Origin of the sequence: Flavobacterium sp. 1 (assembly GCF_002797935.1) — a bacterium.
In the GTDB taxonomy this organism is placed as follows: domain Bacteria; phylum Bacteroidota; class Bacteroidia; order Flavobacteriales; family Flavobacteriaceae; genus Flavobacterium.
In genome coordinates, this window is record NZ_PGER01000001.1 from 2941238 (window position 1) to 3056580 (window position 115343).

General features: G+C 35.5%; 99 protein-coding genes, 4 tRNA genes and 4 pseudogenes (1 of these 107 cut by a window edge). 35 read left to right on the forward strand and 72 right to left on the reverse strand.

What is annotated here, in order from left to right; genetic code table 11:
- Positions 1-186: the 5' end (the start) of a hemolysin III family protein gene (locus tag CLU83_RS11710; RefSeq protein ID WP_100431784.1), read on the reverse strand. Its footprint begins 447 nt before the window's first position; 186 of the gene's 633 nt are visible here — the first part of the coding sequence; it begins with the start codon at positions 184-186; its stop codon lies off the left edge, out of view.
- A gap of 419 nt (positions 187-605) precedes the next feature.
- Between CLU83_RS11710 and CLU83_RS22275 the strand changes: the two genes are divergently transcribed.
- The 5 genes from CLU83_RS22275 to CLU83_RS11740 all read left to right on the forward strand — a co-directional run bounded on the left by CLU83_RS22275 (position 606) and on the right by CLU83_RS11740 (position 3657).
- On the forward strand, positions 606-1106 hold the full coding sequence (locus tag CLU83_RS22275) for a hypothetical protein (protein ID WP_100431786.1): 501 nt from the start codon (positions 606-608) through the stop codon (positions 1104-1106).
- A 342-nt stretch (positions 1107-1448) separates the two neighbouring features.
- Positions 1449-1811, forward strand: coding sequence for a hypothetical protein (locus CLU83_RS11725; protein WP_100431787.1), 363 nt, complete (start codon positions 1449-1451; stop codon positions 1809-1811).
- Between the two features lie 147 nt (positions 1812-1958).
- Entirely contained in the window at positions 1959-2462 is a 504-nt protein-coding gene (locus tag CLU83_RS11730; protein WP_100431788.1) for a hypothetical protein, read from the forward strand.
- A complete protein-coding gene (locus CLU83_RS11735) occupies positions 2428-2889 on the forward strand; it encodes a hypothetical protein (protein WP_100431789.1) in 462 nt (153 codons plus the stop codon). Before CLU83_RS11730 ends, CLU83_RS11735 begins: the two co-directional genes overlap by 35 nt.
- A gap of 354 nt (positions 2890-3243) precedes the next feature.
- On the forward strand, positions 3244-3657 hold the full coding sequence (locus tag CLU83_RS11740; protein WP_157802085.1) for a hypothetical protein: 414 nt from the start codon (positions 3244-3246) through the stop codon (positions 3655-3657).
- Positions 3658-4110: 453 nt separating this feature from the next.
- On the opposite strand, the gene CLU83_RS11745 is transcribed toward CLU83_RS11740, so the two are convergent.
- From CLU83_RS11745 to CLU83_RS11760, 4 genes and pseudogenes are all read right to left on the reverse strand, one after another.
- Positions 4111-6378 (reverse strand): aconitate hydratase, encoded by a 2268-nt coding sequence (locus CLU83_RS11745; RefSeq protein ID WP_100431791.1) that lies wholly within the window; start codon positions 6376-6378, stop codon positions 4111-4113.
- Positions 6379-6497: 119 nt separating this feature from the next.
- Positions 6498-9269, reverse strand: coding sequence for a bifunctional aconitate hydratase 2/2-methylisocitrate dehydratase (locus tag CLU83_RS11750; protein ID WP_100431792.1), 2772 nt, complete (start codon positions 9267-9269; stop codon positions 6498-6500).
- Positions 9270-9556: 287 nt separating this feature from the next.
- Positions 9557-10509 (reverse strand): annotated as a pseudogene (locus CLU83_RS11755) (AAA family ATPase).
- A 78-nt stretch (positions 10510-10587) separates the two neighbouring features.
- Positions 10588-12000 (reverse strand): peptidylprolyl isomerase, encoded by a 1413-nt coding sequence (locus tag CLU83_RS11760; RefSeq protein WP_369828763.1) that lies wholly within the window; start codon positions 11998-12000, stop codon positions 10588-10590.
- A 740-nt stretch (positions 12001-12740) separates the two neighbouring features.
- Between CLU83_RS11760 and CLU83_RS11765 the strand changes: the two genes are divergently transcribed.
- Together CLU83_RS11765 and CLU83_RS11770 are read left to right on the forward strand one after the other, a co-directional pair.
- Entirely contained in the window at positions 12741-14183 is a 1443-nt protein-coding gene (locus CLU83_RS11765) for an alpha-amylase (protein ID WP_100431794.1), read from the forward strand.
- 157 nt (positions 14184-14340) lie between these two features.
- Positions 14341-15930 carry a peptide chain release factor 3 gene (locus CLU83_RS11770; protein ID WP_100431795.1) on the forward strand — a complete coding sequence of 530 codons (1590 nt, stop codon included), beginning with the start codon at positions 14341-14343 and terminating at the stop codon, positions 15928-15930.
- Between the two features lie 86 nt (positions 15931-16016).
- On the opposite strand, the gene CLU83_RS11775 is transcribed toward CLU83_RS11770, so the two are convergent.
- From CLU83_RS11775 to CLU83_RS11870, 20 genes are all read right to left on the reverse strand, one after another.
- Entirely contained in the window at positions 16017-16385 is a 369-nt protein-coding gene (locus tag CLU83_RS11775; protein ID WP_100431796.1) for a hypothetical protein, read from the reverse strand.
- A 207-nt stretch (positions 16386-16592) separates the two neighbouring features.
- Positions 16593-16904, reverse strand: a complete 312-nt coding sequence (locus CLU83_RS11780; protein ID WP_100433712.1) for a DUF3467 domain-containing protein — start codon at positions 16902-16904, stop codon at positions 16593-16595.
- Between the two features lie 62 nt (positions 16905-16966).
- On the reverse strand, positions 16967-21277 hold the full coding sequence (rpoC, locus tag CLU83_RS11785) for a DNA-directed RNA polymerase subunit beta' (RefSeq protein ID WP_100431797.1): 4311 nt from the start codon (positions 21275-21277) through the stop codon (positions 16967-16969).
- Positions 21278-21511: 234 nt separating this feature from the next.
- A complete protein-coding gene (gene rpoB / locus CLU83_RS11790) occupies positions 21512-25324 on the reverse strand; it encodes a DNA-directed RNA polymerase subunit beta (protein WP_100431798.1) in 3813 nt (1270 codons plus the stop codon).
- Positions 25325-25600: 276 nt separating this feature from the next.
- Positions 25601-25969, reverse strand: a complete 369-nt coding sequence (gene rplL, locus CLU83_RS11795) for a 50S ribosomal protein L7/L12 (protein WP_100431799.1) — start codon at positions 25967-25969, stop codon at positions 25601-25603.
- Between the two features lie 93 nt (positions 25970-26062).
- A complete protein-coding gene (gene rplJ, locus CLU83_RS11800; RefSeq protein ID WP_100431800.1) occupies positions 26063-26563 on the reverse strand; it encodes a 50S ribosomal protein L10 in 501 nt (166 codons plus the stop codon).
- Between the two features lie 22 nt (positions 26564-26585).
- On the reverse strand, positions 26586-27275 hold the full coding sequence (gene rplA / locus CLU83_RS11805) for a 50S ribosomal protein L1 (RefSeq protein ID WP_039111376.1): 690 nt from the start codon (positions 27273-27275) through the stop codon (positions 26586-26588).
- A gap of 13 nt (positions 27276-27288) precedes the next feature.
- A complete protein-coding gene (rplK, locus tag CLU83_RS11810) occupies positions 27289-27726 on the reverse strand; it encodes a 50S ribosomal protein L11 (protein ID WP_035639405.1) in 438 nt (145 codons plus the stop codon).
- Between the two features lie 66 nt (positions 27727-27792).
- Positions 27793-28344, reverse strand: coding sequence for a transcription termination/antitermination protein NusG (nusG, locus tag CLU83_RS11815; RefSeq protein ID WP_077370832.1), 552 nt, complete (start codon positions 28342-28344; stop codon positions 27793-27795).
- A 9-nt stretch (positions 28345-28353) separates the two neighbouring features.
- Positions 28354-28551 (reverse strand): preprotein translocase subunit SecE, encoded by a 198-nt coding sequence (gene secE / locus CLU83_RS11820; protein WP_100431801.1) that lies wholly within the window; start codon positions 28549-28551, stop codon positions 28354-28356.
- A gap of 18 nt (positions 28552-28569) precedes the next feature.
- A tRNA-Trp gene (locus CLU83_RS11825) sits at positions 28570-28640 on the reverse strand.
- 52 nt (positions 28641-28692) lie between these two features.
- Complete coding sequence (gene tuf / locus CLU83_RS11830; protein WP_100431802.1) at positions 28693-29880, reverse strand: elongation factor Tu; 1188 nt, start codon at positions 29878-29880, stop codon at positions 28693-28695.
- Positions 29881-29934: 54 nt separating this feature from the next.
- A tRNA-Thr gene (locus tag CLU83_RS11835) sits at positions 29935-30006 on the reverse strand.
- Positions 30007-30089: 83 nt separating this feature from the next.
- A tRNA-Tyr gene (locus tag CLU83_RS11840) sits at positions 30090-30170 on the reverse strand.
- 53 nt (positions 30171-30223) lie between these two features.
- Positions 30224-30297, reverse strand: a tRNA-Thr gene (locus CLU83_RS11845).
- Positions 30298-30388: 91 nt separating this feature from the next.
- Positions 30389-30691, reverse strand: coding sequence for a ribosome hibernation-promoting factor, HPF/YfiA family (hpf, locus tag CLU83_RS11850; protein WP_100431803.1), 303 nt, complete (start codon positions 30689-30691; stop codon positions 30389-30391).
- Positions 30692-30724: 33 nt separating this feature from the next.
- Positions 30725-31624: a tyrosine-type recombinase/integrase gene (locus CLU83_RS11855; RefSeq protein WP_100431804.1), complete on the reverse strand. Its 900-nt coding sequence runs from the start codon at positions 31622-31624 to the stop codon at positions 30725-30727.
- A gap of 74 nt (positions 31625-31698) precedes the next feature.
- Positions 31699-31896: a 30S ribosomal protein S21 gene (gene rpsU / locus CLU83_RS11860; protein ID WP_100431805.1), complete on the reverse strand. Its 198-nt coding sequence runs from the start codon at positions 31894-31896 to the stop codon at positions 31699-31701.
- A 256-nt stretch (positions 31897-32152) separates the two neighbouring features.
- Entirely contained in the window at positions 32153-33292 is a 1140-nt protein-coding gene (locus tag CLU83_RS11865; RefSeq protein WP_100431806.1) for an acyl-CoA dehydrogenase family protein, read from the reverse strand.
- Between the two features lie 18 nt (positions 33293-33310).
- Complete coding sequence (locus CLU83_RS11870) at positions 33311-34192, reverse strand: helix-hairpin-helix domain-containing protein (RefSeq protein WP_100433713.1); 882 nt, start codon at positions 34190-34192, stop codon at positions 33311-33313.
- Positions 34193-34467: 275 nt separating this feature from the next.
- On the opposite strand from CLU83_RS11870, the gene CLU83_RS11875 reads away from it, so the two are divergent.
- Positions 34468-35946, forward strand: coding sequence for an amino acid permease (locus CLU83_RS11875; RefSeq protein WP_100431807.1), 1479 nt, complete (start codon positions 34468-34470; stop codon positions 35944-35946).
- Between the two features lie 77 nt (positions 35947-36023).
- Here CLU83_RS11875 and CLU83_RS11880 read toward each other — a convergent pair whose 3' ends face one another.
- The 5 genes from CLU83_RS11880 to CLU83_RS11900 form a co-directional block, all read right to left on the reverse strand.
- The gene (locus tag CLU83_RS11880; protein WP_100431808.1) at positions 36024-36251 is read right to left on the reverse strand and encodes a PspC family transcriptional regulator; all 228 of its coding nucleotides are present in this window, start codon (positions 36249-36251) and stop codon (positions 36024-36026) included.
- Positions 36252-36344: 93 nt separating this feature from the next.
- A complete protein-coding gene (locus CLU83_RS11885; RefSeq protein WP_100431809.1) occupies positions 36345-37616 on the reverse strand; it encodes a DUF2851 family protein in 1272 nt (423 codons plus the stop codon).
- Between the two features lie 167 nt (positions 37617-37783).
- Positions 37784-38266, reverse strand: coding sequence for a 3'-5' exonuclease (locus tag CLU83_RS11890; protein ID WP_100431810.1), 483 nt, complete (start codon positions 38264-38266; stop codon positions 37784-37786).
- Between the two features lie 77 nt (positions 38267-38343).
- Entirely contained in the window at positions 38344-39705 is a 1362-nt protein-coding gene (locus CLU83_RS11895; RefSeq protein ID WP_100431811.1) for a pyridoxal-phosphate dependent enzyme, read from the reverse strand.
- Between the two features lie 122 nt (positions 39706-39827).
- Entirely contained in the window at positions 39828-41798 is a 1971-nt protein-coding gene (locus CLU83_RS11900; protein WP_100431812.1) for a putative porin, read from the reverse strand.
- A gap of 424 nt (positions 41799-42222) precedes the next feature.
- On the opposite strand from CLU83_RS11900, the gene CLU83_RS11905 reads away from it, so the two are divergent.
- A complete protein-coding gene (locus tag CLU83_RS11905) occupies positions 42223-42882 on the forward strand; it encodes a ribonuclease HII (protein ID WP_100433714.1) in 660 nt (219 codons plus the stop codon).
- A gap of 7 nt (positions 42883-42889) precedes the next feature.
- Here CLU83_RS11905 and lipB read toward each other — a convergent pair whose 3' ends face one another.
- Together lipB and CLU83_RS11915 are read right to left on the reverse strand one after the other, a co-directional pair.
- On the reverse strand, positions 42890-43609 hold the full coding sequence (lipB, locus tag CLU83_RS11910; protein WP_100431813.1) for a lipoyl(octanoyl) transferase LipB: 720 nt from the start codon (positions 43607-43609) through the stop codon (positions 42890-42892).
- Between the two features lie 99 nt (positions 43610-43708).
- Positions 43709-44449 carry a hypothetical protein gene (locus tag CLU83_RS11915; protein WP_100431814.1) on the reverse strand — a complete coding sequence of 247 codons (741 nt, stop codon included), beginning with the start codon at positions 44447-44449 and terminating at the stop codon, positions 43709-43711.
- Positions 44450-44893: 444 nt separating this feature from the next.
- Here CLU83_RS11915 and lysS point away from each other — a divergent pair, with 444 nt between their 5' ends.
- On the forward strand, positions 44894-46591 hold the full coding sequence (gene lysS / locus CLU83_RS11920; RefSeq protein WP_100431815.1) for a lysine--tRNA ligase: 1698 nt from the start codon (positions 44894-44896) through the stop codon (positions 46589-46591).
- Positions 46592-46642: 51 nt separating this feature from the next.
- On the opposite strand, the gene CLU83_RS11925 is transcribed toward lysS, so the two are convergent.
- On the reverse strand, positions 46643-47233 hold the full coding sequence (locus CLU83_RS11925) for an RloB family protein (protein WP_100431816.1): 591 nt from the start codon (positions 47231-47233) through the stop codon (positions 46643-46645).
- Positions 47234-47235: 2 nt separating this feature from the next.
- Complete coding sequence (locus CLU83_RS11930) at positions 47236-48402, reverse strand: ATP-binding protein (protein ID WP_232727078.1); 1167 nt, start codon at positions 48400-48402, stop codon at positions 47236-47238.
- Between the two features lie 242 nt (positions 48403-48644).
- On the opposite strand from CLU83_RS11930, the gene CLU83_RS11935 reads away from it, so the two are divergent.
- Positions 48645-48881, forward strand: coding sequence for a hypothetical protein (locus CLU83_RS11935; RefSeq protein ID WP_100431818.1), 237 nt, complete (start codon positions 48645-48647; stop codon positions 48879-48881).
- 73 nt (positions 48882-48954) lie between these two features.
- On the opposite strand, the gene CLU83_RS11940 is transcribed toward CLU83_RS11935, so the two are convergent.
- From CLU83_RS11940 to CLU83_RS11995, 12 genes and pseudogenes are all read right to left on the reverse strand, one after another.
- A complete protein-coding gene (locus CLU83_RS11940) occupies positions 48955-50232 on the reverse strand; it encodes an alginate export family protein (protein WP_100431819.1) in 1278 nt (425 codons plus the stop codon).
- Between the two features lie 16 nt (positions 50233-50248).
- Positions 50249-50890, reverse strand: a complete 642-nt coding sequence (locus tag CLU83_RS11945; RefSeq protein WP_232727079.1) for an SCO family protein — start codon at positions 50888-50890, stop codon at positions 50249-50251.
- A 36-nt stretch (positions 50891-50926) separates the two neighbouring features.
- Positions 50927-51694 carry a formylglycine-generating enzyme family protein gene (locus tag CLU83_RS11950; RefSeq protein WP_100431820.1) on the reverse strand — a complete coding sequence of 256 codons (768 nt, stop codon included), beginning with the start codon at positions 51692-51694 and terminating at the stop codon, positions 50927-50929.
- 26 nt (positions 51695-51720) lie between these two features.
- A pseudogene (locus tag CLU83_RS11955) lies at positions 51721-52053 on the reverse strand (cytochrome c); the annotation flags it as partial.
- Between the two features lie 73 nt (positions 52054-52126).
- Positions 52127-53587, reverse strand: coding sequence for a copper-containing nitrite reductase (nirK, locus tag CLU83_RS11960; RefSeq protein ID WP_100431822.1), 1461 nt, complete (start codon positions 53585-53587; stop codon positions 52127-52129).
- A 234-nt stretch (positions 53588-53821) separates the two neighbouring features.
- Entirely contained in the window at positions 53822-54064 is a 243-nt protein-coding gene (locus tag CLU83_RS11965) for a cytochrome C oxidase subunit IV family protein (RefSeq protein ID WP_100431823.1), read from the reverse strand.
- Between the two features lie 19 nt (positions 54065-54083).
- Positions 54084-54665: a cytochrome c oxidase subunit 3 gene (locus CLU83_RS11970; RefSeq protein WP_100431824.1), complete on the reverse strand. Its 582-nt coding sequence runs from the start codon at positions 54663-54665 to the stop codon at positions 54084-54086.
- A 311-nt stretch (positions 54666-54976) separates the two neighbouring features.
- On the reverse strand, positions 54977-55942 hold the full coding sequence (locus tag CLU83_RS11975; RefSeq protein WP_100431825.1) for a DUF438 domain-containing protein: 966 nt from the start codon (positions 55940-55942) through the stop codon (positions 54977-54979).
- Between the two features lie 147 nt (positions 55943-56089).
- Positions 56090-57865 carry a nitric oxide reductase activation protein NorD gene (locus CLU83_RS11980; RefSeq protein ID WP_100431826.1) on the reverse strand — a complete coding sequence of 592 codons (1776 nt, stop codon included), beginning with the start codon at positions 57863-57865 and terminating at the stop codon, positions 56090-56092.
- 180 nt (positions 57866-58045) lie between these two features.
- Complete coding sequence (locus CLU83_RS11985) at positions 58046-58837, reverse strand: CbbQ/NirQ/NorQ/GpvN family protein (protein ID WP_100431827.1); 792 nt, start codon at positions 58835-58837, stop codon at positions 58046-58048.
- A 384-nt stretch (positions 58838-59221) separates the two neighbouring features.
- On the reverse strand, positions 59222-60556 hold the full coding sequence (locus tag CLU83_RS11990) for a cbb3-type cytochrome c oxidase subunit I (protein ID WP_100431828.1): 1335 nt from the start codon (positions 60554-60556) through the stop codon (positions 59222-59224).
- Positions 60557-60571: 15 nt separating this feature from the next.
- Positions 60572-61003 carry a cytochrome c gene (locus CLU83_RS11995; RefSeq protein ID WP_100433716.1) on the reverse strand — a complete coding sequence of 144 codons (432 nt, stop codon included), beginning with the start codon at positions 61001-61003 and terminating at the stop codon, positions 60572-60574.
- Between the two features lie 432 nt (positions 61004-61435).
- On the opposite strand from CLU83_RS11995, the gene ric reads away from it, so the two are divergent.
- From ric to CLU83_RS12030, 8 genes are all read left to right on the forward strand, one after another.
- A complete protein-coding gene (gene ric, locus CLU83_RS12000; protein WP_100431829.1) occupies positions 61436-62167 on the forward strand; it encodes an iron-sulfur cluster repair di-iron protein in 732 nt (243 codons plus the stop codon).
- Between the two features lie 29 nt (positions 62168-62196).
- Positions 62197-64302, forward strand: coding sequence for a ribonucleoside triphosphate reductase (locus tag CLU83_RS12005; RefSeq protein ID WP_100431830.1), 2106 nt, complete (start codon positions 62197-62199; stop codon positions 64300-64302).
- A 129-nt stretch (positions 64303-64431) separates the two neighbouring features.
- The gene (gene nrdD, locus CLU83_RS22860; RefSeq protein ID WP_116763518.1) at positions 64432-64599 is read left to right on the forward strand and encodes an anaerobic ribonucleoside-triphosphate reductase; all 168 of its coding nucleotides are present in this window, start codon (positions 64432-64434) and stop codon (positions 64597-64599) included.
- Positions 64553-65269, forward strand: coding sequence for an anaerobic ribonucleoside-triphosphate reductase activating protein (locus tag CLU83_RS12010; protein ID WP_369828764.1), 717 nt, complete (start codon positions 64553-64555; stop codon positions 65267-65269). The genes nrdD and CLU83_RS12010 overlap by 47 nt, the downstream gene beginning before the upstream one ends.
- 175 nt (positions 65270-65444) lie before the next feature.
- Positions 65445-66656 carry a hypothetical protein gene (locus CLU83_RS12015; protein ID WP_100431831.1) on the forward strand — a complete coding sequence of 404 codons (1212 nt, stop codon included), beginning with the start codon at positions 65445-65447 and terminating at the stop codon, positions 66654-66656.
- Positions 66653-67102, forward strand: coding sequence for a CopD family protein (locus tag CLU83_RS12020; RefSeq protein ID WP_100431832.1), 450 nt, complete (start codon positions 66653-66655; stop codon positions 67100-67102). Before CLU83_RS12015 ends, CLU83_RS12020 begins: the two co-directional genes overlap by 4 nt.
- A gap of 268 nt (positions 67103-67370) precedes the next feature.
- Positions 67371-67805: an Rrf2 family transcriptional regulator gene (locus CLU83_RS12025; protein WP_100431833.1), complete on the forward strand. Its 435-nt coding sequence runs from the start codon at positions 67371-67373 to the stop codon at positions 67803-67805.
- Between the two features lie 531 nt (positions 67806-68336).
- On the forward strand, positions 68337-68600 hold the full coding sequence (locus CLU83_RS12030; RefSeq protein ID WP_100431834.1) for a hypothetical protein: 264 nt from the start codon (positions 68337-68339) through the stop codon (positions 68598-68600).
- 82 nt (positions 68601-68682) lie between these two features.
- Here the strand turns inward: CLU83_RS12030 and CLU83_RS12035 are convergent, their stop codons facing one another.
- Positions 68683-70497 carry a hypothetical protein gene (locus CLU83_RS12035; RefSeq protein WP_100431835.1) on the reverse strand — a complete coding sequence of 605 codons (1815 nt, stop codon included), beginning with the start codon at positions 70495-70497 and terminating at the stop codon, positions 68683-68685.
- Between the two features lie 257 nt (positions 70498-70754).
- Between CLU83_RS12035 and nadA the strand changes: the two genes are divergently transcribed.
- Positions 70755-71681, forward strand: a complete 927-nt coding sequence (gene nadA / locus CLU83_RS12040) for a quinolinate synthase NadA (protein ID WP_100431836.1) — start codon at positions 70755-70757, stop codon at positions 71679-71681.
- Between the two features lie 2 nt (positions 71682-71683).
- Positions 71684-73222 (forward strand): L-aspartate oxidase, encoded by a 1539-nt coding sequence (nadB, locus tag CLU83_RS12045; protein WP_100431837.1) that lies wholly within the window; start codon positions 71684-71686, stop codon positions 73220-73222.
- 100 nt (positions 73223-73322) lie between these two features.
- Here the strand turns inward: nadB and CLU83_RS12050 are convergent, their stop codons facing one another.
- The 17 genes from CLU83_RS12050 to CLU83_RS12130 form a co-directional block, all read right to left on the reverse strand.
- Positions 73323-74414 (reverse strand): alpha/beta fold hydrolase, encoded by a 1092-nt coding sequence (locus tag CLU83_RS12050; protein WP_157802086.1) that lies wholly within the window; start codon positions 74412-74414, stop codon positions 73323-73325.
- 187 nt (positions 74415-74601) lie between these two features.
- Entirely contained in the window at positions 74602-76128 is a 1527-nt protein-coding gene (locus CLU83_RS12055; protein WP_100431839.1) for a glycosyltransferase family 39 protein, read from the reverse strand.
- Positions 76129-76137: 9 nt separating this feature from the next.
- On the reverse strand, positions 76138-76560 hold the full coding sequence (locus CLU83_RS12060; RefSeq protein WP_100431840.1) for an SRPBCC domain-containing protein: 423 nt from the start codon (positions 76558-76560) through the stop codon (positions 76138-76140).
- 375 nt (positions 76561-76935) lie between these two features.
- Positions 76936-77187 carry a DUF6755 family protein gene (locus tag CLU83_RS12065; RefSeq protein ID WP_100431841.1) on the reverse strand — a complete coding sequence of 84 codons (252 nt, stop codon included), beginning with the start codon at positions 77185-77187 and terminating at the stop codon, positions 76936-76938.
- 111 nt (positions 77188-77298) lie between these two features.
- Entirely contained in the window at positions 77299-77814 is a 516-nt protein-coding gene (locus tag CLU83_RS12070) for a Rieske (2Fe-2S) protein (RefSeq protein ID WP_100431842.1), read from the reverse strand.
- A gap of 120 nt (positions 77815-77934) precedes the next feature.
- The gene (locus tag CLU83_RS12075) at positions 77935-78504 is read right to left on the reverse strand and encodes a 4Fe-4S dicluster domain-containing protein (RefSeq protein WP_100431843.1); all 570 of its coding nucleotides are present in this window, start codon (positions 78502-78504) and stop codon (positions 77935-77937) included.
- A gap of 16 nt (positions 78505-78520) precedes the next feature.
- Positions 78521-80737 (reverse strand): molybdopterin oxidoreductase family protein, encoded by a 2217-nt coding sequence (locus CLU83_RS12080; RefSeq protein ID WP_100431844.1) that lies wholly within the window; start codon positions 80735-80737, stop codon positions 78521-78523.
- A gap of 154 nt (positions 80738-80891) precedes the next feature.
- A complete protein-coding gene (locus tag CLU83_RS12085; protein ID WP_100431845.1) occupies positions 80892-81941 on the reverse strand; it encodes an MFS transporter in 1050 nt (349 codons plus the stop codon).
- 327 nt (positions 81942-82268) lie between these two features.
- Positions 82269-83861, reverse strand: coding sequence for a magnesium transporter MgtE N-terminal domain-containing protein (locus CLU83_RS12090; protein WP_100431846.1), 1593 nt, complete (start codon positions 83859-83861; stop codon positions 82269-82271).
- A 722-nt stretch (positions 83862-84583) separates the two neighbouring features.
- The gene (locus CLU83_RS12095) at positions 84584-85534 is read right to left on the reverse strand and encodes a TIGR01212 family radical SAM protein (protein WP_100431847.1); all 951 of its coding nucleotides are present in this window, start codon (positions 85532-85534) and stop codon (positions 84584-84586) included.
- Positions 85535-85639: 105 nt separating this feature from the next.
- Positions 85640-86647: a GTP 3',8-cyclase MoaA gene (moaA, locus tag CLU83_RS12100; RefSeq protein WP_100431848.1), complete on the reverse strand. Its 1008-nt coding sequence runs from the start codon at positions 86645-86647 to the stop codon at positions 85640-85642.
- Complete coding sequence (moaCB, locus tag CLU83_RS12105; protein WP_100431849.1) at positions 86637-87551, reverse strand: bifunctional molybdenum cofactor biosynthesis protein MoaC/MoaB; 915 nt, start codon at positions 87549-87551, stop codon at positions 86637-86639. Before moaCB ends, moaA begins: the two co-directional genes overlap by 11 nt.
- A gap of 109 nt (positions 87552-87660) precedes the next feature.
- Complete coding sequence (locus CLU83_RS12110) at positions 87661-88170, reverse strand: molybdenum cofactor biosynthesis protein MoaE (RefSeq protein WP_100431850.1); 510 nt, start codon at positions 88168-88170, stop codon at positions 87661-87663.
- Between the two features lie 86 nt (positions 88171-88256).
- Positions 88257-89321 carry a HesA/MoeB/ThiF family protein gene (locus CLU83_RS12115; protein ID WP_100431851.1) on the reverse strand — a complete coding sequence of 355 codons (1065 nt, stop codon included), beginning with the start codon at positions 89319-89321 and terminating at the stop codon, positions 88257-88259.
- Positions 89322-89451: 130 nt separating this feature from the next.
- Positions 89452-89694: a MoaD/ThiS family protein gene (locus tag CLU83_RS12120; protein WP_100431852.1), complete on the reverse strand. Its 243-nt coding sequence runs from the start codon at positions 89692-89694 to the stop codon at positions 89452-89454.
- Positions 89691-90260, reverse strand: a complete 570-nt coding sequence (locus CLU83_RS12125) for a molybdenum cofactor guanylyltransferase (RefSeq protein ID WP_100431853.1) — start codon at positions 90258-90260, stop codon at positions 89691-89693. Before CLU83_RS12125 ends, CLU83_RS12120 begins: the two co-directional genes overlap by 4 nt.
- A gap of 8 nt (positions 90261-90268) precedes the next feature.
- Complete coding sequence (locus CLU83_RS12130; RefSeq protein ID WP_232727081.1) at positions 90269-90598, reverse strand: winged helix-turn-helix domain-containing protein; 330 nt, start codon at positions 90596-90598, stop codon at positions 90269-90271.
- A gap of 462 nt (positions 90599-91060) precedes the next feature.
- On the opposite strand from CLU83_RS12130, the gene CLU83_RS12135 reads away from it, so the two are divergent.
- Entirely contained in the window at positions 91061-91879 is an 819-nt protein-coding gene (locus tag CLU83_RS12135; protein WP_232727082.1) for a DUF5995 family protein, read from the forward strand.
- A gap of 68 nt (positions 91880-91947) precedes the next feature.
- Positions 91948-92355 (forward strand): hypothetical protein, encoded by a 408-nt coding sequence (locus tag CLU83_RS12140; protein ID WP_100431855.1) that lies wholly within the window; start codon positions 91948-91950, stop codon positions 92353-92355.
- 197 nt (positions 92356-92552) lie between these two features.
- On the opposite strand, the gene glgA is transcribed toward CLU83_RS12140, so the two are convergent.
- The gene (gene glgA, locus CLU83_RS12145; RefSeq protein ID WP_100431856.1) at positions 92553-93779 is read right to left on the reverse strand and encodes a glycogen synthase; all 1227 of its coding nucleotides are present in this window, start codon (positions 93777-93779) and stop codon (positions 92553-92555) included.
- A gap of 271 nt (positions 93780-94050) precedes the next feature.
- On the opposite strand from glgA, the gene CLU83_RS12150 reads away from it, so the two are divergent.
- Entirely contained in the window at positions 94051-95175 is a 1125-nt protein-coding gene (locus tag CLU83_RS12150; protein WP_100431857.1) for an AI-2E family transporter, read from the forward strand.
- 228 nt (positions 95176-95403) lie between these two features.
- On the opposite strand, the gene CLU83_RS12155 is transcribed toward CLU83_RS12150, so the two are convergent.
- Positions 95404-96063, reverse strand: a complete 660-nt coding sequence (locus tag CLU83_RS12155) for an HAD family phosphatase (protein ID WP_100433718.1) — start codon at positions 96061-96063, stop codon at positions 95404-95406.
- 253 nt (positions 96064-96316) lie between these two features.
- Here CLU83_RS12155 and CLU83_RS12160 point away from each other — a divergent pair.
- Positions 96317-96831 (forward strand): annotated as a pseudogene (locus tag CLU83_RS12160) (N-acetyltransferase family protein).
- Between the two features lie 15 nt (positions 96832-96846).
- Here the strand turns inward: CLU83_RS12160 and glp are convergent.
- Positions 96847-98016, reverse strand: coding sequence for a gephyrin-like molybdotransferase Glp (gene glp / locus CLU83_RS12165; RefSeq protein ID WP_100431858.1), 1170 nt, complete (start codon positions 98014-98016; stop codon positions 96847-96849).
- Positions 98017-98254: 238 nt separating this feature from the next.
- Between glp and CLU83_RS12170 the strand changes: the two genes are divergently transcribed.
- On the forward strand, positions 98255-98704 hold the full coding sequence (locus CLU83_RS12170; RefSeq protein ID WP_100431859.1) for a hypothetical protein: 450 nt from the start codon (positions 98255-98257) through the stop codon (positions 98702-98704).
- A 95-nt stretch (positions 98705-98799) separates the two neighbouring features.
- On the opposite strand, the gene hemL is transcribed toward CLU83_RS12170, so the two are convergent.
- From hemL to CLU83_RS12190, 4 genes are all read right to left on the reverse strand, one after another.
- Positions 98800-100086 (reverse strand): glutamate-1-semialdehyde 2,1-aminomutase, encoded by a 1287-nt coding sequence (gene hemL, locus CLU83_RS12175; RefSeq protein ID WP_100431860.1) that lies wholly within the window; start codon positions 100084-100086, stop codon positions 98800-98802.
- Positions 100087-100167: 81 nt separating this feature from the next.
- Complete coding sequence (locus CLU83_RS12180) at positions 100168-100992, reverse strand: glucosaminidase domain-containing protein (protein WP_100431861.1); 825 nt, start codon at positions 100990-100992, stop codon at positions 100168-100170.
- 29 nt (positions 100993-101021) lie between these two features.
- Complete coding sequence (locus CLU83_RS12185; protein ID WP_100431862.1) at positions 101022-101912, reverse strand: 1-aminocyclopropane-1-carboxylate deaminase/D-cysteine desulfhydrase; 891 nt, start codon at positions 101910-101912, stop codon at positions 101022-101024.
- Between the two features lie 91 nt (positions 101913-102003).
- On the reverse strand, positions 102004-102345 hold the full coding sequence (locus CLU83_RS12190; RefSeq protein ID WP_100431863.1) for a hypothetical protein: 342 nt from the start codon (positions 102343-102345) through the stop codon (positions 102004-102006).
- A gap of 92 nt (positions 102346-102437) precedes the next feature.
- Between CLU83_RS12190 and CLU83_RS22280 the strand changes: the two genes are divergently transcribed.
- The 8 genes and pseudogenes from CLU83_RS22280 to CLU83_RS12225 all read left to right on the forward strand — a co-directional run bounded on the left by CLU83_RS22280 (position 102438) and on the right by CLU83_RS12225 (position 111338).
- Entirely contained in the window at positions 102438-102614 is a 177-nt protein-coding gene (locus CLU83_RS22280; RefSeq protein WP_198512287.1) for a DUF5522 domain-containing protein, read from the forward strand.
- Between the two features lie 329 nt (positions 102615-102943).
- A complete protein-coding gene (locus tag CLU83_RS12195) occupies positions 102944-104962 on the forward strand; it encodes a urocanate hydratase (RefSeq protein WP_100431864.1) in 2019 nt (672 codons plus the stop codon).
- A gap of 193 nt (positions 104963-105155) precedes the next feature.
- Positions 105156-105698 (forward strand): DUF4136 domain-containing protein, encoded by a 543-nt coding sequence (locus tag CLU83_RS12200; protein ID WP_100431865.1) that lies wholly within the window; start codon positions 105156-105158, stop codon positions 105696-105698.
- 264 nt (positions 105699-105962) lie between these two features.
- Positions 105963-107206: pseudogene (gene ilvA, locus CLU83_RS12205) on the forward strand (threonine ammonia-lyase IlvA).
- A 71-nt stretch (positions 107207-107277) separates the two neighbouring features.
- The gene (locus tag CLU83_RS12210; protein ID WP_100431866.1) at positions 107278-107670 is read left to right on the forward strand and encodes a group III truncated hemoglobin; all 393 of its coding nucleotides are present in this window, start codon (positions 107278-107280) and stop codon (positions 107668-107670) included.
- Positions 107671-107800: 130 nt separating this feature from the next.
- A complete protein-coding gene (locus CLU83_RS12215) occupies positions 107801-108916 on the forward strand; it encodes a hypothetical protein (protein ID WP_100431867.1) in 1116 nt (371 codons plus the stop codon).
- Entirely contained in the window at positions 108913-109392 is a 480-nt protein-coding gene (locus tag CLU83_RS12220) for a three component ABC system middle component (protein WP_157802087.1), read from the forward strand. The genes CLU83_RS12215 and CLU83_RS12220 overlap by 4 nt, the downstream gene beginning before the upstream one ends.
- Positions 109389-111338 carry a DUF3732 domain-containing protein gene (locus tag CLU83_RS12225; RefSeq protein ID WP_100431869.1) on the forward strand — a complete coding sequence of 650 codons (1950 nt, stop codon included), beginning with the start codon at positions 109389-109391 and terminating at the stop codon, positions 111336-111338. The genes CLU83_RS12220 and CLU83_RS12225 overlap by 4 nt, the downstream gene beginning before the upstream one ends.
- Before the next feature lie 133 nt (positions 111339-111471).
- Here the strand turns inward: CLU83_RS12225 and CLU83_RS12230 are convergent, their stop codons facing one another.
- Positions 111472-112563 (reverse strand): polysaccharide lyase family 1 protein, encoded by a 1092-nt coding sequence (locus CLU83_RS12230; RefSeq protein WP_157802088.1) that lies wholly within the window; start codon positions 112561-112563, stop codon positions 111472-111474.
- Positions 112564-112958: 395 nt separating this feature from the next.
- Here CLU83_RS12230 and CLU83_RS12235 point away from each other — a divergent pair, with 395 nt between their 5' ends.
- Complete coding sequence (locus CLU83_RS12235; protein ID WP_100431871.1) at positions 112959-114722, forward strand: aromatic amino acid hydroxylase; 1764 nt, start codon at positions 112959-112961, stop codon at positions 114720-114722.
- Positions 114723-115343: the final 621 nt, after the last annotated feature.

Genomic DNA, 115343 nt, shown 5'->3' on the forward strand with positions numbered 1-115343 from the left:
TGAAAACGAATACACAAGTAACATTCCTATTCCAAAAATAATAACGGAGGATTCGGTAATTAAATTGTGCTGTTCGCTTGCTTTGGCAATAAGAAACGGCATTGCGGTCAAACAAAATAGTATTCCAAGAATATGAGAAATTCCATTTGCTAATTCTTCGTTGGGCGTTTGAATTCTTCCTTTCATTTACATTCTGATTTAATAATTTTTATTTCATTAAAGATACGATTTCATCATTTGATTTCAACCATTCCGAGGCATTAGCTTTTAAAATGCAGCTCCGTTTTTTTAAACTCTTTTGACAGCAAAATGCAATATCGAACTTCTGGCGGCGATCCCTCGTTCTTCGAGATGACAAAGATTAGGGAATTGAATTGCGAAATAGGCGTATGAACCAGTCTGCAAAATCCAAGTTTAAGGAGATCTTTACACCCTTATATCAATGACAAAAAACCCCACAACTTTAAAACAATACAGTAGCGCTTTACTTATATTTTTAACAAAATATAGAAATAAAGAAAGAAAAACGCTATGCAAAAAAAGCAAGAATAGTTTAGCTTTGGTTTTGCAATCTATTATTGCAATAACCATTAAAACAACCATTTATGTCAAATTTGCTTAACAATCGCGTAAACGCAACTGCTGCGGCAGCACAGGTAACGGCAGTCAAAGCCGCTTTCCAAACTATTCTAACCAATCTTCCTTTTCTTGTGGGTCTAACTGCCGATGAGAGAAAATCATTAAATTCTATTGATGTAAGCAACAAGGCGTTTACCGAAGATGCCATTAATGCGGCGGTAAACAACCCCACACTAGTTCCGTCCTATCTTTCGGTGGCGAATATGCAAAGTGATTTAACGCTTTTCAACCAACTGGATGAAATCTCGGGATTGGCAAACCAGCTTTGTGAGCGCATTGAAGACACTAAAATGCTGGCAGGCAGTGAGGCCTATAGTGTGGCGCTGGCACTGTATAAATCCTTTGGCTCGGCAGCCGATGCCGGAGTTCTTGGAGCCGACAGCATAGTCGATCAGCTCAAAAAACGTTTCCCAAGCAATAGCAGCAGTACAGCAACTACTGCAGCACCTCCTGCACCCGTGCAATAACAACCGTTGCCATGCTAAACTGGCCCCATTATGCTATGGGGCTTTTTTTACCGAAATAGTGAATCAAAAAACGACCTATAGGGCTTCTTTTCTAGTACCAATAGGGGTGCTTTAGGGTACTAGTACACCCTAAAAAACACCCTTTACCACCTACAAATAAGATCTACACATCCCTCCTTTAGGGAGTATAGCCCCTCTTTTAAGGTAGCAACACCCCTGCTTTATAGTACCTATACATCCTATAAATAGCAGTATAGGTACTGATTTTAGGGAGTATAGGGGTGCATAAAGGGGTTGTTTGATCATTTTTATTGGGTATAAACTATTTAAAAAAAGACTATTATGACAGACAACAATAAAAAACACAGCCTCGACAGGGGCGATCAGTACCCACAGGTGGGGAATTTTATCAATTATCACATTTCGCAGCAGCTTGTAACCAAAGCAGATGTTGCCAGAGCACTGAACATACGCCCCAAAGGGCTGACAGCCTATTGCAAAAGAGATACGCTGCAGTTTGCCGTTTTATGGAAACTAAGCTTGGCATTGAAACACAATTTTATCGCTCAATTGGGCGAATACCTGCCCTATCGTTTTGAAACCATTCGCGAAAGAGCCCTAAAAGAAGAACTTGCCCAGAAAGAGGCCATTATACAAAAAATGGAAATCCAGATGGAGACTATGAGGGAGTTGATTAAAAAATAATAACGAATTGGAATTGTGAGGAAATCAACTATATTTGGTTTTATAAAAAGTGTGTATTATATCACACTTTTACACTCACTTTTGGGTGAATATGTGTGACAGTTTCACACATATATACAAGTTGGCGATAATGCAAAAAATAGCAACATGGAAAATAATAATGATTATTGGAAACAAATTGATGATACCATATCAATTCATGACGAATATATTTTATCAAAAGAGCAACGTAAACATATTGCTACTGAAGAACAAAATGCATATGAAAAAAATATTGACTCCATAAAGGAAATAATAGAACAATTTGAAAGTGAATTAAAAGCCAGAGGTTTTTGGACAGAATTACAAATTGACACTAAAGGGTTTCGTTTTAGATTTAGTTTGAAAGGTTATTATGGCCCTGGTGGTTTTTCAAGTCAATATCATATTTCAGGGCCATTAGTTTTAGGAATAATAAATACTTTTGGAGACTCAATTCGATCATTTTGTAAAAATAGATTAGAAGATAATATCGAAATCGGTTGCAACTTCGACAAAAATAAATTCATTGAATTTACTCAAAAAGTACTATCCGATTATGTCTCTCCAAATAACCTAATAATTTCAAAAGAACAATATGAATACCTTCGAAACTTTAATTCTAATAATTGAGATTCTAAAAATAATTGCTTGGCCAATTGCAATAATTATTATACTTCTTCTATTTAAGAAAAACATTAGAAATTTATTTGACAGGCTTGCAAATATTGAGGGAAGCCTTGGAACTTGGAACTTTAAAATTCAAGCCAAAGATCAATTAGAAAAAACTGTAAAAGAGGCAATTGATTTAGAAAAACAAGGTAAAAAAATTGATGCCGAAAAACTCATTTCAGATAATACTGAAATAATATCCAAAGCTTTAGGTTTAACAGAAAATGACATAAAATATTTAATCGAAATTAAAAACGGTAATACAAAAGGTCGTTGGGGCAAAGTTCATTTAGTTAATGCAGGTTTAATTGAACTTGATGGCGGAAGATTAACAGAAGCTGGACAAATTATAATAGACAGATTTTTAAAACATAATCCAGAAAAATAAGCACTATCGCCAACAGCTACTCCTATGTAAAGCATCATAAAGTTATTCCCCACTGGCGCTCGTTTGTCCACGTTCTCTTCTCTGGTGCTCGTCTGCGACGAGTACCTACTTAAATTAAAAGAAAAATCGTAGCGTTTGCAACGCGGCTAATTAATAACAGGAGTACCTTTAAACAAATATACTTCTGTTTTTTTTTATAGTACGGTTTTCTTAAAATCTATTTTAGTTATGAGAACCGCGTTGCAAACGCTTTATTTAGTTCATATAAGTGAACAGGTACTCGTCGCAGACGAGCACCAGATGGGGGAAATCCATTTTCAGCCGATAAAAACGACCCATTTAAATAATATAGATATGAAAAAGACATTTTTTTTTCTTTTATTGATTTTTTCAGGATGTTCATATCACAAAGATAAATTAGTTATAAAAAATAATTCTAAAGAAGATATTAGTTATGAAATTTTTATAAAAACTAAGAACGAAATAGGAGAAGATTGTATTTATAAAATTGTTTCTGCTCCTGGAGGATTTAATTTTTTACATGAAAGCTCTCCAATAGTTAGGAACTATTTATCCGATGAAATGGATGAATTTTCATGTGATTCTATTTTATATTTATATATATATGACAAGGCAGATAAGGAAAATTTCTATAAAAATATGGACAGTATCATTTATAGTAAAAATGCCAAATTCTATAAATACTCTAAAAAAGAATTAGATAGTATGAACTGGATTATAAGTTATCCCAGCTCTTATGCGCATTAAAAAAATAGTAACAAAAGCACCATTCGAGGCTTTTTGGATATGCAAATAAACCCGATAGCGAACTGCCGAAGCAATCTCCACGAGTAACTCCGGAATCATAAATCCCAATCTTTGTCGAGTTTCTAACGAAGATTCCTCCTTCGTCGGAATGACAATATTGTACGAAACTCAGCTGATTTTCAAAAACTGACGTTAGCCAATCAAAACAAAAATATCATTATGAAAACGAATGTCCTAGCCCTGATGGAAGTGGAAAGCCTTGTGAAGTAGCCTTGAATTTTTTCTTGATATAAAAGAGCGACCAGAGGAAGCTCCTTTTATATCTTAGAAAAAAACAAGGAAACGAACAAGCTTGAAATGACAGCAGGATTAGCTCCTTATTACATTTACGGTGCCTAAACAAAAAACTCCCAAGTTACCTTGAGAATTTTTTTTATGTAAATTTTTAAAAACTTATGCGTTAGCTTCAGCCGCAATTAGGTTCAATGCAGAACCTGCAACAAACCATCCAATTTGACTTGCGTTATAAGTATGGTTAGCCAAGATGATATCTTTACTACCATCAGCGTGAACGAATTCAATACTTAATGGTTTTCCTAGAGCAAAATCAACCAAATCAATGAAATTGATAGTATCATCTTCTTGGATTTTATCATAATCCCCTTCGTTAGCAAATGTCAATCCTAGCATCCCTTGTTTTTTAAGGTTCGTTTCATGGATACGGGCAAATGATTTTACCAATACTGCTTTTACTCCCAAGAAACGAGGCTCCATAGCCGCGTGCTCACGAGAAGACCCTTCACCATAATTATGATCTCCAATAACTACAGAAGGAATCCCAGCAGCTTTGTAGGCACGTGCCACAGCAGGAACTGCCTCATAAGTACCTGTCAATTGATTTTTAACCGAATTTGCAGTTTGGTTGAATGCATTGATGGCACCAATCAGCATATTGTTTGAAATATTATCTAAATGTCCTCGGTAACGCAGCCAAGGCCCAGCCATAGAGATGTGGTCTGTAGTACATTTTCCGAAAGCTTTGATTAATAATTTAGCTCCCGAAATATTTTTACCATCCCATGGATCAAATGGTGCTAAAAGCTGTAATCTGTCTGATGTTTCGCTTACCAAGATTTGAACACTTGAACCATCTGCTGCCGGAGCTTGAAAACCTGCATCTTCCACATCAAAACCTCTTTTTGGCAATTCGTCACCATAAGGAGCGTTTAGTTTCACTGCTTCTCCGTTATCATTCAATAAAGTATCAGTTAGTGGATTGAAATCCAATCTTCCTGAAATGGCTAATGCAGCTACCATTTCTGGTGAAGTTACAAAAGCGTGAGTATTTGGATTACCATCTGCTCTTTTGGAGAAATTACGATTGAATGAATGGACGATAGTGTTTTTCTCCTCTTTATCTGCACCTGCTCTATCCCATTGTCCGATACATGGTCCGCAGGCATTTGTAAACACTTTGGTTCCCATTTTCTCGAAAGTAGCGATGATACCATCTCTTTCGATTGTATAACGAATCTGTTCCGAACCCGGATTGATTCCGAATTCTGCTTTTGGGGTAATTCCGTGTTCTACTGCTTGGTTTACGATTGAAGCGGCGCGAGCCATATCTTCGTAAGAAGAGTTAGTACAGGAACCGATTAATCCCCATTCTATTTTTATTGGCCATCCATTTGCAGCAGCTTCGGCTTTCATTTTTGAAACCGGAGTTCCGCGGTCTGGCGTAAAAGGTCCGTTGATATGCGGCTCTAATTCTGATAAATTGATTTCGATAAGCTGGTCAAAATATTTTTCCGGATTAGCATATACTTCTGGATCTGCAGTCAGGTAAGAAGCTACTTTATCGGCAGCGTCAACCACATCCTGACGATCTGTAGCCGTTAAATACCTGCGCATAGAATCATCATAACCAAATGTAGATGTTGTAGCGCCAATTTCGGCACCCATATTACAGATAGTACCTTTTCCTGTACAAGACATTGAAGTTGCACCTTCTCCAAAATATTCAACTACAGCTCCTGTTCCGCCTTTTACAGTAAGAATATCGGCTACTTTTAGGATAACATCTTTTGGGGCTGTCCAACCGGATAATTTTCCGGTCAATTTCACTCCAATTAATTTAGGAAATTTCAATTCCCAGGACATTCCAGACATTACATCTACAGCATCGGCACCACCAACACCAATGGCCAACATTCCCAATCCACCTGCATTTACAGTATGGGAATCGGTACCGATCATCATACCGCCAGGAAAAGCGTAGTTTTCTAAAACAATTTGATGAATAATTCCGGATCCCGGTTTCCAAAAACCAATCCCATATTTATTTGAAACTGATGACAAGAAATCAAAAACTTCTTTTGATTGAGTATTTGCTACGGCTAAATCAGTAGAAGCACCAACTTTGGCCTGGATCAAGTGATCGCAGTGAACCGTTGTAGGAACTGCTGCTTTTGATTTACCAGCATGCATAAATTGCAACAATGCCATTTGAGCTGTTGCATCTTGGCAAGCAACTCTGTCCGGAGCAAAATCAACATAATCAACTCCTCTTCCATAAGCTTGCTTAGCAGTTCCATCCCAAAGGTGGCTGTACAAAATCTTCTCCGTTAAAGTAAGTGGACGACCTACTATCTCACGTGCAGCATCAACACGAGTTTTCATGTTGTCATACACTTTTTTAATCATTTCAATATCAAAAGCCATAATGTTTAGTTTTTTGTCATTAATAATTTAAACATTACAAGGTACAAAAAAATAGAGCATAAAAAAAGCCTGAGTCATAAGACACAGGCTTTTAAACTATTATTAACTAATTATGTAAATTATTTAACTAATAACTTATGAGAAGGAGCAAACTTAGTTAAGTTGATTCCTTCTACTGCAGTTTTATATTCTTCTATTGTTGGAGTTCTGCCAAGGATTGTAGATAATACCACAACTGGTGTAGACGAAAGTAATGATTCTCCTTTTTTACCCTCAGTATCCTCAACTACTCTTCCTTGGAAAAGACGAGTAGATGTTGCCATTACAGTATCTCCTTTGGCCGCTTTTTCTTGGTTACCCATACAAAGGTTACAGCCTGGACGCTCTAGATATAGCATATTTTCGTATGATGTACGTGCAGCAGCTTTAGGAACATTATCGTCAAATTCGAAACCAGAGTATTTTTGTAAAATTTCCCAGTCCCCTTCTGCTTTTAATTCATCAACAATATTATAAGTAGGAGGAGCAACAACTAGCGGCGCTTTGAACTCTACTTTACCTTCTTGCTCATCAATATTCTTAAGCATGTGAGCTAGAATTTTCATATCTCCCTTGTGAACCATACAAGAACCAATAAATCCAAGATCTACTTGTTTAACTCCACCGTAGAAAGATAGAGGTCTGATGGTATCGTGAGTATATCTTTTAGAAACATCGGCATTATTAACATCTGGATCTGCAATCATTGGCTCAGCAATCTGATCAAGATCTACAACAACTTCAGCGTAATACTTAGCGTTTGCATCTGGTCTTAAGGCTGGTTTTTCACCTGAAATAATCTCAGCGATTCTCTTATCAGCTATAGCAATCAATCCTTTAAGAACTTGATTTTTATTGTCCATTCCTTTGTCGATCATAATCTGAATTCTACCTTTCGCCATCTCTAAAGATTCAATCAAGGTATAATCCTCAGAAATACAGATAGAAGCTTTCGCTTTCATTTCTGCTGTCCAGTCCGTAAACGTAAACGCCTGATCCGCATTAAGAGTTCCTAAATGAACCTCAATAATTCTTCCTTGGAATACATTCTCTCCACCAAATGTTTTAAGCATTTGAGCTTGTGTAGCATGAACTACATCACGGAAATCCATATACCCTTTCATATCTCCTTTGAAAGTCACTTTCACAGATTCTGGAATTGGCATTGAAGCTTCACCAGTAGCCAATGCAAGAGCAACAGTTCCTGAATCAGCACCAAAAGCAACACCTTTAGACATTCTTGTATGAGAGTCACCACCAATGATGATAGCCCACTCGTTTACAGTAATATCATTAAGCACTTTATGAATTACATCCGTCATTGAGTGATAAACGCCTTTCGGGTCACGAGCTGTGATCAATCCGAAGTCGTTCATAAATTTCATCAATCTAGGAATATTTGCCTTAGATTTATTATCCCAAACTGAAGCAGTGTGACAACCTGATTGGTAAGCACCGTCAACAATTGGAGAAATCACAGTAGCAGCCATAGACTCTAATTCCTGAGAAGTCATCAAACCTGTTGTATCTTGTGAACCAACAATATTTACGGTAACACGAACATCAGAACCAGCGTGTAAAATTTTACCTGGAGTTGTTCCAACCGCATTTTTATTAAATATTTTTTCTACTGCCGTAAGACCTTGTCCTTCAACAGAAACCTCTTTTGACGGAGCATATACAGGCACAATATCAATACCTAGAGTCTTTGATGCAAATGTCTGCAATTTTTTTCCAAACACGATAGCATAAGAACCACCAGCTTTTATAAATTCAATTTTCTGAGGAGTAAATGCCTTAGAAATATCAATTAATTCTTTATCGCCGTTATAAAGCTTTTTTGTTTTTGTGTTGATTGTAAGAACAGTACCAGTAGCAACAGAGTAAACTTCCTCTAGAATAGGATCACCGCTCTCATTACGAAGAACGTTACCTTTTTCATCTAATTTTTTTACCCAGTTTTTAAGGTCAAGACCAATACCACCAGTAACATCAACAGTTGTTAGGAAAATCGGAGAAATACCGTTTGTTCCTGCAACGATTGGAGCAATATTAATAAATGGAACATAAGGACTAGCTTGTTTTCCACTCCAAAGCGCCACGTTGTTTACACCTGACATTCTTGAAGAACCAACTCCCATAGTCCCTTTTTCAGCGATTAACATCACGCTCTTATCAGGATTCGCTGTTGCTAATGCTTTGATTTCAGCTTGTGCTTCAGGAGAAATTAAACATTTTCCATGAAGTTCACGATCGGAACGGGAGTGCGCTTGGTTTCCTGGAGAAAGTAAATCGGTTGAAATATCTCCTTCACCAGCAATAAAAGTAACAACCTTAATTTCTTCTGCAATTTCAGGTAATTTAGTAAAGAACTCAGCCTTAGCATAGCTCTCTAAGATATCCTTAGCAATTTCATTACCGTTTTTGAAAGCTTCAGCTAAACGATCTGTATCTGCCTCATAAAGATAAACTTGTGTTTTTAAAACAGCTGCAGCATCTTTTGCAATCGCAACATTATCACCTAAAGCTAAGTCAAGTAAAACCTTTATAGAAGTTCCACCCTTCATGTGCGACAACAACTCTAAAGCAAAAGCAGGCGTAATTTCAGCAACTACTGATTGACCTAGAACGATTTCTTTTAAAAAATTAGCTTTAACATTAGCGGCAGGAGTAGTTCCTGGTACAACATTATAAATAAAGAATTTAAGAGAATCCTCTCTGTACTCGTTATCCAAATCTTTAATTTGTTGGATGATTTCGCTTAGTAATTCAGCACCATCAATTGGCTTCGGGTTAAGTCCCTGGCCTTTTCTTTCTTCAATCTCTTGAATGTAATCCTTATAAGTATTCATAAATAGGAGTCTTTTATTGGTGTTTTAATTTTTTTTGTACGCAAATTTAGGAATTAAAGATGATAATTTAAAGAAATTTAATAGATGTACATTTTTCAAAAAATATTATTGCAAAATAAAAGATTTCACTGCTTTAAAATAAGAAATAAGCATGTTTAGCCTGTCAATTTTATAAATTCAATAATTCAGAAATGGATTTTAACAAAAAGAAAAACTATTGTTAAAACAAAAAGTGCTACATTCCCATTAGAATATAACACTTTTCAATAATTTATTATTTTTTTCTTTTAAATCAGCTTTCCAATTATCATTTCCTCAGAAATTCCTTCAGCATCTGCTTTATAATTTTTTATGATTCGGTGTCTCAATATTCCAACTGCAACCGTTTTCACATCTTCTATATCCGGTGAAAACTTCCCATGAAAAGCAGCATTGGCTTTGGCCGCTAAAATTAAATTCTGTGATGCTCTAGGCCCTGCACCCCAATCCAAATAATTTTTTACAAATTCATTCGAAAGCACATTATCAGGACGTGTTTTACTTACCAATCTTACCGCATATTCAACCACATTATCCGCAACAGGAATACGGCGGATCAAATGTTGGAAATCTATAATCTCCTGAGCTGTAAACAATGGGTTAACTTCAGTATTCAAGTCGGCAGTTGTGCGTTTCACCACCTGCACTTCTTCTTCAAAAGAAGGATATTCCAGTTTTATAGCAAACATAAAACGGTCTAATTGTGCCTCTGGCAAGGGGTAAGTTCCCTCCTGCTCAATAGGATTTTGTGTAGCTAACACAAAATACGGCAAACTCAACTTATGATTTACACCCGCAATTGTAACCGAACGTTCCTGCATTGCTTCCAATAAAGCAGCTTGTGTTTTTGGCGGTGTTCTATTAATTTCATCAGCCAGAATAATATTAGAAAATATTGGTCCTTTTATAAATTTAAACTGTCTGTTTTCATCCAATATTTCACTCCCTAATATATCCGAAGGCATTAAATCAGGTGTGAATTGAATTCTTTTAAAATCCAGACCTAACGCTTGCGCCAAAGTATTTACCAGCAAAGTCTTGGCAAGCCCAGGAACTCCAACTAGCAAGGCATGGCCTCCGGAAAAAATACATAGCAAAATCTGATCAACAACAGCTTCTTGGCCTACAATAATTTTAGATATTTCTTTTTTAATTCGTTACGCTTTTCAACTAAATTCTGTATCGCTGTTACATCCGACATTTTATATTTTTTTTAATTTAAAAAAGAGTTAGCTCTATGAAAACATAAAACTAACTCTTTTTATTTATTTAATGAAAATTATTTTTTTACCCAATTATTGGTAAATGCACAATCTTTATATTCATCGACAATCTTTATATAAGTATCTTTTATTTTTGTGTCAAACCACTTGGCAATAGCTTTGATTTGTTTTTCTTTCAAAGCTAAATCTTTAATTTTGATATAATCTTTAGCATAATCTGCAGTATGCGAATCAATTCTATTCGTTACTATCATGATTTTATAATATTTCTTTCCTTCTTTATCCTCAAGAAATGGCGTCGAAATCTCATTATCTTTCAAATTTGAAACCTGCTTATATATAGAAGGATCCATATTAGTCAATTCAAAATGCGTATCTTGAGTTTTAGGATTTACCAACGCTCCGCCATTAGCTCTTGTTTCTTTTTCATCAGACATGGTTCTTGCTGCTTCAGCAAAAGTAATTTCCTTGTCTAATATCTTTTTTCTAATTAAAGTAATTTTTTCTTTAGCCTCTTTTAATGATTCTTGAGAAACTACTGGAGCTATTAGTATATGTCTCAATTCAATTTCCTGACCCTTTATTTTTTCAACATAAATAATATGAAAACCGTATTGAGTTTCAAAAGGCTCTGAAATCTCACCCTCCGCAAGACTAAATGCAACATCTTTAAACTCTTTCACAAAAGGAGTTTTTCGAGTCATTTTATAATAACCTCCATTTTTGCTAGAACCAGGATCTTCCGAATACAAAACAGCCTTGGTCGCAAAACTCGCTCCCTCCATACACTCTTTCCTAAAGCCATTTAATTTATCAATAACTCTTTTCTTATCTTCTTCAGTAACTTTTGGCTTAACAACAATTTGAGCCACTTCTAATTCAGCTCCAAAAACAGGCAAATCAGCAACAGGAATTTTTTTAAAGAATTCACGAACTTCTTCTGGCGTTATTTCAACCTTATCAATTATCTTTTTGGTCATTTCACCAGTAAGTTTCTGCTCTTTCAAAACATCAAAAAAATACGTTCTAAATTCTTCTTCTGAATCTTTTTGATAGTATTGCACCAGTTTTTCCATTGTACCAACTTGCTGCAGCATATAACTCAGCCTTTCATCCATCATTCCTTTTACTTCTGCATCACTTACAATAATACTATCCTGAACCGCTTGATGAGCATATAGTTTTTGTTCCAATAAAGTTCCTAAAACCTGACATCTTGTTACATCTGTCGTAGATCCTCCCTGGCTTTTAATTTCCAAAAAACCTTTATCTATATCAGAATCCAATATAATATAATCCCCAACGGTTGCAACTACTCCATCTATCTTAAGTTTTTTTGTTGAAGACACTGGTACTTTTGCTACTACCTTAGCAACACTATCTTTTATAATCTCTTGAGCATTTACAAAAGTTAAAGAAAAAAACAAAAGAAAAAAAGGCAACATAACTTTATTGGTTATGGATTTCATTTGTACAATTTTTGAAGGCATTTTTTATTTTTTATATTATTATTATCTCAAAAAAAATTGTTTTAAAAAATGCATTCAACTTAAATACAACATTTTAAAACTAGAAAAACTGTATGCTTTTAACTCCGAATAATCAAAACGCAATAATTCGGCAAATTACTTACAATTATCTAAACATATAACGAACAAAAATAACAATTCGAATGCATTAAACAAGTTTCCTAAGTACTATTAACAAAAAATTATTAAGTTCCTTCACCCCCTGCTAATTCATAACTTTCAGTTCAAAAACAGCATTCAGCTTTAAAAAAATAAAAACCTGAATAAATTCAATAAGACTTCACAATATTTTAAGCTTTCGCAATTCTTTCACTCTAACTGTTTTTAATGAATTTCAAGTTTATTACTGTTTAAAATATCAAATTAATATTTCAAGCAGCATAAATTATTTTTTATGTATTTATTAATTTTTTAAAAAACATCAATTAAAATTAGAATTCTTAAAAAGCAAATCAGAATTCATTATACAATAATTTATAAACACTATATCGTTGTAGTATTCTTATAAAATAAAAAAACTACAAACCTTATACAATTTTAAATACATTCGCTACGCTAAAAAGTTAATCTAATAATTAACAGCCAATTATAAAAGAGAAAAAGCTAGAAATAAAACAGATTAACCTTAGGCTAAGAATTTTTATTACCAAAAAACCAATTTCTAACCAAATTAACCAATTATGAAAAAACCAATTTTTAAAATGTATCTAGTAACCGTATTGCTGGCGGGACTTTTTTCTTGTAATTCATCAGATGAAATCAATGATACAAATGCATCAGCAACAGCTCCATTCAAAGTTATAAATGTAACAACACACGATGGCCATCCGTTCAGTACTGGGAATTCAAAAACATCACTTACCAGTAAATATGCAGACAATCCCGGAGGAGGCGTAATGATGCAGGCTTTTTACTGGGATGTACCTTCGGGCGGAAATTGGTGGAATACTATAGGCACCAAAGTTGTTGCATGGGGAAATGCCGGTATTGGATCTATCTGGCTGCCTCCTGCATCAAAAGCACAAAACGGAGCTTTCTCAATGGGATACGACCCTACTGATTACTTTGATTTTGGTGATTATAATCAAAACGGCTCAGTTGAAACCCGCTTTGGCTCAAAAACTGAGTTAGTGAATTTAATCACTACTGCTCATGCCGAAAATATAAAAGTGTATGCCGACATTGTAATTAATCACAATAGCGGAGGAGCATCTGAAGCTAATCCATTTACAGGAACCAATACTTGGACAAATTTTACCGGAGTAGCATCAGGAAAATTCAAAAGAACGTATGCTGATTTTTATAAAAATTCCTTTGGCAACAATGACGAAGGCGCATTTGGAGGATTTCCAGATTTATGCCATGCCGCTCCAAATGTACAAGATTGGCTTTGGATAAGAACAGACGGTGTAGGCAAATATTACAAAAACACAATGCATTTTGACGGATGGAGATTTGATTATGTAAAAGGTTTTGGCCCTTGGGTTGTCAATCAATGGAATGCTAATGTAGGCGGATTTTCTGTGGGTGAATTATGGGATTCAAACGTAAACGTACTGAATGACTGGGCCAATAATGCCAATAGTTCTGTATTCGATTTTGCCTGTTATTATAAGATGAATGATGCTTTTGACGGAAACAATTTAAACTTATTGACAGATGATATGATGTGGAAAAGAAATCCATACAAAGCTGTCACTTTCGTCACCAATCACGATACTGATGAAATTTGGAAAAAAGAGTTAGCCTATGCTTACATCCTTACACACGAAGGTTATCCCACCATTTTTTACAGAGATTATGAGGAATGGCTTAATAAAGACAAACTGAACAATCTAATTTGGATCCACAACAACAAAGCAACGGGAAACACATCAATATTATATGCTGATGACGATGAATATATTGCCCGAAGAAATGGTTATAATGGAAATCCAGGATTAATTGTATATCTCAATAATTCTTCGACTTGGCAAGAAAGATGGATTCCTACCAATTGGGCCAATGCACAAATTAAAGATTTCACAGGAAACTCTTCATGGTATCCAACAACCCAAGGTGATAAATGGGTAAAAATCCAATGTCCTCCAAACAGTTATAGTGTTTGGTCGCTGAACATCTAATAATGATTATTTACAAATTTAAGCTATCCATAACGGATAGCTTTTTTTGTTTTTAGAACAATCTCAATAATGAACACATAAGTCCATTTTTATTATAACTATATTTTTTTAAATAGCATTTATAAATAGTACTTTTGCAAACTATTTATATAAAAATATGAGTTTTTTAAAAGAAATACAACGAAGACGCACTTTTGGGATTATTTCACACCCCGATGCCGGAAAAACGACACTAACTGAAAAACTACTTCTTTTTGGAGGAGCTATTCAAGAAGCAGGTGCGGTGAAAAACAATAAAATAAAAAAAGGCGCAACGAGCGATTTCATGGAAATTGAACGTCAGAGAGGAATTTCTGTTTCTACATCTGTTTTAGCCTTTAATTACAAAGAAAAAAAAATAAACATTCTTGATACACCAGGTCACAAGGATTTTGCTGAAGATACTTTTAGAACTTTAACAGCCGTTGATAGTGTAATTGTTGTTATAGACGTTGCAAAAGGAGTTGAAGAGCAAACAGAAAAACTGGTTGCCGTTTGCAGAATGCGAAAAATTCCTATCATTGTTTTCATCAATAAATTAGACCGAGAAGGAAAAGACGCTTTTGACTTAATGGACGAAGTGGAACAAAAACTTGGATTAACTGTTACCCCACTTAGTTTCCCTATCGGAATGGGGTATGACTTTCAAGGAATTTACAATCTTTGGGAACAAAACATTAATCTATTTAGTGGTGACAGCCGTAAAAACATCGAAGAAACAATCGCTTTCTCTGATGTTGAAAGTCCTGAATTGGAAAAAATAATCGGTCAAAAACCTGCTGATCGCTTGCGCGAGGAATTAGAATTAATAGACGAAGTATATCCTAAATTTGATCGTCAAGATTATTTGGACGGAAAATTACAGCCTGTCTTTTTTGGTTCAGCATTAAATAATTTTGGAGTTAGAGAATTATTAGATTGCTTTGTAAGCATTGCACCATCTCCAAGACCAAAGGATTCCGAAACTAGATTAGTTGATCCAAAAGAAGAAAAAATGTCTGGTTTTGTTTTTAAAATCCACGCCAATATGGATCCAAAACACAGAGACAGACTAGCATTTATAAAGATTGTTTCTGGAACTTTTGAAAGAAACAAACCCTATTACCATGTTCGCCAGAAGAAGAACTTAAAATTTTCAAGCCCAAATGCATTCTTTGCCGAAAAGAAAGAGATTGTAGATATTTCATACCCTGGTGACATTGTTGGCTTGCATGATACTGGAAATTTCAAGATTGGCGATACTTTGACAGAAGGAGAAATCATGAGTTTCAAAGGAATCCCAAGTTTTTCTCCAGAACACTTTAGATATATCAATAATGCCGATCCTATGAAAGCCAAACAGCTGGACAAAGGAGTTGATCAATTGATGGACGAAGGTGTAGCTCAATTATTTACCTTAGAAATGAACAATCGAAAAGTAATTGGAACTGTGGGAGCGCTACAATATGAAGTTATTCAATACCGATTGGAGCATGAATATGGTGCAAAATGTACGTACGAAAATTTTCCTGTTCATAAAGCCTGCTGGGTAAAACCAGACGATGCTAAAAATGAAGAATTCAAAGAATTCAAACGCATTAAACAAAAATTTTTAGCAAAAGACAAGTACAATCAATTGGTTTTCCTTGCAGATTCTGACTTTACGATTCAAATGACGCAAAATAAATATCCAAGTGTGAAATTATTTTTCACCTCTGAATTTGATTAAACCATAAAAAGTTTAAAACAAAAAAAACGCCAATTAGAAATTGGCGTTTTTTATATATACAAATTAAATTCAACCTTAAATACTTGCTAGCAAGACTTAATATTTAGTGCTTTTTTCAAAAGCGTTTTTACCAATAAATGATTTGGCTCTCTGCCTGAAGTCAAAAAACTTTTCTTAGAATACATACCATCATCAGAAAAACTTTTTCCCACATCTTCTTTAGTACCCATAAACCATAATATAAAATTCACATTTGGATTTATCATAACAGTATTAGACACTTTTACAGGACTCTCAATCATAATATTACTATGACTAGTAACTTCCTCACTTGAAACCTCTACCCTTTCATTTTGTCCAAAAACAGCTGTACTTGAAAAAAAAGCAAACAAAACGATAACAAATAAAAAACTTGTATTATTGTTTTTTTGTAACGTATTAAAAATTTTGCTCATCTTAATTCTTTTTCTGTATGATATATTTCATATATTCAAGAACGAAAGTAAACGAATAGTTAACTGAGGAAAAAAATAGTCGTTTAAATACGTATAAAGTCGTTTAAATACGTAAAAAGCATGATGTTTAACGAAATAATAACCTTAAAAAAAAGACAGCAAAAAAAAGACTCCATTTCTGGAGTCTTTATCATATATCATTTATCATTATGCTTGTCCCGCAGGGCCAAAATTTAAAGGAATTGGAGCTTGTTCGCCTTCTTTTATTTCACCATGAGCAACTTCAAAACGATGAATATTTTCACCAATCGCTTTTAGTAATCTTTTGGCATGCTGTGGCGTTAAAACAATTCTTGATTTAACTTTAGCTTTAGGAACACCAGGCATAATACAAACAAAATCTAATACAAATTCAGATGAAGAATGATTAATTATAGCCAAATTTGAATAAATTCCTTCAGCTATTTTTTCATCCAATTCAATATTAATCTGTTCTTGTTGTTGGTTAGAATTGCTCATAAAATTTAAATTTTTCAACACTCTCTCCCTACGTTTGCAGAGAGAGAGCATTGAGGAAAGAATTAATAAATATACTCTTCTTTATTTGCCATCATATCATTATAGTCTTCTCTAGATCCTACAATTGCATTATCATATTCTCTCATACCTGTACCGGCAGGGATTCTATGACCAACAATTACATTTTCTTTTAATCCTTCTAATAAATCAACTTTACCAGCAACAGCAGCTTCGTTTAATACTTTTGTTGTTTCTTGGAAAGAAGCAGCAGAAATAAATGATTTAGTTTGAAGAGAAGCTCTTGTAATACCTTGTAAAACTGGTGTTGCAGTAGCAGTTATTACATCACGTGCAGCAACAAGATTTTTATCAGTACGTTTTAATAATGAATTCTCATCACGCAATTGACGTGGTGTTATAATTTGACCAGCTTTTAAAACACCTGAATCTCCAGCATCTTCAACCACTTTCATTCCGTATAACTTATCGTTTTCAACAATAAAGTCTTTAGTATGAATTAATTGATCTTCTAAGAATAATGTATCTCCTGGATCTTGTACTCTTACTTTACGCATCATTTGGCGTATTACAACTTCAAAGTGCTTGTCGTTGATTTTTACCCCTTGAAGACGGTATACCTCTTGAATCTCATTTACCAAATACTGTTGAACAGCAGCAGGTCCTTGAATTCTTAAAATATCATCTGGAGTAATTGCTCCGTCTGACAACGGAACACCAGCTCTTACGAAGTCATTTTCCTGAACTAAAATTTGGCTTGATAATTTAACCAAGTACTTTCTAACATCACCAAATTTAGATTCAATAACGATTTCACGGTTACCTCTTTTGATTTTTCCGAAAGAAACAACACCGTCAATCTCAGAAACCACAGCTGGATTCGAAGGATTACGAGCTTCTAACAACTCAGTAATTCTAGGTAAACCTCCTGTAATATCCCCAGATTTAGAAGAACGACGAGGAATTTTAACCAAAACTTTACCAGCTTTAATTTTCTCTCCGTTTTCTACCATCAAGTGAGCTCCAACTGGTAAGTTGTAAGAACGAATCAATTCACCTTCTTTACCGTAAACCAATAAAGTTGGAATTAATTTTTTATTTCTTGACTCAGAGATTACTTTTTCTTGGAAACCAGTCTGCTCATCAATTTCAACCATAAACGATTGTCCTTGCTCTAAATCTTCATAAGCAATTTTACCAGTAAACTCAGAAACGATAACTCCATTATATGGATCCCATTTACAAATCACAGTTCCTTTAGCTACAGAATCACCATCATTAACAAAGATGCTAGAACCGTAAGGAATATTATTTGTACTTAATAGAATTCCTGTTTTTTCGTCAATTAATTTCAATTCCGTAGAACGGGAAACTACAATATCAACTGAATTACCTTCGCTGTCTTCACCTTTTACAGTTTTTAAATCTTCTATTTCTAGTTTACCTGCAAAACGAGTTACAATACTAGATTCTTCAGAAATACCCCCAGCAACCCCTCCAACGTGGAAAGTACGTAATGTAAGCTGCGTACCTGGCTCTCCAATAGACTGTGCAGCAATTACACCAACAGCCTCACCTCTTTGAGTCATTTTACCAGTAGCTAAGTTTCTACCGTAACATTTAGCACAAATACCTTTTGTAGCCTCACAAACTAATGGCGAACGTACTTCTACTTTCTCCACTGGAGAAGCTTCAATCCCTTTCACTAATGCTTCTGTAATCTGCTGACCAGCATGAACTAAAATCTCACTTGTCAAAGGATTAATTACATCTTGCAATGCAACACGTCCTAAGATTCTTTCACCTAATGATTCAACAATTTCCTCATTTTTCTTCAAAGCAGAAACTTCAATACCTCTAAGAGTACCACAATCCTCAATATTAACAATAACATCCTGAGAAACGTCATGTAATCTTCTAGTCAAGTATCCTGCATCAGCCGTTTTCAAAGCGGTATCCGCAAGCCCTTTACGAGCACCGTGAGTAGAGATAAAGTACTCAAGGATAGAAAGACCTTCCTTAAAGTTAGAAAGAATCGGGTTTTCAATAATTTCACCACCACCAGCAGTAGATTTTTTAGGCTTAGCCATCAAACCACGCATACCGGTTAACTGACGAATTTGTTCTTTGGAACCCCTCGCTCCAGAATCAAGCATCATATACACCGAGTTGAAACCTTGTTGGTCTTCTCTAATGTTTTTCATTGCTAACTCTGTTAATTGAGCATTTGCTGAAGTCCATACGTCAATAACTTGGTTGTAACGCTCGTTATTGGTGATAAGACCCATATTATAATTTGCAGAGATACCTTCAACTTGCTCTCTAGCATCTGCAATTAATTTTGGTTTTTGTTCTGGGATTCTAATATCTCCAAGAGAGAACGATAATCCTCCTTTGAATGCAAATTTATAACCCATATCTTTCATATTGTCCAAGAAAGCCGCTGTTGTAGGCACATCAGTCGAACTCAATACGTGACCGATAATATCTCTAAGGTTTTTCTTAGTCAATACATCATTGATATATCCAGCTGCTTCCGGCACTACTTCATTAAACAATACACGTCCAGCAGTTGTTTGAACAATTTGATACACTAATTCACCAGCTTCATTAAAATCTTTAGCTCTAATTTTCACTCGAGCATTCAATTCTAATCTTCCTTCGTTCAATGCAATATTTACTTCTTCAGCAGAATAAAATGTAATTCCTTCTCCTAAAATTTTAAGTTCTGGTGTAGACAAACGCTCTTTGGTCATATAGTAAAGACCAAGTACCATGTCTTGAGAAGGTACCGTAATTGGCGCACCATTCGCAGGATTCAAGATATTATGAGAAGCCAACATTAATAATTGTGCTTCCAAAATAGCCTCAGGTCCTAATGGTAAGTGAACCGCCATTTGATCCCCATCAAAATCCGCATTAAATGCAGTACAAACTAAAGGGTGCAATTGGATTGCTTTTCCTTCAATTAATTTTGGTTGGAAAGCTTGAATACCTAATCTGTGCAAAGTAGGAGCACGGTTCAATAATACTGGATGTCCTTTGATTACATTTTCAAGAATATCCCATACAACTGGCTCTTTTTTGTCAATTATTTTCTTAGCAGATTTTACTGTTTTTACAATTCCTCTTTCTATCAATTTACGGATAACAAAAGGCTTGTATAATTCAGCTGCCATATCTTTTGGCAAACCGCATTCAAACAATTTCAATTCAGGTCCAACAACAATTACCGAACGAGCAGAATAATCCACACGTTTACCAAGTAAGTTTTGACGGAAACGTCCTTGTTTACCTTTTAACGAATCAGATAATGATTTTAAAGGTCTGTTTGATTCAGTTTTTACTGCAGAAGCTTTACGAGTATTATCGAAAAGTGAATCCACAGATTCCTGCAACATACGTTTCTCGTTTCTTAAGATTACTTCAGGTGCTTTAATCTCGATTAATCTTTTCAAACGATTGTTACGGATGATTACACGACGGTATAAGTCATTTAAATCTGACGTAGCAAAACGACCACCATCAAGAGGCACAAGAGGACGCAATTCTGGTGGAATAACTGGAATTACTTTCATAATCATCCATTCAGGACGATTCTCTCTGTTCAAAGTAGACTCACGGAAAGATTCCACAACCTGCAGTCTCTTTAACGCTTCAGTTTTTCTTTGTTTTGATGTTTCGTTATTAGCTTTATGTCTTAAATCATATGACAATTCGTCAAGATCAATACGTGCCAATAAATCCATAATACACTCTGCTCCCATTTTGGCAACAAATTTATTTGGATCAAAATCATCTAAATATTGATTGTCTGCAGGAAGAGTATCTAGAATATTCAAATATTCTTCTTCTGTTAAGAAATCTAATCTTTCAATAGATTCACCATCTGCATTTTTAGCTATACCTGCTTGGATTACTACATATCTTTCGTAGTAGATAATCATATCCAATTTCTTAGACGGAAGACCTAGGATATAACCAATTTTGTTAGGTAGTGAACGGAAATACCAGATATGAGCAATAGGCACAACAAGATTGATGTGCCCTACTCTGTCTCTACGTACTTTTTTCTCAGTAACTTCAACACCGCAACGATCACAGATGATCCCTTTATAACGTATTCTTTTATATTTACCACAAGCACATTCAAAATCTTTTACTGGTCCAAAAATTCTTTCGCAGAAAAGACCATCACGCTCTGGTTTGTGTGTTCTGTAATTGATGGTTTCTGGTTTTAAAACCTCACCTCTAGATTCTTTCAAGATAGATTCTGGAGAAGCTAACCCAATTGAAATTTTATCAAATCTTTTTACAGGATTCTTATCTTTATTATTATTTCTATTATTCATCATAGTTTTTACTATTGATTTATTTGCAATTAAAAATTGATTTTAAACGTTGTAATGCAACGTTTCTACCTCGAATTACTTCTCTAAACTTCAAACAAATTTTGAAGTGCTAGTTATAAAACCTATTAAAGCTTTATAAAAAATCGGAACGATTTACGGGCATAAATCCAAAAAACTCGTAAAATGCCAAAGCAGAGACGTTGCAATGCAACGACTCTACCAATGACAAATAATTATTTATTCTTCTAAACGAATATCAAGTCCAAGACCTTTCAATTCATGCATCAATACATTGAATGATTCTGGCAATCCTGGTTCTGGCATAGACTCACCTTTTACGATTGCCTCGTAAGTTTTGGCTCTACCTATAACATCATCAGATTTAACAGTCAAGATTTCACGAAGAGTACTTGATGCTCCATAAGCTTCAAGTGCCCAAACCTCCATCTCTCCAAAACGCTGACCTCCAAATTGAGCTTTACCTCCAAGTGGTTGTTGAGTAATCAACGAGTATGGACCGATAGAACGTGCATGCATCTTATCGTCAACCATATGTCCTAATTTCAACATATAGATAACACCAACAGTTGCTGCTTGATGGAAACGCTCTCCAGTACCTCCATCATAAAGATGTGTATGACCAAAACGTGGTACTCCAGCTTCATCAGTCAATTCATTAATTTGATCAAGAGTTGCTCCGTCAAAAATTGGTGTAGCAAATTTTCTACCCAAATTCATACCAGCCCAACCTAATACTGTTTCATAAATTTGTCCAATGTTCATACGTGAAGGTACCCCAAGTGGGTTCAACACGATATCAACTGGTGTTCCATCTTCAAGGAAAGGCATATCTTCATGACGAACGATACGGGCAACGATACCTTTGTTACCGTGACGACCCGCCATTTTATCCCCAACTTTTAGTTTACGCTTTTTAGCTATATATACTTTAGCTAATTTCAAGATTCCTGATGGTAATTCATCCCCAACAGTAATTGTAAATTTCTCTCTACGTAAAGCACCTTGTAAATCGTTCAATTTAATTTTATAGTTATGAATCAAATCATTAACCATTTTATTAGTCACATCATCAGCAACCCATTGACCTTTACTTAAGTGAGCAAAATCTTCAACAGCATAAAGCATTTTTTGAGTATATTTTTTACCTTTTGGTAAAACTTCTTCACCCAAATCATTCATTACACCTTGAGAAGTTTTTCCGTTTACAATATTGAAAAGTTTCTCAATCAATTTATCTTTAAGCTCAACAAACTTAACTTCAAACTCCATTTCAAGCGCTCCTAAAGCATCTTTATCTTGAGTACGTTTACGTTTATCTTTTACCGCTCTTGCAAATAATTTTTTATCTAAAACTACACCGTGTAAAGAAGGAGACGCTTTTAATGAAGCATCTTTTACGTCACCCGCTTTATCCCCGAAGATTGCACGAAGCAATTTCTCTTCCGGAGTAGGATCTGATTCTCCTTTTGGAGTAATTTTACCGATAAGAATGTCACCAGGCTTAACCTCGGCTCCAATTCTAATCATACCATTTTCATCTAAATCTTTAGTAGCTTCTTCAGAAACATTTGGTATATCATTCGTTAACTCTTCGTTACCTAATTTAGTATCTCTAACTTCCAATGAATAATCATCAACGTGAATAGAGGTAAAAATATCGTCACGAACTACTTTTTCAGAAATCACAATCGCATCCTCGAAGTTGTATCCTTTCCATGGCATAAATGCAACTTTAAGGTTTCTACCTAAAGCTAATTCTCCATTTTGAGTAGCATATCCTTCAGACAATACTTGGCCAGGAATCACTCTATCCCCTTTTCTTACGATAGGTTTAAGGTTGATACTTGTTCCTTGATTGGTTTTTCTAAATTTAATTAAGTTGTATGTTTTATCATCAGATTCAAAACTTACCATTCTTTCTTCCTCAGAGCGATCGTATTTGATAGTGATGATATTTGCATCAACATATTCTACAACTCCATTTCCTTCAGCGTTAATTAAAACTCTAGAATCTGAAGCCACTTGACGCTCTAAACCAGTTCCAACGATTGGTGCTTCAGGACGAATTAATGGTACGGCCTGACGCATCATGTTAGATCCCATCAACGCTCTATTCGCATCATCATGTTCCAAGAAAGGAATCAAAGATGCAGAAATCGAAGCAATTTGATTTGGAGCAACGTCTGTATAATGTACTTGAGAAGGGTCAATTACTGGGAAATCACCTTCTTGACGTGCAATTACGTTTTCGGCAGTGATTTTACCTGTAGCATCCATTTTAATGTTTGCTTGGGCAATTAACATACCTTCTTCTTCTTCAGCACTTAAATAAATAGGAGTAGATTCTAAATCAACAACTCCATTAGTTACTTTACGGTAAGGTGTTTCAATGAAACCCATTCCGTTTACTTTAGCATAAACACCAAGAGAAGAAATCAAACCAATGTTTGGTCCCTCTGGAGTTTCAATAGGACATAAACGTCCGTAGTGCGTATAGTGAACGTCACGAACCTCAAATCCAGCTCTTTCTCTCGAAAGTCCACCTGGTCCTAGTGCAGATAATCTTCTTTTGTGCGTAATCTCGGCTAATGGATTCGTTTGATCCATAAACTGTGACAACTGGTTTGTTCCAAAGAAAGAGTTGATAACAGATGATAATGTTTTGGCATTAATCAAATCTATTGGTGTAAACACCTCGTTATCTCTAACGTTCATTCTCTCACGAATAGTTCTCGCCATACGTGCTAAACCAACACCAAATTGTTGAGACAATTGTTCACCAACCGTTCTAACACGACGGTTTGATAAGTGATCAATATCATCAATCTCCGCTTTAGAGTTGATCAATTCAATCAAATATTTAACAATGGTAATGATATCTTCTTTGGTAAGCACTTGTTTTTCCATTGGAGTATCAAGACCAAGTTTTTTGTTTATTCTATAACGACCTACTTCACCTAAGTTGTAACGTTGGTCAGAGAAGAATAATTTATCGATAATACCACGAGCAGTTTCTTCATCAGGCGGTTCAGCGTTACGCAATTGTCTGTAGATATGCTCAACAGCTTCTTTTTCAGAGTTTGTTGGATCTTTTTGCAGTGTATTATGAATGATTGAATAATCAACAAGATTATTATCTTCTTTATGCAACAAAATAGATTTAACGTTAGAATCAATGATTTCTTCAACATTATCTTTGTCGATAATAGTATCTCTATCAAGGATTATTTCGTTACGTTCAATAGAAACAACTTCGCCGGTATCTTCATCAACGAAATCTTCGTGCCAAGTGTTCAAAACACGAGCAGCTAATTTTCTACCAATATATTTTTTAAGTCCTGTTTTAGAAACTTTAATTTCTTCAGCTAAGTCGAAAATCTCTAGGATATCCTTGTCTCTTTCAAAACCTATCGCACGGAATAAAGTTGTTACAGGTAATTTTTTCTTTCTATCGATATAAGCGTACATTACGCTGTTAATATCAGTTGAAAATTCTATCCAAGATCCTTTAAAAGGAATAACTCTCGCAGAATATAATTTTGTTCCATTTGCATGGAATGACTGTCCAAAGAAAACCCCAGGAGAACGGTGCAGTTGAGAAACAACAACACGTTCAGCACCATTGATAACAAAAGTACCGCTTGGAGTCATATAAGGTATTGTTCCAAGATAAACATCTTGTACAATAGTTTCAAAATCTTCGTGTTCAGGATCTGTACAATATAGTTTTAACCTTGCTTTTAAAGGTACGCTATAAGTAAGACCTCTTTCTATACATTCTTGAATGGTGTAACGTGGCGGATCTACAAAATAATCAAGGAATTCCAATACAAAGTTATTTCTTGTATCTGTAATTGGAAAGTTTTCCATAAAGGTGTTGTATAACCCTTCGTCGCCTCTTTCGTCAGATTTAGTTTCTAATTGAAAAAAATCTTTAAACGATTTTACCTGAACATCTAGGAAATCTGGATAATCAGGAATGTTTTTAGTAGAGGCAAAATTCAATCTTTCAGTCTGATTTGTTATCATCAATGGACAAAATTTTGATTAAAAAAAAGTAGTTTTTGTGTGTAAAACACTGTAATTTATAAAACAATCTATACTTTCTTTTTACAATCAATACCTCTTTAAAAATAATATAAAATGGATTTTTGTATTATTTTCTTTCTTCGTATTGATTAAAAAACCTTTTCGTATTTTAAACTATTTTATAATAAAACTTGATATAATTTTATTATACGAAAAATGGTTTAAGTCTTGAGAATATTCTCAAAGACCTAAACCTGTTTCAAAAATTAGTTAAACTTATTTAAGTTCAACTACAGCTCCAGCTTCTTCTAAAGATTTTTTAAGACCTTCAGCCTCTTCTTTAGTTACACCTTCTTTAACGTTACTTGGAGCGCTATCAACTACATCTTTAGCTTCTTTCAAACCTAAACCTGTAAGTTCTTTAACTAATTTTACTACAGCTAATTTAGAAGCACCAGCTTCTTTCAATACAACTGTGAATTCTGTTTGAGCTTCTTCAGCAGCAACTTCTCCACCACCTGATACTACTACAGCTGCAGCAGCTGGTTCGATTCCGTACTCATCTTTTAATATTGTTGCTAATTCGTTAACTTCTTTTACAGTTAAATTAACTAATTGCTCTGCGAATTGTTTCAAATCTGCCATTTTTTCTATCGTTTTAAAATGATTTGTAAAATATAATTTATTTATTGTGCGCTATTTTAAGCAACAAGGAAACTAAATTCCTTGTTTTGAGTATTATGCCTCAGCCTCTTCGCTACCAGCGAATTGGTTTTGTAAAGCAGAAATAACTCTTTGAGCTGGTGATTGTAACAATCCGATGATTTCACCAATAAGCTCTTCTTTAGATTTAATAGTAGCTAATGCATCTAATTGGTTATCACCAATGTAAATCTCAGAATTGATATAAGCTCCTTTTAATACAGGCTTATCCGATTTTTTTCTGAAATCTTTAATGATTTTTCCAGGCGCATTTGCAACATCTGCAATAAATATAGCACTATTACCTGTCAATACAGAAGGTAAATCTCCATAATCATTATCAGAAGCTTCCATTGCTTTTGCAAGCAAAGTGTTTTTCACTACCTCTAATTTAATACCTGCTTTAAAACAAGCTCTTCTCAAGTTTGAAGTTGTTTCTGCGTCTAACCCAGAAATATCAGATACATAAATAATGTTTGTACCAGCTAACTGTGCAGTTAAATCTTCAATCGCGATTGATTTTTCTTCTCTAGTCATACTAAAAATTATTAACTACCAATTATACTGCTTTAGGGTCCAATGCAATTGCAGGACTCATAGTGCTTGTAAGGTGAATACCTTTAATATAGGTACCTTTAGCAGCAGTTGGTTTAAGTTTGATTAATGTTTGAATAATTTCGTGTGCATTGTCATAAATTTGCTCAGCTCCAAAAGAAACTTTACCAATTCCTGCATGAACGATACCAGTTTTATCAACTTTGAAATCGATTTTACCAGCTTTCACTTCTTGAACAGCTTTTGCAACATCCATAGTTACAGTACCTGTTTTAGGGTTTGGCATTAAACCTCTAGGTCCTAAAATACGACCTAATGGACCTAATTTACCCATTACAGCAGGCATAGTGATGATAACATCAACATCTGTCCAACCGTCTTTAATTTTTTGTAAATAATCGTCAAGACCTACATAGTCTGCACCAGCTGCCAAAGCTTCCGCTTCTTTGTCTGGAGTAACCAATGCCAATACTTTAACATCTTTACCTGTACCATGAGGTAATGTAACTACACCTCTCACCATCTGATTCGCTTTTCTTGGATCTACACCCAAACGAACTGCGATATCAACAGACTCATCAAATTTTGCAGAAGCAATAACTTTAATCAATGCAGCGGCATCTTTTAAAGAATATAATTTGTTCTTTTCAATTTTTGAAGCAGCCTCTTTTTGCTTTTTTGTCAATTTTGCCATGTCTTTCTCTTAATTAAAAAGGAGAATCTCCTGATACAGTTATACCCATAGATCTAGCTGTTCCAGCAATCATGCTCATAGCAGATTCGATTGTGAATGCATTTAAATCTACCATTTTATCTTCAGCAATTGCTTTGATAACATCCCAAGTAACACTAGCTACTTTCTTACGATTTGGTTCACCTGATCCGGACTTTAGCTTTGCAGCTTCCAATAACTGGACAGCCGCCGGAGGAGTTTTTACAACAAAATCAAATGATTTGTCTTTATACACAGTAATTTGTACTGGGCATATTTTGCCGGGTTTATCTTGAGTTCTAGCATTAAATTGCTTACAGAATTCCATGATGTTTACCCCAGCAGCTCCTAAAGCAGGTCCAACCGGTGGCGACGGGTTCGCAGCACCTCCCTTAACTTGTAGTTTAACTACCTTACTAATTTCTTTAGCCATTTTTAAAAAATTTAACACGACAATCATTGGAAGCGATTGCAGTGGTTATTATAGATGTAACAAAAATTATACTTTTTCAACTTGCATAAAACTCAATTCCAAAGGTGTTTTTCTTCCGAAAATTTTCACCATTACTTCAAGTTTACGCTTTTCTTCATTTATTTTTTCAACTGTGCCGTTAAAACCATTAAAAGGACCATCGATCACTTTAATAGTTTCACCTAAGTTGAAAGGAATAGAACGAGTATCTGTATTTACAGCTAACTCATCAACTTTACCTAACATTCTATTTACTTCTGACATTCTCAACGGAACTGGTTCTCCACCTTTTGTTTCGCCAAGAAAACCAATAACACTTGTGATAGACTTGATAATATGAGGAATTTCTCCAACCAAATTGGCTTCCAACATAACATATCCCGGAAAGTAAACTTTATCTTTCGATAATTTTTTACCTTCTTTTACAGTAACTACTTTTTCAGTAGGCACAAGAACTTGCGAAACATAATCACTCATTCCTAGACGAGCTATTTCTGTTTCGATATAAGCTTTCACTTTATTTTCTTGCCCGCTTACCGCACGAACGACATACCACTTTTTTATATTATTATCAGCCATTACAAAAAATTATGCTTTTATCCAGTTAAAAAATACAGCTAATGTTTTTGCACATACTTCATCTACTCCCCATGTTGCTAAAGCAAATACCACTGAAAATACAGCAACAACGATTGTAAGACGCTGCACTTCAGCCCACTCTGGCCAAGTTACATTTGATTTTAATTCCTCAAATGATTCTGATATGTAATTAACAACTTTTGTCATAGTGATTAGTTTATTTTGCACGGGCGGAGGGATTCGAACCCCCATCAACGGTTTTGGAGACCGCTATTCTACCCTTGAACTACGCCCGTAGTTAATAAAAACCAGTGCCGTCACGACACTGGTTTTGGTATTTATTTGGTATTAAGCTACAATTTCAGTTACCTGACCTGCACCTACAGTTCTACCACCCTCACGGATAGCGAAACGTAAACCTACACTCATTGCGATTGGGCTTAACAAAGCAACATTAATAGTTAAGTTGTCACCTGGCATTACCATCTCTACTCCTTCTGGTAAAGTAATAACTCCTGTTACGTCAGTTGTACGTACGTAGAACTGTGGACGGTAGTTATTATGGAATGGGGTGTGACGTCCACCTTCTTCTTTTTTCAAGATATACACCTCAGCTTTGAAAGTAGCGTGTGGTTTAACAGATCCTGGCTTAATGATAACCATACCTCTTTTGATAGATTCTTTATCAATACCTCTTAATAATAAACCTACGTTATCTCCAGCTTCACCTCTATCAAGGATTTTACGGAACATCTCAACTCCTGTAATAGTAGAAGTTAATTTTTCAGCTCCCATACCAATGATTTCAACAGCATCTCCTGTATTAGCAATACCAGTTTCGATACGACCTGTAGCAACAGTTCCACGACCAGTAATTGTAAATACATCTTCAACTGGCATCAAGAATGGTTTTTCAGTATCACGTACCGGCTCTTCGATCCAAGAATCTACAGCTTCCATTAATTCAATAATTTTTGGTACCCAAGCTGGATCATTATTCAATCCTCCTAAAGCAGAACCTTGAACAACTGGACAGTTATCTCCATCATATTCGTAGAAAGACAATAAGTCTCTGATTTCCATTTCAACTAATTCTAATAGCTCAGCATCATCAACCATATCCACTTTGTTCATGAAAACTACCATTCTAGGAATACCTACTTGGCGACCTAAAAGGATGTGCTCACGTGTTTGTGGCATTGGTCCATCAGTTGCGGCTACAACAAGGATAGCACCGTCCATTTGAGCAGCTCCAGTAACCATGTTTTTTACGTAATCCGCGTGACCTGGACAGTCAACATGTGCGTAGTGACGGTTAGCAGTTTCATACTCAACGTGTGATGTATTAATTGTAATACCTCTTTCTTTTTCTTCAGGAGCATTATCAATTTGATCGAATGATTTTGCTTGACAGTAACCAGCATCAGATAACACTTTTGTGATTGCTGCTGTTAAAGTAGTTTTACCGTGATCTACGTGTCCGATCGTACCAATATTTAAGTGTGGTTTCGAACGGTTAAAGGTTTCTTTTGCCATTTTACTTAATTTTTAATCTAGTTTATATATTTATTTCAATTTCCTACTTACTTGAGCCAACTACGGGAATTGAACCCGTGACCTCTTCCTTACCAAGGAAGCACTCTACCCCTGAGCTAAGTCGGCAGAGAAATTTCGTTTAACATTGTTTAAAAGTTTAAATTATTTCATTAAACCGATTAAACCCTCAAACTTTAAACTTCATTTTGTGGGGAGAGCAGGATTCGAACCTGCGAAGTTCACACAGCAGATTTACAGTCTGCCCTCGTTGGCCGCTTGAGTATCTCCCCCGTTTTTTTTATCAATAATCGTATGAACTATTCCAAATCGCATTGGAAAAAAGAGCCGGCGGAGGGACTCGAACCCACGACCTGCTGATTACAAATCAGCTGCTCTAGCCAACTGAGCTACGCTGGCGATTTCAATAAAAAAAGTCCGCTATTTCTAACGGACTGCAAATGTAGAGATTTTATCTTTTAATCAAAACATTTTTTGAAAAAAATTTAAATTAAATATGTGTTCTTAACTTTTCTTTACGTTTTACCAGTAAACGCTCTAGAGATTCCGCCGCTTGTTCGACTGCTTCCTCGAAGGATTTGCACTGTTTTTCAACCAAAAAATCATCTCCCGGGACATTAATCTTTATCTCAACATTTTTATTTTCCTTTTCACTTGTCTTTTCTACTTTCAAAAAAACATCAGAAGAGACAACTTTGTCATAATATTTCTCCAATCTATCCATTCTTTCCTGAACGAAATCCACTAGCTTTTTGTCAACAGTAAAGTTAACTGCATGAACATTTACCTTCATAATCAATCTATTTAATGGTTAAACATTTCAGAATTATTTTTTATTCCTTGGATGCGCTTCCTGATACACCTTTTTTAACTCAAACAAACTGCTATGAGTATAAATTTGCGTAGAAGCCAAACTAGAATGTCCCAATAACTCTTTAACTGAATTCAAATCGGCTCCATTGTTTAATAAGTGAGTCGCAAAAGTATGTCTTAATATATGAGGACTTTTTTTTACCTTCTCGGAGACAGTACTAAAGTATGAATTTATTAATCGATACACAAAAGAATCACTTAATTTTAACCCTTTTTTTGTAACAAACAAATATTCCTCATCCTCAATCCGTTCCAACAATGAACGCTCTTTTAGATACAACTGGAACTGCTGTATTACAACAGGCAAAACAGGTAAAATTCGCTCTTTATCTCTTTTTCCAAGCACCTTTATAGTACCCACTCCAAGATTCGCATTTGAAAGCTTTAAATGAATAAGCTCCGTTCTTCGAATTCCAGCAGTATAAAACAATTCCACTATAAGTTTATCTCTTACTTCCTGAAAACCTTGTGCAACTGAACTTTGAGACAACGCATCGACCAATTCTTTTTCTGAAAAAGGAATCTGAAGTTTTTTTTCAGTTTTCAAAGCCTTATGCCTCAATAATGGATTAACCTGAATTTGTTTTATTTTTAAAAGAAATTTATAAAAAGCTTTTAAAGAAGCTATCTTTCTATTTACTGTACTATTTGAAACACCATCATCTACAAGCGAAACAATCCAGCTTCTAATCTGATTGTAATTCACCTGCTCAATAGTATCCTGCTCAAAACACTCCTTATTAAACACCTCAAAATAGGAGATATCATTTAAGTAAGCATTTATAGTATGTGGAGAATATTTTTTTTCTAATTGCAGATAATCTTTAAATGCATCTTTATTATTTGTAGCCATAAAAAAACCGTTAGCATCAAAGTTAAGAAACTTTAATTACTAACGGTAATTTATTTTAAAACGCAATGACAGTATTAGATGTTCTCGATACTATCTCTCATATTTTGGATATAAGCCGCTTTCTGGAATTTCATTCTATTGATAACTGATGGTTTAATAAAAGCAGTACGCGCTCTTAATTGTCTTACAGTTCCAGTTTTATCGAATTTTCTTTTGTAGCGCTTAAGTGCTCTATCGATATTTTCTCCGTCTTTAATTGGTATAATTAACATAATTTTATCACCCCCTTTCGTTAAGTGTGCAAAAGTAAAAATTATTTTTAATTTCAAGCACTTTATTTTTATTTTTTTGAATTTATTTTATATCAGTGGCAAAATAATATCTAAACCGAAAACACTCTTGGTCACGCGTGAAGGATGGAAGCAAGTTACCGAAGTAACGGGGACAGCCTGACCCCGTTGAGGAAAGAGGCTGTATATGCAACACTATATGTAAGCCTCTTTTCTCAACGGGGGCACGCCCAAATATTTACTTTAATAAATTCCTTGAAATCACCAATTTTTGAATTTCTGTAGTACCCTCGCCTATGGTGCATAATTTTGAATCTCTATAGAATTTTTCAACAGGATAATCTTTTGTATAACCATAGCCTCCATGTATCTGGACTGCATCATTAGCCACTTTTACACAAACCTCCGATGAATACATTTTGGCCATTGCTCCTAATGTTGTTACAGGTCTGTGCTGTTCTTTGAGAAAAGCCGCTTTATGCAATAATAATTCAGATGCTTCTATTTCGGTAGCCATATCAGCTAATTTAAAAGATATTGCCTGAAAATCGGAAATAGGCTGTCCAAACTGATGTCTTTCCTGTGAATATTTCAAAGCCGCTTCATAAGCACCTTTGGCAATCCCCAAAGACAAAGCTCCAATTGAAATACGACCGCCATCGAGAATCTTCATCGCTTGAACGAATCCCTGCCCTACTTCACCTAGTCTATTGGCATCAGGAATACGGCAATTATCAAAAATCAATTCTGCCGTTTCACTGGCACGCATTCCTAATTTATTTTCTTTCTTCCCCGATGTAAATCCGGGCGTTCCTTTCTCGAATACAAATGCTGTCATTCCTTTTGAGTCACCTTTTTCGCCAGTACGGACAATTACCACTGCAATATCTCCAGAAATAGCATGTGTAATAAAGTTTTTAGCTCCATTTATCACCCAAAAATCACCATCTCTAATGGCAGTAGTATTCATTCCTCCGGCATCAGATCCAGTATTGTGTTCAGTCAAACCCCAAGCACCAATATGTTCGCCCGTGGCTAGTTTTGGAATCCATTTTTTCTTTTGTTCCTCATTTCCAAAAGTTAAAATATGATTAGTACATAACGAATTATGAGCTGCAACAGACAGTCCTATCGAAGGATCGACTTTTGAAATTTCCTCTATAATTGTGATATATTCATGATACCCCAATCCAGAACCTCCCAATTCAGCTGGAACCAAAACGCCCATGAATCCCATTTCTCCTAATTTTTTAAAAAGCTGTTTTGGAAAAATTTGAGCTTCATCCCACTCCATTATATAAGGTCTTATATTTTTCTCTGCGAAATCTTTTATAGATTGCGCTATTAAAAATTGTATTTCACTATAATCAAAATTCATCATAAAATATCATTACTATTAAAAGCTCAAATATAAGCTAATAAAACTTGCTTTTTCAACGGGAAAATTGTTAATTTTTATCAAATCCTCAATGTTTTTAAAATCGCCATTCATGCTTCTATATTTTACAATCTGCCTAGCCAAGTCCTGTTTGAAATAAAAAAACTGCGAAAGCTCCTTTAAAGAAGCATTATTAATATCTATTTTATTCAAGTTAGGCATTTTTGTAACAGCAAAGTACTTGTTTAAATTTAGAATTACTTCTGGCGATAACCCCCAAACTTCTTTAAGCTGTTCCATAGAGACAAATCCTCCTAATTTTTCTTTTTGAGTTAAAATCCTCAATGCTATCACTTCTCCAATTCCATTAATTTTAATCAAATCTTCTGGCGTTGCTTGATTTATATCGACAATAGTTATTTTTTCTTTTTTGGCAAAAGGCTTATTTGAGAAATTTTCATAATCATTATTCCCTTTTTTATTTACCCAATCCGGAAATTTAAAAAACGGAGCCATTGTATTCAATAATGAATCCGGAACTTTTGTGACGTTTTGAAACTCTTTAGCAGAATTAACAAATTTGTTTTGCCTTCTAAAAGCCAGAAGCCGGTCAATTTCTTCAACAGACATTCCGAGCTTGTATCCTTTATAATCAGAAATAAAATTAGGGTTAAAAGGATACATGACAGGTTCATCATTGAATTGATGCAATTTTAAAGAATCTACTTCTGTCTGTAAGGAAAGCCACTGTTGCTTGCTCGAATCCTTTTCTTGAATTGGATCAAAATCTACAAAATAATAAACCAATTGTAAAGCAATAATGATTCCAAAAAGCAAAACAATCCCTGTACGCTGTTCCTTGGTAAATTTTAAAAAATTTATTTTCTGTTTAAAATCCATTTTCAAAAACATTTATCGTTCTCTTTCAAAATATAAATTAAGATAAAAAAAATCACTTTATTAAGAAAAACATCAAATTCACATACTTCTTAATAGCATTTTATTTTATCTTTATTTTTTTCATAACTGAATGACTATCAGTACATAAATAAAATTTTACAATATTATCTTTTAAATCTTAAAGTTTTTATAACTTAAAAGAAGATAATTGTTTTTATTTTTTGTAAAAAACGATACATTTGGAACTTAATAACAACTAACCAATATATTATAGTATGTCAATTTGGAAAAGAAAACCGCTAGCACAACTTCTAGCAGAAGCAGCCGATTCTGAAAAAGGATTAAAAAGAACACTAACAGCTTGGTCATTAATTGCATTAGGCATAGGTGCTATTATCGGTGCCGGATTATTTGTAAGAACAGCAACCGCTGCCGCACAAAATGCCGGACCATCAGTAACTATTGCTTTCATTGTTGCTGCCATTGGCTGCGCTTTGGCTGGATTATGTTATGCCGAACTATCTTCTTCTATACCAATCTCCGGAAGTGCATATACCTATACTTATGCTACTATGGGTGAGTTTTTAGCTTGGATTATTGGTTGGGATTTAATCCTTGAATATGCAGTAGGTGCTGCAACTGTGGGGATTGCCTGGAGCGAATACCTAAATAATTTACTCACAAATGTACTACACGTCGACCCCATACCCTTTGCCTATTGTCATTCTCCATTTCAAACATCATTAACAGGAGAACAAGGAATCATAAATTTACCTGCTCTATTTATAGTTGCTGTAATCAGTTTATTATTGATAAAAGGAATACACGAATCAGCTGTGGTAAATGCTATCATTGTTGTTGTTAAAGTTCTAATCGTAATACTAATTATTGTATTGGGCTGGCATTTCATTAACCCAGCAAACCACACCCCATACATTCCACCAACAGATGTTTTCACTGATGAACACGGAGTAGGACATGCCTATGGAGGCGTAATGGGAATATTGGGCGCCGCTGGTACTGTTTTCTTTGCTTTCATAGGATTTGATGCCGTAAGTACGGCCGCACAAGAAACTATCAATCCTAAAAAAAATATGCCAATCGGTATTTTAGGATCTTTAGCGGTGTGTACTGTTTTATATATACTTTTTGGACATGTTCTTACAGGTCTTGAGCCAGTAGAATTCTTCAGAACTAGTGGCAAGGAAGCTTCTGTAGCCAATGCCATAATTCACGCTATGGGAGAAAGCTATAACTGGCTTGCTCAATTTGTTACCATTGCTATATTAGCAGGTTTTTCATCTGTTATTTTAGTTATGTTATTAGGACAATCAAGAGTTTTTTACTCTATGGGTAAAGATGGTTTACTACCAAAAGCATTTAGTGATTTGCATTCAAAATACAAAACTCCATACAAAGCAAATCTTGCTATTTTGGTAATTGTTGGTGCTTTTGCTGCTTTTATTCCTGGAGATATTGTTGGAGATATGACAAGCATAGGAACTTTATTTGCTTTTGTTCTTGTATGTATTTCTGTTATTATCTTAAGAAAAAAAGAACCAAATATGGTGAGAGAATTCAAAACCCCCCTTGTTCCTTTCGTACCACTTCTAGGAGTATTTGTATGTTGCGCAATGATGTACGGTCTAGGCTGGACAAACTGGTTAAGGCTTTTTGCTTGGATGGCTCTTGGAATAATATTCTATTTTTCTTATGGCAAGAAAAACAGTGTACTAAACAATCCAGAAAAATAATTTTCTACTAAATAAAAAAAAGGGATTTTAAAGCTTAATCATTTTAAAATCCCTTTTTTTATGTCTTATTTTTAATTCTATAAATCGAAAACAGAAGTTCGTTTTGCACGGACTAAGTCTTTTAATTTTATCCAAAAAGCCAAGGTTAAATAGACTCCAAATCCTAAACCTGCAGTCACAAAAGAAATGTAGATAAAAAACAAACGAACGCTTGTTACCCGCATTCCTAATTTATCTGCCAATCGGGATGACACGTGAAAACCATATTTTTCCAAAAAAAATTTCAATTTTATTACTGCTCGCATATTTCTAGGTCATGAGTTTTGACAAAAATACAAAATTTCAGATTCAATATCGATATGATATTAGATATGAGCTAATAAAAACTGAATATCAAATCAGTCTATTTTTAGCAACTCAACACCAATAGCACAATCTAAACATTTATTCTTGTTACAGTATTCATTCTTCAGCTGTAATAAAGACTGAGTTTCAAATGCATTTCGAGCCTTTATACCAAAAGAGCCAAACTTTTCCACTATCGAGTTCTTTTCGGCTTCTACACCATTCAAAACTGTTATTAAATCCTCAGAAGCCTCTTTTCCTTGACTTTTGGCATAGGCAAATTGGAGCGGAATAACAGTATTTAAAATCAACAAATCCATAAAAGACTTAGTTAATGCTTTTTTCTTTTTTGGGCTTTCTTTGTCGAATTGGTAATGAATTTCCCAATATGGAGTAACAGAAACCCTAAAAATTTCATAAATTGCCTCAACAACACTCAAATTGCTTATTTTCGAAAATAGATTTTGCTGTTTATGAAATAAATTGGCTAATTGCGAAAGCCGAACCGTAGGGAAATTATCAGGCCTGTGCTTAAAAAACTGAATAGGTTCAATAAAACTCTTCTCTATTTGATACTTATGAAGCAGATAAAAATACCTAAATTTCAAATCTTTAAAATAAGTATCTTCTTTCTCCCCATCCAGCAAACCAGCTGAACCGAACAGCAAAGCTTCGAGATTTTCAACCTCAAAACATTCTTTTCGAATTACTGAAAAAGGAATTGATTGAGCAATTTTAAGAAACGCTTCCCCATTAGTATTCAATCCAAAGTTTTTAGCTAACAGTTGAAACAAAACGGTTTCCCAGTCATTGTTAGTACACTTTGACAATTCCAATATTGGTTTTGATTTTCTTTCTAAACGCTCAAAAAACAATCGTTCCTGCCAATTTTTTAATACAAACTCAGGGATCTTTGTTAATTGCTTTTCGCAAAAAATCCAAGACTTGGGAGCTAACAGCTTTTGATAATTATTAAGGATTGAGGCGCTAACGTAATTTTTGAGTTCAAGAACGGGGATTTCAGAATTATCACTTCTAAAAATTTCTGTATCATGTTCCCAAACCACATGCAAAATCACATTTTCATAACCTGCATCTTTCTCATGATGATGTACATACCAATCGGATGATTTGACGTGTATTTCAACATTTCCTGCCCACTTTTGATTTCCAATAGTAATTTGGGCATTAAAAAAATCAGGACCAGCCAATTCTAAATACTGACCTGCATTACTGATAGTGACTTCCTCTTGGTTAGAAGTTTTTAAATTTAAAGTGTCAAATTTTTTGAACTTCCAAAGGTAATGGAGAAAATCTTCTTTCATTTTTGTTTCGTTTTATACTTCTTTAAATACTAGACTTTTTATCTAAAGTAATAAAAAAAATAAACAACTTAACTTACAAAATAAAAAAAACAGATATTTCAACAAATTATTTAAAAACCATTAAATACATTGTAACGTCATAAGATTCTGAACAGTAATGAAAAAGATTATCTCAATAAGTACAACTTTGCACAAGCTCTTGCATCTGACAAGGCTTCGTGATGGTTTAGTTTTATATTCATTTCACGGCAACAGTCGCTAAGCTTTGTTGGTTTTAACCCTTTTGCTTTATATATTTTTACGGTACATTCCCAACGGGAACCTATATTTAAATCCTCGTAGTGCAAACCATTCAGTGCCATTGATTTGGATAAAACATTACGGTCAAAGCTTTCATTGTGTGCCACGACAATTCGGTTTTGAAGTCTTTTTTTTATTTCGGGAAAAACTTCTATAAAGGTTTTAGCATTTGCTGTATCTCTTGGATAAATCCCATGAACTTGTATTGTAAAAGGATTGTATTCATTATTAGGCGGTTTGATTAAGGTCACAAACTCATCTACAATGACACCATTTTCGACAGTAACAATTCCAACAGAACATGGATGATAAGCTGTTGCTGTTTCAAAATCTATTGCGGTAAAGGTCATGGGCTTTTAGAATTTAGATTGCAGATTTTAGATTCCTGATTTTGAGGATTAGTACAAAATCTGCAATCCAAATAAAATTACTTCATCGACCTAATAATATCATACTTCGTGATGATTTGATAATTACCGTTTTTAAGTTCTACCAAAACGGCATCATTTTCTTTGGTAAATAATTTGGATACTTCTTCAATTGAAGTGCCAAGCTGCACAACAGGAAAAGGATTTCCCATTACTTCTTTGATTGGTTTATCGGCAACATTTTTATCGGCAACATAACTTCTAAACAAATCAGTTTCATCAACAGAGCCAACAATTCCAGTAATATCAACCACAGGAATTTGCGAAATATTATACTTACGCATACGATCAATCGCATGCGAAACCAATTCTTCGGTACGAACCACAATCAATTGCTTGTCAATATGGTCTTTGATTACATCTTCGGCAGTAGTAACATCTTCGTCTAGAAAACCTCTTTCCCGCATCCAGTCGTCATTAAACATTTTGCCCACATAACGGCTTCCCGAATCATGAAACAATACCACAACCACATCTTCAGGCTTGAAATATTCTTTAAGCTGCAATAGTCCTTTTACGGCAGCACCAGCAGAATTCCCCACAAAGATTCCTTCTTCAAGAGCAATTTTTCTGGTATAAACAGCGGCATCTTTATCGGTTACTTTGGTGAATCCGTCAATCAAAGAAAAGTCAACATTTTTCGGCAGAATATCTTCCCCTATACCTTCGGTGATATAGGAATAAATTTCATTTTCGTCAAAAATCCCAGTTTCGTGGTATTTCTTAAACACAGAACCATAGGTATCAATTCCCCAAATTTTGATATTCGGATTTTTTTCTTTCAAGAATTTACCGACACCCGAAATCGTTCCGCCAGTTCCTACTCCAACCACAAAATGGGTAATTTTCCCTTCTGTCTGTTTCCAAATTTCAGGGCCAGTTTGCTCGTAATGCGCTAGTGTATTGGACAAATTATCGTATTGATTTGCATACCAAGAATTAGGCGTTTCTTCGGCCAATCTTTTGGAAACCGAATAATAGGAACGAGGATCTGTAGGTTCAACATCGGTTGGACAAACCACCACTTTGGCACCTACTGCACGAAGAATATCCATTTTTTCTTTGGACTGTTTGTCAGATATCACACAAATTAACTTATATCCTTTGATAATTGCAACTAATGCAAGCCCCATCCCTGTATTTCCAGAGGTTCCTTCAATTATGGTTCCACCAGGTTGTAAACGACCATCAGCCTCAGCATCTTCAATCATTTTTACAGCCATACGGTCTTTTACCGAATTCCCTGGATTGAATGTCTCCACTTTGGCCAAAACTAAAGCATCTATTCCTGCAACAATTTTATTGAGTTTGACTAATGGTGTATTCCCTATAGTTCCTAATATATTTTCTGAGTATTCCATCTCGTCTTTTTTTAAGAGTTAAATCACAAACTATACTTTTTCTATATAGTTTATAGGTAAACAAAATTACTTACTTTTTTTTGAATTTCAGACTTAAAAATTTGAACAGCTAAGTTCCAAAATTAATTAAAGAAGTTCCAGACTAATCCAAAACGGATTAAGAAATCACGATATGGATTATTGGCATCCGAAAAATAATTATTTTTCGAAAACAAAGAGTTAAAATGTTCCGCCTTCAGGTAAAGTCTGGTGCGCTGAATTTTGACATTCACAAAATAATCAAGAAGAGGCGCATTACCAATTTTAACTCGGTCCTGAACGAAAAACTCTCCAATTACAGGGTTATAATTATTAGTGTAATAACTGGTAAAATAATTTAGCTCAACACCTGTTTGAAAAAACAGCTTCTTATCAAATAAATAATTAGTATAATAAAACGTGTTTCTAGTCACAAATTCAGGAACATTCAAAACAGCATCCGGCTGATCCACTTTTTGAAATAACAGCGTATTATCTAAAGCCCATTTACCAAATGTAAATTCTCTGGAAACCTTTAGCGAAGCATAATTAATTGCTTTGCTATATTGTTTTGGAGCAACTATCTGCATACTGTCTTTTCGCTCGGAAGCCGAAGTAATGTCGGCAAAATATAAATGATCATTAATGGCATTCAGCTGCATTGACAATGAAACCCATTTGGTATCAGCATTTACACTAAGAGAATTTATTTTTTCGTTGACAAAATCATTCGACCAGTTGTATTTTTTATAACTGCTTTGAAATAAATTATAATTATTATTTGGAAGCTTGTTCATGCTTTGATAACGAAATGACAATTGATTTTCATCATTCCAGTCATAAACTGCCGATGCGTCAAAATTATATAAGTTTTGATCTGTTATTGATTTTGAATATAAAAACTTACCATTCCATTTATCTTTACGGTAGTTATATTGCCCTCCAAACGTGTTGATCTTTTGGCTTAACAAATTACCAATGGTGTTTCCCCCATCCAAATACAAAATATTATTGTAGAAATAATTAGTATGCAGATCATCAACAAAAAAAGTAAAAGAGCCCAGAGTCATATTTTCATACACAACTCCAATCTTATTATACATTTTATTGTAGTTTGTAATATCATCAATACCGCTGGTTACAAACGATTCGCCAAAACGGTCCACCAAAACACCGCCAACATTTGATGCAATAGTTTGCTGCCTATACCCATAATATATTTCTTCGTAATTAAACTGATTGGTAAAATACAAATTATTATCTCCTATTTTGCGATTAATTCTAAAAACCTGATCAAAGAAAAAACGCCCTCCTTTTAATACCGAATTTGCATCTTCCAAGTACACTCCTAATCGCTGCCTGTTATCAAATGAAGGATCACCACTAGTAAAATCGCTTACATTGCTAATTCCTCCGTTTTCTTCATTCTGAAGCTTCTGAGAAGTATAATGCAAATTAGCAATAAACCGTCCATCCTTGGAATTATAACTTGTTGTAAATCTAAAATTTCCCGATTTAGACTCTTGATTGATGTATCTCCCCTCCGACCGCAATCCTTTGTAAGCAATCGAAAAATTAAGTCTTGGGGAAACATTTAGTGAAAAATAAGAATCAGCCGACTGCCCTCTCTGAATAGTTGATTTAAAATACAGCTCAGTTACTGGAGTTGCAACATTGGCATATTTGACATCATTAGCTTTTAAATAATTAAACTGTCTTGCCGTAAAACCAAATTCCGGATAAGGCGAAAAACCATTCATCCCATACTGCAGAGTATTGTATGTCTGACCAATATTAGGAAAAGACAAAAGTCCAAAATTATCTTTTCTCAAATAATTATGGCTGTACGCTTTTCTGACAGACTGAGTTGTGTCAATATATGTAGTGTCACGATCTAATGAAATAAACTGATACATATCATAAGTTGCCACTGGCGCTTTTTTCTTCTTTATGGAATCCGAAGAATTGTATTTGCTATTATAATCAATTTCTTTAGCACTATTAACCTGTTTTTTTTTCTGCGAAAACAGGAGAACTGGAAAAACTAAAAAAATTAAAAAAAAGAAAATCCTCATTTGAAACGGTTATAATTAGGCAATTATTTTACAGATATATCAAGCAAAGGTAAAGGATAAAAACGTATAAATAAAAAAACACTCCAATTTATAAAGTAAACCTTAACACATATTTTTTTCACAAACCCGAACTCTTAATTTCCAAATAATCTGGGCGAACCACCATCCCGATAAAAGGGCTGCTTCACTTTGCGGTTATACGCCCTTTTATCGGTCTGCTGTCAGGCTATGCGCGCTACTTCGATAGCTTGCTTCAAACGAGGTTCACTGAACTCCTATGAAAATAAATATCATAGTGAAGTAATCCTTCTCGCATTTGCAACAGCCAAAATAATACAGCCACATCATTAATCTTTTAGAAAAACTTTTGAAGCATAAAAAATCAAAAAAAATCACAATATTTGCCACCAGAAAAAATTTAATTATGCTTCAAAAGAATTTCTCCACTTTCCTGCTCGAAACTGGCACCGACGAAGCTGGACGTGGCTGTCTGGCTGGACCAGTAACAGCAGCAGCTGTAATTTTGCCAATAGATTTTGAAAACAACATTCTAAACGACAGCAAGCAGCTATCCGAAAAAATTAGAGAAAAACTAAAACCAATTATTGAAACCCAAGCCATTTCCTTTGCTGTAACGCATTTACATCCCAATGAAATTGACGAAATAAATATCTTAAATGCTTCAATGAAAGGAATGCAGGAATGCATTTTGAAATTAAGCCGGACTCCCGAATTTATTATCGTGGACGGAAACAGAGCATTGAATGCAAAATTAGGTTTGAAAAACACTTTCGGAAAGCAATTCTCCAAAGCCGAAATTGAATTATTAAAATCAATCCCAAATAAAAGTATCATAAAAGGAGATTCAAAATATCTGAGCATTGCCGCCGCATCGATATTGGCAAAAACCTATCGTGATGAATATATGGATAAAATTCACGAAGAATTTCCGATGTACAATTGGAAAAAAAACAAAGGATATCCCACTAAAGAACATCGTGAAGCTATCCGAAAACATGGCACCACAAAATACCATAGAATGAGTTTTAGGTTATTGCCAGAACAGTTGAAATTGGATATTTGATTGCAGATTAACGATTTTTGATTTCAGATTTCTCGAAAGTCGCTTCGAAGAGTTTAGAGAAATGTTTTAATATTTTTTCTTTCACTTCTTGTTCATCTACTTTTTCGACACCAAGTTCCACATGAAGTGAAGTAACCGCTTTGCCACGGATTCCACACGGAATGATATTGTCAAAATATCCCAAATCGGCATTGACATTTAGAGCGAAACCGTGCATCGTTACCCAACGCGAAGCGCGAACTCCCATCGCGCAAATTTTTCGGGCGAATGGTGTCCCAGCACCGAGCCAAACGCCGGTTTCACCATCGCTTCGACCGCATTCTATTCCATATTCCTGTAAAGTCAGAATAATGGCTTCCTCCAGAAAACGCAAGTATTTATGAATATCCGAAAAGAAATTCTCTAAATCCAGAATAGGATAGCCCACAATTTGCCCAGGCCCGTGATACGTAATATCACCACCACGATTGATTTTATAGAAACTAGCACCTTTGGCTTCCAACTGTTTTTCGGATAGAAGCAAATTACTGAAATCACCGCTTTTTCCCAAAGTGTAAACATGCGGATGCTCGACAAACAAAAAATAATTAGGTGTTGCAATCGAAGTTTCTTCTCTTCGATTTTGAATCTTCAAATCGACAATTCCCTTGAACAATTCTTCTTGGTATTCCCAAGTTTCTTTGTAATCTTTATTTCCTAAATCTTGAAGTTGGATGGTTTTGTTCATTTCTTTTTCTGAGATACTGAGAATCTAAGAGGCTAAGATTCTAAGATTTATTTTTTGCAAAGGTACAAAGTTTTGAGCTTACCCTTTTCCTGCAATTTTTTAATCAACTGCTTCTGGTTCTAAAACCACTTCGAGATTCGTACTCATTGGATTTTGTATACAATCGTAATAATGAAATTGTAGTGACAGTGATTTATGATCTTCACTAATTTTAGCAAGTGGATTGGAAACCGATTGAATCTTTCGAGGAAAATGATAGTTCAAAACAAAATTCTGAACAAGTTTAAATCCTTTGTACATAACTTTTCTTCTTTCAATTTCATCAAATGCCTTTTTTAATTTCAAAGAATCAGTAATAGTTACGATTCTATTGAAATGATTGCCTGTATAATGGTAACTTACATTATAAAAATGCCCTTCGGCACTCAAAGCATGATTATTTTTAATAACGTTTAAATGACGTCCCGTTTTTGAAAGGTCAACAATATAGGATACTTTTTGAAAATTCTGGGTATAAGTAGTTCGGAATTCCTTTTCGTAGGAACTCTCTTTTATATGAACTTTCACATCCGAATATTTCAAAAATACTTTTTGATCCGCTTCGAGATTCCTTGAGAACGTTTCATTGTATTTCTTGATATAATCACCAAAAACAAAAGTTGTGTCTCTGTAAACATCTTCCTTCGAATACTCCTCTTTTGCAATTTGCATATAACTGTATTCGTCTCTTAGTGTCTCAAATTCAATAATTCCACTTCCATCAGGATTGAGATGAATGGTCTCGGTGACTTGACAGCTTACGGTTAGGAGAATTGAGAGAAGGAAGAAATATCTTTTCATTTTTAAAGCTTTCAAAATTTTGAAAAACGAAGTTACATTATTTTGTATGGATTTTATATTATTTTTTTTTTTAACCGCAAGGTTCGCGAAGGGTTACGCGAAGAGCGCAAAGCTTTGCTAACTTTGCACTTTTTTTTCTTTGCGAACCTTGCGGTTAAGAAAATAATACAATACTATTTAATTCCAATGTAGCTTTGGTAAAGATCTTATAAAAACTGAACTTGTGGAATAGCCCCGATAGCAGTGGAAATCCTCCCGATTTTTCTTCGGGAGATTGCAACGTATAGCGGGAGAATACTTGATGAAATGACAAATATTTCTGCTCCCAAAAAAATCCTCACCCCCCGCCTCCTCCGAAAGAGAGGGAGCCCAAACCAAATCTTTTTGTGTTTTGCAATTTTAACACATAAAGACTATCTTTGCGGACTTAAAAAACAGTATATAATGGCCTTATCAGAACAAGAAATCATCCGAAGAGAAAAACTTCAATCTTTACGTAATTTAGGAATCAATCCTTATCCTGCCAATCTTTTTCCTGTAAATCATACTTCGAAGCAAATAAAGGAGTCTTTTGAAGAGGGTAAAAAAGTGATTGTTGCCGGGCGTTTGATGAGCGTTAGAGATCAAGGAAAAGCTTGTTTTGCCGAATTGCAGGATAGCGAAGGGCGTATTCAATTGTACGTGAACCGTGATATTTTGTGTTTGGGAGAGGATAAAACTTTATATAATCAGGTATTCAAAAAATTGACCGATTTAGGTGATTTTATTGGTATTGAAGGTGAATTGTTTACGACCCAAGTTGGTGCAAAATGTATTCGTGTGAGCGGTTTTACTTTTTTGAGTAAAACTTTGCGTCCGTTGCCATTGCCAAAAGTGGATGAGGATGGAAAAGTGCACGATGCTTTCAACGACGCCGAATTGCGTTACAGAATGCGTTATGTAGATTTGACTGTTAATCAAAATGTGAAAGATACTTTTATCAAACGTACCAAATTGTTTAATGCAATGCGTGGTTTCTTTAATGAAGCTGGATACCTTGAGGTTGAAACTCCGGTTTTGCAATCGATTCCTGGTGGTGCAGCGGCGCGTCCGTTTATCACGCACCATAACTCGCTTGACATTCCGCTTTATATGCGTATTGCGAATGAATTGTATTTAAAAAGATTAATCGTTGGTGGTTTTGACGGTGTGTATGAGTTTTCGAAAAACTTCCGTAACGAAGGTATGGACAGAACGCACAACCCGGAATTTACTGCGATGGAAATATATGTAGCCTACAAAGACTACAACTGGATGATGGATTTTACCGAAAACCTGCTGGAACATTGCGCTATTGGCGTTAATGGAACGAGTGAGGCTACTTTTGGTGAACATAAAATCAACTTCAAAGCGCCTTATACCCGTGTTACCATGACGGATTCTATCAAACATTTTACTGGTTTTGATATTTCCGGAAAAAGTGAAGAAGAACTTTTTGAAGCTGCGAGAGGCATGGGAATTGATGTGGACAATACGATGGGTAAAGGGAAATTGATTGATGAGATTTTTGGTGCAAAATGCGAAGGGAATTATATTCAGCCAACATTCATTACTGATTATCCAAAAGAAATGTCGCCGCTTTGTAAAGAACACCGTGACAATCCAGAGTTGACAGAACGTTTCGAATTAATGGTTTGCGGTAAAGAAGTTGCGAATGCTTACTCTGAATTGAATGACCCAATTGACCAAAGAGCCCGTTTTGAAGACCAAATGCGTTTGGCTGAAAAAGGTGATGACGAAGCGAACGGAACGATCGACGAGGATTTCTTGAGAGCTTTGGAATACGGAATGCCTCCTACTTCTGGTTTAGGAATTGGAATGGATCGTTTGATGATGTTTTTGACTAATAATGCTTCGATTCAGGAAGTGTTGTTTTTCCCGCAGATGCGTCCAGAGAAAAAACAGGTACAATTGGAAGAAGATGAAAAATTAATTGTTTCTATCCTGCAGGCTAACGCCAATGTTATGGAATTTGGTTTACTGAAAATCAAATCGGAATTGAGCGGAAAAAAATGGGACAAAGCAATGAAGAATCTTTCGGCTCTTGGATTGACTGAAGTTGTTGTAGAGGGAGATGTAAAGGCTTGTCGATTGAAAGAGTAGTTTATTCTAACTATATTATTTTAAAGGAGTTTCAATTTGGAACTCCTTTTTTTATGTTCTTTGGTTTTCTAAAAATAGCACCAATTCATCAACATTAGTATATGGATTTAAATTAAAAATTTCAACACCATAATTATTTGCAATAACAGACAATCTAATACTTTCAGCATTTGATTTAGCAATGGTTAACTTATCTTTTAATATCGAATAATGTTTAAAGTCATTCTTCTCATAATTTTCCATTCCAACACATTTCTTTAATTCTTTTTCCAAAACTTCTTCTGAAGCAAACTCTTTAGTAGAGTTTTTAAAATGGAATAAATACCAAGACTCAAAACAAATACTCGAAAAAATAATATTTGCATTCTTTTGAGAAGCTAGTTTAAAAACATCACCTCTTTTTGGAAAATTATCATGATCAAAAACTACAAATATTTTTTCAAAACCATCTTTCTTTGCATTTTTTAAAACATCAGTTACATCACCTTTACAATCAATTATATTCACAGCAATAGTTTTAGGCAAGCCTAAATCCTCTTTCATTGCATTAAAATAATTCTTCTCTGTCAATCCTTCACAAAGAATTAAAACTTTAGATTTGAATGTTCTTGATTTAAAATTATTAGCAGGTCTTTTAGCCATACTTATGAATTTATAAATTCAATTAATTCATGTCTAAAAGTTTCTCTTGCAATATTTGGCACTGCTCCTAATCTACCCTCTAAATACCATTTCTCATAATTCCCTTCTCGCACTCCTTTAATATCGGATACTGTAAACATTTCTGTCCCTCCCTTTTCATTTTTCTCTACTAAATTAATCTGATCTCTTCTCATATTATTTTCAGGATTCAATAAAGTAGTATCATGTGTCGCAAAAATAAACTGAGCTCCATTTTTGTTAACCTCTGGATCATTAAACAAACCTAAAATATATTGAGCGATTTCAGGATGCAAGCTTCTTTCGAATTCATCAACTACAATAGTATCACCATATCTTAAAGCCATAAAAATTAAGGGGGAGAATGAAATAGCTCTCTGTGTTCCAGAAGACTCTTCAGCAAATTCGAACTCAATCCTTTCGTAATTATCATTTAGATGAATAGTCTTTATTACTCCATCTTTTTCCTCAAAATCAACAACTTGTGTATCCAGCTTCTGTATTAAAGACTTTGATAAACTTAAAATCAAATCTTCCCCTTCAAAAGCACTAAAAAGATATTTATTTGCTGCTTCATTAAATCTCTCAGAATGAAAAAGATCTGTCGTGAATACTAGTAACAGAGAAAGTCTCTCATAAACACTTTTAGCTATTTCAACATTTTCAATTGCAGCCTTACTTAAAAATAATTGATTTTCAGTAGTTCTTTGTTTTATTGTTTCAAAAATACCTTCATATCCATTACCTTTATAAAACTCTTGTCTATCTCTTTCAAAAACTTTAACCTTTATCCCTTTAGGATAAAAGAAAAGAGATTCACTTTTTACTTCTTTTTGAAATACTTCAATAGAATAAGTATGCAAAACATTTTTAATTAGAATATCAATTGAAAAGCAGGATGGCTCCCTTATATTTTTTTCACACAACTTAAATGGCTTAAATAATTTTATAGGATCATTTGGTTTAATATCTGTAGAAGTTCTAATATACTCTTTAAATTCATGAAGAGCTCTAATGATATTACTTTTCCCACTTGCATTTGGTCCATAAATGGCTGCGGAAGTCAAAGCATAATAATCTTTATTTTTAGTAGCTTCAGGATTTGTCATCTTAGTTACATTTACTGGATTTTTTAAATCACTTGGAATCATAGACAATTCCACCATTTCATTGATTGACCTGAAATTTGTTATTCTAAAGTTTAACAACATCACTTTAAGGTTTTATTTGTAAATATATTGCAAATATACACTTTAATTAAATCCACAACACACAAGTATCAATAAAAAAGAGAGCTTCTAAGTCGTAGTTTCTTTTTTATTCAAAAACATCGAATCAAATCAAACAATCCTTTTCGCTTTTCGTAACTTTACTATTCAAAATCATACTATTTATGAACACTTTAGAATTAAAACTAGAAATATTTGACAAACTGAAATCTGTCGATGATGTTGACTTGCTAAAGCAAATTATGAATTTACTTCAACCTATGGATCCAAATGAAATTAAACATTTAAATGAAAATGAATTGGAAATGGCAAAAGAAATCGAAGAGGGTATAATATTTGGAATTGATGTTGACCATAAACAACTTGACGAAGAAGATTCAGAATGGATTACTGAACTATAAAGTATAAACAAAAAAACCAATAAAAAAGGAGCTCCAATTCGAAGCTCCTTTTTGTTTTCACAAGAATTAACAATTATTTTTTATACGAAAAAATCTGAGGGTTTACATTTATAGCTAACCAAGCCCAATTGTTGGTATGATCCACATCACCGCCTTTCAGTCTTTGCATGGTATCAGTCGCAAACATCTGGGAATATCCTCCGGTGATGTTCACAAACTTATGAACGGAATATCCAGCCGTAAAATCGATTTCTGTTCCAAGATAATTGTCCATTTCATTTCCATTCGTAGCCAAAACGGTGTTAGCAGCATTAAAAACGTGCGGCATTAAAGCAAACTGCCATTTGTTGACATTGTATCCAAATTTCAAAAATGCATCCTGCAATCCTACCGAATTTTTATGATTTCCTACGTAGAAATAATCCATATATCCATTAAAACCGTGATTAGTACCAAAAATTGGATTGAAAGATTTTATGTCGGTACTGGTATTGCCTTGACTTTTCCCTGACAGAAATTCATATCCGAAACCAGCTTTAAACTTTTCAGTCACTAAATAGTTAAAATTTAAGGCAGCATCAAAAGCACTCACGGTATAAGTATTGCTTTTTCCGGTTTGTCCATAAAACCATAAATTCCCGTCCCAAGACTTTCCTTTGGTGTTCATGTACGTTCCGAAAGTCTGCATGTAATCTACTTTCAATTCGGGTGTTGGTGTTGGGATTGGCGGAGTCAGTTTGTTTTCGTAACCTGTGTTTAAAAACAGTAAACTCATACCAATTTTGCCCAACTCAGTGTGATACCAGGCATACTGCATGGCTTTGTAATTGGCAACTGTATATGGCACCGCAATATCCGTTTCGCTATTGGCATTATAGGCAACCGCCAGATCTAATTGATTCTTTTTATTTTTATAGGTAACCGATGCGGCATCATGGCTTTGTGCCTGCTGTGCCCAATCGGCTTCCCCTAGAATACGCTGATTATCATACGAAATCACCTGACGTCCAATACGGGTACTCCACTTGTCATTGAAATTGTATTGCGCCCAAGCTTCGAATATTTGAATACCATTCACATCCGATTTTGTATTTGATGCAACATCTCCCCAGACACGAACATTCTGCATTGTAAGTTTAGTAACAAATTTGTCTTGCTTGAAATTTAAATTCAAGCGCGTTCTTGAAGATATAAACTGAGCAGGCGTTTCTCCATAAGGAATTGGTGCTTTATAACCGTTCCTGAACTCGTAACGGGGTTTAATCTGCAGATTGGCATCAAACTCTTGGGCAAAAGTATTCTTACTGGCTAATAATACAACAGCCAGTACCATTGTTTTTAATAACTTCATCGTTACGAAATTTAATTTAGTTTAGTTTAACCGCTTCTTCGGTAATTTTTTTAATAGTTGCATCGGAATTCACTTCTAATCCCTCTTGTTGATAAGCTAATTCCCCCTCAGCATTAAAGACACTTATAATATTAGAATGAGAAAAATTTAAAGGGGCAATTTTCTTGTAATTTACGGCTAATACTGCTGCAAACTCTCTGGTGTTTTCTTCGGTCGATCTCAGGAATTCCCATTGCTCGCCATCCATTTTATTAGCAACAGCAAATTCTTTTAAGCGTTTAGGCGTATCCACTTCCGGATCAATACTTACTAATACCAATTTGACATTTTCCTTGATATTCTCAGGTAAACGAGATTCAATATTGCGCATATCAGCTACCAAACGTGGGCAGGCTGCTTTGCAGGAAGTATAAATCATGACCATGACCAACACTTTTCCCCTCATGTCTTTCATTTCAATATTCTGACCGTTTTGATTAGTCCATTTAGAAGGTAAATTATAAATAGACAAATCTGAAATAGGTTTCTCTTTGGCAGCATTTTCTTTTTTATTACAGCTTTGAAAAGCTAAGAAAAGTGCAAAAATAGGCAAAACAAGTAAAAAGTGCCATCCTGTTTTAAAAAATCCTTTACGATTTTGTACTAAATTCGGTTTCATTTTGTTTGGTTTTGATTGGATTCCTTAAGTGCTCAATTAATCTTTGGCACAACGAAACCCTAAATTTTTAGTAGTATAACTAGCCTTAAGACTACCCCTAAAAGCATAGCGCATAAAAGCAGCATAATTCATCAAATCGGTAGCATTTACAGATCCGCTTCCGCAAAAGAGATTGGTATCGGTGTCTTTATCTTTTCTAGATTCACCCGAAAGAAAAATACTGTTGAAGTCTGAAGTCCATTCCCAAACCAATCCATGCATATCATAAACACCCCAATAATTTTTGAAGGTATGTCCAATTGCATTCGAATACGTTTTGGGCTTTTCATACCAGGATAAAATGTATTTATTAAATTCTTCTTTGGTACGGGCATCAGAGCGTTTTTCATCGGCCATAGCCACATATTCCCACTCATCCATTGTTGGCAAACGCTTTCCTTGACACTCACAATATTTTTTGGCTGCAAACCAAGAAACATTGGTTATTGGAGCATTACTTAGATTGTTTTTACCAAAATTAAAATCATTTTCCCATTGGTTTAAATAACTTTTATCAGCAAATAATCCTTTCATTTTTGAACGGCTGTAATCTTGATATTTTTTTACAAAGGCAAGGTATTGGGCATTAGTAACCGGATAGACATCCAAACTAAACGGAGCTATTTTGACTGGTTTTTTGGCAGTAGCACCATAAAGGGGGACAAAAGTCCCGCCTTCTATATGTGCCATTTTAACTTCTTGAGCGCAAAGAGTAACGTATATCAACAATAAAAAGAAGGTCATTATTTTTTTTAGTGGGAACATTGGGACTCTTTTTGCTTAAGTTTTTATTATTTTCTTTGAGCTTTCACCATCGCTACTGTCACTGACTTTTTGCTATTCCCCCAATTGGCATAAACATACGTAAGGACATCAGCAATTTGTTGGTCACTTAAAGCTTGAGGAGGCATCGCTCCAGTGAATTTTTTTCCATTTACGGTAATTGTACCATTAGATCCTTTGATTACTTGTTTAATGGCACGATTCACATCGGCATTCAAATAATCTGATTTGGCCAATGGAGGAAAAGCACCTGGAATTCCTGCTCCAGTAGCTTGATGACAGGCAATACAGGTTTTTGTATAAACCCCTTTCCCTTTGTTTGCATCTTGACTAAAACCTTTCAGACTTAATCCAATTAGTGCTATTCCTAAAATGTATTTTTTCATGACTTATAAATATTTAAAATTGTGTTTATTATTTTCTTTGAGCTTTTACCATTGCAGGCGTTACTACAGTTTTATTATTACCCCAACTGCTGTAAACATAAGTTAGGACATCGGCGATTTCATCATCCGAAAGATTCTGGCTTGGCATTACACTGTTTATTTTTTTGCCATTTACAACGATCTCACCGCTTAATCCTCTAATTACTGTCTGAATTGCTCTTTTTGGGTCAGCATTCAAATAATCTGATTTTGCCAATGGAGGAAATGCATTTGGCACTCCTTGTCCTTCGGATTGGTGACACGCAAAACAGGTTGTTCCAAAGATTCCTTTTCCAGATTTAATTTGTTCAGGCAATGTTTTCGCAACAGTAGATTTGGCCACTTTTTCCCCTACAGGCATATTTTGAATATTTCCGCCCTCTGGCAAATATATTCCTTCTTGTGTAGTTCCCGAATAGATTTTTTTGTTTTCTTCACCCGTTACTTTCAGCATTCCTAAAGCTCCTTTATTGAATGCTCTAAAAATAGAGTGATCGACCAAAATAAATGTTCCTGGTACATCAACTTTGAATTCTACAATGGCAGAACCTCCCGCCGGAATCATTGTTGTTTGTACATTAGTATTGATTGCATCTCCTCCTTCAATATGAACTTTGTCGAATATTTCACCAATAACGTGGAATGAAGAAACTAAATTAGGACCACCATTTCCCATATAAATACGAACAGTTTCTCCAACTTTGGCTGTAAGTGCATTATCACCTGCAATACTTCCCACTTTACCATTGAAAACCACATAATCTGGTTCTTCTTTCAATGCTTTATTCATATCAAAAGGCTGTACTCCTTGCTCGCCATAACTTCCTTTGGTATAAAAATCACCTTGCATCACGTAGAATTCTTTGTCAACAGGAGGTAAACCGCCTTCTGGTTCTACTAAGATTAACCCATACATTCCGTTTGCAATGTGCATCCCAACAGGCGCAGTTGCACAATGATAGACATATAGTCCAGGATTTAAAACCTTAAAATTAAATACTTTTTCATGCCCAGGTGCTACAATTGAAGAAGCAGCTCCTCCTCCCTGTCCTGTTACGGCATGCAAATCAATATTGTGCGACAACTTATTATCGGGATGGTTTTTTAAGTGAAACTCCACCTCATCACCAACTCTTGTTCTGATGAAACTTCCCGGAACAGATCCGCCAAAAGTCCAATAAATATATTTTGTCCCATCAACCATTTCTCCTTCTTGCTCTTTGATTTCCATATTAACAACCAAATGCATAGCTGGTCTATCACCAACAGGTTTTGGAACCATTGGAGGAGCAGTAAGTTCAGCCTCTTTTTGTCCTTCGACTTTAATTTTTTCGTAATAATCGGTATCATGATTTTCTTCTTTTTTGGCACAAGAAAAAATACTAACCGCTGCAAATAATGCAAAAGCAATAATTTTATAAGGCTTGCTAAAATGGAATAATTGTTTCATAATTCTTTCGTTTTAAAAAGTGGTTTTTATATTAAGGATAGTTTTGTCTTTTTTTATTGAGTTGTAAAATTAAATTATGATATTTAAAAAATTAATGATAAATATCATGTTTTTAACTTTTATTTAAGAATTTTTAAAGAGCAGCTAAGATGCTCAGTGACTGAGCATTTTAAATCAAACCTATCATATTACAGCAATAATCTTAGCGTCTTAGAACCTTAGCAACTCAGCAACTTATTTTATCCCAATGATCAAAATCACAAACAATCCTAAAGTTATTATTAAACTGATTTTCCAGAGCGAATGAGCTTTTTTTAATTCCATAAATTGAAAAGCAACCAAAAGGAATTTAAAAGCGGCCAAGGTCATTATCAATGCAGCTCCAATTTTACTAAATACAGAAAAACCAGCAATACAAGATGTTGTTAAAGTGAGAATTAACAACAATACATAAATTAAAATTAGTGATTTTTTCATTATCAATAGACATATATTATTAAAAAAACAAATAAAGTATAGGAAACAAAAGCAGCCAAATTAAATCGCACATGTGCCAAAAGGCTGCACAGGCTTCAACGTCTTCAACGGCGGTATCTGAGTCTTTCTTTTTCATGCCGTAATTTGTCCAGCCCAAGATAACCAACCCCATAATCACATGAATGACATGGAATCCTGTTAACAGCCAATAAAAAGTATAAAACATATTGGTATCCAATGAAATGCCACTTTCTATTTTGTGGTAATATTCTACGCTTTTGAGTACCAAGAATAAAAAACCGCCCAGCATAGCCAACTTAAAAAATACCGATGATTTCTGAATATTATTCTCTTTAAATTGATGAACAGCATTGGCCATAAAAAAACCGCTTGTCAATAAGAAAACAGTATTTACAGCACCAAAAACAGCATTCAACTGCATACGCGATTCGTGAAAAACAGTTGCGTTTTCACTTCCATAATACACAAAAGCCAGCAATGCCATTCCGAAAGTGATGAGTTCGAGAAAAATGATAATCCACATCAGGATGCCTCCCGGCGGATAATAGATGTTTTTGTAATTTATTTTTAAAGTTTCCATAAAGATTTTTGATTTTTGATTAACGATTTTTGATTTTTGATTTTAGATTGAAGATTACTATTGCTGATTTTTCGATTAGCTGAACTCAATTATTGTTTTTTGGAGCAGAAATATTTAGCTTTTCAATTGGCATGTGTCCCGCTTTCCGCTACAATCTTGTGAGCCGAGCCCCGGCTCACAAGGATTTCCACTTCTATCGGTGCTAAAGAGAGATATTTTGCTTTTTTGCAATTTATATTCAGTTTTTAACCTCTATAATACTTCACATGTTCGCTGTCGTTCGGTTAGTAAATCTAAAATCAGAAATCTTTTTATTCCCAATCCAACAGCCTTTTTTCGCCTTCAATTTTTTTGATATCGGTTATATCCTGTGACATTTCAATCACGCCTTTATAGTTTTTATTGGCATCCCTCACTGCAAAATAGCGGATGTAAATCAGGCGCTCTTTGTAGTTTATCCAAAAAGATGATTCGTTTTGAGTTCCTTTTCTGAATTCATCCAAGATTTTCAGAACTGTTCCAACACTTTTTGGAGGGTGGCAAAACTTCACTTCACGGCCAATGATTCCGGCACTTCTGGGAAACACACGCTCCTCGCCTCTGTTGTAAAAAATCACTCTGTCATTTTCGTCCACATAAGTCAAGTCTAACGGCATCGTTCTAAAAAGCAGATTAACCTGCTCCACGGTCATATATCCCTCATCAAAATGTGAGGTGTTTTCTAATGAAAAAGGCAATTCCCTAACGGTAAAATCTTCGCTTGGATGCACATATTCCACTTTGGGGAAAGGCGGTGGAGTTTGCTGTAACATCCAGCCAATTTCTTCTTCGCCTTTGCGCATTTCAATCCAATCACTTTCGGTAAGAATGTCTAATGCATTTGGGAACAGAACGTTTTCTTCAACTCCCATCAGTCTATAAATTCCGTCCACCAAAAAAGGCGTGTTGCTTCCTACTCTTTCAGGATTATCCGTTTTGAGATAATACTGAATCAAACGGAACTGTTCTCGCAAATTATCATGAAACGACCACATTCCCTGCGATGGTCCAACCCAGCCTTTTTTCTCCAAAAAAGGAAAAAGCTGATTTTCTTTGCGGGCAAACCGTTTTTCTATGGTAAACAACTGATTGAATATATTGGTATATTTTGCTAAATCAATCAACGGGTTAACGTTTGTAATCTCTTGCAAAAGAGACACTATTAATTCTTTTTCCTGAAAGTAATTCCAAACTGGATGACCTTCTGGCAATACTGGTGTGTGAACTGTTTCTGTCATTTTAATTAAATTTTATTTTTCACCATTCCCTTTTTCTAAAAGTTTTTTAAACCATTAAGAGATTTGGAAACGTTTCAAATCATCCAACTTATGCCTTAATCTTTCTTAATTCCTTAATGGCTCAATAAAAAAATGGTTCTTGTATTCTTATTTTTGGTGTTTTATCTTTTCGTATAATTTCACTAACGACTGCAGTAGCTCAACGGGAGTCGTCAAAATCTGATAGTGGTTTTGCCCAAACATTTGTGGCAGATAATATTTAGCTTCGGCTTCAATGGCCAATGCGTACGAGTTAATATTTTTTGAATTGAGTTCGCGAAGAGCTTGCTTCACGTCATTGACTCCATATTTTCCTTCGTATTTATCGTAATCATTGGGCTTTCCGTCAGAAATCAGGATTACCCATTTGTTTTTCGTGCTTCGTTTGTCGAGACGAACTCCTGCGTGCCGCAATGCTGCGCCTATTCGGGTGTAGCCGCTTGGTTCTACTGCTCCCACTTTGTGTTTGGCAATATTCCAGCTTTCGTCAAAATCTTTGATGGTCAGGTAAGTTGAGTAATTTCTGGTTTTGGAATAAAAGCTGTCAATAGAAAAATCAATATTGAATTCGTTTAAGATTTCACCAAACAAAATCGAAACCTCTTTCTCCACATCGATCACTCTATTTCCGGCAGCGTAACCATCACTCGAAAGACTGATGTCAAGCAGAATCAGAATCGACAAATCCTTTTCCTTTTTTCGATTCGAAATATAAATTTTATCCGAAGGCGTTCTTCGGGAATGCACATCGACATACAAATCGGTGATGGCGTCAATATCAAATTCGTCTCCTTGTGTTTGTCTTTTTTGCTGTTGCATTTTATTATTGACATTCGTCAGCATTTTGCGCAAGCCCATCAAAGTGGAAGAATTCTTTAGTATCGTTTTTTTGTAATAATCGCTATCAATTTTTAACTGTGACTTTGGATATACTTTGCAAAAATTTTCTTTGTAACAGTTTTTACTAAAATCCCATTCATCATAACTGTGATGAAAACCTTTGTCATCAACAGACGCACTTTCGGAAATCGTGGTGTTTTCCATAAAATCCGCTTGATATACGGAATGTGAAGTGTCATCAACGCGAACGGTGTATTTCATATTCAGTTCTTCCAACGCATCCTGATGATCTTCGAGTTCATCCGAACCATCAAAATCACGCCAATTTCCGTTGAATTCTTCGGCGGTTTCTACCTTTTCAAAATTATGCAGCATCACATAATCCTCCTGCTGTTTTTTATCGAGTTCCACTGTAATAACTTCCTCAACCGCTTTCGCCTTAAGCGTGGTTAAAGGCTGCATCTCATTAGTCTTTTTCGTCTTATCTGAAAAATTTTGAAGTTCATTTTCACTTTCGATTATCACTTCGTTTTTCATCCATTTGCCAAACAGCCAAGAAAAATCAGGCACGTTTTTAGCATCTGATTTTTGGGCAAAATGATTTTTGGCAGATGCTAAAAACTGTCTATCGATTGAAAATTCTTCAAACAAAACCGAAAGAATTTCTTTGGAGGTTTCCAATGCTTTTTGCTGTGAAAGGGATAATTCCGGCTCAGCCTCTTTAGCTGTCCAATTGTAATTCAATCGCTGTTGTACGCTTAGATACAAAATCCTAAAATGATAAAAAGTAAGATTCTCTTCCAGCGTAGAGAATTCGGCAAACGAAATCGGAAGGAAAAAATTATTGTTTTTGTATCCTCCTTCTCTTTCGGCAGGAAATATTTCGATTGGATTTCCTGTCAAAGCGCGCGCCATAATAGTCAAGCGGGGTTTTATCCCGGCAAGTGTAACCGTTCTCGCTTCCACTTCGGGGTTCGTTCTTTTTCTGTTTTTTAAATGTTTGAAAAATTTCCCAACTAAATATTCATCTATCTCGAAACCCATAATAAGCCCCCTAACCCCGAAGGGGGAACTCCTATTAGGGGTCAATAGGAATTTACATTACTTAAAACTTTATCAATTCAACTAATCTATACAAGAATTTATTTCCTTAATTGGATTAAAAGGGCATGGATTGATTTTAATTTGTCGCTCTCTTAATTCCCCCTTCGGGGGTTAGGGGGCTTATATCATCAAATTGCACAAATCTTTCAATGCTTCCAATGTCTGCAGATCATCTGTCAATGGTTCTACGACGGCAACGTGAACAGCCAAACGTTTTGGCAATCCGCTGTGGATAATTTTTGCTGCGTCAACGAGAAGTCTTGTCGAAACCGTTTCGGTCAATCCTAATTCGGTTAAATTTCTAATTTTGTTACCGATGGCAACTAGTTTTTTGGCTGTATCGCTGTCAATATTGGTTTCATTGACCAAAATTTCAGTTTCAATTTTTGGCTCAGGATAATCAAACGAAACGGCAATAAACCGTTGACGAGTGGAAGGTTTCAGTTCTTTAAATCCTCTTTGATACCCGGGATTAAAAGAGGCTACCAGCATAAAATCATCGTGTGCTTTAATTGTTTCTCCCAATTTGTCTATAAACAGTACGCGCCGGTGATCTGTCAGGGAGTGGATTGCCACAATCACATCGGGTCGGGCTTCAGCAACCTCATCCAAGTAGATAATCGCACCTTCTTTTACGGCAGTGGTCAAAGGACCGTCCAGCCAAACCGTCTCTGCACCTTTGATGATAAATCTGCCAATCAAATCGGTTGAGGAAGTTTCTTCGTGACAGCTGATGGTTATGAGTTTTTTATCCAATTGATGAGCCATATACTCAACAAAACGGGACTTTCCAGTTCCGGTAGGGCCTTTTAGCAAAAAAGGAATTTTGTTTTTATAGGAATGTTCAAAGACTTCGGCTTCTTTGCCGACAGTGTGGTAATATGGTGCGGGTATTAAAGTATCTACTAACATATTTTTTAATTTTTATAAAAAAAACCGAAACGTAAAACAATCGTTTTTATGGAAATGGAAATTCAAAAACTTTTATCTAAACGTTCCGGCTGAAAAAAAGGGCAGGTTAGTTCTTTTTTATTCCTGCAAGGTCTTTTTTGGATCTTACAGGTATCTTATATTCGGCAATCATACCTACAAGGTTTGAAAAAAAACTTGCAGGACAACAAATTATTTGACAAGAAGAAAAAAATCTTGAAATGTGTGAAGCCGCGTGAGGGATAGAACAAGGCGCCATAGCGCTCGTGATAGCCCGACCGCGTTGAGGAAAGGGGGCGAATAACCAGTCTCGAAAACTGCCCCCTTTTCTCAATGGGGTCACGCCCAAATTTGTACTGAATACATTTATTTTATTTCCAAAGCTTCATCCGTTGGACGGCCATATTTAAAGAAATCAAATATAAACAGACCTATTCCTGTGGCGAACATCGTGGCGCAAATCAGTAATACTACAAAGTGAATGCTGATTTCGTTTTGCACGACCATAAATTCCATTTTCATTTTTCGTTCCAAATACACCTGCACGACTCCCGCAACTCCAAAGGCAACAGTCATTCCCAACATTCCAATATTCGATAGCCAGAAAGCAGCCATTCCTGTGGCGCTTTGGTATCTTTTTCGTCCTGTTAAATTCGGTAATGCGTAACTTATTATTGCCAAAACAATCATCGCATAAGCACCCCAGAATGCATAGTGTCCGTGCATAGCCGTAACCAAAGTTCCGTGGGTATAAAGATTAGTTTGTGGTAAAGTGTGTGCAAAACCTAGTAATCCAGCTCCAACGAATGACACTATAGAAGAACCGATTGTCCAGAATAAAGCGATTTTATTAGGATGGCTTTTTTCGCCTTTGCGGTACATGTTCACTGCAAACAAAGCCATTGCCAAGAAAGCTAAAGGTTCCAAAGCAGAGAAAATACCACCTACGATTAACCAAATTTTGTTTACTCCTATGTAATAATAGTGGTGTCCTGTTCCCAAAACTCCCGAAAGGAATGTTAGTCCAACAATTACATACAGCCATTTTTCGATCACTTCTCTGTCGACACCAGTCAATTTGATTAATAAATACGAAAGAATACCTCCCATAATTAATTCCCAAACACCTTCAACCCACAAGTGAACTACCCACCAACGGAAGAATGAATCCATTACCTGGCTGTCAAACCAAATCATTCCCGGCAGATACAATAAGGCGGCAAACAATAATCCCATTGACAATACCAATGCGGTTGTAGTTCTTCGTTTTCCTTTGAAAAGCGTTCCTAAAATCAATCCTAAAAAAAGCAATACATTAATAACTACCAGAAAATCCAATTCTCTCGGAATCTCAAGAAACTTTCTTCCTTCCCAATGGTTCAGGTGAAAACCGACGATAGCCACTACACCAACTACAGCAAGTGAAATTAATTGTACATAAGCCCATTTTACGCTTATCAGTTCGCGTTGTGCTTCTTCGGGAATGATGTAATAAGCTGCTCCCATAAATCCGGTCAATAACCAGACAACCAATAAATTGGTATGTACCGCTCGGGCAACATTAAACGGAATAACGTCGTGCAAGCCCTGTATTCCTATTCGGTCAAAGCCCATGATAAAACCATAGACAATCTGCAGTGAGAACAGCAGCATACACAGTGCAAAAAACCAGTAGGCTACTTTTTGTGATTTATATTTCATATTTAAAAAATTTAATTATTTTTCTTTAGCTAAAGGCGAAACGATGCGGTCAAACCCGTTCAGATCGATTTTTCCGATCCATTTGAAGTAGGCCACCACTGCATCAGCATCTTTTTCACTCATATTATAGACAACCATTTTTCGTCCATTTGGTGCCCAAGGTATTGGTGACATCAATACAGCCTTGACATAGCCTTCTCCTCTGCGGTCGATAACTTTGGTCAATTCCGGAGCATAATAGCCTCCTTCTCCCAAAATGGTATGACAACCCATGCAGTTGTTGTGTTCCCAAATTTCTTTTCCTCTCACTACCTGTTTGTCAATAGCCTTGTAGTTGGTTTGATCATTTCTGGGCATGAACGAATAAATAGTCAATCCTATAAAGATTAAAAAGGTGACCAATGTTCCTCCCAGAAAAAATGCTCGTGCTTGTGATTTTGAAAGCATAATAATCTGTTTTTTGTTAGTTAATAAATTCCTTTTTATATAAAAGATAAAAATGTCTTTTATTTGAATGCAAATATAAAAGATATTTTTATCTTTTATTATAACATTTGTCATTTATTTTTAAAAATTATATTTATTTATTTTTCTTCATACGATATAAAAAACAAATTCTTAAAGTTGTCAGTCAGATAAGTTTTCAACAGCAGAATGTTCTTAAGTCATGTCCGAAATATGATTTTTGTCATGTTCCTATTTTCTAAATAATCGTAAAATTACAAAGACAAAAAAAGATGACCCCAAAATCTCATTCATTTCTTATTCAAACATTTACACAAATAAAAAAATAATATATTTAATTAAGGATAAGTTTGTCTTTTATTAAAATAGTGCCTATTTTTGTACTCTAAATTTTAATTATAAAAAAACAACATTATGGAAACTTTAGAGAGAATTACAATAGGTGAATACGTAGCAAAAGACTTTAGAACAGCAGCTTTATTTTCAAAATACGGCATCGATTTTTGCTGCAACGGCAATAGAAGCATTGAAGAAGCATGCGAGAAAAAAGCAGTAAATCCTGATGATTTATTAAAAGAAATCGAGACAGTTTTATCTTCAAAAAGTGATTCCGGAATTGATTACAATGCTTGGCCAATTGATTTATTAGCCGATTATATTGAGAAAACACATCACCGTTATGTTTCCGAAAAAACACCTGTTCTACTTCAATTTTTAGATAAGTTAAGCCGAGTACACGGAGCTAATCATCCAGAGTTATTAGAAATAAATGAACTCTTTAAAGGATGCGCGGGAGAATTAGCGCAACACATGAAAAAAGAAGAGCTGATTTTGTTTCCTTTTATCAAAAAAATGGTTCATGCTGCTATTTCAGATCAATTGATTGAACAGCCTCATTTTGGAACAGTAGAAAATCCAATTGCAATGATGATGCACGAACACGATGCCGAAGGAGAACGTTTCAGAAAAATAGCCACATTAAGCAACAATTATACACCTCCTTCAGATGCATGCAATACTTATAAAGTAACATTTGCAATGCTGCAGGAATTTGAAGAGGATTTACACAAACACATCCATTTGGAAAATAATATTTTATTCCCAAAAGCAGCTAAACTCGAAAAAGAATTTTCGGCACAATCATAAACTATGTCAAACACTAAAAATCAACAACTATGGGGAACTATGTAATAAAGAGAAATGGTAAATACAAGCCATTTGAAAGTTATAAAATAAAAGATGCAATTGAAAAAAGTTTCAAAAGCGTCTCAGCAGTTGTTGATGAAAGTGTTTTTGAAAACATTATCATTCAGCTCGAAAATGAAGAAGTATGGTCTGTTGAGGAAATTCAGGACATGATTGAAAAAAAGCTATATGAAAAACATTACTTCGATGTGATGCGTTCTTTCATGCTATTTCGACACACGAGAAAGCTGCAGCGTGAACATGTTCAGGGATTAAATGATGACACAACTTATGTCGACAGTTCTCAGACAATAGAAGAATACATTGAACAGACAGATTGGCGCATCAATGCCAATGCCAATACTTCCTATTCGAATGCCGGATTGGTCAATAATGTAGCGGGAAAAATTATAGCCAATTATTGGCTGGATAAAGTCTATACCAAAGAAGAAGGTTATGCACACCGCAACGGTGACATTCACATTCACGATTTGGATTGCCTTACGGGTTATTGTGCGGGTTGGAGTCTTCGTGTATTACTTAACGAAGGTTTCAACGGTGTGAGAGGTCGTGTAGAAAGCAAACCGCCATCTCATTTCAGGGAAGCATTGGGTCAAATGGCTAATTTCCTTGGGATTTTGCAGAGCGAATGGGCTGGAGCTCAAGCATTCAGTTCGTTTGACACCTATTTGGCTCCTTATGTTTTTAAAGATAATTTGGGGTTTGACGATGTTTTAAAAGCCGTCAGAGGATTTGTTTACAACCTCAATGTTCCCGCGCGCTGGGGACAATCGCCATTTACCAACATCACTTTGGACTGGATCGTTCCCGATGATTTAAAAACACAGATTCCGACCAAAAATGACCATCATATTTTTGAAGACACTATCACATCCGACTTATTAATCAGAGCCAAAAAGAGAGGCGTATCAAAAATTATCGACTTGCGATATGAGCATTTTCAAAAGGAAATGAACCTCATCAACAAAGCGTATTATACTGTAATGACCGAAGGCGATGCCAATGGACAGCCATTTACCTTCCCTATCCCAACAGTAAACATTACGGAAGCTTTTGACTGGGATGGTGAAAATACCGATTTGCTTTTTGAAAATACAGCCAAAATTGGTTCTTCCTATTTCCAGAATTTCATTGGAAGCCAATATGTTTTGGATGAAAACGGCAATCAGGTTGAGAATGAAAATGCCTATAAACCCAACGCCGTACGCAGTATGTGCTGTCGTCTGCAATTGGATTTACGTGAATTGTTGAAACGTGGAAATGGGCTTTTCGGAAGTGCCGAAATGACAGGAAGTATTGGTGTCGTGACCATCAACATGGCACGTTTGGGTTATTTAAACAAAGGAAACAAAGACACATTATACAAACAGCTAGATGAGCTTTTGTACATAGCCAAATCGACTTTGGAGAAAAAAAGAGTCTTTATACAAGAAATGTATGACCGAGGATTATATCCGTACACCAAACGCTATTTAGAGCATTTCAGAAATCACTTTTCAACTATTGGAGTGAACGGTATGAATGAAATGATTGAAAATTTCACCAATGAAGATGACAATGTAACCTCCGAAACAGGTATTGAATTTGCCTCTGGAATCCTAGATCATATCCGCAACAGAATGAGGGAATTCCAAGAAGAAACTGGAAATCTCTACAACCTTGAAGCCACTCCTGCCGAAGGAACGACTTATCGGTTTGCCAAAGAAGACAAAAAACGTTTTGACGATATTATTCAGGCGGGACAGGAAGAAAACATTTATTACACGAACAGCTCTCAAATCCCCGTGGATTTTACACAAGATCCATTTGAAGCTTTAATGCTGCAGGATCAATTACAGTGCAAATACACTGGAGGAACAGTTTTACACTTATACATGAGTGAAAAAATAAGTTCGCCTGAAGCCTGTAAACAATTTGTAAAAAAAGTAATTACAAATTTTAGATTGCCATATATTACTGTAACGCCAGTGTTTAGCGTGTGTCCAGTACACGGCTATTTGAACGGAGAACATGAATATTGCCCGAAATGTGATGAAATCATAATTGAAGAAAAAGCTAAATTTATTGAAATATAAAAGAGTAAAAAAATAGTTTAAAGTTTAGGATGGTTTAATATTGTTTAAAACCATCTTAAACCTTTAAAAATTTTAAACTTTTAAACCATTTAAACGCTTAAACAATTTAAACCTTAAACAATCATAAATATGAAACTAACAACAAACCAGATTCTAGAACAAAATCAAGAATTGCGCACCAAATGTTTGGTGTACACACGAGTAATGGGCTACCACAGACCCGTAGAAAGCTTTAACATAGGAAAAAAAGGTGAACACAAACAACGAACTCATTTTACCGAAGGAAAGTGCTGTTAGGCCTATTTACAGTTTAACACCTTTCACTTTATTAGATTACCCGCATAAATCAGCTTGCATCCTTTGGTTTGCAGGCTGTAATATGAGGTGTCTGTATTGTTATAATCCCGAAATAGTTTTTGGAAAAGGAATTATTTCTTTTGAAAATGCGCTTCAGTTTCTGAAAGGCAGAAAACAATTACTGGATGCTGTCGTTTTTAGCGGTGGTGAATGTTTACTGCATAAAAAAAGTATTTCGTTTATAGACGAAGTCAAAAATATGGGGTTTTTAATCAAAATTGACACCAATGGTTCACAACCCGCTGTACTGAAAGAACTCATCACTAAAAAACTTATCGATTATGTGGCGCTTGATTTTAAGGCAATGCCAGCTAAATTCGAAAAGATAACGCAGTCGAAACTTTTTATTCCCTTCGAAAAGTCCTTACTTTTATTGCTTCAAAGCAGCATTTCTTTTGAAGTCCGTACAACGGTGCATTCCGAATTATTAAATAAAAATGATATTCAGCAGATGATTTCCTATTTGGAAAACATAGGTTATATTGGAAATTATTATATTCAGCATTTTGTAAACGGTGCGCCAACAATAGAAAAACTAGGACATTCGTTCAAGGAATTGGAAAGCGAAAATCTTTCAACAGATAAAATTAAAATACATTTTAGAGGATAATTATGAAATGAGCATGATAATTAAATTTGCTGCAATTGAAAATCATCGAATACCAAAACAAAATAATAACCGATGAGATAAACACAAATGAAGGTATGCGAAACGTAGTTCGATGGCTCCAATAAAATAATAATTCCCAAATTACATATTCCAACAAAAACAATATTATTTACACATGAGAAAGAGCTGGATTTTGGTATGTTTTGTCAATTTTTTCATTGCTTCGCTAATGGGATTATTGCTTCGATGGATGTATGTTGCGCCGATTGCTGGAGTCAATTTTCAGTTTTTAATGCACGGCCATTCGCATGTTGCGATGCTGGGCTGGGTGTATTTAATGCTGTATTGCTTAATTTTTCATTTTTTTGTTCCAAAAGAGAGCCAGCAAAAACCCATTTACAACCAATTATTCTGGATAACCGAAATTGCCGTAATTGGCATGATGATTGATTTTCCAGCTCAAGGCTATGCCTTTGCTTCTATTCTCTTTTCAACTTTGCATATATTTTGCAGTTACTGGTTTTGTTATTTGATTTGGAAAGACGCCAAACCAACTTCTTTTCCTGAAAAAAGAATGCTTAATACCTCTTTATTTTTTATGGTTTTCTCCACATTGGGCGTTTGGTGTTTGGGTCCTGCCGTTGGAATTATGGGAAAAGCAAGTGCTTTTTATCAAATTGCGATTCAGTTTTTCCTGCATTTTCAATTTAACGGATGGTTTTTATTTGCGGTTTTGTCTTTATTTTTCAAACAATCCAAACTAAATATCGACGAGAAAAAATTCCGTTTGTTTTATAATTTATTCGTCAGTTCGACAGTATTGACATTGGCTTTGCCCGTGAGCTGGTCGCTTTCGAACCCAATTTTTTATTGGATAAATGCAATTGGAATTGTAATCCAATTATTTTCAGCAATGCTTTTTATACAGTTAATTCAATCTCAATTTCAAGCGTTCTTTAATCCGCTGTCTTCATTAGAAAAAATGGTTTACCGATTTGCACTGTTATCATTAGCCTTAAAAATCATCATACAGTTAGCCGTTTTAGTTCCTGAACTGGCACAGGTTTCCCACGAAATTAGAAACTTTGTCATTGGATACATTCACTTGACTATGTTAGGCATTATCACTGGTTTTCTGTTTGGATTTGCATTGCAAAATGATTTTTTAAACTCACAAAATAAAATTCAGAAATTGGGAATCTATATTTTTTTACTGGGATTTGTGGCAACCGAAATTCTTTTATTTCTCCAAGGCACTTGGTTATTGCTGAAAAGTGGAGCATTCCCTAATTATTATCAAAATCTATTTTTTTTAAGTATCTTTTTGCCTGCAGGTCTTTTGCTGTTGACGATTGGTATTTTTAAACTTAAATCTAAAATTATATGAGCCATCATTTATTGTTAATTATCCATCTTTTGAGTGCATCCATTTGGGTTGGAGGTCATTTATTTCTCGTCTTAGGTCATTTGCCTCAAGCCCTCAGGGAGAAAAATCAAAATATAATCCTCAACTATGAACGGAAGTATGAGCCAGTGGGAATGACAGCATTAGTTTTGCTGGTAGTCACAGGAATTATGATGGCTTATAAATATGGCGTAAGCATTGAATATTGGTTTCATTTTGAGACTCCAATCGAAAAAGTAGTTTCAACAAAATTACTTTTGCTTTTACTGACCGTGCTTTTTGCATTAAGCGCTCAATTCAGAGTATTGCCAAAACTTAAAAATAATCCCGATAAATTGCCCGAAATGACTTTTCATATTGTATCTGTAACCTTCATTGGTGTTTTGATGCTGATATTTGGGTCATTTGTGCGTTTTGGAGGGTTTTGATTCTAAAAAATATTTAGTTTAAAGTAATTTTATTTTCAGCAGCTGCTTGCGTGAGGGGTTGCAGTGGAGCTCTTTTTTCTTTATCAATTGCCACGGGTTTAAACCCGTGGCAATTGATAAAGAAAAAAAGCGGGAACGGAAAACCCGACCCGGAGTTTTTCACGAAGGGTCACGCCCAAATGAAGATTTTGGATCAAAAAAGCCTAAACCTTTGCTCCTATTTCTATGAAGAATAAAACTAATTTCTTAAATTTGTAAAAAACCGAATATGTTTTCCAAAACCTGCGAATACGGCATACGAGCCACGATTTTCATCGCTTCAGAGTCTTATCAAAACAAAAGAGTTGGGCTCAAAGATATTGCCAAAAAAATAGATTCCCCTGAAGCTTTTACGGCCAAAATTCTTCAAATTTTATCAAAAGACAATATTATCAATTCCATAAAAGGAGTTGGTGGCGGTTTCGAAATTCCTCGAGAGACGATGAAAGAAATCAAACTGGCTCAAATAGTGAATGCCCTGGAAGGCGACCGCGTTTTTACCGGCTGCGGCTTGGGGCTTACCCATTGTTCTGAAGACCATCCGTGCCCGATGCATGAAAAATTCAAATCCATTCGAAACGAATTAGCTTTTATGCTCGAAAACACCAATCTGGAGGAATTGGCTCTGGGGATAAAGACAGGAGATACTTTTTTGCGGTACTAATAAAAAGTAATCTTATATTTACATGATATTTTTTTAAATGATTAAATTTAAAACTGAATCATTACTAAATCTAAGGAATCCAAATTAAATACTTTCTTAAAAGTTGATTACAAAGAAGATAATAGGATTTGGCTCACCAATAGTCTGACGTTCCGAAAGATTATTGGTATCATGGGAATATCCATGCCCTTATTATTATTTGGATTCCAATATATAGGACACTGGGTTCCAATATCCTTTAGAATCCATTAGCCATTATTACTACACCCGTGTCAGTGGGTTTTTTGTTATAATTCTAAGCCTATTAGCTTTCTTTCTGATTATTTACAAAGGCAAAGATCCAATCGATTTTTATATTTCATTATTTGCTGGAATTTTTGCCTTGCTAACCGTTCAGTTTCCTACCAGCAATATCACGGATGTATGCTGTGATCCTTCCAAAAATATGCTGTTGCGATTTTGCCAGTAAGTGATTTCAGAATGTATTTTCATTACATAGCAGCTGCATTATTTTTTTTATGCCTCTCCTGCATGTCTTTCTTTTTATTTACTAAATCAAACAAATCACCAGACGAAAGAGACAGACAAAAAATCATCCGATACCGTATTTACAGGACTTGTGGCGTATTGATCCTTTTGGCAATACTGGTACCATTTGTTGGCTTACTGAAAATAATTCCTCCGCTATATTTTACAAAATTTCCACTAACATTTTGGATGGAAACATTGGCAGTCGAAAGTTTTGGTTTTGCTTGGTTAGTAAAAGGTGAAACAATTTTCCAAGATTATAACTAAAATATTAATTTAGTTTTCTAAATAAAACCTCTTGAGAAATTGCAACAAAAAAAGGCCTGATTTTCATCAGGCCTTTCATTGATTAAACTGCGACTAGCTCGGGGATGCAAAGCGCAAACAGTTCACTCTTATATTGCTGTAGCTGATTTTCGATATTTTGTCTGCCTTTCTCAAACCAATTATTAGAAGCGATTAATGATTGGTAGTACTCAATTCCCTCATTCAGATTGTTTTTAAACGCTTTCAGTTTCTTAGCCTGAGGCACCGTAATCTGTTCTGAAAATTCATTGATTTCATTTTTTAGATAATCCATATACATTTTCAGTTCATTGATAATCACATTCGGACGCTCTTTGTTGCCTAGAACGGACGCATTTCCATAAATGTGCCTTACCATATCCAAAAGTGAAACTTCTTTGTCAAAATAAGCCAAATTAGGGCCTGGACAAATAACAACTCCTTGAGATTGCCCTTTTATTTTAATATTATTTTCAAGATAAGAAGCATTGGCCAAACCTACACAAAGGCACGATTTCTCGGTAATACTGTTTTTCTTTTTATCGAAAGCCTCTTTAGACAATGAATCTTTTACAGCATCCAATTCGTCTAATTTTAAATCTTGGTATTTTTTAGAAGCGGGACACATTCCTTTTGGACCATACTCTTTACTCAAAGCCAAGAATTTTTTAGGACAAGAACTTCCTGCCTTCTCTTCCCGAATGCGTTTTTGTTTGAAAAATTCATTTGTAGTTCCTTTTACTGCATTAAAAGGAATCCCTAAAGGTGAAATATGGCTCAAATAAAAATCGTCTTCTTTGGCTTTTTCTAACAATTTTCTTGTTTCGGCATCTACAGAAGTAGCTTCTGGAACCAACAAAAATGGCGACCCCCACCCCACAGAATCAACTTGATAATGCTCCAATAAAAAATCATGTTCTTCGGCAGTTCCTACTCCGCCCTGCACAGTAATTTTCAATTCTAATGGTGTTTCAGGAATATGTAATCCTTTTATTTCCAACGCTTTTACCATCAGATCATGAGCTGATTGTATTAATTGTTCTTTCTTTTGTTTGAATTCTTCCAAAATAGGCCCCAACAAATAGCCATCAGTAGCAAAGGCATGTCCTCCACAATTCAGTCCCGATTCAATTCGGTATTCGGAAACCCAAAGTCCTTTTTTGGCCAAGAAATTCCCTTGAATCATAGCTGATCGAAAGTCACTTACTTTCAGGATAATTTTCTTTTGAAGTTTATCATTTGCATCTGGATAAAAAACAGGAAAGTTTTCAAAATAAGCATACAATCTAGGATTCATTCCCGCCGAAAGCACTACTGAAGATGACAGATTACTGTTTGCAAAACCACGAAGAGAAGCATGCGCATCATTAAATTCAACTGGCAATTGTTCGTCTTTAACGAAATTGTCTTTATCGACTTTGGTCATGATATTAACATCAATTTCACCAGCCGAAAGATTTTCTTCAAGATAATTTTTGATGGTATCTTTGAAAGCAATTCCGTCGTCGATCAGGTTTTGCAATCCTTTTTTAATCTCCGATTTATTAGGCAACATCGCAATATAATTCTCCAAAGCTTGTTTGCTTTCAGCCAATTCTACTTTGAATTTTTCGAATTTTTCTTTTACGATAGTATCCATCAAATTCAGATAGGAAGTCACACGTTCAGCACGATAATCATGAATCTTTTCTGTGATTTCCTGATACGGTATTTTGAATTTTTCGCTGTAAAAAGCATTCATTCTTTCAATCAAATCGTCATCTATAATAGAAACAACAGATGAGATTCCGTATTGCGCCACACGTATCGGACTATCAATTGTATAGCCCAATCCCATTACTGGAATATGAAAAGTATGTAGTGGTTTTTTAGTCGTCATAAGTGTAAAATTGATTCATTAAATAATTATGCAAATATCACCATACTAATTTGCTTAAAAACTGATAAATGTCATACTACAACGAAACATAATAGAATAGATTTGCGGGTTGCAAGAACTCCAGAGGTCTACTTTTTTAACAAAAACTATCTTTTTGAAACTTTTAGAAAACTTTCAGAAACGTGCAGCTTCAAAGTTTTACCTTATATTTGCATAGAATTAATCTCAATTAAAAAAACCATTAAAGTTTTTAAAAAATGAAAAGTCTTAAAGAACGTATATTGGAATTAAAAAAAGAGAAAAATGCCGTAATCTTAGCGCATTATTATCAAGAATCTGATATACAAGATGTGGCAGATTATGTAGGAGACAGCTTGGGATTATCTCAAGAAGCAATGAAAGTAGACGCCGATATTATCCTTTTCGCAGGAGTTCACTTCATGGCCGAAACTGCCAAAATATTAAACCCTACCAAAAAAGTTATTTTGCCGGATTTGAAAGCAGGCTGTTCATTAGCCGAATCATGTCCTCCAGAAGATTTCAAAAAATTTACAGAAGCACATCCTGACCATATCGTAATCACTTATGTAAACTGCTCTGCCGAAGTAAAAGCATTGACAGACATTGTGGTTACTTCCTCGAATGCCGTTAAAATTGTAGAATCTATTCCAAAAGACAAACCTATTATTTTTGCTCCGGATAAAAATCTGGGTAAATATGTAATGGAACAAACGGGCAGAGAAATGTTGCTTTGGGACGGTTCTTGTGTGGTTCACGAAGCTTTTTCATTGGATAAACTGGTGGCTTTGTACAAACAAAATCCAGACGCTCAAATCATTGCGCATCCGGAATCTGAAACACATATTCTGAAAACGGCAAACTACATTGGGTCAACCGCAGGAATGATTAATTATGTAAAAACCAATCCAAGCAACAAATTTATTGTAGCTACCGAAGCGGGAATTTTGCATAAAATGAAACAGGAGGTTCCTAACAAAATATTGATTCCGGCACCATCAAACGAGGATAACACCTGTGCCTGCAGTGAATGCGGCTACATGAAAATGAATACCCTTCAAAAAGTATATGACTGCTTATTGAACGAAACTCCTGAAGTTAATGTCCCGGACGACATTAGAGAAAAAGCTTTAATCCCAATCGAACGCATGCTCGAATTATCATAAGAATGATTACAACCAATTATTTAATCATAGGTTCTGGTGTAGCAGGTTTGACCTTTGCCCTAAAAATGGCCAACCGTTTTCCTGAGAGAACCATTACTATCATTACCAAAGCCAACGCTGACGAATCCAATACCAAATATGCACAAGGAGGAATCGCAATTGTTACCGACAAAACCGAAGATTCGTATCAAAAACACATCGAGGACACGCTGATTTGCGGAGACGGCTTGTGTGATGAAACTGTGGTTAAAATGGTTATTACCGAGGGGCCAAAACGTTTGAAAGAACTCATCGAATGGGGTGCTCAGTTTGACAAAAACGCTAAAGGAACTTTTGATTTAGGCAAAGAAGGAGGCCATTCAGAAAACAGAGTCGTGCATCACAAAGACCAAACCGGCCACGAAATTCAGCGCGCTATTTTGGAACAGGTAATGCAAAAAGAAAACATTAGTGTTCTGGATCATCACTTTGCACTGGAATTGATTACACAAGACAATCGTTGCGTAGGTGCATATGCCCTTGACGAAAAGACAAACGAGGTAATCACCTACCAATCTGATTTTACTTTGCTGGCTACTGGCGGAATTGGACATCTTTATGGACATACCACCAATCCAATCATAGCAACTGGTGACGGAATTGCGATGGCTTATCGTGCCAATGCATTAATCCAAGACATGGAATTTATACAATTTCACCCAACAGCGTTATTTGATACTACAGGTGGTTCCAAATTTTTAATCTCAGAAGCCGTTCGCGGTTTTGGAGCTAATTTAAGAACCAAAAAAGGTGATCTGTTCATGCTCAATTACGACTCGAGAGGCGATCTTGCTTCTAGGGACATTGTTTCCCAAAGTATCGATTTGGAACTCAAAAAATCGGGTGATGAATGCGTGTATTTGGATTGTACGCATTTGGATATGGCGGCATTCAAAAACCATTTTCCAATGATTTACAAACACTGCAAAAAAGTGGGTATCGACCTTGAAAAAGAATGGATTCCCGTTGTTCCTGCCCAACATTATTTGTGTGGAGGAATAGTGGTTGACATTAACGGAAAAACATCCATAGAAAATTTATTCGCCTGTGGCGAATGTTCGAGAACAGGATTGCACGGAGCTAACAGACTAGCCTCAAACTCGTTATTGGAAGCTTTGGTATACTCGGATAAAATCTACCATTATTTGGCTCAAAATCCTTTTATCGAGCCAAAAACAGCTGCCACCATCCCACAATGGTCAATTGAACCGAAAACAAAAATCGCTCCCGAATACATTGCCCAAACCAAAGCAAAACTGCAATTATTGATGCGTCAAAATGCTGGAATAGTACGATTTGATTCAGATTTATTACAGGCAAAAGAAGTCCTTAAAAATCTGCAAAACGAAATTGACGAAAAGATACAAAACCATTTGGTCTGCACCGATTTGTACGAATTAAATAATATGATTGACATCGGGAATCTTATTGTTCAGCAATCGATCGACCGTAATGGCAATTGTGGCGGATTTGTAAAATACGATTCGAAAGACATTAAATAATCCAGATAAAATAAATTTTAAAAAGTCTCTTAACAATACAGTTGAGAGACTTTTTTTTAGATGATAATTGCAAACATTACTTATTTACATCTATCTTTTATTATAAAGTTTTTATACTCTTAAAAATTTTAGTTTGTGCTTCTAAAACTGATGCATTAAAACCATGTGCTGTTTTTGGCAGCAAATAATACTTTTTTTCTGGTGCTTTTATTTTATCAAAATAAGCTTTGGAAGCTTCTTTTGGCGTAAGCAAGTCTTCATTTCCCTGAATTAAATACACAGGTATTTTAAACTCAAAATTGTCTCTCATCAAATCAATCGCGGCACTCATGGACTGCACTCCAAGTTTGCTGTCTCCTGTGTAATTGACAAATGAATAATCATCCCCCTCTTCTCGATTTTGGCTGTCTTTTGGATTATTATAAGCAGGAGATTCAACAAACCAAGATTCGGGAGCGGGAACCGAATTCGCGCTTTCATATTTCTTTAAAACTCTAAACAGCTGACCCACTTTTTTGGCTCTGTCATAAGGCGGTTTGCCTATAGCGTTCAAAACTTCTAAAGACACCTTATCATTTTTATCTTGGGCAATTTTATAAATTTTGTTATAAAATGTTTCATCAATAACAGGATTTACAATTTGAGAATGACCCACATAAGCATAAAAAAGATCTGGTCGCTTAGTTGCAATTTTAACTCCAAGTGCCGATCCCCAAGAAGTACCAAAAAGTATGATTTTTTGTTTTCCCAAATGCTTCAAAAGATATTCAGACACCGCAATTCCATCGGCTGTCATTTGTTCTAATGTTAATGGATTTGCTTGTAAAAATTCGGGCGTTAATTCTTCTGGAGCGGTACGTCCAAAAGTTTTTCCAGTACCCCGCTGATCCCATTGAACTATAATAAAATCTTTAGACAGATCTTTGTACAGATTATCCGAATAAGGGCTTATTGGACTGCCCGGTCCTCCGTGAATAAACAATATTACGGGTTTGGAACTTTCTCCCTTGATAGTAATCCATTGCTCAATACCATTAATCGAAACAAAGCTCTCTTCGGAAACTTGTTTTTTAACAATAGAGTCATTAAAAGGATGAACAATTACAGTGTGAATTGGAGATTTAGCAAAAACTGATGTTGCTAAAAACAAATGAAGCAATACTAAACTTAAAGTGCTAGAGAGATTTTTCAAAGTATGTTGATTAATTGATTGAAAATTAATATGTAATAAGACTACATTATTTCAATTTGTTACGCTTTTCCCTAGATCCATTAAATAGACCTTTGCCATTACTGATGGTTTTTGAGAACTTTGTACAATGCAATATAATCTCAAGCATTATTACAAATACTAAACAATCAAATTCTGAAACCAATATTTACTTATAATTTTTCTTCCGTTCCATTTCGTCCTTTATTCTTTTATTGATGTCTACTTTTGCTCCTCGCAATACATAAATCGAAATTTCGGGTTCTCTGGCAAATTTGTTAATTCTTTTTCCTGCCAAATAAACGGTGTCAAATAACGGAATTTCTCTTTTTCGGTCTTTATCATCATCGTCTTCCTCTTTTACTAAAATCACATCTTTAATTTTCATGCCCAAAGGAAGCCAATTGATATAATCGGCATTAAAGGAATGGGCAACCACTTTTTTGTTAGTCGTGTAATAATTGATAGCTCCTGCCTGCCCATAATTATCACAAAGAATTAAAGAATATTCCAAATCTGGCAATGTTCCTGCGACTGAATCCACTTTTATAGCCAATTCTTTCCAACCCAGCATATCGGCAAAATCTTGTGGTAATAAATGATCCTTCCCGTCTTCCCAACGAAGCAACCCAAATTTTTGATAGGCTTTGGCGTGATTCACTATATATTCTGGACTTTTATTTGGGAAAAAAGCTTTGTACATCGGTATAAAAGACAGTATGGGCAATAGAATTAAAACAGGCTGTAAATACCTTTTCCAACCATCTTTTAATTGGTTAGCCAAATAAACGGAACCAAAGGAAATATAAATAGGATAAAGTCCAATAGCATAATAATCTTTGGCTTTAAAATACATAAAAACAGCAAGCGTAAAAATTATGCTCCAAAAGAACAGCTTGTATTTTTGGAACGGTTTGTACAATAATAATGCTAACCATCCTGATACAATCACTAAAAAAGAACCAATAAAGAAGAGCAATTGCGATTTTAAAAATTCCAATCGATCCACGTATACTAACTGCGTTTTGGCTAATTCCTTTAAATGGTGAATCACGGGAAAGCCGTTTGTGTATTGCCATAAAAGGTTTGGCGCAATTAACAGCAAGCCTAAAACAAATGCAATATACAATTTTGGCTGGGCAAAGATTTTGCGTTCTTCTGTCAATAAAATGGCAGGAATCAATCCAATAATCAAAAATCCAATGTTGTATTTATTCAAGAAACCAAAAACAAAAACGATTGCCAAAATGAAAAGCCATTTGGTGTTTTTGGAATTGATATATTTGATCAACACAAAATAAAAAGTTGTCCAACACAACACATCAAAAGAGTTGGGCTGATACAACGTATTCAGTCTTAAAAGTGCCGAGAAAAATACGCAGGTTGCTCCTAAGATCAAAGCAAACAAACTGCCTTTTAATTCTTCGATAGTTTTCCAAACTACAACAATGGTCAAAGCTCCGAACAAAGCAGGAAAAAATTTAATCCAAAAAACAGAATTCCCCAAAAGGTAAATAAGATAGGAAATCCAAGAGGTAAAAGGCGGTACCGACAAATAACCCCAAGCCAAATGATGTGCTTGATCAAGGTGCAGATATTCATCCCGCTGTAAGTCGTAGTCGGTGCTTATCAATGAGTATTGCAATACAAATTTCAGGATAATGAAGCCGAGTAAAAGTAAAGTTTTTTTGTCCATTGGATACTATTAGTTACTTTCAATAATCTCTTTTAACGCAATTAATACTGGATTTTCTTCAGTACTTTCTTTTTCCTCTACTGCTCCAGGTCTGTTATCTTCTTTTATAATTTCTAGCTGAACAGCATTTTCCGATTCAGAAATAAAGTAGCTCATAATGAAATAATTTTCTTCTTTGTCCTCAAGGTCGGGTCTTGGAAAAAACAAACTGTATTTTATGAGTTCGTTTGGAATGACTTCTAATATTTTGCCCCATTGCTCAAATACTTTATTATCCCACTCCACTCTAAATCTAATTTCGCTGCCCACTTTCCAATCTGTCAAAAGGTCGCTTCCGTATTGCCATTTTTTAACCAATTCGGGTTTAGTAAGTGCATCCCAAACTTTTTGCTTGGTCGCATTGATGAGAATTGTAGATTTACTTGTTATCATTTCAGTTTTATTTATTTAATTGGGTTTTTTTCGTATTCTACTGATTTTTATTAATTAAAATGTAAATATAATAGAAATAAACTACAAAGAACAATGCTATCTCTTCTCGTTTTTTCATTCAGATGTACGAGAAATTTGAAAATAGTATTAATAAAAATCATCTCGCTTTCCCTAAACGTCTTATAAACTGCGTGAAGGATAGAAGCTAGCTACCAAAGTAGCGCGGATAGCCCGACCGCCGATAGGAAAAAGGGCAATGACAACAACGAAACTAGCCCTTTTTTCTAGCGGTGGTCACGCCCAAATTAATTTTTAGCAACAAAAAAATCCCAGTCGTAAAACTAGGATTTCTAATGGATAAGATATTTTCAATCGCTATTTTTGTTGCGGTTTATTCCCCGATGGCAGGTAATACAGCCAGCTAAAGCCTATTAAAAACAGAACTAATGAGGCGACAAATGCCGGTATTAAAATTTCTGTGTTATTTTCTAAAGCGTTGTTCAACGAGGCATACAACAACCAAATCTGAATTGTGACATTCAAAATTAATATGAATATCAAGGTCGAAAGAATATTGTTCAGCTTGTTGGGATTCGCTTGGTTTTGACTGGTTCTAAAGGTACTCATAGCTGTGGGGTTTAGAAAAATAAAATATTTCCTTTTTTTTTACCATTAAGAAATTAAGTGAAGTTAAGTTTTAGCTTAATGATTCTTAATCTCTTAATGGTTTAATTTATTTTAAACGGCATGTTCTTCGTGATGCGATGCTTTTACATAGATATCATTTTCCTTGAAAAAAACTTCCAAACTTGGCAATGCTCTTGGAGGCGGTCCTCCCAGAACATCTCCCGTTTTAGCGTCAAATGATCCTTCGTGGCATGGGCAATGAATGATTCCGGTGCCGGGTTTGTAAAATACGGAACATGAAAGATGGGTGCATTTTTGCTCATAGGCTTTGAAATCTCCATTTTCGAGATGAATCAAAATATACGGGATGGTGCTTCCCTCAATCACAAAAGCGCGTGTTCCACCTAAAGGAACCTCGTCTTTTTTGCAAACAAAATGCTCTCCCTCTACTTCTTCTTTGGGAAGCAAATAGGCTTTGGCCGCTACGAGCCCGCTTCCTACCATCAGTCCGCCCGAAACCAGGGTCAGGAATTTAGCAAAATCACGACGACTGACATTGGTTGCCTGCTGTTTGAGGATTGGAAAGTCTTTCTTCCAATTTTTATTTAAATTATCTTCTTTTGACATTTCTTTATGTTAAAAAGTTTGTTTCAAGTTTAATGTTTCAAGTTTTTCAGAAGCTATCTGCAATCTAACTTTTACATCTATTCTCTTTATTCTATACTCTATTTTCTAAAATCTTAATACTTAATAAATAATCAGTTCCGTACTTCCTTTCGGCATCATGATATTCACTTTGGTATTGACTATTTCCTTACCAAAAATGAAAGTATTGATTGGCGTGCTGTTCGGGCGCATTTCCTCAATTTCAGTTCTTGTTCCGTAAAATAAAGCACCGCTTGGGCAAACTGTTGCACACATTGGTTTTTTGCCAATGCTGGTTCTGTCATAACACATCGTGCATTTCATCATCAAATCGTAAGATTCTTCTTTTTTCGGCACGCCAAACGGACAAGCCAGAACACAATTGGAGCAACCGATACATCTTTCGGTATTGGCGGTATGCACGATTCCATTTTCGTCTTTGGATATCGCATCGGCGGGACATACATTCGCACATACGGGGTCGTCGCAATGCATACACACCTGCACGGTGGTTTGCACAGTCGAAGCCCGATCTACATAATTGACACTGATTAAGGATTCCTGACCATTGGTCTCACATTCGGCGCAAGCCAATTCACAGGCTTTACAGCCAATGCAACGTTGCATATCTACAAAAAATTCCTCGTTTTTATTGAAACTGGTGTAATTCATATTTCTTTTTTATAGATTAAACACTTGCATACGCTGTTGATTCTTTTGAAGGCCCAGCAATTTCCTTGAGCGGTTCCAAATGGCAGGCACACACTTTGAACTCCGGTATTTTGGAAATTGGGTCTAATGTTCCCGGCGTTAACTGATTGGCCGATTTTTTACCCGACCAATGGTACGGTATAAAAACAGTATCTTCCCGAATGGTTTCCACGATATTCGCAGGAAAAATTCCTTCCCCTCGTCGGGTGGAAACTTTTATTAATTCTCTTTGCTTGATTCCAAATTGTTGTGCCAGTTTAGGATGAATTTCCAATAAAGGTTCAGGATATTGATCGACCAATTTACCAATTCTGCGGGTTTGAGTACCACTCAGATATTGAGACACTACACGGCCTGTTGTCAAAATCACAGGATAATCCGCATCAGTCACTTCACCCGGAAGCTTATAAGGAGCAGGATTAAAATGTGCTTTCTCATCAGGGGTTTTAAACTTTTTGTCTTCCCATAATCTTGGTGTTCCCGGATGACCTATTGTTGGACATGGCCAAAATACACCCATTTCATCTTCAATTCTTTGGTATGTAATTCCGTAATAATCGGCGGTTCCTCCTTTGGAAGCCACACGCAATTCGTTGAAAATAGCTTCACTGTTCTCATACGTAAATTTATCTTTCACACCCAAACGTTTCGCCAATTCCAAAATAATTGAAGTATCAGTCCTCGCCATTCCTGGAGGCGTTACCGCTTGGCGAATGCGGATCACCCTTCCTTCTGCAGATGTAGTGGTGCCTTCTTCCTCTTCCTGCAAAGAACCCGCCAGCACAATATCGGCGTGGCGTGCGGTTTCATTCAAGAAAAAGTCAATACAAACGTAATATTCCAGTTTTTCCAAAGCTTCGCGAACATAATTGCTATTCGGCAAAGACACTAGCGGATTAAAACAAATCGATATTAATCCCTTAATTTCTCCACGATGAATGGCTTCTATTATTTCGTAAGCCGAAAGCCCTTTCCCAGGCAAATCTTTCTCATTAATACCCCAAACTTCCGAAATATACTTACGGTGTTCCGGATTCTCAATATCTCTGTTACCCGGCAATTGATCGCATTTATGTCCATGCTCTCTACCTCCCTGTCCGTTTCCTTGACCTGTAATGGTTCCATAACCACAATATGGTCTGCCGATTCTTCCGGTAGCCAATACCAAATTGATGCAACCCAAAACATTATCCACACCTTTTGAGTGGTGTTCTATTCCACGAGCGTGAAGCAAGAAACTCGTTTTGGCTTTGCCCCACAATTCGGCCGCTTCGCGTATTTTATTTTTGTCGATTCCCGTCACTTCCTCCGCCCATTCCAGCGTATAATCTTTTACGGCATCTATCGTTTCCTGAAAACCCGAAGTATAATTATCAATAAAATCGTGATCCAGCATATCGTGATCCACCAAGTATTTCAGCATCGCACCATACAAAGCCGAGTCTGTTCCCGGACGCACGTTCAAATGAATGTCGGCAGTTCTCGCCAGCGGAATCATCCTTGGGTCAATCACTATAATTTTGGCTCCTCGATCACGGGCTTTCCAAATCCAGTGTGTCAGCGTTGGGAAGGTTTCACTGATATTGGCACCAGCCACAATAATCACTTCAGCATATTCCAAATCCGAATAATTATTCGAAGCCCTGTCCAATCCAAACGCTTTCTTGTTCCCCGCACCTGCACTCACCATACACAAACGTCCGTTGTAATCCAGGTTTTTGGTTTTCAAGGCCACACGGGCAAATTTTCCAACCAAATAACTTTTCTCATTAGTCAACGAAACTCCCGACAGCATCGAGAACGCGTCATTCCCGTATTTTTCCTGAATACGTTTAATTTCCGAAACCGTTTTGTCCATCGCATCGTCCCAAGAAGTAGGCACAAATCCTTGTCCAAGGACACTTTTCAAAGGAGACATTAATCGGTCGGGATGGTTATTCTGCAAATAGCGCTGAACCCCTTTTGGACACAGCCTACCTTCATTAAAAGGAAACTCCATCCAAGGCTCAAACCCCACCACTTTATTTTCTTTCACCAACAATTGAATACCACATTGCATCCCGCAAAAACAACAATGCGTTTTCACAGCCTCATCCGGCTCGTCCCTGCCTACATATCCGTCCTTGGGCGCATAATTCAGTGTGGGTCCAAAATGCTTAACTATATTCTCCTCTTTTACTGGTAATTTTGCCATTTTATATTTATTTATTTTACCGACAAGACACAAAGGCGCAATTTTTATTTTCTTTGCGACCTAATATCTTTGCAATGATTTTTCATATCACTAAGAAACTAAGTCGTAAGTTTTCATTTTCCTTGCGACCTTCCGCGTTTGCGGTGTATTTATTTTATCCAAACAAATTCCCGCCATCCAGCCTTGCTTTCAAATGCGCTTGTGCTAATCTGGACCTTTTCCCCTCAGGGCTCAAATCCAAGTGAGATGTTCCGTCTTCATGCGAAAAATCGAAACCCAATTGTTCCGTAACGGTTTTCAAATCCTTAATATGCAATTTAGTCGCAAACTCCTCGCCCGTATGCGGACAAACCGCCATACCCATTTTCATTCCCTGCTTCTTGTAAATATGCGCCCCGATTTGAGCTGGACGCTGAATGATATGGAAAAATTTCCCGAAAGGAATCCAAATCAAAAACATGATTACCGTAACCGCGTGTAAAACGGCCAAGAAATCAAACGCAAATCCCTTCATAAACTGATACGAATAGGTCAAACCCAATCCCGTAACCGAAATGGCTATCAATAAAATAAGCGGTAACAAATCGCCCTCAAAAGACTGAGTGGCAATCAAGCCGGGATTTGTCAAACGTCTTCTTAAATAATACAGTGATCCAAAAATAACCAAGTATGAAGACCAGTTCAAAGCGTGAAAAGTCAAAAAAGCGGTAATGGAATCCAAATCAAAATCCATCACTTTAAACCCAAAAAAATACGCTTCATAAGTAGAAATCGTATTGGGAGCCATTGCAAAATTAATCCAGCCAAATGTAAGCGGTATCGTAATCAAAAATGCCGAAGTACATCCCACAGCAATCATAAAATGCGCCATCCAGCGGTATTTTCCCCTTGGATAAATAAACTTCTGAAATGCAATATTCTCCACTGACTCTTTCGTGGCAAACCAAAAATGTGAAAACACTTTTCCTGTTATTAAATATGTAATCCCTCTTTTAAAATAAATCCAAGTCGGTGGTCGCTGCAGCCAAACCGTATAGCGGTACACAATCCCGAAAAAAGCAAACACTGTCCCAAATAAATAGGTTACCAATGCCGCATCAAAATTTTGCAGTTTTCGGGAACCATAAAACACCAGAACAATCATAAAAATCGAAAGTCCCGTTGCAATGAGCAATGCTTTGATGTTATAGGTTTTGTTTTTCATATATGTAAAATTTATTTTTTATAGGTCATATATGTTATCGCATTGCGATTTCATACGTAGCTATTTATTGATTCTTAGAAGTCATACGTAATTACTTCGTCGACTTCTATCGCTTGATTCACTTATCTTCATTAGTATTTTTGACCAATGTTTTATTTTTTGTAAAATTAGCAAAAGTAAAAACTAAGTTAAACTACTTAAGTATTTTTCAAAACACAAATAGATAAAAATATGTTACAATTTTAGTACACAATACTATATTCTATTATTTACGGTATTTGATAGTGTTTTTTAAGTGTAAAATCTCTAGGGTTCCGAACAAAACATTTAACTCGGTTTCTCACATCCTCTTCGATTGTAAAACCACCAATTAATTGTTGTAGCTAATATAGTGAAAAGAATTAAGCCAATAAAGAATTGATTTACAGTTCCATTGGCCGTAATATTGTTTCCAATGAATTTAGAAAAAATAAAAGGGCCAAAAGCAGCAATTGCGGCAGTCCATCCAATTACACCTGCAGCTTGACGCTGATTCTCAGAAAAAATGATAGGGAATTGTCTAAAAGTACCTGCATTTCCAACTCCCGTAAAAAAGAACATCGCCAAAATCACCCCTACAAATAACGGAAACTGATCCATGCTCGTAGGCGAAACCAATCCTTGGGTAACCAAAATAATAGCACCCGTTAAAATTCCAAATCCAGTTATGGTTGTCAATATGGCTCCTCCAATTTTATCGGCTACAAAACCAAAAGCAACTCTGCTGGCTGATCCAATAAGCGGTCCGTAGAAAGCATATACTAATGGATCGGGGGCATTTGGAAAATCACCATACAAATATTTAATCATCAAAGGAAATGCAGCCGACAAACCTGCAAATGTCCCAAAAGTCATCACATAGGTTATGGTACAGAACCAAGTATGCTTGTTTTTAAAAATATCCATCTGCTCTTTTATGGAAGTCTGCATCGGAATACTTTTTAAATAAAACCAACTGATAACCGCCAAAACCAAAAGAAATGAAGTGTACCAAAATGCAGCCGATTGAATGTAGATTTTCTTGTGTGTAACTGCCTCATTTTCGGGATTGAGTTTGTTTAATATTTTTTCAGCCAATTTAGGATTGGCATTCGCAATCGCTTTTGATTTTGCTTTCAAAGGCAATGCTGTAAAAATTTCTACATTTTCATTCGAATGAGTTGCCGCAGTAACCGAATCCAATACCGGTTTCTTTACATTAGCCAATATTTTAGTTTGCACTTCGGCATCTAGAGCTGCAAAAACTTCTTTTTGTTTCTCAACTGTCGAATCTTTAAAAACATTCAGGGTTTCTTTTGCATCAACACTCGTAAATACCGATGAAGCTCCATATATGCTCACACTCAAAATAAGAGGAGTAACAAATTGAGCCAGAGAAACTCCAAAATTCCCGATTCCCGCCTGGATTCCCAATGCAGTCCCTTTCAGTCTTTTTGGAAAAAATAAACTGGTACTTGGCATAAAGGACGAAAAATCTCCCCCGCCAAAGCCACAAGTAAAAGCCAAAACGGCAAATACCCAAAACGGAGTATTGGTATCCATCACCGCAAAACCGATACCGATTACCGGAATTAATTTAAGTAAAGTAGCCAAAGCCACAACGTGTCTTGTCCCAAAAATAGGCAGTATAAACGTGTGGATAATTCTCAAAATTCCTGCAGCCAACCCAGGTATGGCCACTAACCAAAAAAGCTGGTCTTTGGAAAAAGGAAAACCAAGCCCCGGTAATTTCACCGCAATTACGCTCATCATAAACCATGAGGCAAAAGAGAGTATTAATGACAAAGTTGTAATCGTTAAAGTTTTCCAAGCAATTTTACTGCCGGTATTTTTCCAGAAAATTTCATCTTCCGGTTCCCATTTGTCTAACCAAGTTTTCATATTCTATATTATTTGTTTACACTATTAAAATTGTCCGACTCCAAATCAAATTTCAATGAAATCGATCTTTTATAAAAAGATAAAAAAGTCCTTTATTTATAGTGTAAAATTAAGAGTCAAAAAGAAGATAAAATATGACTTTTATCAGGTGAGAGAAATATGTTAAATTAGTGTAATTGCTAAATTATACGGAGTCTTTTTTTTTAAAATAACCTCCCCTTTTTGTTAAAGAAAACTAACCTCTCAATTTTGTTTGCGGAATCCTAACAGGTTTCCATGACCTGTTAGGTATAAAAAATCTACACACCTTAAACAAACCTAAAATAACACCTAACAGGTTAAAAAAACCTGTTAGGATAACTGAATATATCATGCTGCAGAAATCTGCGTGAATGATTACTTCACATTAATTTATATGACTATCCGTAACTAATACCAAACAAATAGAATTAGCCACAGATTAAAAAGATTTACACAGATTTTTTCAAAAAGTGTAATGAAATCTATGAGAATCAGTGTAATCAGTGGCAAAAAAAATACATGGTATCCTTTGCGGACAGTCATATTAATTTATTTTCCTAGGAGTTCAGTGAATTTCATTTGAAACTAGCTACTGAAGCGTCGCGGATAGCCTGACTACAGATAGGAAAAAAGGCAATGACCGTAAAGAAATTAACCCTTTATTCTAACAGTGGTCAGGCCAAAATTATAAATATGAGTTCCTAAATACTGACATATTTGGAACCTTGAATGACACCTCTTTTTTCGATTGTGGAATCGATATAATGTTGGATTTCGGACTTTTTGAGTCCCCAATTTGGGGCGATGAGCAAATCCCAATCGGAGATTCCGAAGAGGCGCTGAATGACGATATCGGGGCGCAGAAGCGGGATGAGACCACAAAGCAAATCGGTGTATTGTTCCAAAGTGAAGAGCGGGAACGGGTTTCGTTTGTAATGCACGCCCATGATTGAGCCTTCGACGATGTGCAGATGATGGAATTTTACGAATTTTATTTGGGGGAAACGGTTGATTTCATTAATGTAGTTGAGCATCATTTCGCGGGTTTCCCAAGGGAATCCGAAAACGGTGTGCACGCACAAATCGATGGGGCTGTTCTTTAATAATTCTACGGCGGTTATGAATTCGGCGTGGGTACAGCCACGGTTTATTTTTTCTAAGGTTTCGTCGTATATGGACTCCATTCCCATTTCGAGGTCAACGTCGAATCGGTCGCAGTAGCTTTCGAGCAATGCCACTTTTTTGGCATCGATACAATCGGGACGCGTCCCCACCGAAAATCCGACAACCTCATCGGGATTGAAAGACAAAGCGCGGTCGTAAATTGTTTTGAGATAATCGACATGGGCGTAAGTATTGGTATTGGGTTGAAAATAGACAATGAATTGGTCGGCTTTGTATGATTTTTTGGCGCGTTCCATTCCCTGAAGCAATTGATCTTCTATCGTGGGTGCTTTTCTGGAAATATCGGGTGTGAAGGAATCAACATTGCAATAGGTACAACCGCCGTAGCCTTTTAATCCGTCGCGATTGGGACAGCTAAAATTGCCATCGACAATTACTTTGAAAACTTTTTTTCCGTTATATTTTTCGCGGAGATGCGTGCCGTAGTTGTTGTACCCTTTTTTGTTGGATTCTTTTTCTGCATTCATTCTGCAAAGTTATTCACTATTATATAGTGCCAACAATGACTTTTATCAGGGATTTTAAAATGGAGTTTCAGTAAACAATCTCTCGCCAAGACGCAAACAAAAAAACTACCCCCCAATCTTGATCATGCTCCTATTCTGAGAAAAAAGAAGCGGATTTTGGAATTTAGTATCATCGTCCATTCCGCCACGCATGGCGTGTTTGGATTTTATGTTTTGGAAGATCAACGGTTCGATTGAATCTCCAGCACGCAAGGTGTCGAGTAATGACGTTTCGGTATTCGAGAACAGACAGTTTTTCAGTTTACCGTCGGCGGTTAAACGGATGCGGTTGCAGGTACTGCAAAAAGGATTGGTCACGGAACTGATTACCGAAAAACTGCCTCGATAGGATTCAATTTTGTGATTTTTGGCAGTGTCATTCGGTTTGTCTTGGGTGCGTTCTACTTTTTGTTCGGAATAAAAAGCATTGACTTGCCCGAGGATTTCAGCATAACTCACCAATTTTTCTTTATTCCATTGATTGCCGTCAAAAGGCATAAACTCAATAAACCGAATCTGGATGTTTCGGTCTTTGGTCATTTCAATAAAATCGATGATTTCGTTGTCGTTAAAACCTTTGATAACGACTACATTCAGTTTTACCTTGAAACCGTTTACCTCAAGCAGATCGAGGTTTTCAATTAATTTCTCAAAATAATTACGACGGGTGATTTGGTTGAATTTATCTTTTTTCAAACTGTCGATACTCACGTTCAAAGTCGTAATTCCGGCTTCCCTGAAGGTATCTATGAATTCGTGAACTAAGATTCCGTTGGTTGTCAATGTTAATTCGACTCCTAGTTTTCCTAATTGTTCGATAATAGTTTTGGCATCTTTTCGTACCAAAGGCTCACCACCGGTCAATCGGATTTTGGTCACTCCCAGTTTTACGAAAGTTTTGGCAATGGTAACAATCTCGTCTGCAGTCATCAGATGCGCCCTTGGAGTAAGCGCAATCCCCTCGGCCGGCATACAATAAGTGCATCTCAAATTACAGTGTTCTGTAATCGAAATGCGGAGGTAGTTGTGCGCTCTGCCATGGTTGTCCTGCATTGGATTGATGTTATTTTCCATGGTTGAAACCATTTAATATTTTGAATAAATGTAATATGGAAGGAAATACGGCATCCATAGATTCGCTGGCTCCCGCTGTGGAACCCGGCAAAGCCATGATCAACGTATCGCCTTTGAAACCCACCACGCTTCGGGACAACATCGCATAAGGAGTTCTATCCTGTCCGTAGGAGCGAATGGCTTCCTCAATTCCCGGAATGCGTCGGTCGAGCAGTGGGATTATGGCTTCGGGAGTGACATCACGGTTGGACAAACCCGTTCCGCCTGTGAGGATAATCAAGTCTTTATTGGCGGAACATAACTTATTTATTGTTTCCTGAATATCAAGAACCTCATCCGGAATTACTGAATAACTCGAAACGCTTAATCCCAAATTTTTGATTTTATCCGAAATAACTTTTCCTGCTCGGTCTTCTTTTTTTCCACTGGAAACACTGTCCGAACAAACGATTACTGCTACCGATAAATCAAGATCGTCTTTAACTCCGTAATCTGATTTTCCTCCTTTTTTATGAAGCAGTTTTATCGTAGAAATTTCAACTTGCTTGTCGATTGGTTTTAGCATATCATACATCGTCAAGGCCACTATTGATGCGCCGTGCATGGCTTCGACCTCAACGCCTGTTCTGTAAATTGCTTTGACGGTTACTTTTATCAATACCGAATCTTCAAGCAATTCGTATTCAATTCCGGTGAATTCAATCGGCATGGGATGACAATCCGGAATGGAATTCGAGGTATTTTTTACGGCAAACAAACCTGCTGTTCGTGCTACTTCCAATACATCACCTTTTGGAACGGTTTTCTCCAAAATAGCCTGCATTGTTACCAACGAACCTACTTTTACGATTGCTTGGGCTGTAGCACTGCGCTGTGTTATTATTTTATGGGTGATATCTACCATTTATTTAGTGACTAGTGATTAGTAATTAGTTGTTAGCTATCGGCAGTCCGCTTTTAGCTTTTTAGTTACTATTAATTTTAAAATCTTCATTCTTTCTTCTTGCCTCTTTCTAAGTATTCTGCTTCCAAACATAGCTTTCGTCTTCAAAAATCTCCTTGCCAAAAACGGCAGTTTTTTCTTTGATTTCTTCCACCAAAAATTCCAAAGCTTCATACACCACTTTTCGTCTTGGTGCTGAAACAAAAACAAACAAACATATTTCGCCTGTTTTTACAATTCCTAGACTGTGGTAAATATGCAGGCAAGAAAGCTCATATTTCGCAAAAGCTACTTCCCTAATTTCGTAGAACGTTTGTTCTGCCATTTCTTCGTAGGCGGTGTATTCTATCGCGGCGACTGTTTTTCCCTCAATCACATCGGCTCGAACTTGGCCTAGAAAAATATTATGGGCACCAATCGTAGTTTTGCTTTGGTGTTTTGCAATCGAATTCCCAATGAACTCGGATGTTATCTGCCCTTGAATAAAGGAGCTTTTTTTGGGTCTATCTATCCCCTCCCCAACCCTCCCCAAAGGAGAGGGAGCCGAGGATTGAGATATATTTTCTTTTTTATCTGACATTATTTTTTATTTATTGGCCACGAATGACATTGATTTTCGCTGATTATTTATCATTTCTGTTTTTCCTATTGATATTGATATTGCTGTTAAATCTGATTTTTCAAAGATTCGATGCCTTTCGCTAAATGAAAGACGCCGACAAAACCTGATTTTTGCAAATAATTCATAGCTATTTGACTGCGCTGACCCGTTTGACAAAACAAAACGATTTCTTGATTTTTATCCAATTTCTTACTGTAATCCTCCAATCCGCCCAAAGGAATCCGAATAACATTATTTCCATTAAACTCTGGTGTTTCTTCCAATTCCCGAACGTCAATAATAACAATTCCTAACTGACTGCATTTTTCTAAAAAAGATTCTGGTGTTAAATCTTCATTTGCTTTTTTTCTGTTCAAAAGCATAGTTCCATTAATAAATCCCTTCTCAATTGCTTTTGGATTTTTGACAAAATCAATAATTTGGGTTTGAAAATGCAGGGCATCATAAATCAATAATTTACCCGACAATACCGTACCGATTTCCAATATTATCTTAAGCACTTCGGTAGCTTGAAACAGCCCCAAGGTATTAGGCAAAATACCTAAAACTCCAGATTCTGCACAATTTGGAACCGCATCCAAACTTTCTTGCTCAGGAAACAAACAACGGTAACTTGGTCCATTTTTATAATTGAATACCGAAACCTGACCTTCAAACTTATGGATTGAGGCATACACCATCGGAATTTTTTTGGCGACTGACACATCATTAATCAAATAGCGAACGGCAATCGCATCGGTGCAATCGACTATGATTTGGTATCCTTCCACAATTCTGGTGGCATTTTGTGGAGTAAAAAATTCTGAAAAAACAGTCACAGTGATTTCGGGATTGAGTTTCAAAATCGCTTTCTTGGCTGTTTCGGCTTTACTGTTGCCGCAATCTTCTAAGGTGTACAATAATTGTCTGTGCAGATTGGTTTCGTCCACCGTGTCACCATCCACAATTCCTATATTCCCTACTCCTGTCGAAGCTAGATTCTGCAAAACCGGACAGCCCAAACCGCCTGCACCAATTACCAAGACATGAGCGTCCTGCAATTTTTGCTGGCCTGCTTCTCCAATTTCTGGGAGAATTATTTGTCTGGAATAGCGTTTGGAATTTGTCATTTTAAAACATTAATTTTTTTAAACATATTAAGTCATTAAAGTTTATTTCAATTTCCCTCTTATGTTTTTCTTGACCTTAAAAATAGAAGTTCACAATAGTTTTTCTTTAAATATCTGAATTCTAAAATTCTTATCCTCCCGCGAACGGTGGCAGAAAAGCAACCACATCCTGATCTTTAATTGTGGCTCGAAAATCAACAATCGTTTGGTTAACTGCAATATTATAAGCAGTGTTTTGTATTTTTGGATAACTGCTTTCGATTTTTGATTTCAATGCCGAAACCAAAATAGTATCTTCATCGAAAGTGAATTGCTCCTCTTTCAATTGGGTGATATCAGCTAGTAAACCAAAATATTTTAGTGTTATGGTCATTTACTTAAATTTTGATATTCTTCTGGTGTGTTTATATTTTGCAATTGATGGTTCCATAATTCAGGAACTTCAATAGTTTGGTGTTTAACATCCTCAATCACCTGTCTTAATTTTAATTGGTTTCCTGCCATATGCTCCCCGAAGACAATTCGCATCGAGCGATCATAAACTCCTATTAATGGATTTATTTTATCTCCACTTTTGGTTTGCGTAATCATATATGTTTCGTCGTGGTTTTTTATCAGCCATTCTAATAATTCAGTCGAAACCAGAGGCACATCAATACTTAAAACCAGGTTGACTTTGGTTTTTGATTCCATTAACGCCGTATAAAGCCCTCCAACTGGCCCTTTGTTTTCAATGATGTCTTCCACTCTGGAAAAACCTAAAGCATCGTATTCCTTATTGGCAGATACTATCAAAATATTGGAATCTACAATTGGCTGTAAGGCATCACAAATGTGCTGAATAAATGTCTTTCCATTCAAATCCAACATCCCTTTATCGGTTCCCATACGCTGGCTTTTTCCGCCGGCCAATACTATCGCCGTTATTTTATTTTCCATAATTTGATTTATAAAGAATACTGCTTAAGCTGTTCATCCAGAAATTTCCAACAAGCAACATTGATAGCTTCAAAAGACTCAATTAATGATTTCCCGTAAGGAGTTATGACAGTTCCTCCGCCTTTATTCCCTCCGACTTGAGTCGCAATTAGCGGTTCTTTGGAAGCTTTGTTTGACGCATCGACTAATTTCCACGCTTTTTGGTATGAAATATTCATTTGCTTTGATGCTTTATTGAGCGAACCTGTGGATTCAATCAGCTTCAATAATTGAATGCGTCCCTCACTGATGAGAATTCCATCATCAGTTTCTATCCAAATTTTGCTCTTGATTTTCAAAATTGTTTCGTTTCGTTGTACTTTTGCAAATATAACGAAATGATTATTTCTAAAAAATAAAAAAATACCTCAATCGGTTATTTTTTGTTATAAAAACGATAATTGAGTCGACTTACAAACTTTTAATATAAAAACAGAAAATTAAAAAGGCTAATTATTTTAAATTTCTAACACTATATTCCATGTTCTCTTTTAACCCAGAATCCGCATTAGAAATCTACTGCATCTGAATTCTTCTTCAAAACCAAGAACTTACTCCTATTTTTAAAATCGAAAGACAAAAGTATTCCTTCTTCAAAAATAGTCCGTGAGCTCTTGCTTTTATTGAATAATTCAGCTTCGTTACGAAGTCTAATGCGGATTCTGGGTTTAAAATTTATCCGATAATTACATCAAAAAAATACACTTGAAAACAAAAAATAATTATATTCGCTCAACCATTATAACCATAAACCATTAAAAATGAACACAAAACAAGCCACTACTATAAAGGAAGTTATCCAATGTTTGGATGAGATTATTGAAAAATCAAAATTCGACCAATGTGCTATAGGATTATTTGCCACTTTGTATAGAGAAGTTACGATGCAAATAAAAAACGGTATCGAAACAGGTTTGTTCCAAAATCCTGAACGAATGGAAAAACTAGATGTTATTTTTGCCAATCGCTATTTAAAGGCCTATTACCAATTTCAAGCCAAAGAAAAATGTTCAGAATGCTGGAAATTTTCTTTTGTCAAAAGCGAAGAATATTGGCCTATTGTAGTACAGCATTTACTACTTGGAATTAATGCACATGTGAATTTAGATTTAGGAATAGCCTGCGCACAAGTCAGCACTCCTGAAAGCATTTTTGATTTACATTCTGATTATAATAAAATCAATGATATTTTAAGCAATCTAGTCAATGGTGTTGAAAAATGCTTAGTAGAAATATGGCCAACACTTACTTACATATTGAAATTATCAGGTAAAATAGACAATTTCTTTATTGACTTTAGCATGAAAACCGCAAGAGACGGTGCATGGAAATACGCTACTGAATTTGTCCTTCTTCCAGAAAATCAAAGAGAAGCCTCCATACAAGAAAGAGATATCAAAATTACCAAGATAGCCCGATTAGTATCAAATCCAGGTTATTTTGTAAGCAGTGTTTTCAAACTCATTCGATTATTTGAAAAAGGAACCGTTGCTCAAAAAATTATTGAATTAAGTAAAGTAGAATACAACCCAATAACTGAAACCGTTGTAACTCCTGAATGTGCTGTACAGCCGATTTAACCGCAAAGAACACAAAGAAAAAACGCAAGGTTCACAAAGCTTAGAGTCATAAACATCGATCAAAAACAATGAAAAAATTAATTTTTTTCTTTCTTTTAATTTCAACTTTTTTGAATGCACAACATTCTAAAAAATTGTATTTCGGACGAGGACATAATTATAGTACCGTTTATAGTTACTTTGTAGCAGAAATTTTAATATTAAACGATACAATCTTTACCCGATTTGATTATAAACTCCCAAATATAAAAGAGTGGAAAAATTATAAAAAATATAAACCAACTAAAGAAACGAGAAGAATTTCTAAAAAAGGAAATTTTTATGTTTTTATTGATTCAATAAATAGAACAGAAATATTTGAAATGCATTGTCTCAAAATTTCAAAAAAGAAAATAGTGTATTATTCTAGAAATCCAAACGGAAATATGGAAAAAGAAATTTTAATAAAAGGATTTACATTTAAACGAAAAAAATAAAACTATGAATTCAAACCGCACACAAAGAAAAACCACAAGGCTCACAAAGCTTTGCATTAATTTAATCCGTCTGAATCCGTGAAACTCGTGGCTGAATTTAAACACAAAGCACACAAAGAAAAAACGCAAGGTTTGCAAAGCTTTGCGTTCATAGCGCTTGCCTTGCGAACCTTGCGGTTAATTATCTCCTAGTTAATCTAAGCCGTTTCTTTTTCAAATCGGGCAATAACTTCCTGATAATAGTTAAATGTGGTTTTTGCGATCGATCCCCAGCTGAATTTTCGCAAAACCCTTTCACGGCCAGCTTTGCCCATAGCGTTTGCCAGTTCTGGATGATCCAGCAATAAATTTACTTTATGAGCAAATGCCTGTTGAAAAACTAATGGATTCAGCGGATTAAAATTGGTTCTCGAAACACTCTCCAGCGGAATCAAATATCCTGTTTCTCCTTCTACAATTATTTCCGGGATTCCGCCTACATGACTGCCTACAACGGGCGTTTCGCAAGCCATCGCTTCCAAATTTATAATTCCGAAAGGCTCATACAACGAAGGACAGGCAAAAACTCTGGCATGACTGTACAGCACTTTGACTTTTTCGCGGGGCAGCATTTCCGAAATTAAGATCACTCCTTTTCTTTTAGCTTTCAATTGATCGATAAGTGCTGAAGTTTCCTGAGCAATTTCTTCAGTATCGGGAGCACCGGCGCAAAGCACAATCTGGCAATCTTCATTAAAATATTGGGCTGCTTCTATCAATTGTGAAATCCCTTTTTGGCGGGTAATTCGGCCTACGAAAAGCACAAACGGAATGTTTGGATCAATTCCATATTCTCTCAATAAAGTTTCGTCAAAAGTAGGCTTGTAAAATTCAGGATCAATTCCGTTATGGATTACAGTTACTTTTTTCGGGTCAACTCCATAAGCTTCCACCACATCGGTTTTCATTTGTTCACTTACGGCAACGATTCCGTCGGCAGACTTATAGGCATTAGTTTCAATCCATCTGGACATAAAATAACCGTTACCCAGTTGCTCCACTTTCCAAGGACGGTGCGTTTCCAGACTATGCGTAGTCAATATCAACGGCACCTGTAGCAATTCTCTCGTAAAAACACCAGCCAAATGTGTGTACCAAGTATGGCAATGCACAATATCGGCTTTTGGAGTAGCCTGAGCCATTTCAACATTTCGGCTTAGGTTATGAAACATCTTGATGTGTTCGTTTTCGGCATCCGCCATTTTAGTTAAACACGAATTAATACCTTCTACGTGCATCGATTCCCGGTTTTCTTTTTGGTCACCAAAACACCGAACCTCAACTTGTCCCAATTTGGCCAATTCTTGACTCAAAAAATCAATATGTACTCCTGCTCCGCCGTAAATATTTGGAGGAAATTCGTTGGTATAAAGTGCTATCTTCATTTAGTGTGTTTTTTGATTTACAATATTTTGGAACAAACAAACAAGTCATTAAAGCATTGAACTGCATCAAAATGTCAATTTAGTAAAAATACGAAACCGTAATGTATTTACACGGAAACCTTTCATTATTTTTTTAAACTTTTTTGGGTTCAACCAATAAAAAACATAAATTTTTCACAAAAGACATCATTATTTAATGACAATAATTACAAACATTTTAACTAGTTTAGCATAATAATACCGTTTCCTTTTTCAACCAAAAAAAACAAAAATGAATCAGAAGAACTCAAATTTCTACGGATTGAATTTCGAAAAAATTGCCGATACCATTATTCGTCTTGGTGTACTCTTCCTGCTAATCGGCTGGTGTTATGATATTTTAAAACCGTTTGTTTTAATTATAATTTGGGCGATAGTTATCGCCATAGCTTTCAGTCCGGTTTACGAAAGGGTAGTGCGTTTATTTAAAGGCAGAAAAGTTTTAGCCACCATATTTGTCGCTCTCTTATTACTTACTATTTTGGTCGTTCCCAGCGTACTCATCACTCAGTCTTTATATGAAGAAATCAATAATTTCGCCCACTACTATCAAACCAATGAACACTTAATCCCGCCTCCAGGAGAAACTACCAAAAGCTGGCCAACGATAACAAAACCTATAGTAGAAATATGGGCATCTGCCTCCAAAGATATTTCCAAAGTAGCACTCAAATACTCGGAACAATTAAAAGTAGCTGGTGCATGGCTGTTGCTTTCGCTAGCCGGAATTGGCAAAGGGATTCTGCAGTTTATTGTCTCGATTGTCATTGCCATGGGACTATTATTGTATTCCGAATCGCTGGTCAAAGTTTCCAAAAATATTTTTATAAAACTGATAGGTTCCAATGGCGAGCACTATGCAGAAGTCACCGTAATTACCATCCGAAATGTGGTGAAAGGATTCTTGGGCGTAGCCTTAATTCAAGCGCTTATGATAGGAGTAGGATTCTTCATTGTTGGCGTTCCATTTGCTGGAATTTTCACGATTATCTGTCTATTTCTTGCCATAATACAAGTAGGAATTGGTCCCGTTGCCATCCCGGTAGTCATTTATATGTATTCCGTAACCGATGCCACAACCTCAACCATACTGGCGATTTGGGTTGGAATCACTTTAATTTCCGACAATATTCTAAAGCCAATATTCCTCGGAAGAGGCAATCCGCCAGCACCTATGCTGGTGATATTCCTAGGAGCCATCGGCGGATTCATTTACAACGGTTTTATTGGATTATTCTTGGGAGCGGTAATCCTGACTTTAGGCTATAAATTTTTCCTTTCATGGATCGATATCAATGAAGAACCACAAATAGAAGAATTGCAAATAGGCGAATCACAATTAGAGGCAGAAGAATAGGTCTTTATCAATCATTTCAATTTACTTCATCAGTTCGCCAAAAGATCATTTGGGCGTGCCACCATAAAAAAAAGGGAGCAACTCATCACACTGCGGTGAGTCGCTCCCTTTCCTTTATACTGTCAGGCTATACGCTCCGCAGCGGCGGATTGCTTCTATCCTTCACGCGAGTCATAAGAACTTTAATCAAAACCAGAAATATTTGTTGTTTGAATAACTCACAAAAATTTAACTATTCAATAATTCCAAAATCTTGTCCACATTTACTTCGCTGTAATCATTAATGTAAAAGTCACACGGAGGCAATTGCTCCTTTGTATGTGAGCTCAAAACGCCAACTACTTTCATCCCCGCATTAAGACCTGCCGTAACTCCCGAAAAAGAATCTTCAAAAACAACACAGTCAGACGGGGCAACACCAACGCGTTCTGCAGATTTTAGATAAACTTCCGGATTGGGTTTATGATACTGAACGTCCTGACTTGCCATCATCGAGTCCATTTTGTTTTCAATTTTTAAAGCATTTATAATCAAATCAAGATTGGCCCGCGGTGCAGATGTCGCAACAGCAGTTTTAAAACCATGAGATTTAAGTTCCTCCAAAAACTGCAGATAATATGGAATTGTCTCTACTTTATCTTTATAAATTTCACGAAACATCGATTCTTTTTCATCTTCCAATTTTTTAAGTTCATCTCCGGCAATTGAACGCTTAAAGAAATGCGTCATGATATAGCCATTATGTTTTCCGTACATATGCTCTTCAAACTCTTGTTGGGAGTGAGGAATTTGATACTTATCGAAAAATGCTTCAAAAGCCTTGCCATGATCTGGATTGGTGTGACAGATTACGCCGTCCATATCAAAAATTACACATTGCTGCTTCATTATATTTAGTTGTTGTTTTAAAAAACTGCAAGTTACAATCATTTATGTTTTTTGAAACCTAAAGCCTGAAACAAAAATTTAATTTTTCCAGCCCAACAAAGTCTTTTCAATCCATACGCTTCTCAATCCCAAAAATTTTTGGAGCTGGTTTTTGAGTCAAATTTTAAAGATATTTACGGAAAAATCCGAGGGATTTTTATTAGGTTTATGCTTTATAAGAAAACTAAAAATTTAAATACAATATATTTACAAAATGAATTATTCCTTTAGAAAAGCCACAACTTCTGAAATTCCTGCAGCATGGGATATTTTGCGACAGGCAATAGCCCGAAGAAAACAAGATGGAAGCGAGCAATGGCAGAATGGTTATCCAAATCCTGAAGTGGTTCGAAAAGACATTAAATCAGGTCAGGGATTTGTTTTGACTGATGGAGAAACTATTATAGGTTATACCGCAATATTGATAAATAACGAACCTGAATACGCAAAAATAAAAGGCGAATGGCTATCAAATAATGACTTCGTAGTATTCCACAGAGTAGCTCTTTCAGAAAATTATCTGGGAAAAGGCTTGGCAAAAAAATACTTGAATATATTGAAGAATTTGCGCTAAGCAATAACATATACAGCGTCAAAGCTGATACCAATTTTGATAATATCGCCATGCTGAAAATCTTTGAAAAATCAGGTTATAAATATTGCGGTAAAGTATATTTTAGAGGCGGTGAAAGAAAAGCATTTGAAAAAATACTCACTAAAGACAACTAAAATTCTAAAAACAGCCTACAACAAATACACCTCAACTTTATCCCCTTTTTTCAATTCATAATTTCCATCAGGAACATAAACCAGTCCATTAGCAACAGAAAAAGAATTGAGCATTGATGAATTTTGGTGCGTCAAAATTTCTGCTTCTCCGTTAGTAATATTCGCTTTCAAAAATTGAGACCGTGTATTTCTCACTTCATAATCATGGGCAATAGACAATAAAACCGCTTGCTGATAATTAGCTTCCGCACCAGATAATATTGCCAATGTAGGCAGAACATACACATAAAAACAAGTCAGGCAAGCGGCAGGGTTTCCTGGCAATGCAAAAACCATCTTGTCTTTTAATTTTCCAGCAAATAAAGGTTTTCCAGGTTTTTGATTTACTTTATAAAATAAAGTTTCCACTTCAAGTTCTTTCAAAGCCCTCGCTACAAAATCATAGTCACCAACCGATATTCCTCCAGAAACCAATACTACATCATTGGCAGTTAAAGCTTCTTGCAATTTATTTCTAGTGTTTTCAAAATCGTCATTGACTTCATATAAAGCAACTGTATCGTAATGAGCATCCATCAATGCCGATTGCAGCATAATTCCGTTGCTCTCATACACTTTCCCATATTCAAGCGATGTCCCCGGTTTGGACAGCTCATTGCCTGTAACCACAATTCCAACTTTTGGCTTTTGATAAACGCTGACTTTTGTAAAACCAAGTCCTGCCAAAAAACCAATCGCAGCTGCATTCAAAACCTTGCCTTTTTCAAGTGCTAAATCCCCTGTCGAAATTTGTTCGCCAATAGGTCTGATATTCGTTTCGGGAAGTACCAATTCATCCACTAACAATTGCCTTCCATTAGCCGTAACCTTTTCAATCTGGATCATCGCTTGTGCCGAATCGGGTACTGCTGCTCCCGTAAAAATCTTTACGGCTTGGCCGGGAAGCAGTTCAACTCTGTGAGAATCTCCCGCTTTCACTTCGCCGATAATTTCATACTGCAAAGCATCATGCAGACATAAAGCATAACCATCCATCGCCGACTGTCGAAAAGGCGGCATGTTAATTGGCGACGTCAGTGATTGTGCCAAAATATGTTTTCTCGCTTGAAAAAGAGAATACTCTGTTTGTGGCAATACTGGCAAATTTGCCTGCAATATCGAAAAGGCTTCTTGTACAGAAATCATGTGCTTGGGATTATATTGATTTTCAAAAATACGATTCGGAAATGATTATATGGTAATCATCTGTATAAAACTTAGCAAACATTCATACTTTCTTTTGTTACAAAATTTATGCATCCTGAAACAATACCTTTTGGACATCAATACTATTGCCAGCTGACATTTATCCTAAATTAAAGTTAAGCCATTAAACCTTTGTTGGTTAAATCTGTCTTACAAGTACAACTTAAAAAAAATAAACATGAAAACATTAATTATTGCCCTAGTATTTGGTATAGGAGTATCTGGATTTGCACAAGAAATCACCACAGCACCAAACAATCCCAACATGGAAAAAATGACTCCAGAACAGCGTCAGGAAAAACAGCTGGCCCGTCTAACAAAGGAATTAACACTGGACGCCAAACAACAGGAAGCCGTAGGCAAAATTTTGGCAGAGAAAAGCGCAAAAGCGCAAGAAGCAAGAGCGCAAAGAGAAACCCGTAAATCTGGCGGTCAAAAAATGACAGCCGAAGAAAGAGAAGCTTTTAAAACCAAAATGCAGGCTGAAAAAGCAGATACTGAAGCAAAAATGAAAGCCATCTTATCTGCCGATCAATATAAAAAATGGGGTGAAACAAGAGAAGAGAACAAAGACAAAATGAGAGATAAAATAAAAGAAAGAAGAGAAGAAAGAAGAGAAGAGATGTAAAAAATATAATTTCATTTACCCAAATCAAACAGCAATTCCGCTAATTAGCACGAATCAATTTGTGCTAATTAACGGAATTTTATTTAATGGTCTATTTAAAATGCTTTTGAAACTTTATCAATCGCTTGAATTGTAAAATCCAAGTCTTCATAAGTCAATGCATCAGTTATAAACCAAGTTTCATAAGCTGATGGCGCGATATAAACTCCTTCGGCTACCAGTCCGTGGAAGAATTTCTTGAAGGTTTCATTGTCTCCCGCTCCAGCAGATTGAAAATCGGTTACAGGATTGGCATCAAAATGAACTGAAATCATTGAACCAATTCTATTGATTGTAAAAACGACATTGTTTGCTTTCAAGACTCTTTCGATTCCTGCGCCTAAATAAGCTGTTTTCTCTTCCAGTCTTTTGAAAATTTCACGGTCGCTGTCTAATGCCTGCAGCATCGCCAATCCCGCCGCCATAGCCAACGGATTCCCGGACAAAGTTCCCGCTTGATAAACTGGCCCCAATGGAGCTAGGTAATTCATAATTTCGGCGCGTGCAGCAAAAGCCCCAACAGGCAATCCGCCTCCGATTACTTTTCCGAAACAAACGATATCCGCATTGATATTAAACAGTTCCTGCACACCGCCTCTGGCCAATCTGAAACCAGTCATTACTTCATCAAAAATCAGCAGAATTCCGTTTGCGGTACACAACTCGCGCAGACCTTCCAAAAATCCTTTTACCGGTGGAATACATCCCATATTTCCAGCAACAGGCTCAACAATTATAGCCGCTATTTCATTTTTATTGGCTTCAATCAAAGTTTTTACGTTTTCCAAATCATTGTATTTGGCAAGCAACGTATCTTTGGCTGTTCCAGCTGTTACACCAGGACTGTTTGGTGTTCCAAAAGTAACTGCCCCGCTTCCCGCCTGAATCAAAAATGAATCAGAATGACCGTGATAGCAACCAGCGAACTTGATGATTTTATCTCTTTTGGTGAATCCGCGAGCCAAACGCACCGCACTCATACACGCCTCTGTTCCCGAATTCACAAAACGTATTTTATCAATATTCGGAACCATAGAAACGGCAAATGCTGCGATTTGGGTTTCCAATTCGGTTGGCATCCCAAAAGATGTTCCCAACTTCGCTTTTTCAATTACGGCTTCCACCACAGGTTCATAGGCATGACCTAAAATCATTGGTCCCCATGAATTAATATAATCGATTAATCGGTTTCCGTCCTCGTCATACAAATACGCTCCTTTTGCACTTTTTACAAATATTGGCGTTCCTCCCACAGCTTTAAAAGCCCTTACCGGCGAATTTACTCCTCCTGGAATCACTTTTTCTGCTTCAGCAAAAAGCTGACTGCTTCTTTGGTATATCATTACAATTTTAGATTTTAGATTCTTGACTTTAGATTTTAGATTTAGTATTTGACTGAATACTAAAAACCGAACACTGCCAACTTACTTGACGATCAGCTTCTGTCCTATCGAAAGGGTATTCTCTGTTAAATTATTTTTCTGTTTTAATTCTTCTACGGTTAAATTGAATTTCTTAGAAACCGAATAGAAAGTATCTCCTTTTTGAATCTCATACAAACCAACTTGGTCAGTACCAAAATCATCTTGTACCAACACTTTCGTTTCTTCTTTTCTGTTGCTTTTCCCTAAAACTTTAGTATCAAATTCGTGTAAATTATACGTTTCAATATAATTAATTAATTTTTCAGGATATTTTGGGTCGGTAGCATATCCAGCATCTTTCAATCCTCTTGCCCAGGCTTCGTAATCCCCTTTTGGCAAAGTAAACAATTTAGCATACCTGTTTTTACCCGTTAAAACCATTGCGTGGTCTTTGTACGATTCCGAGGCCTGATTGTATTTTCTAAAACATTCATTTGCAGCATCGTCATCTTTATAAATTTTATCACCTGTCCAATCGTTATGGCATTTGATGCCAAAATGATTATTGGCATTCATTGCCAAATCACTTTGTCCCGCTCCTGATTCCAAAATTCCTTGTGCCAAAATAATACTTGCGGGAATTCCATACGTTTTCATATTGCTCATTGCAACACTATTGTATTGAGCGATATATCCATTAACTATTTCACTGGTCGATATTGTTTTGGAAGAAGACTGAGAAGCTGTTTTACCGCCACCTCCATTTTGAATTGGTTTGGAATACTTCCATCCCACCGGTTTTTTTGTGGTTTGAATTGTTAATTTTGAAGAACCGCAACTTATAAGAGTTGCAATCAGGAGAAATAAAAATATTTTCTTGACCATATTTTGATAATTGAAATTGATTTTTGCCGTTAGACATCAATCAATGTTTTGTTTTTATTTTTCAAAAGCGCATTCATTCCCTGAATTCCCTGTAATCCTCCGGTGTGAATCAATAGAATTTTGGCATTATTGGGAAAATAGTTTTTCTGAATTAAATCTATAACGCCAAAAACCATCTTTCCAGTATAAACTGGGTCTAATGGCACTTGTGTTTGTTTGTAAAACTGATTTATAAACTGAATCAGATCTTCATCTACCTTTCCGTAGCCTCCAAAATGATAGTCTGTTATTAATTCCCAATTTTTGCTAGCCGCAAATTTACGAATTTCATCTTTTAAAAAGTCTCCTTTTAAAGCAGGAAATCCCAAAACTTTTTGATGTGGCAACGCACTGTTAATAATTCCAGAAATGGTTCCTCCTGTTCCTACAGCACAACATACGTAATCAAACTTTGCATCTTCTTCAGTCAAAATTTCTTCGCATCCTTTTATTGCATATTTATTTGTTCCTCCCTCAGGCACTAAATAAAACGAACCAAATTTATCTTTTAGATTTGCGATAAAATCAGGCTCCGTTTTGAATCGATAAGCTTCTCTAGTCACAAACTCGAAGTGCATGCCGCATTCCTGTGCAAAACTCAAAGTTGGGTTTTCGGCAATTTTATCACCCAACTCGTCACCACGGATTACTCCAATGGTTTTGAATCCCTGCTCTTTGCCCGCATAAGCAACTGCCGAAATATGGTTGGAATAAGCTCCGCCAAAAGTGAGAAGAGTTTCTTGATTCTCTGCCTTTGCCTGAAGCAGATTGTACTTCATTTTCCTGAATTTATTTCCTGATATATAGGAGTGAAGCAAATCTTCCCGCTTTATTTCGAGTGTAACTCCATTAGGCAGTTGGTATGTTATTTTCTGGTTCAACTCTTATAGATTTATTATTTTATTACCGCTAAGGCGCAAAGGCGCAAATAAAAATAAACTTAGCGACCTTGCGTCTTTGCGGTGAAACCTTTTATTTCCTGTTTTCTCGTAAATACTTTAAAAAACAAAAAAATCTTCTCGTTTCAAGGTATTCCAAATCGAGTTCATTAGCATAAGCTTCTCTTTCAAAACTGATATTTCTATAGGCCAAATTGGCGTTTTTGTACTGCAGCAAACGTACCGCATATTCGACAAAATACCAAAGAAAAAAAGGCAAAACGAGCAATTCCATTTGTTGCCTGATGTGTATTTTTTCATGGTTTATCAGTACTTTATTATCAGAATCAAATCGGTATTTTATAAACACGAAAGGAAAAACAGTCAATCCTCGATATCCTTTCGGAATTAAATATTTGGCAACAATAACAAACATTGATTATAAAATTTATAGATTTGTAGAAGCAATTTAGTCCAAAATAAAGAAAAACACAATCGCCTAGTTGCGAATTTCAAGCATAAAACAGAATGGCAGAACAAAGTAATGAAAATAAATTAATAGAGGGCGAAGATTTTTATTATACTCCCGAAGGATACAAATGCTTTACCGAAAAATACCATTTGAAAAGAGGTCATTGCTGCAAAAGCGGTTGCCGCCATTGTCCTTATGGTTTTGATAAGAAAACAGGACTTTTGAAAAAGTAATCAGTATTCAGACTGCAGAAGGCATAATTTTGTACAATATTATCTATGGACATACTTTCTTTAAAATATAAAATTAAAATCCACAAGTCCTACCATAGGTCGGATATACGGTATCCCTAGTGGGTAATTTCTTTAAATTAAGAAAACCATTTTGATTTACGGGATGCGAGAGGGATAGAAACTAGCTACCGAAGTAGCGTGGATAGCCCGACCGCATTAAGGAAAGTGGCCGACTAACCGCAACGACGTGTAGGCCACTTATCTTAATGGGGTCTCGCCCAACTGTTGCTCATTAGAACAATTAATTTTAGATTTTAAAAACAAGAAAAATGACTTTTCAAGAACAAATACAACAAGGAATTCCTTCTATATTACCACAGCCAAAACCGTATGAAACCAACATTAACCACGCGCCGAAACGGAAAGAAATCTTGTCTGACGAAGAGAAAAAACTGTCGCTACGAAATGCTTTACGCTATTTTGACCCGAAGCACCACGCTGAATTAATCCCTGAATTTCGCAACGAACTAGAGACTTACGGTCGTATTTACATGTACCGTTTGCGTCCCGATTATAAAATGTATGCCCGCCCAATCTCGGAATATCCTGGAAAATGCGAGCAGGCCAAAGCCATTATGCTGATGATTCAGAACAATCTGGATTATGCGGTGGCGCAGCATCCGCACGAATTGATTACATATGGCGGGAACGGTGCGGTTTTCTCGAACTGGGCGCAATATTTGTTGACGATGAAATACTTATCGGAAATGACCGATGAGCAAACATTGACGATGTATTCAGGACATCCGATGGGGTTATTTCCTTCTCACAAAGAGGCACCGAGAGTTGTGGTTACCAACGGAATGGTAATCCCAAACTACTCTCAACCAGACGACTGGGAGCGAATGAATGCTTTGGGAGTTTCCCAATACGGGCAAATGACCGCAGGAAGCTATATGTACATAGGCCCGCAGGGAATTGTGCATGGAACGACAATCACGGTTTTAAACGGTTTCAGAAAAATAAAACGCAGTCCAAGGGGAGGTTTATTTGTGACTTCTGGATTGGGAGGAATGAGTGGAGCACAACCTAAAGCGGGAAATATTGCGGGCTGTATCACGGTTTGTGCCGAGGTAAATGCTAAAATTACTCACATTCGTCACAGTCAAGGCTGGATAAATGAAGTAGTTGAAAACATTGATAATTTGGTTAAAAGAGTTGCTTTGGCGAAAGCCAATAACGAAATCATTTCTATAGCATACCTCGGAAACGTGGTTGATGTTTGGGAACGATTTGATGAAGAAAACCTTTATATCGATTTGGGTTCCGACCAAACTTCGCTTCACAATCCGTGGGCTGGCGGGTATTATCCGGTTGGAATTTCATTTGAGGAAGCCAATGAAATGATGGCCAACAATCCTGATTTATTCAAGGAAAAAGTACAGGAAACTTTGCGTCGTCACACAACGGCCATCAACAAACATACGGCCAAAGGAACGTATTTCTTTGATTACGGAAATGCATTTTTACTGGAAGCCTCTCGTGCCGGTGCCGATATTTTAAAAGAGGAAAACATTGCTCCTCCCTCTCCTTCGGGGAGGGCTGGGGTGGGGATTGATTTCAGATATCCGAGTTATGTGCAGGACATTATGGGTCCTATGTGTTTTGATTATGGTTTTGGGCCTTTCCGTTGGGTTTGTACTTCCGGAAAGCCTGAAGATTTAGCCAAAACCGATGCTATTGCCTGTCACGTTTTGGAAGAAATGACTAAAACCGCTCCAATAGAAATTCAGCAGCAAATGCAGGATAATATTCAGTGGATAAAAGGTGCACAAGAAAATAAATTGGTTGTGGGTTCACAAGCCCGAATCCTTTATGCCGATGCCGAAGGCCGTGTAAAAATTGCCGAAGCTTTCAATCAGGCGATTGCCAAAGATGAAATAGGAGCGGTTGTTTTGGGCCGTGATCATCACGATGTTTCTGGCACGGATTCCCCTTACCGAGAAACTTCCAATATTTATGACGGATCTCGTTTCACGGCTGATATGGCTATCCAAAACGTGATTGGAGATAGTTTCCGTGGTGCCACCTGGGTTTCCATACACAATGGCGGAGGTGTTGGCTGGGGAGAAGTTATCAACGGTGGTTTTGGAATGGTACTGGACGGTTCCAAAGAAGCTTCCCGTCGCTTGGCATCAATGCTTTTTTGGGATGTAAATAACGGAATTTCCAGAAGAAGCTGGGCTAGAAACGAAGGCGCAATTTTTGCCATAAAACGTGCGATGGAAGTCGAACCTTTATTGAAAGTGACACTACCAAATTTAGTAGATGATACATTATTGAATTAATTGATTCTTCTTAACTAATAAAAGATTATCCCAGATTACAAAGATTCCTTCTTTAATATTTTTAAAATCTATGCGAATCTATATAATTAGTGGCTAAAAAAACTTGAGAAGTCCTATTTTGAAAATTAACACTTATTTGGCTTAATTGGTACGGTTTTTGTATTAAATTTAATTCAACATTAATCATATAAAGATGAAAACTATTAAATTCTTACCCCTATTATTACTTTTCATAGTTGCCTCTTGTGACTCCGTACAAGTATATTCTGATTATGATAAATCAGCCGATTTTAAACAATATAAAACTTTCGCCTTTTTGAAATCAGGCATTGATAAAGTAGAGATTTCTGATTTGGATAAAAAAAGAATTCTGAACGCTATTGATCAGCAATTGCAAGCCAAAGGATTTACCAAAAGTGAAAACCCTGATTTATTAGTTAATATTTTTACTAAATCCCGCAAAGAAGTCAGTGTAAACCAATTCAATGCTGGTTGGGGTTATGGATGGGGCTATGGCTGGAATCCTTATATGTATGGAGGGCACACAACTGTTAGCTCTACTACTGAAGGCACTTTGTACATTGATCTTATCGATGCCAAAAAGAAAGAGCTCATTTGGCAAGGTGAAGGTATCGGAACTCTTAGCAAAGAAATGGATAGAAAAGACGAAATCGTTACTAATATAGTGACTAAAATTTTAGCACAATACCCTCCAGATCTTTCTAAAAAGAAATAGATTATTTTTTTAGTCATTCTAAAAATGAATATATTTGCAGACCAAGCAACAAAAAATGAAAAACTTAATTAACATCATCATTGTCATTATTATAATTATCATTCGATAATTATGGCGAGGTGCTATATAAATAAGTAATCAATATACAATTTATGAAACCTCCCACATCGGGAGGTTTTTTTATTTTAGAAAATAGAGAAAACCAATAAACAACAAATTATCGAGTCATTAGAATTTGATTTCGAAAGCAAAACACAAAATAAAATGGAATTATTTACAGCAATACTACAAGCACAAAAACAATTAGAAAATGTAGTGCCTTCTACTCCTCTGATTGAAAACTTAAATTTATCGGAGGAATTTGAAGCAACAGTTCTGCTAAAACGTGAAGACCTGCAAATCGTTCGATCCTACAAAATAAGAGGAGCTTATAATAAAATGAGTTCTTTAACGGATGCCGAAAAAGAAAATGGAATTGTCTGTGCCAGCGCTGGAAATCATGCGCAAGGTGTTGCTTTCTCTTGTCATCTCCTAAAAATAACAGGGAAAATTTACATGCCCAAAACTACTCCAAAACAAAAAGTCAAACAAGTACAGCTGTTTGGAAAAAACTACGTAGAAATTGTTTTAACAGGAGATACATTTGACGACGCTTACGCAAAATCCGTAGCAGATGCTACCGAAAACAACAAAGCTTTCATCCACCCTTTTGATGATTTGGAAGTTATAGCAGGCCAAGGAACTGTTGGATTGGAAATTTTGGATACTTACAAGGAACCTATCGATTATGTATTTGTACCCATTGGTGGCGGCGGACTGGCATCAGGGCTTTCGACCGTATTCAAACAATTGAGTCCAAATACTAAAATCATAGGAGTAGAACCTCAAGGTGCCCCTTCGATGAAAACCTCAATTGCCAATCACAAGAACACCCCGCTGGACGCTATCGATAAGTTTGTAGATGGAGCGGCTGTAAAACAAGTGGGCGATCTGACTTTTGATATTTGCCAAAAAAACTTAAGCGACATTATACTCGTTCCCGAAGGAAAAGTGTGCACCACAATACTGCGTTTGTACAATGAAGAAGCCATGGTAGTAGAGCCTGCAGGAGCATTAACGATAGCGGCTTTGGATTTTTATAAAGAAGAAATAAAAGGAAAGACAGTTGTCTGCATTGTTAGTGGCAGCAACAACGACATCGAAAGAACCGCCGAAATAAAAGAACGCTCCTTGCTCTACGAAGGACTGATGCATTATTTTATGATTCAGTTTCCGCAGCGTCCAGGTGCTTTAAAGGAATTTGTAAACGACATTTTGGGACCTGATGATGACATTACCTATTTTCAGTTTGCCAAAAGAATAGCCGCGAGGTAGGATCGATTGTTGTTGGTATAGAATTGAAGAATCCAAATGATATTCATGCCATCAAAACCAATATGGATACTAAAGGATTTGAATACCGTTATCTGAATGAAAGACATGACCTATTCACCCAGCTGATAGGATAAATTAACAATTCCTTTTCTATCGATTTTTTAATTATAGCCTATCTTTGAAGGAGATTTTCATATAAAATATCATGACAGACAAAAACATATCAAACATAGAAGACATTAAATTATTAGTCAATACCTTTTACGCAACAGTACAGAAAGACGATTTGATTGGTGCCATTTTCAACGAAAAAATAGGTGACCGCTGGCCAGAACATTTAGAGAAAATGTACCGCTTTTGGCAAACAATTTTGCTTGAAGAACACACGTATTCCGGAAGTCCTTTTCCGCCTCACAGACAGCTTCCTGTCGAGAAAAAACACTTTAACCGCTGGATGGAAATTTTTACCGAAACAGTGGACAGTTTATTTAAAGGACCACTTGCCGAAGAAGCCAAACTAAGAGGCCAAAACATGGCCGAAATGTTCAATTACAAAATTGAGTATTTCAGACATGAAGGGAAACATCCGCTTTTGTAAATTCTTTTATAATCTAAAGACAGAAACCGTAATAGAAATATTGCGGTTTTTTTTATGTTAATAACTTACAATTATTATTCTTGTTAAATATTATAAATTAGCAAAACTCAATTTATAAAACTTTATAATAATGTCAAAAGCAGATGCAAGTACTAAAATATTAGGATTTGAATATCAAAAAATGGTTGCTTTGATAAAATGTCTGGAAGCAAAAAACAATACTATTATTCACTTAGAATGTTTTGGAGATGTATCAGATGGAGATATATCAACAGAAACAAAACATTCAACTGATGAAAATAAAGAATTATATGACTCACACATCGACTTTTGGAAAACTCTGGGAAACATTATAGATAGTCAAGAAGATTTTAAAAATTACAGTACATTTATTTTACATACAACTGCAAAAATACGACTTGGTTCAATTTTTGACGGGTGGAATGCATTAACAGATGTAGATAAAGAGGCTAGAGTTCTATCAGTAACCGCCAATGAAACTATAAGGACATATTGTAATAAAGCTAAGTTCTGTTCTTCAATTGAATTAAAAGCTATCCTTAAACGGTTTAAAATTGAGGACGAACAAAAAAATGCAAGAGAATACTATAAAGATATATTAATTGACCATCCAATTATAACAACCTCAGTACCTAAAAATCATATTGAATCTTTCGCGTGTTTTCTATTAGGTTATATTTCAGAAAAGTTAATAACCTCAAATGATTATATTTGGAAAATTGACAAAAATGAATTCCAAATTGATTTTCAAGTATATTTAAAAAATTTTCTTATTGATGATTTAATTTTTCCAAATATAAAAATTGATCAGACAACGATTATTGACAAAGGATATAAATTTACAACTGAACTAAAAAATATAGATTACAATTCAAAAATTGCATATGCTTTGAATGATTATTTTAGAGCAAATTTAAATCGAATTCAGATTCTTAAAACTAGACAATCACTTTCGCAAGGTTTAGATGATTTCGATGATGAAATTTTAGAAAAATTCAGTGATTTGAAAATTACTTTTGAAGACAAATTAGGGTTTTCTTTATTTAATGATTATAAAAAAGAATCTAGATTGTTCTATGATGAGCATCAAGCAAGTATTTCTCTTAAAAAAGATTTATCAGGTGTTAAATCAGATACAATAAAAAGTTATTACCCAAAAGGAAGAACTCATCATATAATTGAAGAAAGTACTATTTCTTCTTGGAAATTAAACAAACCAAAATGAAATCAAAAGAATTAGAACAATTGATTTTTAATCCGTTTCATACAAGTAAAATTCTTCATCATTTTCTAACAGGTGTAGATGCAAATAATAAAAATGGAATTAAAACTGAACTTATTGGTATTGTTTTACCTATAATATATAACGATGTATTAGTAAATAATTCATTATCAACATTAAATGTAAAATCAAATTTTAAATCGTTAATATCAACATATGAATTTAAAGTATTCGCAACTCAAATAAACGATGAGATTAAAAATTTCAAAAGTTTAACCAATAATTCCTTGATTATTTTAGCCAATACAAACGATATCATTATAAGTGATTTTATAAAAGTAAAAAACACAATTGATTATCATCATGAAAAAGATATTAGCTTAAAGAAAATATATAAAGCTTCCTATAATTTGGGTAGTATTATGGCAAAAGAAAATTATTTATCAATATTCCTAAAATTAAAAATAACTGAATTATGAATATCACAATAAAGAAATTAGTCATTTTTAATGATAAAGGACAATCTAGGGATATAGAATTTGAGGAGGGCCTAAATATAATAACAGGAGATTCAAAAACTGGTAAAAGCGCAATAATTGAAATCATAGATTATTGCCTTTTCTCATCACGCTCAAGTATTCCAAAAGGGAAAATCACTGATTTTGGAGAATTATTTGTAGTTGTTTTTAAAGTAAATGATTTTTATTTAGCTGTTGGTAGACCTGCACAAAAAACAGGCAATATGAATTATTCATATTTGAATATAGAATCCGAATACGACGATTCTTTAAAAAATATGAAAATATCTTATTTTGACAATTTAAGTTTACGCTTAATAAAAAATGACATCCAAACAGAATTTGAGCAATATATTGGCTTAGCTATTAGTAATTTAAATAGTGACAACGAAGTAAATAAATTAGAAAACAAAGGAAAGCTATCTATCAGAGATACTGTTTCGTTCTTATTTCAACATCAAAACTTAATAGCCAATAAACATGCACTATTTTACAGATTTGATGACATAATTAAACGTAAAAGAGTAATAGAATCATTACCTGTACTTTTAGGAGCTGTTGATGAAAATTATTACGATTTGATTAGACAAGAAAAAGAAAAGATTAGAGAAATAAAAACAGAAAAAATTATAGTTGAGAAATTAAAATCATCTAAAGAAAACGAAACTTTCTTTTTAAGAAATTCAATTCAAGTATATTATTCGTTAATAAACAATGTGTTAGATGAAAATTTAACTTTAATCGATTTAAAAAAAATCGGTATAAATTTACCTATTCCTTCTGAGATATTAAATGATCAATCAAAATTATTCCTAGAAATAAATCGATACGAAAAAGAGAGAAACCTTAAATACATTGAAAAAGAGATTATTGAAAAAGCATTGACAGACTTATATCAAACAAGTGACGATGGGTATGATTATGCTAAAGAATTAGTAAAAATACATTCTCATCAAAAGTATAGTCAAGATTCAAATAATTTAAGTTGTCCAATTTGTGACAGTAAAAATATTTCCATAAATGAAAACATATCGATTTTAGAAAATTCAAAAGAGAAATTAATAAATGAGTTGGTTAAATTAGGGACTTTTTCAAATGATAATACCCCTTTAATATCAGAATTAAAATCTAATCAAAAGAAAATTGAAAAAGAAATAATTGTTTTAACAAAGAACATTAATATTCTAAGTATAGAAGACAAGGCATTTAATGAAGCTAAAAATAAAAGAGAGCAAATTATTTATCAAAAAGGAAAAATTGAAAGTTTAATAAAAGCATTTTTAGAAGCAAATAATCAAAAGGGTAACTCAAAAGATTTATTACAATTAGAAGCTGATTTAAAAGTCATTAAGGCGAATTTGTTAAAATACAATCCAGAAAAATTCAAACAAGATTCAGAAAGTTTTCTAAAAGAAAATATGAATAGAATTTGTGAAAAATTAGATTTTGAGGAAGAATTAAAACCAATTGATCTAAATTTTAATATTGAAGATTTCAGTTTCTTTCACAAGAATAAGGATGGTAAAATTAGACTTGACGAAATGGGAAGTGGGGCTAATTGGTTAGCATCTCACTTGTCAATATTTTTATCTTTTTTACATCTCAATATTAAAAATGAAAAATCTGTAATTCCTGCATTTCTAATTCTTGATCAACCAAGCCAAGTTTACTTCCCTAGATCATCCAAAAAAGAAGAAATAACCGACGAAGAAGATTTAGAGAAATTTGATGATAATATCGACCAAGTAAAAAATATTTTTAAAGTTTTAAATGAAGAAATAGAATTAATAAATACTAAAACAGGAATAAAACCTCAAATTATTGTTTTAGAACATGCAAATGATGAAAGTTTTGAAAAGTTTATAATTAAAGATTGGAATAAGTCAAAAGCCCAAGGATTAATATAATACCAATTCCTATGGCCAGATTTAAATAGATTACTTTTTTTATACAACCATAAGTAATTTATCTATCACTGGTAATCAATAAATAGTACTCTAAAAAAATCCAATCATAACTTAGAACATTGCGAAATTGCATTTATTTCAATTTCCCAACGCCAGCATAAGCTGTAACGATACTTTTCACATCATCCGTTTTATTATTTATCGATTTAGAATAGTCGTATGGAATAGCCACAGTACAAGTAGCAGGATATTCTTCACGATTGATACAATCCACTTCTTTATTATCAATGCGTTCTGCGCTTCCAGAAATCTTGCTGTTTTTAGAATACACAGTGTTTTTGCACTTTTCAAAATAATTTTTCTCAACACGCACGCAAGCATTTACACGTGAATTGACAATGCCACCGTAAATATCGTAAGCATAATTATTAAAAATATGTGCTGTTCCTCCTCTATACAACGGCACGCGTTCCTGAATGGTTTTGTAGTAATTGTGGTGGAAAGTTATCTTTCTATCCGAAAACAAGTCCTTGTCAGAACTGCCGATTAGACTGCACTTATGATGATCGTGAAAATAACACCAAGAAATGGTAATGTAACCGCTGTTGTCTTTTACATCTACTAAACCATCGTATAAATCCTGATTTTTTTGCACGTATGGATCTTCTTCGAAAAACTCGCAATGGTCAATCCATATATTGGTGCTAACGCCATAAATTGAAATTAAATCTCCTGAATTTACTAATATCTGAGGTCTTCCTTCGTCTCCCAATTTGCTGTATATTTTTGGGATGTCTTCTGAGCCGGCAGGAATTGCTTTTCCAATGGAAACCAGCGAAAACTTGATATTTTGAATAATAATATTCTTGGCATCCTTAATAGTAAAACCTACACCATCCAAAAAAGCTTTATCACCAATTCCAATAATAGTCTTATTGGAAGCCACTTTTATCGAACCAACATAGTCTTTATTTACTATGCTTCCTAAACCTATTATGACACCAGAGACCTTGATTATATACTTAGTATCTTTCGTTTCGGCATACTTTTTAAGATCGGAAAAAGTGGTTACGGTTACTTCGGTACCTCCAGTTCCTCCAGTAGTCCCGCCGTTTTCGGTTGCGTAACCCACTAGTGAAAAATCATGTGTTTGCGAATAAGAACATACTGTTACGGCAAATAAAAAGACTATAGAAAGGAATGCATTTGGCATTTTTTTATTCATAATTTGGAGAAATTTATACATGTTTTTAATCAATTATTAATTTTGTGTAATCGATTACAATGAATCAAAAATAGAAATTTTATTGAAACAAAAAATCATTTTAACATTAATGCTATCATTTTATCACTTTGTGCTAAATTGATGGTACAAACTAATGCTGTGAAAACGTATTTTTTATTTATCCTATTAGACACTTCTTCGTTAAAGACTGAATGTCTCGCAAATTGTTACTATAAATACGAGGTTATACCATTAGCCCTAGCCCAGATTGCTTCGCTCGTGTGCAGTGAAAATCCTTTTTGTGAAAAATCTATTTTTTACAAAAAGATTGAAACGAATAGCTGGAAATAGCTCCTAAAAATTGTAATTTTGCAACAAACTATATCGTTTTCGTTATGAACACAAAAATAAAAAGCAATCCCTTATTAGACCGATTGCCCAAACATTTAAAACAGTTTATCAAGTCTCAAGATTATAGTGATTACACCCCTATAAATCAAGCGGTTTGGCGTTATGTGATGCGTAAAAACGTAAATTACCTTTCGAAGGTGGCGCATAGTTCCTATCTGGAAGGTTTAAAAAAAACGGGGATTGAGGTCGACAATATTCCGAGCATGTATGGCATGAACCGAATACTCAGCGAAATTGGCTGGGCTGCCGTTGCTGTTGATGGTTTTATTCCGCCGAATGCTTTTATGGAATTTCAGGCGTATAATGTTTTAGTCATTGCATCCGACATTCGTCAGCTCGAACATATTGAATATACTCCCGCACCAGATATTATTCATGAAGGCGCCGGTCACGCTCCTATTATTGCGAATCCTGAATATGCTGAATACCTGCGCCGTTTTGGCGAAATAGGCTGTAAAGCGATTTCATCTCATAAAGATTATGAAATGTACGAAGCGATTCGGTTACTGTCTATTTTGAAAGAAGCAGAAGGCACATCGCAAGCTGAAATCGAAAAAGCCGAAAAAGCAGTGGAAGACCTGCAGAATAATATGGGAGAATTATCGGAAATGGCGCAAATTCGAAACCTGCATTGGTGGACAGTGGAATACGGCTTGATAGGCACATTGGAAAAACCAAAAATATACGGTGCAGGTTTATTGTCATCCATTGGCGAAAGCGCTTGGTGCATGACGGACAACGTGAAGAAAATCCCTTATGATTTTTCGGCTGTTCACCAAAATTTTAATATTACCAAATTACAACCGCAACTGTATGTTACTCCTGATTTTGCTTACTTGAGTTTGATTCTGGAAGAATTTGCCAATACTATGGCTTTGCGTACAGGTGGATTGTCGGGTGTTGAAAAACTAATTCATTCAAAAGCATTGGGAACTGTTGAATTGAGTACTGGTTTACAGATTTCGGGCGTATTTACGAATGTTATTGAACATGACGGAAAACCAATCTACTTTCAAACCACAGGTAAAACTGCTTTATCATATCGTGAAAAAGAATTGGTAGGTCACGGAACGAATACGCATCCGGAAGGTTTTGGAAGCCCAATAGGAAAATTAAAAGGCATCAATTTGGCGATTGAAGATATGAGTCCGAGAGACTTAAAAGCGTATGGTGTTTATGAAGGCCAAACCGCTGCTTTGGAATTTGAAGGCGACATCAAAGTCGTTGGAGAGATTGTTACCGGAAAGAGAAATCTACACGGAGAAATCATTTTGATTTGTTTTAAAAACTGTACAGTTACACACGGTGACACAGTTCTATTTAAACCAGAATGGGGAAATTATGATATGGCTGTGGGCAAAAAACTGGTTTCAGCTTTTTCTGGTCCTGCCGATGTGAATAGCTTTGATTTGATTTCGCACGTTCCTTCGAGCAAAACCATTAAGTCCAAACAAACTGCTGAAAGAGATGATCTCGAAGTTTTGTATCAAACAGTAAGAAGCATTCGGGAATCGAATGACAAGAAGGCTTCATTGAAACCGATTTTTGAAAAACTGCAAAATAATCATCCGAATGACTGGTTGCTTTCGATAGAATTGGTTGAACTTTTGAATGCTAGAAATGAAACGAATTTGATACAGCAGATTCTTTTGCATTTAGAAAATCTAAAAAAACAGCGTCCCGAAATCGAAAAATTAATTTCGAATGGTTTGGAGTTGATTTTTGAGAATCAAGAAACGGCTCATTAAAAAAACAGAATGTTATAAACACAGATTCCACAAATTGTTTTGAGTGAAAAATTGTAGAATCTGTGTATTCTATCTTTAGCAGTAGTAATTCCTTTAGTATGTTAATATTCGTCAAAGGATTTTTCGTCCCAAATCTTTTCTCCAAGATATTTTCTACAAAAATCATAACGTTTTATTATTGCTTTTTCGGGGTTTCTGTTATATTGAAAAATCCATATTTCGTTATCTATAATTTTTATTTTACGAAATTTTCTATCGTCACAAGCATCATTTGAACAAATTTGAATTGAAGATTTCTTTAAAATTACTTTACCATTAACATCAATTATTCGATCAACAGTAATTATCTTTTTATGAGGCAATTTCCAAAAATAAATTTTCGGTTACTCTCAATTCTTTCGGTTTTTAATATTACGTTTTGGGCAGAACATTTTCTTTTGTTTTGGATTGTATCTTCTTTTGATTTCAATTTATTCATACTAATCACGGAAAGCGAGAAGAAACTAAATACGATTGATGTTATAAACGTTGTCCTCATTCGATTCTTCTGATTATTACTGTCAACTATAAAATTTACACAATCAATGAATCTGTGAAAATCTGTGTAATCTGTGTTAACCC

Coding starts and splice junctions, on each gene's coding strand:
- CLU83_RS22275 (WP_100431786.1), top strand. CDS start 606: ATGTCAAATTTGCTTAACAATCGCGTAAACGCAACTGCTGCGGCAGCA.
- CLU83_RS11725 (WP_100431787.1), top strand. CDS start 1,449: ATGACAGACAACAATAAAAAACACAGCCTCGACAGGGGCGATCAGTAC.
- CLU83_RS11730 (WP_100431788.1), top strand. CDS start 1,959: ATGGAAAATAATAATGATTATTGGAAACAAATTGATGATACCATATCA.
- CLU83_RS11735 (WP_100431789.1), top strand. CDS start 2,428: ATGAATACCTTCGAAACTTTAATTCTAATAATTGAGATTCTAAAAATA.
- CLU83_RS11740 (WP_157802085.1), top strand. CDS start 3,244: ATGAAAAAGACATTTTTTTTTCTTTTATTGATTTTTTCAGGATGTTCA.
- CLU83_RS11745 (WP_100431791.1), bottom strand. CDS start 6,378: ATGGCTTTTGATATTGAAATGATTAAAAAAGTGTATGACAACATGAAA.
- CLU83_RS11750 (WP_100431792.1), bottom strand. CDS start 9,269: ATGAATACTTATAAGGATTACATTCAAGAGATTGAAGAAAGAAAAGGC.
- CLU83_RS11760 (WP_369828763.1), bottom strand. CDS start 12,000: ATGAAATCCATAACCAATAAAGTTATGTTGCCTTTTTTTCTTTTGTTT.
- CLU83_RS11765 (WP_100431794.1), top strand. CDS start 12,741: ATGAAAAAACCAATTTTTAAAATGTATCTAGTAACCGTATTGCTGGCG.
- CLU83_RS11770 (WP_100431795.1), top strand. CDS start 14,341: ATGAGTTTTTTAAAAGAAATACAACGAAGACGCACTTTTGGGATTATT.
- CLU83_RS11775 (WP_100431796.1), bottom strand. CDS start 16,385: ATGAGCAAAATTTTTAATACGTTACAAAAAAACAATAATACAAGTTTT.
- CLU83_RS11780 (WP_100433712.1), bottom strand. CDS start 16,904: ATGAGCAATTCTAACCAACAACAAGAACAGATTAATATTGAATTGGAT.
- rpoC (WP_100431797.1), bottom strand. CDS start 21,277: ATGATGAATAATAGAAATAATAATAAAGATAAGAATCCTGTAAAAAGA.
- rpoB (WP_100431798.1), bottom strand. CDS start 25,324: ATGATAACAAATCAGACTGAAAGATTGAATTTTGCCTCTACTAAAAAC.
- rplL (WP_100431799.1), bottom strand. CDS start 25,969: ATGGCAGATTTGAAACAATTCGCAGAGCAATTAGTTAATTTAACTGTA.
- rplJ (WP_100431800.1), bottom strand. CDS start 26,563: ATGACTAGAGAAGAAAAATCAATCGCGATTGAAGATTTAACTGCACAG.
- rplA (WP_039111376.1), bottom strand. CDS start 27,275: ATGGCAAAATTGACAAAAAAGCAAAAAGAGGCTGCTTCAAAAATTGAA.
- rplK (WP_035639405.1), bottom strand. CDS start 27,726: ATGGCTAAAGAAATTAGTAAGGTAGTTAAACTACAAGTTAAGGGAGGT.
- nusG (WP_077370832.1), bottom strand. CDS start 28,344: ATGGCTGATAATAATATAAAAAAGTGGTATGTCGTTCGTGCGGTAAGC.
- secE (WP_100431801.1), bottom strand. CDS start 28,551: ATGACAAAAGTTGTTAATTACATATCAGAATCATTTGAGGAATTAAAA.
- tuf (WP_100431802.1), bottom strand. CDS start 29,880: ATGGCAAAAGAAACCTTTAACCGTTCGAAACCACACTTAAATATTGGT.
- hpf (WP_100431803.1), bottom strand. CDS start 30,691: ATGAAGGTAAATGTTCATGCAGTTAACTTTACTGTTGACAAAAAGCTA.
- CLU83_RS11855 (WP_100431804.1), bottom strand. CDS start 31,624: ATGGCTACAAATAATAAAGATGCATTTAAAGATTATCTGCAATTAGAA.
- rpsU (WP_100431805.1), bottom strand. CDS start 31,896: ATGTTAATTATACCAATTAAAGACGGAGAAAATATCGATAGAGCACTT.
- CLU83_RS11865 (WP_100431806.1), bottom strand. CDS start 33,292: ATGAATTTTGATTATAGTGAAATACAATTTTTAATAGCGCAATCTATA.
- CLU83_RS11870 (WP_100433713.1), bottom strand. CDS start 34,192: ATGGATTTTAAACAGAAAATAAATTTTTTAAAATTTACCAAGGAACAG.
- CLU83_RS11875 (WP_100431807.1), top strand. CDS start 34,468: ATGTCAATTTGGAAAAGAAAACCGCTAGCACAACTTCTAGCAGAAGCA.
- CLU83_RS11880 (WP_100431808.1), bottom strand. CDS start 36,251: ATGCGAGCAGTAATAAAATTGAAATTTTTTTTGGAAAAATATGGTTTT.
- CLU83_RS11885 (WP_100431809.1), bottom strand. CDS start 37,616: ATGAAAGAAGATTTTCTCCATTACCTTTGGAAGTTCAAAAAATTTGAC.
- CLU83_RS11890 (WP_100431810.1), bottom strand. CDS start 38,266: ATGACCTTTACCGCAATAGATTTTGAAACAGCAACAGCTTATCATCCA.
- CLU83_RS11895 (WP_100431811.1), bottom strand. CDS start 39,705: ATGGAATACTCAGAAAATATATTAGGAACTATAGGGAATACACCATTA.
- CLU83_RS11900 (WP_100431812.1), bottom strand. CDS start 41,798: ATGAGGATTTTCTTTTTTTTAATTTTTTTAGTTTTTCCAGTTCTCCTG.
- CLU83_RS11905 (WP_100433714.1), top strand. CDS start 42,223: ATGCTTCAAAAGAATTTCTCCACTTTCCTGCTCGAAACTGGCACCGAC.
- lipB (WP_100431813.1), bottom strand. CDS start 43,609: ATGAACAAAACCATCCAACTTCAAGATTTAGGAAATAAAGATTACAAA.
- CLU83_RS11915 (WP_100431814.1), bottom strand. CDS start 44,449: ATGAAAAGATATTTCTTCCTTCTCTCAATTCTCCTAACCGTAAGCTGT.
- lysS (WP_100431815.1), top strand. CDS start 44,894: ATGGCCTTATCAGAACAAGAAATCATCCGAAGAGAAAAACTTCAATCT.
- CLU83_RS11925 (WP_100431816.1), bottom strand. CDS start 47,233: ATGGCTAAAAGACCTGCTAATAATTTTAAATCAAGAACATTCAAATCT.
- CLU83_RS11930 (WP_232727078.1), bottom strand. CDS start 48,402: ATGATTCCAAGTGATTTAAAAAATCCAGTAAATGTAACTAAGATGACA.
- CLU83_RS11935 (WP_100431818.1), top strand. CDS start 48,645: ATGAACACTTTAGAATTAAAACTAGAAATATTTGACAAACTGAAATCT.
- CLU83_RS11940 (WP_100431819.1), bottom strand. CDS start 50,232: ATGAAGTTATTAAAAACAATGGTACTGGCTGTTGTATTATTAGCCAGT.
- CLU83_RS11945 (WP_232727079.1), bottom strand. CDS start 50,890: ATGAAACCGAATTTAGTACAAAATCGTAAAGGATTTTTTAAAACAGGA.
- CLU83_RS11950 (WP_100431820.1), bottom strand. CDS start 51,694: ATGTTCCCACTAAAAAAAATAATGACCTTCTTTTTATTGTTGATATAC.
- nirK (WP_100431822.1), bottom strand. CDS start 53,587: ATGAAACAATTATTCCATTTTAGCAAGCCTTATAAAATTATTGCTTTT.
- CLU83_RS11965 (WP_100431823.1), bottom strand. CDS start 54,064: ATGAAAAAATCACTAATTTTAATTTATGTATTGTTGTTAATTCTCACT.
- CLU83_RS11970 (WP_100431824.1), bottom strand. CDS start 54,665: ATGGAAACTTTAAAAATAAATTACAAAAACATCTATTATCCGCCGGGA.
- CLU83_RS11975 (WP_100431825.1), bottom strand. CDS start 55,942: ATGACAGAAACAGTTCACACACCAGTATTGCCAGAAGGTCATCCAGTT.
- CLU83_RS11980 (WP_100431826.1), bottom strand. CDS start 57,865: ATGGGTTTCGAGATAGATGAATATTTAGTTGGGAAATTTTTCAAACAT.
- CLU83_RS11985 (WP_100431827.1), bottom strand. CDS start 58,837: ATGTTAGTAGATACTTTAATACCCGCACCATATTACCACACTGTCGGC.
- CLU83_RS11990 (WP_100431828.1), bottom strand. CDS start 60,556: ATGAAATATAAATCACAAAAAGTAGCCTACTGGTTTTTTGCACTGTGT.
- CLU83_RS11995 (WP_100433716.1), bottom strand. CDS start 61,003: ATGCTTTCAAAATCACAAGCACGAGCATTTTTTCTGGGAGGAACATTG.
- ric (WP_100431829.1), top strand. CDS start 61,436: ATGGAAACTTTAGAGAGAATTACAATAGGTGAATACGTAGCAAAAGAC.
- CLU83_RS12005 (WP_100431830.1), top strand. CDS start 62,197: ATGGGGAACTATGTAATAAAGAGAAATGGTAAATACAAGCCATTTGAA.
- nrdD (WP_116763518.1), top strand. CDS start 64,432: ATGAAACTAACAACAAACCAGATTCTAGAACAAAATCAAGAATTGCGC.
- CLU83_RS12015 (WP_100431831.1), top strand. CDS start 65,445: ATGAGAAAGAGCTGGATTTTGGTATGTTTTGTCAATTTTTTCATTGCT.
- CLU83_RS12020 (WP_100431832.1), top strand. CDS start 66,653: ATGAGCCATCATTTATTGTTAATTATCCATCTTTTGAGTGCATCCATT.
- CLU83_RS12025 (WP_100431833.1), top strand. CDS start 67,371: ATGTTTTCCAAAACCTGCGAATACGGCATACGAGCCACGATTTTCATC.
- CLU83_RS12030 (WP_100431834.1), top strand. CDS start 68,337: ATGTCTTTCTTTTTATTTACTAAATCAAACAAATCACCAGACGAAAGA.
- CLU83_RS12035 (WP_100431835.1), bottom strand. CDS start 70,497: ATGACGACTAAAAAACCACTACATACTTTTCATATTCCAGTAATGGGA.
- nadA (WP_100431836.1), top strand. CDS start 70,755: ATGAAAAGTCTTAAAGAACGTATATTGGAATTAAAAAAAGAGAAAAAT.
- nadB (WP_100431837.1), top strand. CDS start 71,684: ATGATTACAACCAATTATTTAATCATAGGTTCTGGTGTAGCAGGTTTG.
- CLU83_RS12055 (WP_100431839.1), bottom strand. CDS start 76,128: ATGGACAAAAAAACTTTACTTTTACTCGGCTTCATTATCCTGAAATTT.
- CLU83_RS12060 (WP_100431840.1), bottom strand. CDS start 76,560: ATGATAACAAGTAAATCTACAATTCTCATCAATGCGACCAAGCAAAAA.
- CLU83_RS12065 (WP_100431841.1), bottom strand. CDS start 77,187: ATGAGTACCTTTAGAACCAGTCAAAACCAAGCGAATCCCAACAAGCTG.
- CLU83_RS12070 (WP_100431842.1), bottom strand. CDS start 77,814: ATGTCAAAAGAAGATAATTTAAATAAAAATTGGAAGAAAGACTTTCCA.
- CLU83_RS12075 (WP_100431843.1), bottom strand. CDS start 78,504: ATGAATTACACCAGTTTCAATAAAAACGAGGAATTTTTTGTAGATATG.
- CLU83_RS12080 (WP_100431844.1), bottom strand. CDS start 80,737: ATGGCAAAATTACCAGTAAAAGAGGAGAATATAGTTAAGCATTTTGGA.
- CLU83_RS12085 (WP_100431845.1), bottom strand. CDS start 81,941: ATGAAAAACAAAACCTATAACATCAAAGCATTGCTCATTGCAACGGGA.
- CLU83_RS12090 (WP_100431846.1), bottom strand. CDS start 83,861: ATGAAAACTTGGTTAGACAAATGGGAACCGGAAGATGAAATTTTCTGG.
- CLU83_RS12095 (WP_100431847.1), bottom strand. CDS start 85,534: ATGAATGCAGAAAAAGAATCCAACAAAAAAGGGTACAACAACTACGGC.
- moaA (WP_100431848.1), bottom strand. CDS start 86,647: ATGGAAAATAACATCAATCCAATGCAGGACAACCATGGCAGAGCGCAC.
- moaCB (WP_100431849.1), bottom strand. CDS start 87,551: ATGGTAGATATCACCCATAAAATAATAACACAGCGCAGTGCTACAGCC.
- CLU83_RS12110 (WP_100431850.1), bottom strand. CDS start 88,170: ATGTCAGATAAAAAAGAAAATATATCTCAATCCTCGGCTCCCTCTCCT.
- CLU83_RS12115 (WP_100431851.1), bottom strand. CDS start 89,321: ATGACAAATTCCAAACGCTATTCCAGACAAATAATTCTCCCAGAAATT.
- CLU83_RS12120 (WP_100431852.1), bottom strand. CDS start 89,694: ATGACCATAACACTAAAATATTTTGGTTTACTAGCTGATATCACCCAA.
- CLU83_RS12125 (WP_100431853.1), bottom strand. CDS start 90,260: ATGGAAAATAAAATAACGGCGATAGTATTGGCCGGCGGAAAAAGCCAG.
- CLU83_RS12135 (WP_232727082.1), top strand. CDS start 91,061: ATGAACACAAAACAAGCCACTACTATAAAGGAAGTTATCCAATGTTTG.
- CLU83_RS12140 (WP_100431855.1), top strand. CDS start 91,948: ATGAAAAAATTAATTTTTTTCTTTCTTTTAATTTCAACTTTTTTGAAT.
- glgA (WP_100431856.1), bottom strand. CDS start 93,779: ATGAAGATAGCACTTTATACCAACGAATTTCCTCCAAATATTTACGGC.
- CLU83_RS12150 (WP_100431857.1), top strand. CDS start 94,051: ATGAATCAGAAGAACTCAAATTTCTACGGATTGAATTTCGAAAAAATT.
- CLU83_RS12155 (WP_100433718.1), bottom strand. CDS start 96,063: ATGAAGCAGCAATGTGTAATTTTTGATATGGACGGCGTAATCTGTCAC.
- glp (WP_100431858.1), bottom strand. CDS start 98,016: ATGATTTCTGTACAAGAAGCCTTTTCGATATTGCAGGCAAATTTGCCA.
- CLU83_RS12170 (WP_100431859.1), top strand. CDS start 98,255: ATGAAAACATTAATTATTGCCCTAGTATTTGGTATAGGAGTATCTGGA.
- hemL (WP_100431860.1), bottom strand. CDS start 100,086: ATGATATACCAAAGAAGCAGTCAGCTTTTTGCTGAAGCAGAAAAAGTG.
- CLU83_RS12180 (WP_100431861.1), bottom strand. CDS start 100,992: ATGGTCAAGAAAATATTTTTATTTCTCCTGATTGCAACTCTTATAAGT.
- CLU83_RS12190 (WP_100431863.1), bottom strand. CDS start 102,345: ATGTTTGTTATTGTTGCCAAATATTTAATTCCGAAAGGATATCGAGGA.
- CLU83_RS22280 (WP_198512287.1), top strand. CDS start 102,438: ATGGCAGAACAAAGTAATGAAAATAAATTAATAGAGGGCGAAGATTTT.
- CLU83_RS12195 (WP_100431864.1), top strand. CDS start 102,944: ATGACTTTTCAAGAACAAATACAACAAGGAATTCCTTCTATATTACCA.
- CLU83_RS12200 (WP_100431865.1), top strand. CDS start 105,156: ATGAAAACTATTAAATTCTTACCCCTATTATTACTTTTCATAGTTGCC.
- CLU83_RS12210 (WP_100431866.1), top strand. CDS start 107,278: ATGACAGACAAAAACATATCAAACATAGAAGACATTAAATTATTAGTC.
- CLU83_RS12215 (WP_100431867.1), top strand. CDS start 107,801: ATGTCAAAAGCAGATGCAAGTACTAAAATATTAGGATTTGAATATCAA.
- CLU83_RS12220 (WP_157802087.1), top strand. CDS start 108,913: ATGAAATCAAAAGAATTAGAACAATTGATTTTTAATCCGTTTCATACA.
- CLU83_RS12225 (WP_100431869.1), top strand. CDS start 109,389: ATGAATATCACAATAAAGAAATTAGTCATTTTTAATGATAAAGGACAA.
- CLU83_RS12230 (WP_157802088.1), bottom strand. CDS start 112,563: ATGAATAAAAAAATGCCAAATGCATTCCTTTCTATAGTCTTTTTATTT.
- CLU83_RS12235 (WP_100431871.1), top strand. CDS start 112,959: ATGAACACAAAAATAAAAAGCAATCCCTTATTAGACCGATTGCCCAAA.